Origin of the sequence: Providencia sp. PROV122, from assembly GCF_028482365.1 — a bacterium.
Lineage (GTDB): Bacteria > Pseudomonadota > Gammaproteobacteria > Enterobacterales > Enterobacteriaceae > Providencia > Providencia stuartii.
In genome coordinates this window covers 1-96,997 of record NZ_JAMPQI010000020.1, presented here as the reverse complement: position 1 = coordinate 96,997, position 96,997 = coordinate 1, and the positions used below count along the sequence as shown (strand labels likewise).

Annotated in this window: 84 protein-coding genes and 5 pseudogenes; 28 read left to right on the top strand and 61 right to left on the bottom strand. The window is 40.5% G+C overall.

Annotation, left to right across the window (positions count from 1 at the left end; all coding sequences use genetic code 11):
- The 22 genes from PSE69_RS15280 to PSE69_RS15175 form a co-directional block, all read right to left on the bottom strand.
- Nucleotides 1-813 (bottom strand): type VI secretion system Vgr family protein (locus PSE69_RS15280; RefSeq protein WP_272675289.1); only part of this gene is annotated, 813 nt, incomplete at its 3' end.
- A gap of 48 nt (nucleotides 814-861) precedes the next feature.
- Entirely contained in the window at nucleotides 862-2,598 is a 1,737-nt protein-coding gene (locus tag PSE69_RS15275; protein WP_004926329.1) for a type VI secretion system baseplate subunit TssF, read from the bottom strand.
- A gap of 19 nt (nucleotides 2,599-2,617) precedes the next feature.
- Nucleotides 2,618-3,097, bottom strand: a complete 480-nt coding sequence (locus tag PSE69_RS15270) for an Hcp family type VI secretion system effector (RefSeq protein ID WP_004926326.1) — start codon at nucleotides 3,095-3,097, stop codon at nucleotides 2,618-2,620.
- Between the two features lie 12 nt (nucleotides 3,098-3,109).
- Complete coding sequence (locus tag PSE69_RS15265; protein WP_014657057.1) at nucleotides 3,110-4,441, bottom strand: VasL domain-containing protein; 1,332 nt, start codon at nucleotides 4,439-4,441, stop codon at nucleotides 3,110-3,112.
- Between the two features lie 40 nt (nucleotides 4,442-4,481).
- Nucleotides 4,482-8,030: a type VI secretion system membrane subunit TssM gene (tssM, locus tag PSE69_RS15260; RefSeq protein ID WP_121875035.1), complete on the bottom strand. Its 3,549-nt coding sequence runs from the start codon at nucleotides 8,028-8,030 to the stop codon at nucleotides 4,482-4,484.
- Nucleotides 8,027-9,490, bottom strand: coding sequence for a type VI secretion system protein TssA (gene tssA / locus PSE69_RS15255; RefSeq protein WP_121875034.1), 1,464 nt, complete (start codon nucleotides 9,488-9,490; stop codon nucleotides 8,027-8,029). The genes tssM and tssA overlap by 4 nt, the downstream gene beginning before the upstream one ends.
- Before the next feature lie 5 nt (nucleotides 9,491-9,495).
- Complete coding sequence (gene vasI / locus PSE69_RS15250; RefSeq protein ID WP_004926319.1) at nucleotides 9,496-10,140, bottom strand: type VI secretion system-associated protein VasI; 645 nt, start codon at nucleotides 10,138-10,140, stop codon at nucleotides 9,496-9,498.
- Nucleotides 10,137-10,934: a hypothetical protein gene (locus PSE69_RS15245; protein ID WP_004926317.1), complete on the bottom strand. Its 798-nt coding sequence runs from the start codon at nucleotides 10,932-10,934 to the stop codon at nucleotides 10,137-10,139. Before PSE69_RS15245 ends, vasI begins: the two co-directional genes overlap by 4 nt.
- Nucleotides 10,931-13,546, bottom strand: a complete 2,616-nt coding sequence (gene tssH, locus PSE69_RS15240) for a type VI secretion system ATPase TssH (protein ID WP_154610353.1) — start codon at nucleotides 13,544-13,546, stop codon at nucleotides 10,931-10,933. Before tssH ends, PSE69_RS15245 begins: the two co-directional genes overlap by 4 nt.
- 8 nt (nucleotides 13,547-13,554) lie before the next feature.
- Nucleotides 13,555-14,310, bottom strand: coding sequence for a type IVB secretion system protein IcmH/DotU (gene icmH / locus PSE69_RS15235; protein ID WP_004926314.1), 756 nt, complete (start codon nucleotides 14,308-14,310; stop codon nucleotides 13,555-13,557).
- The gene (tssK, locus tag PSE69_RS15230) at nucleotides 14,303-15,661 is read right to left on the bottom strand and encodes a type VI secretion system baseplate subunit TssK (RefSeq protein WP_036942310.1); all 1,359 of its coding nucleotides are present in this window, start codon (nucleotides 15,659-15,661) and stop codon (nucleotides 14,303-14,305) included. Before tssK ends, icmH begins: the two co-directional genes overlap by 8 nt.
- Before the next feature lies 1 nt (nucleotide 15,662).
- Entirely contained in the window at nucleotides 15,663-16,217 is a 555-nt protein-coding gene (gene tssJ / locus PSE69_RS15225; RefSeq protein WP_004926310.1) for a type VI secretion system lipoprotein TssJ, read from the bottom strand.
- Nucleotide 16,218: 1 nt separating this feature from the next.
- Entirely contained in the window at nucleotides 16,219-17,490 is a 1,272-nt protein-coding gene (gene tagH / locus PSE69_RS15220; protein WP_004926309.1) for a type VI secretion system-associated FHA domain protein TagH, read from the bottom strand.
- A 5-nt stretch (nucleotides 17,491-17,495) separates the two neighbouring features.
- Nucleotides 17,496-18,533 (bottom strand): type VI secretion system baseplate subunit TssG, encoded by a 1,038-nt coding sequence (gene tssG, locus PSE69_RS15215; RefSeq protein WP_040132661.1) that lies wholly within the window; start codon nucleotides 18,531-18,533, stop codon nucleotides 17,496-17,498.
- The gene (tssF, locus tag PSE69_RS15210) at nucleotides 18,497-20,278 is read right to left on the bottom strand and encodes a type VI secretion system baseplate subunit TssF (protein WP_004926305.1); all 1,782 of its coding nucleotides are present in this window, start codon (nucleotides 20,276-20,278) and stop codon (nucleotides 18,497-18,499) included. The genes tssG and tssF overlap by 37 nt, the downstream gene beginning before the upstream one ends.
- A gap of 1 nt (nucleotide 20,279) precedes the next feature.
- Nucleotides 20,280-20,717: a type VI secretion system baseplate subunit TssE gene (gene tssE, locus PSE69_RS15205; protein ID WP_004926302.1), complete on the bottom strand. Its 438-nt coding sequence runs from the start codon at nucleotides 20,715-20,717 to the stop codon at nucleotides 20,280-20,282.
- 4 nt (nucleotides 20,718-20,721) lie between these two features.
- On the bottom strand, nucleotides 20,722-22,200 hold the full coding sequence (tssC, locus tag PSE69_RS15200; protein WP_014657067.1) for a type VI secretion system contractile sheath large subunit: 1,479 nt from the start codon (nucleotides 22,198-22,200) through the stop codon (nucleotides 20,722-20,724).
- Nucleotides 22,201-22,220: 20 nt separating this feature from the next.
- Nucleotides 22,221-22,718: a type VI secretion system contractile sheath small subunit gene (gene tssB / locus PSE69_RS15195; protein ID WP_004926301.1), complete on the bottom strand. Its 498-nt coding sequence runs from the start codon at nucleotides 22,716-22,718 to the stop codon at nucleotides 22,221-22,223.
- 1,139 nt (nucleotides 22,719-23,857) lie between these two features.
- A complete protein-coding gene (locus tag PSE69_RS15190) occupies nucleotides 23,858-26,167 on the bottom strand; it encodes a glycoside hydrolase family 15 protein (RefSeq protein ID WP_104873076.1) in 2,310 nt (769 codons plus the stop codon).
- Entirely contained in the window at nucleotides 26,164-27,606 is a 1,443-nt protein-coding gene (gene zwf / locus PSE69_RS15185) for a glucose-6-phosphate dehydrogenase (protein ID WP_004926295.1), read from the bottom strand. The genes PSE69_RS15190 and zwf overlap by 4 nt, the downstream gene beginning before the upstream one ends.
- A complete protein-coding gene (gnd, locus tag PSE69_RS15180) occupies nucleotides 27,603-28,655 on the bottom strand; it encodes a phosphogluconate dehydrogenase (NAD(+)-dependent, decarboxylating) (protein ID WP_004926293.1) in 1,053 nt (350 codons plus the stop codon). The genes zwf and gnd overlap by 4 nt, the downstream gene beginning before the upstream one ends.
- Complete coding sequence (locus PSE69_RS15175; RefSeq protein ID WP_004926291.1) at nucleotides 28,652-29,362, bottom strand: ROK family protein; 711 nt, start codon at nucleotides 29,360-29,362, stop codon at nucleotides 28,652-28,654. The genes gnd and PSE69_RS15175 overlap by 4 nt, the downstream gene beginning before the upstream one ends.
- Nucleotides 29,363-29,845: 483 nt before the next feature.
- On the opposite strand from PSE69_RS15175, the gene hdeA reads away from it, so the two are divergent.
- Nucleotides 29,846-30,151, top strand: coding sequence for an acid-activated periplasmic chaperone HdeA (gene hdeA / locus PSE69_RS15170; RefSeq protein WP_004926290.1), 306 nt, complete (start codon nucleotides 29,846-29,848; stop codon nucleotides 30,149-30,151).
- Nucleotides 30,152-30,201: 50 nt separating this feature from the next.
- On the opposite strand, the gene PSE69_RS15165 is transcribed toward hdeA, so the two are convergent.
- Complete coding sequence (locus PSE69_RS15165) at nucleotides 30,202-31,377, bottom strand: MFS transporter (RefSeq protein WP_036942320.1); 1,176 nt, start codon at nucleotides 31,375-31,377, stop codon at nucleotides 30,202-30,204.
- A 389-nt stretch (nucleotides 31,378-31,766) separates the two neighbouring features.
- Between PSE69_RS15165 and PSE69_RS15160 the strand changes: the two genes are divergently transcribed.
- The gene (locus tag PSE69_RS15160; protein ID WP_004926288.1) at nucleotides 31,767-33,812 is read left to right on the top strand and encodes a TonB-dependent receptor domain-containing protein; all 2,046 of its coding nucleotides are present in this window, start codon (nucleotides 31,767-31,769) and stop codon (nucleotides 33,810-33,812) included.
- 118 nt (nucleotides 33,813-33,930) lie between these two features.
- The gene (locus tag PSE69_RS15155) at nucleotides 33,931-34,809 is read left to right on the top strand and encodes an alpha/beta hydrolase (protein WP_004926374.1); all 879 of its coding nucleotides are present in this window, start codon (nucleotides 33,931-33,933) and stop codon (nucleotides 34,807-34,809) included.
- Nucleotides 34,810-34,828: 19 nt separating this feature from the next.
- Here the strand turns inward: PSE69_RS15155 and PSE69_RS15150 are convergent, their stop codons facing one another.
- Nucleotides 34,829-35,761: a LysR substrate-binding domain-containing protein gene (locus PSE69_RS15150; RefSeq protein ID WP_004926286.1), complete on the bottom strand. Its 933-nt coding sequence runs from the start codon at nucleotides 35,759-35,761 to the stop codon at nucleotides 34,829-34,831.
- Between the two features lie 768 nt (nucleotides 35,762-36,529).
- Between PSE69_RS15150 and PSE69_RS15145 the strand changes: the two genes are divergently transcribed.
- The 8 genes from PSE69_RS15145 (at nucleotide 36,530) to PSE69_RS15110 (ending at nucleotide 46,283) form a co-directional block, all read left to right on the top strand.
- Nucleotides 36,530-37,126, top strand: a complete 597-nt coding sequence (locus PSE69_RS15145; RefSeq protein WP_004926285.1) for an ankyrin repeat domain-containing protein — start codon at nucleotides 36,530-36,532, stop codon at nucleotides 37,124-37,126.
- Between the two features lie 18 nt (nucleotides 37,127-37,144).
- Entirely contained in the window at nucleotides 37,145-38,074 is a 930-nt protein-coding gene (locus tag PSE69_RS15140; RefSeq protein ID WP_040132655.1) for a DUF2877 domain-containing protein, read from the top strand.
- Nucleotides 38,064-39,614: an acyl-CoA synthetase FdrA gene (gene fdrA / locus PSE69_RS15135; RefSeq protein ID WP_004926280.1), complete on the top strand. Its 1,551-nt coding sequence runs from the start codon at nucleotides 38,064-38,066 to the stop codon at nucleotides 39,612-39,614. The genes PSE69_RS15140 and fdrA overlap by 11 nt, the downstream gene beginning before the upstream one ends.
- Nucleotides 39,614-41,029: a DUF1116 domain-containing protein gene (locus PSE69_RS15130; RefSeq protein WP_004926279.1), complete on the top strand. Its 1,416-nt coding sequence runs from the start codon at nucleotides 39,614-39,616 to the stop codon at nucleotides 41,027-41,029. Before fdrA ends, PSE69_RS15130 begins: the two co-directional genes overlap by 1 nt.
- Nucleotides 41,030-41,149: 120 nt before the next feature.
- Nucleotides 41,150-42,712, top strand: a complete 1,563-nt coding sequence (locus tag PSE69_RS15125) for a hypothetical protein (RefSeq protein WP_004926277.1) — start codon at nucleotides 41,150-41,152, stop codon at nucleotides 42,710-42,712.
- 71 nt (nucleotides 42,713-42,783) lie between these two features.
- A complete protein-coding gene (locus PSE69_RS15120; RefSeq protein WP_154610356.1) occupies nucleotides 42,784-43,734 on the top strand; it encodes a carbamate kinase family protein in 951 nt (316 codons plus the stop codon).
- 58 nt (nucleotides 43,735-43,792) lie between these two features.
- On the top strand, nucleotides 43,793-45,169 hold the full coding sequence (locus PSE69_RS15115; protein ID WP_121875144.1) for an amidohydrolase family protein: 1,377 nt from the start codon (nucleotides 43,793-43,795) through the stop codon (nucleotides 45,167-45,169).
- Between the two features lie 304 nt (nucleotides 45,170-45,473).
- Complete coding sequence (locus tag PSE69_RS15110) at nucleotides 45,474-46,283, top strand: hypothetical protein (RefSeq protein WP_230088974.1); 810 nt, start codon at nucleotides 45,474-45,476, stop codon at nucleotides 46,281-46,283.
- Between the two features lie 54 nt (nucleotides 46,284-46,337).
- On the opposite strand, the gene uxuA is transcribed toward PSE69_RS15110, so the two are convergent.
- Together uxuA and PSE69_RS15100 are read right to left on the bottom strand one after the other, a co-directional pair.
- On the bottom strand, nucleotides 46,338-47,528 hold the full coding sequence (gene uxuA / locus PSE69_RS15105; protein ID WP_004926272.1) for a mannonate dehydratase: 1,191 nt from the start codon (nucleotides 47,526-47,528) through the stop codon (nucleotides 46,338-46,340).
- Nucleotides 47,529-47,571: 43 nt separating this feature from the next.
- Complete coding sequence (locus PSE69_RS15100; RefSeq protein WP_060561529.1) at nucleotides 47,572-48,882, bottom strand: MFS transporter; 1,311 nt, start codon at nucleotides 48,880-48,882, stop codon at nucleotides 47,572-47,574.
- 216 nt (nucleotides 48,883-49,098) lie between these two features.
- Between PSE69_RS15100 and PSE69_RS15095 the strand changes: the two genes are divergently transcribed.
- Nucleotides 49,099-49,815 (top strand): FadR/GntR family transcriptional regulator, encoded by a 717-nt coding sequence (locus PSE69_RS15095; protein WP_004926269.1) that lies wholly within the window; start codon nucleotides 49,099-49,101, stop codon nucleotides 49,813-49,815.
- Between the two features lie 40 nt (nucleotides 49,816-49,855).
- On the opposite strand, the gene uhpT is transcribed toward PSE69_RS15095, so the two are convergent.
- The 22 genes from uhpT to PSE69_RS14985 all read right to left on the bottom strand — a co-directional run bounded on the left by uhpT (nucleotide 49,856) and on the right by PSE69_RS14985 (nucleotide 73,433).
- Nucleotides 49,856-51,256 carry a hexose-6-phosphate:phosphate antiporter gene (uhpT, locus tag PSE69_RS15090; protein WP_121875146.1) on the bottom strand — a complete coding sequence of 467 codons (1,401 nt, stop codon included), beginning with the start codon at nucleotides 51,254-51,256 and terminating at the stop codon, nucleotides 49,856-49,858.
- Between the two features lie 29 nt (nucleotides 51,257-51,285).
- The gene (locus PSE69_RS15085; RefSeq protein WP_080728250.1) at nucleotides 51,286-52,074 is read right to left on the bottom strand and encodes an inositol monophosphatase family protein; all 789 of its coding nucleotides are present in this window, start codon (nucleotides 52,072-52,074) and stop codon (nucleotides 51,286-51,288) included.
- Nucleotides 52,075-52,669: 595 nt separating this feature from the next.
- Entirely contained in the window at nucleotides 52,670-52,924 is a 255-nt protein-coding gene (locus tag PSE69_RS15080) for an acyl carrier protein (protein WP_004926263.1), read from the bottom strand.
- Nucleotides 52,921-55,056: a hypothetical protein gene (locus tag PSE69_RS15075; protein ID WP_121875111.1), complete on the bottom strand. Its 2,136-nt coding sequence runs from the start codon at nucleotides 55,054-55,056 to the stop codon at nucleotides 52,921-52,923. Before PSE69_RS15075 ends, PSE69_RS15080 begins: the two co-directional genes overlap by 4 nt.
- A gap of 104 nt (nucleotides 55,057-55,160) precedes the next feature.
- A complete protein-coding gene (locus PSE69_RS15070) occupies nucleotides 55,161-56,018 on the bottom strand; it encodes a hypothetical protein (protein WP_272675288.1) in 858 nt (285 codons plus the stop codon).
- The gene (locus PSE69_RS15065) at nucleotides 55,996-56,196 is read right to left on the bottom strand and encodes a hypothetical protein (RefSeq protein WP_272675287.1); all 201 of its coding nucleotides are present in this window, start codon (nucleotides 56,194-56,196) and stop codon (nucleotides 55,996-55,998) included. The genes PSE69_RS15070 and PSE69_RS15065 overlap by 23 nt, the downstream gene beginning before the upstream one ends.
- Before the next feature lie 3 nt (nucleotides 56,197-56,199).
- A complete protein-coding gene (locus tag PSE69_RS15060) occupies nucleotides 56,200-57,507 on the bottom strand; it encodes a hypothetical protein (RefSeq protein WP_230088975.1) in 1,308 nt (435 codons plus the stop codon).
- A 21-nt stretch (nucleotides 57,508-57,528) separates the two neighbouring features.
- A complete protein-coding gene (sctE, locus tag PSE69_RS15055) occupies nucleotides 57,529-59,775 on the bottom strand; it encodes a type III secretion system translocon subunit SctE (protein ID WP_154610358.1) in 2,247 nt (748 codons plus the stop codon).
- Nucleotides 59,776-59,785: 10 nt separating this feature from the next.
- Nucleotides 59,786-60,298, bottom strand: a complete 513-nt coding sequence (gene sicA, locus PSE69_RS15050) for a type III secretion system translocator chaperone SicA (RefSeq protein ID WP_014657088.1) — start codon at nucleotides 60,296-60,298, stop codon at nucleotides 59,786-59,788.
- Nucleotides 60,299-60,412: 114 nt separating this feature from the next.
- Nucleotides 60,413-61,516: an EscU/YscU/HrcU family type III secretion system export apparatus switch protein gene (locus tag PSE69_RS15045; RefSeq protein WP_040132647.1), complete on the bottom strand. Its 1,104-nt coding sequence runs from the start codon at nucleotides 61,514-61,516 to the stop codon at nucleotides 60,413-60,415.
- Nucleotides 61,517-61,528: 12 nt separating this feature from the next.
- A complete protein-coding gene (gene sctT / locus PSE69_RS15040; RefSeq protein ID WP_036942348.1) occupies nucleotides 61,529-62,332 on the bottom strand; it encodes a type III secretion system export apparatus subunit SctT in 804 nt (267 codons plus the stop codon).
- Nucleotides 62,329-62,601 (bottom strand): type III secretion system export apparatus subunit SctS, encoded by a 273-nt coding sequence (sctS, locus tag PSE69_RS15035; protein WP_004926250.1) that lies wholly within the window; start codon nucleotides 62,599-62,601, stop codon nucleotides 62,329-62,331. The genes sctT and sctS overlap by 4 nt, the downstream gene beginning before the upstream one ends.
- Nucleotides 62,602-62,615: 14 nt before the next feature.
- Entirely contained in the window at nucleotides 62,616-63,281 is a 666-nt protein-coding gene (locus PSE69_RS15030) for an EscR/YscR/HrcR family type III secretion system export apparatus protein (protein ID WP_036942351.1), read from the bottom strand.
- A gap of 1 nt (nucleotide 63,282) precedes the next feature.
- A complete protein-coding gene (locus PSE69_RS15025) occupies nucleotides 63,283-64,209 on the bottom strand; it encodes a FliM/FliN family flagellar motor switch protein (RefSeq protein WP_004926246.1) in 927 nt (308 codons plus the stop codon).
- Between the two features lie 2 nt (nucleotides 64,210-64,211).
- On the bottom strand, nucleotides 64,212-65,660 hold the full coding sequence (locus PSE69_RS15020; RefSeq protein ID WP_076914772.1) for a SpaN/EivJ family type III secretion system needle length determinant: 1,449 nt from the start codon (nucleotides 65,658-65,660) through the stop codon (nucleotides 64,212-64,214).
- Nucleotides 65,632-66,087 (bottom strand): hypothetical protein, encoded by a 456-nt coding sequence (locus PSE69_RS15015; RefSeq protein ID WP_121875115.1) that lies wholly within the window; start codon nucleotides 66,085-66,087, stop codon nucleotides 65,632-65,634. The genes PSE69_RS15020 and PSE69_RS15015 overlap by 29 nt, the downstream gene beginning before the upstream one ends.
- Nucleotides 66,087-67,379: a type III secretion system ATPase SctN gene (gene sctN / locus PSE69_RS15010; RefSeq protein WP_036942361.1), complete on the bottom strand. Its 1,293-nt coding sequence runs from the start codon at nucleotides 67,377-67,379 to the stop codon at nucleotides 66,087-66,089. Before sctN ends, PSE69_RS15015 begins: the two co-directional genes overlap by 1 nt.
- 3 nt (nucleotides 67,380-67,382) lie before the next feature.
- The gene (locus PSE69_RS15005; protein ID WP_121875116.1) at nucleotides 67,383-67,790 is read right to left on the bottom strand and encodes a type III secretion system protein; all 408 of its coding nucleotides are present in this window, start codon (nucleotides 67,788-67,790) and stop codon (nucleotides 67,383-67,385) included.
- An 11-nt stretch (nucleotides 67,791-67,801) separates the two neighbouring features.
- Nucleotides 67,802-69,871: an EscV/YscV/HrcV family type III secretion system export apparatus protein gene (locus PSE69_RS15000; RefSeq protein ID WP_121875117.1), complete on the bottom strand. Its 2,070-nt coding sequence runs from the start codon at nucleotides 69,869-69,871 to the stop codon at nucleotides 67,802-67,804.
- Complete coding sequence (sctW, locus tag PSE69_RS14995; protein ID WP_004926232.1) at nucleotides 69,864-70,988, bottom strand: type III secretion system gatekeeper subunit SctW; 1,125 nt, start codon at nucleotides 70,986-70,988, stop codon at nucleotides 69,864-69,866. The genes PSE69_RS15000 and sctW overlap by 8 nt, the downstream gene beginning before the upstream one ends.
- Nucleotides 70,979-72,667: a type III secretion system outer membrane ring subunit SctC gene (gene sctC, locus PSE69_RS14990; RefSeq protein WP_036942370.1), complete on the bottom strand. Its 1,689-nt coding sequence runs from the start codon at nucleotides 72,665-72,667 to the stop codon at nucleotides 70,979-70,981. The genes sctW and sctC overlap by 10 nt, the downstream gene beginning before the upstream one ends.
- Entirely contained in the window at nucleotides 72,657-73,433 is a 777-nt protein-coding gene (locus PSE69_RS14985) for a helix-turn-helix domain-containing protein (protein WP_004926225.1), read from the bottom strand. The genes sctC and PSE69_RS14985 overlap by 11 nt, the downstream gene beginning before the upstream one ends.
- 196 nt (nucleotides 73,434-73,629) lie before the next feature.
- Here PSE69_RS14985 and PSE69_RS14980 point away from each other — a divergent pair, with 196 nt between their 5' ends.
- The 9 genes from PSE69_RS14980 to PSE69_RS14940 all read left to right on the top strand — a co-directional run bounded on the left by PSE69_RS14980 (nucleotide 73,630) and on the right by PSE69_RS14940 (nucleotide 79,158).
- Nucleotides 73,630-74,832, top strand: a complete 1,203-nt coding sequence (locus PSE69_RS14980; protein WP_121875119.1) for a PrgH/EprH family type III secretion apparatus protein — start codon at nucleotides 73,630-73,632, stop codon at nucleotides 74,830-74,832.
- A gap of 11 nt (nucleotides 74,833-74,843) precedes the next feature.
- Nucleotides 74,844-75,185 (top strand): type III secretion apparatus needle protein, encoded by a 342-nt coding sequence (locus PSE69_RS14975; protein ID WP_040132644.1) that lies wholly within the window; start codon nucleotides 74,844-74,846, stop codon nucleotides 75,183-75,185.
- A 51-nt stretch (nucleotides 75,186-75,236) separates the two neighbouring features.
- Nucleotides 75,237-75,536, top strand: a complete 300-nt coding sequence (sctI, locus tag PSE69_RS14970) for a type III secretion system inner rod subunit SctI (protein ID WP_014657099.1) — start codon at nucleotides 75,237-75,239, stop codon at nucleotides 75,534-75,536.
- Nucleotides 75,537-75,539: 3 nt separating this feature from the next.
- Complete coding sequence (sctJ, locus tag PSE69_RS14965; RefSeq protein WP_004926218.1) at nucleotides 75,540-76,301, top strand: type III secretion system inner membrane ring lipoprotein SctJ; 762 nt, start codon at nucleotides 75,540-75,542, stop codon at nucleotides 76,299-76,301.
- Entirely contained in the window at nucleotides 76,285-76,839 is a 555-nt protein-coding gene (locus PSE69_RS14960; protein WP_004926214.1) for a hypothetical protein, read from the top strand. Before sctJ ends, PSE69_RS14960 begins: the two co-directional genes overlap by 17 nt.
- Nucleotides 76,817-77,467 carry a hypothetical protein gene (locus tag PSE69_RS14955; protein ID WP_121875120.1) on the top strand — a complete coding sequence of 217 codons (651 nt, stop codon included), beginning with the start codon at nucleotides 76,817-76,819 and terminating at the stop codon, nucleotides 77,465-77,467. Before PSE69_RS14960 ends, PSE69_RS14955 begins: the two co-directional genes overlap by 23 nt.
- A complete protein-coding gene (locus tag PSE69_RS14950; protein ID WP_121875121.1) occupies nucleotides 77,445-77,945 on the top strand; it encodes a hypothetical protein in 501 nt (166 codons plus the stop codon). The genes PSE69_RS14955 and PSE69_RS14950 overlap by 23 nt, the downstream gene beginning before the upstream one ends.
- A gap of 329 nt (nucleotides 77,946-78,274) precedes the next feature.
- A complete protein-coding gene (locus tag PSE69_RS14945; RefSeq protein WP_004926207.1) occupies nucleotides 78,275-78,703 on the top strand; it encodes a winged helix-turn-helix domain-containing protein in 429 nt (142 codons plus the stop codon).
- A gap of 17 nt (nucleotides 78,704-78,720) precedes the next feature.
- Nucleotides 78,721-79,158, top strand: coding sequence for a YbaY family lipoprotein (locus PSE69_RS14940; RefSeq protein WP_040132643.1), 438 nt, complete (start codon nucleotides 78,721-78,723; stop codon nucleotides 79,156-79,158).
- 15 nt (nucleotides 79,159-79,173) lie between these two features.
- Here PSE69_RS14940 and PSE69_RS14935 read toward each other — a convergent pair whose 3' ends face one another.
- Nucleotides 79,174-80,691 (bottom strand): MFS transporter, encoded by a 1,518-nt coding sequence (locus PSE69_RS14935; RefSeq protein ID WP_121875272.1) that lies wholly within the window; start codon nucleotides 80,689-80,691, stop codon nucleotides 79,174-79,176.
- Nucleotide 80,692: 1 nt separating this feature from the next.
- A complete protein-coding gene (locus PSE69_RS14930; protein WP_014657104.1) occupies nucleotides 80,693-81,775 on the bottom strand; it encodes an HlyD family secretion protein in 1,083 nt (360 codons plus the stop codon).
- A gap of 128 nt (nucleotides 81,776-81,903) precedes the next feature.
- Between PSE69_RS14930 and PSE69_RS14925 the strand changes: the two genes are divergently transcribed.
- The 6 genes and pseudogenes from PSE69_RS14925 to PSE69_RS14900 form a co-directional block, all read left to right on the top strand.
- Nucleotides 81,904-82,533, top strand: a complete 630-nt coding sequence (locus PSE69_RS14925; RefSeq protein WP_004926195.1) for a TetR/AcrR family transcriptional regulator C-terminal domain-containing protein — start codon at nucleotides 81,904-81,906, stop codon at nucleotides 82,531-82,533.
- A gap of 321 nt (nucleotides 82,534-82,854) precedes the next feature.
- Nucleotides 82,855-83,334, top strand: a complete 480-nt coding sequence (locus PSE69_RS14920; RefSeq protein ID WP_014657106.1) for a cold-shock protein — start codon at nucleotides 82,855-82,857, stop codon at nucleotides 83,332-83,334.
- 43 nt (nucleotides 83,335-83,377) lie between these two features.
- A complete protein-coding gene (locus tag PSE69_RS14915) occupies nucleotides 83,378-84,118 on the top strand; it encodes a MurR/RpiR family transcriptional regulator (protein ID WP_004926190.1) in 741 nt (246 codons plus the stop codon).
- A 471-nt stretch (nucleotides 84,119-84,589) separates the two neighbouring features.
- Nucleotides 84,590-86,146 (top strand): PTS transporter subunit EIIC, encoded by a 1,557-nt coding sequence (locus tag PSE69_RS14910; protein ID WP_004926187.1) that lies wholly within the window; start codon nucleotides 84,590-84,592, stop codon nucleotides 86,144-86,146.
- Between the two features lie 14 nt (nucleotides 86,147-86,160).
- Nucleotides 86,161-87,531, top strand: a complete 1,371-nt coding sequence (locus PSE69_RS14905) for a class-II fumarase/aspartase family protein (protein WP_004926185.1) — start codon at nucleotides 86,161-86,163, stop codon at nucleotides 87,529-87,531.
- Between the two features lie 246 nt (nucleotides 87,532-87,777).
- Nucleotides 87,778-87,876, top strand: a pseudogene (locus PSE69_RS14900) (transposase); the annotation flags it as partial.
- Nucleotides 87,877-87,881: 5 nt separating this feature from the next.
- On the opposite strand, the pseudogene PSE69_RS14895 reads toward PSE69_RS14900, so the two are convergent.
- The 6 genes and pseudogenes from PSE69_RS14895 to PSE69_RS14870 form a co-directional block, all read right to left on the bottom strand.
- Nucleotides 87,882-88,069: pseudogene (locus PSE69_RS14895) on the bottom strand (Arm DNA-binding domain-containing protein); the annotation flags it as partial.
- A gap of 206 nt (nucleotides 88,070-88,275) precedes the next feature.
- On the bottom strand, nucleotides 88,276-88,833 hold the full coding sequence (locus PSE69_RS14890) for a hypothetical protein (protein ID WP_259466017.1): 558 nt from the start codon (nucleotides 88,831-88,833) through the stop codon (nucleotides 88,276-88,278).
- Between the two features lie 821 nt (nucleotides 88,834-89,654).
- Entirely contained in the window at nucleotides 89,655-90,755 is a 1,101-nt protein-coding gene (locus tag PSE69_RS14885) for an SIR2 family protein (protein ID WP_154610361.1), read from the bottom strand.
- Nucleotides 90,756-90,758: 3 nt separating this feature from the next.
- On the bottom strand, nucleotides 90,759-91,985 hold the full coding sequence (locus PSE69_RS14880) for an AAA family ATPase (RefSeq protein ID WP_121875270.1): 1,227 nt from the start codon (nucleotides 91,983-91,985) through the stop codon (nucleotides 90,759-90,761).
- A gap of 458 nt (nucleotides 91,986-92,443) precedes the next feature.
- Nucleotides 92,444-93,201 (bottom strand): annotated as a pseudogene (locus PSE69_RS14875) (primase-like DNA-binding domain-containing protein); the annotation flags it as partial.
- A pseudogene (locus PSE69_RS14870) lies at nucleotides 93,181-93,585 on the bottom strand (tyrosine-type recombinase/integrase); the annotation flags it as partial. The pseudogenes PSE69_RS14870 and PSE69_RS14875, both read right to left, overlap by 21 nt.
- Before the next feature lie 519 nt (nucleotides 93,586-94,104).
- Here PSE69_RS14870 and PSE69_RS14865 point away from each other — a divergent pair.
- Nucleotides 94,105-94,248 (top strand): annotated as a pseudogene (locus tag PSE69_RS14865) (IS1 family transposase); the annotation flags it as partial.
- Nucleotides 94,249-94,364: 116 nt separating this feature from the next.
- Here the strand turns inward: PSE69_RS14865 and PSE69_RS14860 are convergent.
- From PSE69_RS14860 to PSE69_RS14840, 5 genes are all read right to left on the bottom strand, one after another.
- Nucleotides 94,365-94,586 (bottom strand): DUF987 family protein, encoded by a 222-nt coding sequence (locus PSE69_RS14860; protein WP_004917300.1) that lies wholly within the window; start codon nucleotides 94,584-94,586, stop codon nucleotides 94,365-94,367.
- Between the two features lie 8 nt (nucleotides 94,587-94,594).
- Entirely contained in the window at nucleotides 94,595-95,077 is a 483-nt protein-coding gene (gene radC, locus PSE69_RS14855) for a RadC family protein (RefSeq protein WP_272675286.1), read from the bottom strand.
- A gap of 17 nt (nucleotides 95,078-95,094) precedes the next feature.
- Nucleotides 95,095-95,916, bottom strand: coding sequence for a DUF932 domain-containing protein (locus PSE69_RS14850; protein WP_272675285.1), 822 nt, complete (start codon nucleotides 95,914-95,916; stop codon nucleotides 95,095-95,097).
- Nucleotides 95,917-96,011: 95 nt separating this feature from the next.
- On the bottom strand, nucleotides 96,012-96,446 hold the full coding sequence (locus PSE69_RS14845) for an antirestriction protein (RefSeq protein WP_152716259.1): 435 nt from the start codon (nucleotides 96,444-96,446) through the stop codon (nucleotides 96,012-96,014).
- A 240-nt stretch (nucleotides 96,447-96,686) separates the two neighbouring features.
- The coding region (locus PSE69_RS14840; protein WP_272675284.1) for an antirestriction protein at nucleotides 96,687-96,997 on the bottom strand (311 nt) is incomplete at its 5' end.

Genomic DNA, 96,997 nt, shown 5'->3' with positions numbered 1-96,997 from the left:
AGCATAACGCCATGCGGTGACCGTGCTGTCGGTAATATCGGTTTCTGATTGGGGATTATAAGTTAAATGGATCCCCGCTTTCATACCCAAGTGGCGATCGCTATAGAATAATTGTGGGCCTTCCTCGAACCAGTAGTTAATCCCTTCTTCGGCAGCGAGGCGACACCAAAACTCATACAGGGTTTCACGTTTTTGCGTGATATAAGAGCGCTGCAAATGCTCTTCAGGGTGATAAAATAATTTATCGTGTTTAACATGGGATTCATTCAGCAAGGTTTCTAGTATGTTGGGAACGGTAGTGTCTTGGAAAATACGACTATCTTGCTTAAGCGTCATGATCCACATTTCAGGGCGGATAACAAACTGATACCACGTTTTCACGCCATCGGTATTGCCTTGCTCGGCGCTAGCTAAAATCCCTTGTACACAACGGGTAACAATACCTTCACGCATGATGGTGATGGAGGAAGCCATCCCCAATACATCTTGAAAATCAATCTCTGATTGTGAGCTGACGGCTTGAATGTTCAGCGTAAATAACTCGGATAACCCTTCGTGCAAATCAAATTGGGTGACCTGAAAGGTCTCTACAGGAAGATCACCAATTTGGCAGGTAAATACGAGTCCGGAATACAGCTTACGATTAGCAATTGCATCGTAAATATCTATTTTCTTAGATTGAGAGGGCTGAGATCCGCTGGCGTCAGAAGCCGATTTAAGGCGCTGTGGCTCTGGCCTGTTTAATAGAGATTGCCAATGTTGACCCGCTTTTTCAGCATCAGATACATTTTTTCTCGAGATATTTGAAGACATAGACTTAACCTTGCAAAATGGCGCACTCAATTGTTGCGCCATGGTTTTTTATAACAGTGATTTATATCCTTGTAATGGTGAGGGTGATAAATACCATGTCGGTAAATCAGCATCATTGAAATTCACTGACATTTCCAACAACATATTTTCAGATAAACAAAAAGGGAAAAAATGATATAGGTGAGTGACAAACATAAATGCCTCACCTTCATTTTCAAATTTTTGAATGTCTAATGTCACCACAAGGGATAAGCAGCGATATGGTTTTCCTTTTAAAATGTGATCATATAAATTCGTTTTAAGCGCAATACAACCTGATAATAACCGTTCAAGTTTGCGTGTAACTTGTCTATCGTTTTCACGATATAAAATATATTCCGTCAACATCTGCTTGATAGTATCAAGAGACATCAACATAAAAGCATTAGCACTATAGTGTGATAGTAATTGCCAATAATATTTATCATTCACAATCGGTGGATAACAGTTTGATAACTCGGTGATATTTGCTGTTTTTACTCCTTCTGGCACCTTCTCACTATGGCTGTTTAAGACCCCTATGCGGCTTTCTTGATATTGTTCAAAACTCACATAATTACATGAAAAACGTAAACTAGGAGGCACTACCATCGGTGTACCTTTATTATCATAAAAATTTAAATAATATAGTGTCCTTCCTCGAATATCGTTATCAATAGTGAGTGCATAAAACAACGCTTGTTGATATTGGGGCAGCAGACGTGATGCCGCAGTAAAATCCGTCATCGGATAAAAATCACAATATAAGCCACGAACCTTTTCGTGAGGCTCTAATGACAACTGAATATCTGATAAATGCGCCAAATAGTGATTATCAGGTATAGGTAATAAATACGACGATTGATTATATTTAAAATCTATTTTCAGCTCATTTTGCTTTTCTTTATCAATTGCAGGTACACAGTTTAAATAAAAACTCTCTTCACACTGTGCCTGAGTAATCGAAAGCTGCTTATTGAAATAGATATTGATCACAAACGTATCATCATCTTGCCAATTAAGCTGCTTAGTGATCAACGGTACATTAATATCGATAAAATGATGAACATGTGGTAAATAAAACCCTTCCAGTAGCTGTTGAGGGGCTGATAATTGATTATCTGTTTGCTGGAAAATTTGAAATTTTTTACCTATCTTCGGCTCAAAATAAAAATCAAGGCTGTTCCCACGATAGCTTTTTCCATCATGATTCAGCTCTATATAATCAAAATATTGGCTAAACCCGAGCATCAAAGTATCTGCAATAGCTTTTTGTTTACTCAAAAAGAGGTTTAGCGATGCTGTATCATATTCTTTTATTATGCCTCGGTATTTTACTCGTAATGAGATACAACTCCGATTAGGCTGATGAGTAATTTTTCGCTCAACAATAGAATAAGGTTGTAGGGTCACTCCATAACAAAGACTAAAACTGGCACCTTTAGGACCTAGAATCAAATTATTTTCTGAAAGATAATATGGATAATCAATGACCCCATCTTGGTCAACCTGAATAATTGTTGTTGAAGGTAGCCCCTTAATCGCTTGTGAGCCTAAACGTTGTAGTAAAGGTAAGGTAATTTCAGGAAAAGCGTCATCAATTTTTTCTTGTAGGCGTGCCGAAAGAAAAGCAAACCCTTCAAGTAAATAACCCGTATGAGGATCTTGTGGATCTAATACGTGAGCCAAATGCGGCTTCTCTCTCGCATAATCGTCAGCGAGTTTTTGTAAATATTGCTTTTCTTGTAGATACTTTATTTCACTCATCTTTTAGGCTCAACATCCATTAAATTGTATTTTCTTGCCAGCTACAGTAGCCTGAAGTCCCAGCCATAACATGCTGAAATATAATATCTTTATATTTCACAGTTAGTGTTTCCTCTGGTAATTGCTCATTATTATTCGATGAATGAGGATAGTCTGACTCTAAATTAATAATGGACGCTTCTCTCAGAGTAATGGTGTAATACTTTTCTTGAGAGCCTGTTTGTGAAGTCCGATAAAAATTAAATGTCATCTCAAGTGTTTCATTATTGGCAATTGCATTTGCCAACAGTGGAGATGATTTATCTAACAACTTAATTAATGTAACAGGTTGAAAATTAATATTTTGAGTACGACTAAAGCCATTTCCTAATCGTAGGACAAAAATTTCGTCTTCATGACCGTTTTGATACTTATTACCGATCGAGTCTAAACTTCCACATCCTTGAGAAATTGCACCTTGTTTGCTGCCTTTTAATGTCAAATAGATCATATTCGCCATGATAATATCCTTTTAATATGAGTTTGGTTTTAAACCGCGTTCTTCTGCCTGTTTTTGCAAATCATAGTAACGTGCTAATAAGCCATTAATTTGTGAATCGATATTACTAATTAATGTTGGTGAGATAGGCTGGTCATTTTCAATTTGTAAAGAGAATTCACGTAGTCTTTCTTCAACAGGTGTACTCTTGTTATGCTGCTTTTGAATATCATAGATAGCAGTTTTCAAATAAGAGAGAGTAAAACTCCCGCGATTGCGCTCTTGCATCACAATTTTGTCTGATAGCTGCTGTAATAATGTCGCTGTTTCTGACCAACTATCGCTAATTGGCGCATTTTCTAACCGAGTTGTTATCAAGTTTTGCCAGTTACGGCTGACATAAGCTTGATCCGCATTGTTAGGCCACCGTTTTTTGGCTACATCCACTAATGAATCAGCGAGCTTTAAGGTAAAAATAGGTGACTGCTTCTCTAATAACCCTAAGTTATCCGCGTAGGTTGTAAGCTCAGGTTTATATAGCCATTGAGCCGCCGCGCCTTCAGGAACAGAAGCCATTGCAATAACTTCTTGCTGGGTCGAGTAATACAACGCATAGCCGATACCAGAAAAGATGACTGCGCTTGATAATAACCCTAAAAAAAACCCTTTTGTCGCACTCATTTTTTCCTGAGTAGGCATAGGTGAAGAAGGCCGTTTTTGAGCCGCTGTTTCAATCACGATTGATTGTGCTGGTGGCTCTTGCTCCGTTTTCGGCTGCTGGATATAAACTAAAGGCGGCAGCTTTACCGTTTGACCTTTATTTTGATTTAATGCATTTTCGCGCTGTTCGAGGTTTTTCGCTGAGTTTTGGAAAAACCACAAAAGGTTTTCTAATTTCGGTACTTTTGTCCACGTTGTTTGGGCAAGCTTATCGATAATGAGCTGTAGCGCACGCTCGGAACGATAGATTAACCGTAGATCACTGGTTTTAAAACTGATTTGCCGCAATGCTGAACCAGCACGGCTATTAAACCAATTCAAAATATCAGCACGATGATGGGGCTGTTCTGGCCACAAATGATCCCATTGTGTCACAACAACACTTGCTAATAGTTCACATCCCTCGGTAAAACCGTTTAAACCATGTAATTGTAAACGCGCGATGGTGTAATAAATTCCACTTTGTAAATCAATGCCATGGGTTTTAAATAGCGTTAAACACAATGACTCAATTAAAGTCCAGCTCACTTCAGGGCGGGCTGGATGGTTAAGTTTATTGAACTCGGTTTTTAGCGCGATAAATTCTGGGGTCTCCAAGGGAGACCCTCCTACTTTAATCACCAAGTTTTCTGATTGCGTACTCATTTATTGTTCTATTCCCTCGTATTAATACTGAAAAATCATATTAATAAAGCGTTTCAGGTAAACGGAATCGGGTAAATAATCCTCCGAAGAACGGGTTGTTAGATTCATCAATTTGCACGCGATAAGTCATATCTCCGCCATCAATTGTGAAGCGAACTTCAAAAGAGTTTGGTTTCACATTCATTAACCTGCCGCTATCGATAAGGCGTAATTGCGCCCAAGGTCCGCTAAAGCTGAGCGAACGAGGGGATTTATCACCAGAAAGAGGCACTAATGTCAGCTTACTTTCAATGTTTGAACGCATTGAGTTTGGCCACACCATATGTACGGTGTTACTGCGCCCATGAGAGTAGTCAATAATCTGCCCATCAAGGTTCAAGATACTGCGACGTTTATTACCTGACAGTGACAACGGTTCTACCGCAAATTGTGTTTCAAGATTACCTTGAGCAGTAAAGAAGGTGTCTCGAATGCGGTTAGCAATCTCAATTTGCTCCAATACATCAGGGCGAATCAGCGATTGGCCTTCCATATTTTCAATCAAGTTATTTTCAACAAATAAACGTAGATTCTGTTGATAGAAACTATCGATGGTGCCATTTGGTTTGAAGAAACGTTCAAATTCGCTTAATGGCACATCTTGTTTAGATTTCGGATTAAATGGATAACGTCCAGCGATGTACGCGTTGTACTGTTTGACAACGTTTTCATTCCACTCGACTTCCATATAACGAATAGCTTCTTTTTGTACCACATTCCATGCTTGGTCCGAGAGGTCTCCTACCCAACGATTTAATGGTTCTGGTAATGTTTTCGCCATTTGTGATAGCTCAAAAATGACATCACGGTTATTATCATTCAAACGCATAGACACCGCTTTTAGTGCAGCTTTACCTGGTACTGGTGAGTTTTGAATACTTAATAAATAACGATGCAATTCATTTAGCTTCTGATTGAGATTCTGTAGGTTTTCACCATTGTTACTCACTAAGATCTCAGTTTCGGGTGAAAACTCTCTATCCAGCCTGCTAAGCAACCTGTATTTCGGCTCTGCCATCAATTTTTGCTGCTCTTGTGAAGACAGCGAACTATCAATGGTAGGTAAAGAAGTGTTATCTCTCAGTACCTGTAATGCACGTCTTAACGGCTGCTCACCACTGATTATCTGTTCTAATGCATTGATTTCATCTTGAATTGTGTCAAATTCACGAATCTCTAAATTACTCATCGCCCCACGCCATTGCGCAGTATAGTCATTCAGATATTGTTCGCTAATTTGACGTTGGATCTCTTTACGGTCACTCTCGCTATACTGTGTATTGCTTGATAAATTTAGCACCCAAGCATCAAGTAATGTCAGATCGACCAATTCATCATTTTGCCTAATAAAGTAGTTAATCAGCCCAGAACGGGTGAGAAACTGAGGGATTTCGAGCTTATCTTCATCGTTCACAGTAAACACTGAGTTAAAACCAGGGCCTATTTGATGACGGAGGTTTAATGGTGATGACAGTGTTTGATTCGCTTTCAGCCTCAGTGTTTGATAAACACGTTGGTATAGCGACAGCGTGCTCAGCTCTTTTTGAGCGTCACTGATTGGTTTGGCAAATGGCCCAAAGACTTTATTGGCAATCGCTGAACCTTGATTACGCTCAGCTTTCCAGTCAGTGTGCTCTAACGCATAATGTAAATGGCCGCGAAGCTGAGCTTGGATATCTCGTTGCCCTGTAAATAGCTGGCTCCAGTAGTTTGCCATATAGTCTTCAACCAACCCGTTATTACGCCCACTTTTATCTTCAAGCATGCGCATAACACGTAAGATTTCGAGCTTCTCTTCACTGCCTTTTTCAGCATTATCCAGCTCAATAAGTAACCCTGCCATAATGGCGGGTAAAAAGCGTTCCGTTAACAATTGCAAGTAGACATTTTCAACTTGTGGTCCAACTTTTTGCCCCTGATATAACCCCATTTCAGACAGAATGCCATTTTTATCACGATGGTTTCCGTAAGCTAATGTTGCTTCTCTAAGTGGGTTCAAAACAGGAAGTTGTTTACTACCGTCAGTATCTTTAGTTGTCGTTGATTCAATCGCTTTAAATGCTTTAACTTCATTAAGCACATTCTCGCCCGCACGATAGTTTTTGTTGTAGTAATGGCTCCAGCCATTCCAAGCCAATATCAAACCAACAATGCTGACAGTTGAAGCAACTAAAAGTCTGGTACGATGTTTTTTCAGCCAATAATGGTTTTCCGCTGCTAAGTTTGGCTCGCTAAACAGCACATCACTGAATAAGTTGTGCGTAAAATAGGGATGTGTATCTGAAATAGGCCAAGTTGTTAGTGGTGCTGTTGGTAAATGGTATTGAACTGACGCCGTTTGGCTAAAGACGTCGTCAATCTGACCAACTTGAGTCGCAGAGGTGAGATAAACCCCTCTTAAACGGATATTTTTCTGTTCATTGTTAGCAACCAATGCAGAGATTAATTTTGTTACACTGCTTTGTAACCCTTCAATTTGGCGAACAAAACTAAATAAGTCGCTTCTTTGGCTTCCTTCTGAACGATTTAACATCATTTCAGGTAAAGCACTGTTCATTTGGCTAACCCATTGGCTCCAAAAGTGATTGAGCTGTTTTTCCCAATTAACATTTTCTTTTGAGCTAAAAGATACCCCTAATACCTGATTACGCTGTTGAGCATCAAGGGATTGGAACATCGCATCAAAACCACGTAACAAGTCCAGTTTAGTCAACACAATATAGAGTGGTAATTGACTATTGAATGTCATACGGACTTCTTCAATACGCATATGTAGGTCAGCAATGAGCTGGCTATTTTTTTCCTTCGAATTTGTCAGTAATGACAAAGTATCCACGGTTAAAACAATGCCATTCATTGGTTGTCTTGAACGGTTTTTGCTTAACCAGTGTAAAAGTTCATTCCATAAACGATGATATAGCTGGGGCTTATCCCCCTCACTCACTGGCTGGGTCAATAATTTCCCATCTGGCACAAAAAGGACGGCATTATCCGCGAGTAGACATTGAATATGCAGAGGGAGTTTCTGGTCACTAACAACATTTTCTGTTGGTGCAATATCTAAAGTATTAAGGCTATTTTTTAGTAATGTATGCTTACCACTCTCATCGGCCCCCAATACGAAATACCAAGGACGTAAATATACGGATTGAGTATGTCCGTTGAGGTGACGAACAAATTGCGATTTCCAATAATCGAGATAACGATTTTGAAACTCAATATCGTGACGAACAGGATCAACAACCGCTAATTCCACGTCTAATTTAAGGCTTTCAAGGCGTTTTACACGTTTCCATGTCGCGATCCCAATCCAACTCACAATGATGAGAAGAATAATAATCGTCGCTAACCAACGCGCGCTCAGCTCTTTAAGGGGATAACTGCCCTTGTAGTTAAAATCGGGTCCCCACCACCAAATCCAAATAATCAAAATCGCTGGGAGCAGTGCCAAACACAGCAGTAAGAATGATTTAATTTTGGGCTTATCGCCAAAAAACAGCTTCTTAAGAGAACCCGTTATTTTTGGTATGGATAGAAAAGATAATTTCATTGTTGTGAATTCCTATCAAAAGTCATTTCCTGCTTGTCTTGCACCTTCTGTGCTAAACGATTGAGCAAATCGGGTTCCCAGTCCGATAACGAGTAATGTAATGCTGCGGTATGCAGTTGCTGATACAGGTTCTCAGCCATATGCTGCATCCCCGCTTGTTCAAATAACTGGGCAGATAACAATTGGCTATAAAAACGTGCTCTCGGCTCGTTCGTAGAAGCGATAAAATTTTCGACCATTTTTAACGCTTCACTTAAGCCATGCTGTTCATAGCAATGTAAAATTTCTTGTTGTTCAGCTTGTAAACTGTGAGAACTCGTCGAGGCGTCGTGACTCGTTGATTTTTGAGAAGCTGAAAGCCAAGACTGAACCTCTTCAGGCAAGAAAGGTGTCATGTCAGAAAAACTCAGTTTGGCTAAATCAGGTAATCGGTTTAAAAACTGTTGCAACGCCTGAGCAATCGCAACACCCACCAGCGGATAGCCTAACTTTGTTGCAACTTGAGCAGCTAACATATGGCCTTCCAGCCAATAAGGCGATAACGTTAAGCTTTGTTCAATGTTATTCAACAACGCCATTGATGGTTGCGCCATTTGGTTTTTGTAATCAATCACTCGGTCAGGAGAAACAGGAGCTAATGGCGTTTTTCCATCATTATTTGCCATCGGTAACGCATGAATGGAGTGCCAAATAGCATAGCGCCGTAAGCAATAACCTACCGCATCCGAAGGCGTTTGCTCACATAACGCCTCAGCCACTTTAAGCAATGTCTGTTTCCACTGACGCTCATCCGTTTGGTTCACCTCAACTGTAGGTACTTTTGTTGCTGCCACCGGAGTCTGTGCTTGTTGAGTATTTTCTACTGTTCCCTTTTTATCTGTTGTTGGCTCTTCCGTTGCCACAACGATGACAGGTTCACTTTGTTCAATACGGCTGTAACCACGGCTTAATGTATCGACTTCAGCGGATAAATTTGGGCATTTTTCATGCCAAGATTTAGCCAAAAAGGCAAAGGAGCCAAGAATATTGTCGCGCAAGTTAATATCGGCTTGACGGCAAAAACTGTCTTGTACAGTTTCAAATCGTTTAAGGATTTGCCCTGCAAGCCGTTGTTTAAGCTTTATATTTTGCGGATAGCTATTTTCCCAATAATGACGAACAAACTCCGCCAATAATTCAGCGGCTAAAGCTAGCTCATCAGCCTCTCCTGCATGTTGTAAGGTACGCAATAAGTGCACTAATAAACGGAAGTCTTTCGCTTCATTAGCAAACAGTTGTAATGCCTTGCGCTGGATCTCCTCAATATTTAATTGAGCATGGCTAAGTGAGCCAAACTTAATCATTTCGCCGTCAATGTATTCCCAATCAGGGTTATCATCGGCAATCGGTGCTGCTTGCTGGCTTTCTTCAAGGGGAGCTAATAGCTGCTCTTTCCATTTTAATTGTGTATTAATCGTCATGATGCTTACCAGTGACAGGCCGTTCTTAGCGGTTTGATATCAGTTGAAATACCTGAAATATTGAAAGTTAGCCGGTCATTGTTTGCTAATTTCAACGTCAGTGTTTCACCGTTTAATAAACGTTTAATTTCATCAATGCCGGGAATGCCACGACTCGACTCCAATACATAACCGTTTTCACGAAGAAACCAATCGGCAGTGAATTGCGTTTTGTCTGTCGTTAACATCACACTTCCCGCCTCCTGTTGGCGAGGGAGGGCAACCTGCAATCGAGTAATATTGTCGATACAACTGATCATCATGACTGGGCGAGGCGGCGCAAAACCAATCGCAGGGATAGTCATAATAACTGGGTAATTTCCTGTTTCAGGAAGGGTGACTAAAAACCCCGCGCTATTATCTTCTCGTTGCATTTCATGCTCCATTGCCTGGCGCCATGCTTTACCCATTTGACTCGGGTCAAAAGGTGTCTGTGCAGGTGAGTCGGCCATGATTTGGTCATAGCATGCAAGACGGATCAGTTGAGACGACTCAAGGCGGCACTCTGAAAGCGCCTGAGCCAGTGCTTGCGGATTTGTTTTTTCCGCTGAGGCAGTGGTGACGACGAATAAAGAGGTCATCAACCACAATGTAAGCGGTGAAATATTCATCTCATGCACCCGTATTTTTTCAATTTGTATATTAGGGACCGTTTCGATAAATTCAGACTCGTTGCCATCGTATCTAAATCACCATTAACCTGTTGTTGTCGGTCTTTTAAAATTTGCTCTTCGTAACGTTCAGTTGCCACGGTTAAGTCATCAATCTCTCTAAAATCAGAGAAATGGTGACTCGCAACAGGTGGAGCTGATGTCGTTAACATATTCACAGCTGCCTGTAGTTGCCGTTCACGATCTTGTTGTAGTGAATTAAGGTATTGCAGGTGAGAAATCTTCTGCTGAGTCAAAGATAATTCGAGGAGACTTTTCAACTGATGGTGAAATAACGCACAATAAATAGGGAAAATTCCTTGCTCATAACTCTCCGTATTGAGTGATTTCCCAAACAAAATAATAGCTCCGCAAATTTTATGACGTAAATCTGTTAATGGGAGGCTATACAGCCCTGTACCTATTGGTAATTCAGCCACAAATTGGCGAAACCTATTATCATTGATGTGAATTCCTTGATTCAGGTTCTCCCATAGGACACTTTCACCCCTTGATATCAACTGAATCAAAGGGTGGTCAGCATCGCTGATCTCGACATCCAAATGCCCTTGTTCTACTTCATTTGATTGCTTAATACTCCAACTCTGTAAGCAATTTTCAGGTCGGTTAATTAATGACACAATCAGTGCGCTAAATGGACTGCGTGTAAAGCTAAACGTTAAAAATTGGCTCGCTAACACATCCAAATTAGTGCATTCAAGTAAGGCTAAGGCATTTTTCAGTCGTGATTTCATAGTTCAGCATTCACCGTCGCAACGAACTCATCGTTCTGTGTTGATAATTGAATGTGATTAATGTCTTCATTTTTTGCGCTGTGCTGTAGTAGCAGTAGCGATAACGGTGGTAACAGTGCGCCATCGATGATGGATTCTAATATCCGCGCACCATTCTCCGCACAAGAAGCACGACGTAAGATCTCTGTAGGTACACTGTCATCGACCACAACTTCCGCACCAAAACGCTGTTCAAGTAACGAAGTCAGACGAGCTAACTTGCCACCGACAATTTGCTGAAGGATCTCTTGAGATAATGGTAAATAAGGAACCACTTCCATACGTGCCAGCAGTGCAGGTTTGAAAAATGCGGTTAATTCCGGATAAAGCGCATCTTGCAACTCATCAGGCTTATCTGCATAGGCAGTAATGATTTGGTCGCCTAGATTAGACGTTAGGAAGAAAGCGACATTTTTGCAGTCAATAATTCGCCCTTCCCCATCGGCTAATTCACCTTTATCAAAGGCTTGATAGAATAGATTCAGAACATCAGGATGGGCTTTTTCAACTTCATCCAATAAAACAACAGAATAAGGCTTTTGGCGGATCGCTTCTGTCAGTACGCCGCCTTCACCATAACCAACATAACCTGGAGGTGAACCGATCAGCCGTGAAACTGTATGTTTCTCTTGGAACTCTGACATATTGATTGTCGTTAAATATTGCGTTCCACCAAACATCAGTTGTGCTATTTGAATAACCGTTTCTGTTTTACCGACACCACTTGGCCCCGCCAATAAAAATGCACCTAACGGTCGACCTGGGCGTCGTAAGTCAGCGCGAGCAGTTAACAAATGCTTATGTAAGCACTCAATCGCTAATGATTGCCCTTTGATTGTTTGTTCTAAATAAACGGGTAACTCCGTTACCACTGATAGAGCATCTTGCGATAAACGATTTAAAGGTACCCCCGTCCATTCAGCAATAACGGCAGCAATTTGTTTTTTATCGACATGTGGCGAGACTAATAAATGCTGTTCATGTAGCTCATTCAATTGCTCATTTAATTGTTTAAGCTGCTCTTTTAATACCAAACTGTCGTTAGTTGGAAGCTCTTCACTTTGGTCGCTGTCCAGTAGCTGCGCTCTTAATGCAATAATTTGAGAAACAATCTCTTGCTGGGTTTCCCACGCGGTTTGTAGCTCCTCAACCTGAGCATTGATAGTTTCAGCCTGTTCAGCTAGTGCACTCAGACGCGAACTATGGTCATTAAGCCCCAATTGTTGTTCACGTTGTAGCACATCCGTTTCCATACCAATCTGATGAAGTTCCGTTTTCAGCAACGAGAGCTTTTTCGGCGGTGAAGATAAGTTGATAGCCGCACGAGCCCCCGCCGTATCAAGTACATCAATCGCTTTATCTGGGAGTTGGCGACCTGATAGGTAGCGCTCACTTAACTCAGCACTCGCACGCAATGCTTCATCATCAATAAAGACCTTATGCGCTTTTTCATAAATAGAGCGTAGGCCACGCATGATGATGACTGCTTCTGCCGCCGTTGGCTCTTTAACTTGAACAAGTTGGAAACGGCGCGCAAGGGCAGCATCTTTTTCGAAATACTTTTTGTATTCACTCCATGTTGTCGCCGCGATAGTACGTAATTCACCGCGAGCCAAGGCGGGTTTTAATAGGTTGGAGACATCCAATCCACCTTGTTGGTTACCCGCACCAATTAAGGTATGTGCTTCATCAATAAACAAAATGATAGGATGAGGTGATTGACTCACTTCCTGCATAATGCCTTTGAAGCGTTTTTCAAATTCACCTTTGACCGCAGCACCCGCTTGTAAAGCACCAAGGTCTAAAGTAAGTAATTCACACCCACGTAATTTTTCAGGAATTTCACCTGCAATAATACGCAATGCCAATCCTTCGATTAGGGCGCTTTTACCTACCCCCGGCTCTCCCACAACCACGGGGTTGTTTTTACGGCGACGACACAAAATATCGATCATTAAATCAATTTCATGATCACGACATAAAACAGGGTCTAATTGGTTATCACGCGCTTGCTGAGTCATATTTTGCGTGAACTTCGCCAGTAAAGAGTCCGCAGGACGACTCTCTCCAGATTGTTTTTCTGCTTCAGTCAGTGGTGCTTCAGCCGAACCCGCAGTCCAACTATCAAAATTCAGTCGCAGTTGTTCACGATTTACTTGTGATAATAAGTCAGCAACTGGTTTTGACAGATAACGTAATGGCATCTGCAAAAGGGTTAAAAACAGAGTACCAGAGCGTAATTCACTGTGGTTATATTCTGTCGAGGCTAATAACCAACTGTCTTTCATCCATTCAATCAATAACGGAGAAAAACTCGGATAGCTTTGAGTAATCGCATGATGTGGCGGAATTTGTACTTCTAACAATTCAACAAGTGCGACTAAATCCAGATCCGCTTTATGGCTAATTAAGCGAATATCCGTCAATGGTGTTTCGACCAGTTGTTGCAAAAATTGCGATACCGTAATTTCAGGCTGCTGATGGCTCACACAATAAGCCGCAGCACTTTCTAACGCATGCTTCGCGATAGGGTGAAGACGGTTAACGAGTGTCGAAAGATCAATTTGAATCATAGTGCATCCTAGCCGAGTAAAGTATTAAGCTGTTCCACGATACTGAGTGTTTGATGATTCAGTCGGGATGAATAAATGCTGTAAATAATTGCCGCTAAGATAACGGCGCCAAGAATGACGTAGCGAACACCAAAGCGCCGGCCTAAACGGTAGCGATGGTGTTTATTACCCCCTTCATCAAAAAGGATAACGGGTTTTGCTTCGCCTCTAAGTTGCTGAATCTGTTTCTGTAACCGTCTGAGTAAATGGTTAAATTCATCACTATGCCCTGTTGTCACTTTGTAGCGACCACGATAGCCAAGGCACAAACACAAATAGATAAATTCCAGCAAATCGAGATAGCGTTTAGGCTCACCGAGTAACCGCTCAATTAATACAAAAACCTTTTCACCACCCCAAGATTCATTATGGAAGTGTACTAATAACGACTGTTTAACCCAGCCGTTGTCTTGGTTCCAACCTAATCCCAATGCTGTTTCATCAATAAAGGTGCATAGAACATAGCGAAATGAAACAATAGCCCCAGGTTCATAACCTTGGGTTTGTAGTTGTTGCTCTATTGAGGTGATATCGGTCACCACCTGCTGATATAACTTTTCCGAAAGAGGGGTTTCTGACATCGCTTTCATTCTGAGAACCATCCCAAGCAATGGCGTCGCAGCATCAATCATTGGATTGATGCTATTCCCCCGCAAAGGCAACTGATAATTTTTTTGCAAGTTGCCCTGTTCGGCATAGTCATTAAGGAAAGCTGCATTAGTCATTGTCTATTCCGCCTCTTACCGCCCAAAGTTGAATATCAAGCTCAGGGAAATTGCCAGAAACGTGGAATGCCATATTGGAGTGCTGCTTAATTTCCTGCCAAACATCGCCACTTCTATCTAATTCGAAGTAGTTATAACCAGAGTGATAAGGTAATTGACGTGGTGCCGTTGATAATGGAATCAATTTCACACCTGGGATCTGCACGCTGACCACTTTACGAATATTGCTCACTGAAGAGATCTTCGATTGTTGTGGGAACAGTTGACGTAACTGTTCTTGTGGCATATTCGCTTTGACCGCAATAATAAATTCTGCTTTTTGCAGTAACTGCTTATCATGGATCGTCGCAACACGAATACCGTGCTCTTGCGTATCTAATGGAATTGGAATTGCGCGAGGTGTTAACACCACACTCAGTGCTTCCCTAATATCTTTGATGAGTGGGATATAGCTTTCAGATAAATTGAAATGTTTATATTTAGCCACAGAATCAGGTAAACGAGAGGTATTAGTGAACGTTTGTAATTCACCACACAATTCGAGCAAATCTCTAAACAGTTTTTCCGGATGAATAACCGGCTCTTGCGCATAATGCGAATACAATGGATAGGTACGATTTAATACCTGCAACATCATAAATTCTGCTACATCCGCGACACCTTGTTGCCCTGGGGAGCCAATACGTAACGCAATTTGTTTACCACGCTCATATAAAGCACCATGAATTTCATTCAGGAACTCATTTAGCATTGGTGAGATACGCACATTCAAACATGTCGGAATAAAGTCATTCTCAAGTGTTAAGCTGCCATCAGCACCACGTTCCCTAATTTTACAAATAGGCAAAGTGACATAAGCATCCATCTCTTTGGAGCCTTGCTTCAGGATCGGTCTTAATTTGGCCACATTGATCGTACTGACATCCCCACCTTCCGTATGCAGGTCGCGAACATCTTCCATACTGTCGCTATAACGTGATAACAAGCGGTTACCACTATGTTCAGTCGACACTTCATTGACCGTGCTATTCACTAAGGGAAATGCAAGGTAAACGATATTGTTATCACCATCACTAATATTTTTAATATCAATAGGTTGAGGAAGAATATCTTGATGAGGCATAGAAAAGATTGTGCCGTCAGGCATCACACCTGAAGCTTCCTTGATACCAATACGACCTAAGCTATACAATTCATCACTCAGAATTAACGAACTGAGCCCCCAAAAATGAGAAATATAGCTCTTCAGTATGCTTTCAGTAATATAGTCTTGATGACGCTGTTGCTGCTGAAAATGCTGAGGCTTAATAAATAAACCTTCACGCCAAATCACTCTATTTTTTGTCGACATATTAGTCATCTTCCTCTTGTCTAAATTCGATTTCATTTCCTCTGATATGAGCTAGGAGGAAGTAATGGCGTCCTTTTCCACGTGCCTTAACAATTTTTTTCCATTCCGCGTTATCAGGGTCTGAGTAGTAACCAATGACCCCGATATAACGATTGTCTGGATATAGCTCAATGTCAGGTAGCGGCTTGTATTGCCCAGGTAAAATGGTGTAGTCCTGATGGTCGATATAGTTTTTTTTCAGTACCTTTTCGAGATCCCCATCTTTCTCTTCAATCTGATCAAAATCGAGCGCAGCAAACAATGAATCTTCATTCATGTAGACAATCTGTAGATTCAGTGGCGTTGCTTCACCATCCTGATTTGGGTTGATGTTGGGCTCAGCCAAGATAGTCAACGATATCGTTGATGGCCTATCTTGTGGCGGCCCGATAGGAATCGAAGGGTCTAATATGACTTGACCTATTTTGGATACAGCTTCCAATGGCTTAGTACATCCACTAAGCGCCATCATTGAAAAGAGTAAAAATAGGTATCCTAGTAAGGTTTTCGCACGCATATTATGCTTCCTCAAGCCCTTTTCTTAAGGCTCTGTCATAGGCATGGGTATAGACTTCATAGAACAGCTTTTCAAAACCTTGCTGGCGAGAAGATGACAGCTCTTTATAGTAGTTGGTGTACATTTCCCATGCCCAAGCATCGTTCGTCGAAGAGTTATCTGAAGCACGGCGATAGTGCGCGAAACGATTTAAAAGGTGTTCAGGAGAGAAAGCAGCCAACATCGTTGCAAGTGCCGTCGAAATAGCTTCTTGGTTTGCTCGATAATGCAACTGAATGTTATGCAAACTTTCTGCTACCGCTGAAGGGGCTGATAAATGAACGGGACTACGTTCGTCCGTAAACATCAACTTCATTGTTTCTTCATAACTGCTGTTTAAACGCAATGGGTTATCTTCAATTGGTCTAAGTTGCTTATCTTGCAGGCTTTCTTGCTGTTGCTGTAATGCCAATAAACCTTCGATGGCGGAGCGAATAGTCTTCCCTAGCTCCACTAGAAAATCATTCGCTTGTTGTGAAGTTTGTAAATTTAAATGAATACCAAGCCCTTGCATTAAAGGGTTTACAGCCACATGCTCAATGTCTGTGATAGTGTCATCAAGTGTTGGTGTGATTTTTGGTAAATCCATAAATTCCTGAACCATGGTATTCCCTTGATTATCTGAAAATGGGGAGGTGACTGAGTGCGTTAAGTGTGCTTCATTCATTAATAATGGGTCTGAAGCTTGCTTATTTTTCTGAGAAATTAAGCTAAGACTCTCATTTTCTAAGGCTTGAAGCGGATCATACGTTAGGGACCCTTGAACGGTCGGAGCAAGCTCATACTCCTCTTGCTCATAAGATTGAGTCGGTGTGGTATTAAATAGAGAATCTAATGGATTACTATCGCTAGAAACCAGTGATTGAGGGGTGACAGCCATTAAGTCTTCTGCTGGTTGTCCAGTAAGATTCACATTAACAGACAATTTAAGCTGACCAATTTTGATCTGGTCACCATGAGCAAGCCGTACCGCATCAAGATGAAGAGGTACAATCGCATTATTGACATAAACTGATTCTGTATTGGTCTTAATGCAAAAGTGCTTATCCTTCCAAAGAATAGTGCATTGCACTGGTGCCACGGAATTTTGGTTATCTTGAATCTGCCACTGGCACTGTGCGCTACTGCCTATTTGCCCGCCATCTTGTGAAAATGTCATACTCGAAACATAACCGCTTTCGAGTAATTCACTATTAATCAGGCGAAATGAAATTGTCGGTAAATACTTATCCATGCGATTTATTCCAGTACAGTAATGGTGACATTAGGTTGTTTCTCAGGTTTACCTAAAAAGCTTTGCCACCCTAATTGATTGTGTTGTTTCTGGCCTAAACGGATCCCTTCAGCTTGTTTTTCAGCAATATTGAGCCGTAAGTCCCATGCCAACTGCTCATGGAAGATGTAAGAGACAAAAGCGACAAGAGGTAAAAAATTAGCTCCATTAGGCAGAAAGGACATATAACGCTCGAGTGATAATTCACTGATTTCGACGGTACATTTGCCATTACAATCATAGATATGCCCGCCCAAACTAAAGTTATCGCCCAATAACATACGGGGCTGCGATTTCTTCCCAGCCTGATGAGAAATCACACCTAACCGATTTTGTTGATTTTCAGGAATAGGTACTTTACGAGTTTCCCAACCGATAACTTCAACGTGTTCGAGATCGAAACAGTGGGCAATTAAACTACTGATAACATCGGGAGAACGGCTTGGACTCGCTAAAAGCCCAGCGTAGGCCAACATCTTACTGTGATTGATATGAACTCTTTCTCTGTTGACTTCATTCCCTAAGCCAACCAACGAAAACATATAGCGAGAAAATGAATCAACTCCCTCATTTTCAAAGCAAATGTAGTAACGGTATTTACGCCAAATACGATGTAAAAGCGTGACTAAACGGTGATTAAAAAGGTTCAAATAATCTGTCACGCTAGGTTGTTGTTGGGCATCTTCCCAAGCAAAATCATCCAGATAATAGCTCGGTAACGGAGACTGACTACCGTGTAACCCCAAGAAGGAGACTTCAAGCTCAAACTGCCCGTTTTGATTCTTTTTGACTGAGATGACATCTCTCGTAGGAAAAGCAATATTTGCACAGGACTTAAAACGAATTATTTCATCCGTTGTTTCCTGCGTGGTTGTGCTTTTACCTTGTAACTTATTAAGTAGTTCAACAAGTTGATAAAAACTATATTCAGTAACAGAATTGCCAGCTTCATCTAGCCAGCGCGCTATCACTTCAGTATTTGCTGATTGATTTGTGCTGGCCACCGGTAGGTTTCCTTATTATCAATATTGATTACTTCCAGCTCATGAAACATATTCACGCTGGTATACAAAGCAAAAAATTGAGCAATAACTGTACAAAACAAGTACAAGCTACCCTCACTTAAAAAAGCACTTTGACGAACCGTTAATGTCGTTTTTAATCCTCTTACTGGTAACCCACGATAAAGATGCTCAATATGCTCTGTGTTTAAGCTAATGAGAGAATCTAAGCACTGCTGAGATTGCCTTGCTGTTTGACGATTAAAAACAGACGGTAAATCATAGAGTTGAAGAATTTGCTTCAACGAGGTTAGATTCAAAAGTGATTGATAATTTAACGAAAGATTCGTTAATTCAGACCAATACAATGTTTGACCCAACAATGGGTATAATGGCGCTGTTGGCTTAAACAAGTTTGTGGCAGATAAAGCACCTTCCGGTCGATAGGCTTTATCAAGTGAAATCGAATGGGTTGAAAGCCTTGAAGCAACATTCCTATTTGTGCAATTTAATGACACAGAAACGGTTTCTTCACAGTTTTGTAGTTTTGTTTCATTGTCACGCACAAAGGAGAGCGTATGCCGATAGCCTACCGCCTCTCTCATCTGATTGATTTTTAGCCTGTAATAGCCATGATTTTTATCTTTCAGGTTATGGCTTTGGTGATGAAAGCTTTCAAATGCGGTGTAATTGACGGCATAAGGAGAGGCATTTTGTGGATACCTTAACCCTTGTACTTGGTTAATCGAAAAAATGTCATAACAAAGTGGTGTTCGGTAACTGGCGCTCAAGATGTAGTCATCATTTTTACCTGTAAGGTCAATAGCTTCACTGTCAATAGTGAACAAATTGGCAATAGGTACACAATTCAGTTTGATGCTGTCATCTCGGATCACCACCGCGTCAGGGATCTCCGTTTCAAACACAATCTCTAATGTGAAGGAATCTGTATTCAGTGCTAAAGGTAGGTCTTCAAGGCCTTTAATATCCATAAACATAAAGGCTTCAGGAAAACAGAAGTACTCTTGCAAGATACGATACCCATCGTAGCTATTTTTTGGGTACGGCAATAAAGCATCTTCTTTTTTGAAACCCACTGGCAATGCTGCAAAATTATCTAAAGGCAACCGATGATGTTCGGTGACAAGCGTCACTTGCTTAATGCGATGGCTCAACAAATAAAATAATTGATGTGTCGTATAGGTTGCGCCATTCAAATGGATACGCAACTTATCTAAGCCAATTTCTGCTAATACGCGGGGTTTATCGAGTTTGAAATCAATCTCAATGGACTTGGTTCGTTGGCGTACATGTGAAATTTTTGCAGGTAATAACCAAAGGTCTCTGCATTGGCTAAATCGGCATTGGTGCAGGCTATCTGCATTTGGGGTTTCGCCTTGAACATACAAAGGCTTAGCTACAAAAGGTTGGCCCGCGGCTATTTTGCTTGCATAGCTGAGTGTCTGAGCATCTGTTTGATACTCAACAATAGTCATGCTGGGAAAAGGACGAGCATAAGCAGGCCACAGCATATTGACTAGGCTGCTCGTTAATTCAGAGAATTGCCTATCAAGCTGTTCACGAAGATTTCCTGAAAGATAGGCTAACCCATCCATCAAGCGTGCACCATCAGGATCCTGAATCTTATTGGATAATAAATCAACAAGATGAGGCTTTTCTATCGCTATATGACTGGCAAGCTCTTTTAAGTACTCTTGTTCATTCGCAAAATACGGGTTTGAAGACATATTAGAATTGTTTCAACTGATATCGCCGGTTGTTATCGAGCTGCATATTAAATTCAATGAGCTGCCGCTGGCTGTCGAGATCGATAAAAGCGGTGATGCTGAACTGGAGCAACAAGGCATCTGCATCATTTTCGATAAATGTCACTCGAACATTACTGATCCGAGGTTCGAAGTCTTGAATGCAGGTTGTAATAGAATGTTCTAGGCTCCGCCTAAAATCTGTTGCTGCTTGTGTTGCATCATTTAAATCAGGTACTCCTAGGCTAGCCGAACTTTGACAAGCATCTGGTCGACTGTTTAGGATTTGATTTAAATTGTTCTTAATTGATCTCACTAAGGCATCCATTCGAGCATGATGGGAAGAGCCGGAGCTCTTCCCTTGGATGCGTTCAAATAAGCTGGCAGTCTCTGAAGAATCCCAGTTATAGTTAGCAGCCATTGCCTTACTCTTTGTCTAGGCGACCAACAAGTGACAATTCAAAGTTAGCACCCATGTATTTGAAATGAGGGCGGACTTGAATCGCAACTTGATACCAACCTGGATCCCCTTCAACATCGAGAACTTGGATCTGTGCTGAACGTAATGGACGTTTGCTACGTACATCAGCCGGTGGGTTTTCCTGATCAGCAATGTATTGCTTCAACCAAATGTTCAGTTCACGTTCCAAATCTTGACGTTCTTTCCATGAACCGATTTGTTCACGCTGTAACACTTTAATGTAGTGTGCTAAGCGGTTGATAATGAACATGTAAGGAAGCTGAGTTCCCAATTTATAATTGGTTTCGGCAATTTTACCTTCATGAGTATTTGGGAAAGTTTTAGGTTTCTGAACTGAGTTCGCAGAGAAAAACGCGGCATTGTCGCTGCCTTTACGCATCGTCAATGTAATAAAGCCTTCTTCTGCCAATTCAAATTCACGGCGATCAGTAACTAAAACCTCAGTTGGAATTTTAGCTTGTAATTCGCCCATTGCTTCAAACACGTGTACAGGAAGATCGCTAACTGTACCACCACTTTGTGGGCCAATAATATTTGGGCACCAACGGTACTTAGCAAAACTGTCATTGATACAGCTTGCTAATAAAAATGCCGTATTTCCCCAAAGGTAATGGTCATGATCCTGCTTAACATTTTCAGTATAGTTAAACAACTTAACCGGGTTTTCTGTTGGTGAATATGGCAGACGCAGCAAGAAGCGAGGTGCTGTTAAACCAAGATAACGGGAATCTTCTGCTTCACGCAATGAACGCCACTTAGTATGTGCAGGACCTTCAAAGACAGACTTGATATCTTTGATCGCAGGTAATTCTGCATAGCTGTTAATACCAAAGAAATTAGGTGAAACGGAAGAAAGGAATGGTGCATGCGCCATAGCGCCTACAGCACTCACATACTGCATTAATTTCAAATCAGGCGTGGTGTTATTGAAAGCATAGTTACCGACTACAGCAGCTACTGGCTCACCACCAAACTGGCCATAACCGGATGAGTAAACATGCTGATAGAAGCCTGATTGTACGATTTCAGGAGAGAATTCAAAATCTTCCAATAACTCTTCTTTCGTTGCATGAAGAATATTAATTTTGATGTTTTCTCTAAAATCGGTGCGGTCAACTAACAGTTTCAGTGAACGCCATGAAGACTCAAGCTCTTGGAACTTTGGTGCATGAAGAATTTGGTCAACTTGTGTACTCAGCTTGTTATCTAACTCAACAAGCATTTTATCAATCAATAGCTTATTGATTTGCTCTTCTTCATTTTGGCTAGCAAAAAGATTGCTAATAAATGCAGCAACACCTTGTTTGGCAATACCATAAGCTTCTGACTCAGGAGACATACGAGATTGAGCCATAATCTCATCTAACAATGAAACATTGGATGAGGAAACTTGTTGTTCCTGCGTTTCGCTATTTAATGACATGAAATAATCCTCTATAAACATTATTTTTGGCTAGCAATATCAAGTTCTTTCAGCAACTGTTCGCGAGTCTCTTCATTATCTAGAAGCTCTTGCAGACGTTTTCTAAAAGCAGGAATATTGCCAAGAGGACCTTTCAAAGCGACTAATGCCTCTCTAAGTTCAAGTAATTTTTTCAATTCTGGAACTTGGCGAGCAACATTGTCGGGAGAAAAATCTTGAAGGGATTTAATATCTAAATTCACATTAAGATCAGAATCACTTTTCTCATCAAGTGTATTTTCCACATTGATATTTAAGCTTATTCCAGCACTTTCCATGACTGAATTAAAGTTATTCTGGTTAATGGAAATAGCTTTACGCTCTTCAATCGGAGTTTCCTCCGTTCGACCAATCATGTCTCCCACGATTAGCATATTAAGCGGCAATTCTATTTCAGATTTAGCTCCACCATCATTAGGTGTATATTTGATATTAATCCTTTCTTTTGGTGCAACACTACCGAGATCTTTTTTACTCATTATAAGTTAAGCTCCCTTATTAGCTTAAAATCTTAAACCTGCTTACATGATTAAAAATTGCTCAAAATTATAATGAATAATAAATTCAGAGCATAGAAGTCCTAACGAGTACAGAATACCCATTAAGAGAGTTAACTTGTCCCGGTGGTCAAAAATATAGGTGTATAATTATTTATACTGATTATTTTGGCTTTTATCGGGATATAATATATAAATTTTGTTTATGGTCAATAGCAAAACTCACCTTAAGGAAAATGTTTTTTGCAATCATATGTTACAGAGCAGCAAAAAAAGCATAAAAGTCAATTAATTAACTAACTCTCCTTAACGTTAAAAAAAGATAAAACAGGCGTAATTTAATAAAAAATTAATTTTTTTTAGAACATTGGTTAATGACTATATAATAGTAAAACATTATAACTTTTTACGAGTTAACAAGGAAAAAATCATTATTTAACAAGCAATTAATGTGGAGGTACGTATTTAATAATAAAACAATAAAAGTAGCGATATCCAGCATTAACTTATTCTCAACATTCAAATATGCTGAGTAAATATAATTTTCTCATAAAAACAAAATAATAATCTAGATTAAACTTATTTTAAACAAAACGATAAAAAAATTAAAAATAAGAAAAATCCAATTAAGAACCATATTATTAATAATAAATAAGACTAATCTCAGAAATAAACAGCGATAAATAGTTAACCCTGTTTATAGTTGGTCTGATTAATTTCTACAATATAAAACAAAATTTTTTATAAGGTTAACAAAATATTTAACCAAAATAATAAAAAAAATAATTAACCGCAGTTAGAGTATAATCTCAACAGCTAAATTTTATAACGTGATAAGTGATTAGGCTTAGTCAAGAGTGAAGTGTTTATAAGTATAAATGGTGTTGATTAGATAATTTTCTTGTCGTTCTTATTAACAGCCTATTAAAACCTAGAATAAATAATTTATATATATAATTATTCCATAAATTAGTCACTATTACCTATAAACAATAGTTTTTTAATTTGCCCTTTGAGAAGGTAACGCTGACCTATATTTTAGGTGCAGTACGATTTTATATTCAAAAAAACGAGCACCATAAAGTGCTCGATTGATATTTAGTTTAATTAATGGAGTAGTACTACACCTCTATCTCAACTTGCCAGTCACGTCCTTCCCAGCCCTTAGCATCAAACCTACGCGTAAATTGTAGTGTTTTTCCTGCCAATGCGCTGACATCTAACGCAACACCATATAACCCTAAACCGAGAGGTTGGCTACTCTGCTCCTTGATATCCTGCCAATTGTCATAACCATAATGCAAAACAAATGGCTCTTGTGCTTCAATCCATAACTGGCGATTGGCGGGTATCGCACCACAAGATAAATTATCACGCCAATGACGTGCGCGTGGTGCTGGAGGCTTATTGCCATAACGCTCACTCACCGATTTTAGTTGCTCAATAGGCACACCCGTCTTTTGCACATAGATTAGCTTGATAAGCTCCGCATGAGCCCAAATCAGTGGCATCGCACTACCGCTTGGCCTACCCGTTAATAGCCCCCTCTCAGGTATACTCTCCTTATCCCAAATTTGCTCCGGCAACATACCACCTGTACTTGCTGAAGCCAAAATGGCATTTAAATAAGGCTTAATATCCTCTTTACGGGCGGCGGCATAGTGCCCTCGCTCCCCACTGAGTAACGGCCAAAGACGACCTACACCACTACCATCAAAAGCACGCCCATCCTCATGCTCGCCATATCCATCCTCGTTATAACGATAATAATATGGCCCCGCGGGTAAATTGACACACAGTTGCTCATCAACAAGTTTAGTCGTCTCTTCAATCCGCTTATCTGATGCCTTACGTAAACCTAAGCGAACAAGATAGAGATATTCCATCCCCAATAACGCACGCGTATTGATGGTTTCATTGTTCCGGTTGCGCAACATCACCTCACCAAAACGTGCAGAATGGCAATTTGGATTCAAGCGGATGTAATGCCCAGAGATACCAAGCTCTTTATCTAACTCCGTGTTAGCCACATACACCCATGATTCTAACCGCTCATTCCAATCATCCGCTAAGTCAAGCGCATACTGCTTATCTCCATCCTCAAGGAAGCCCGCTTTGGCGCCAGCCACCAATGCTGCTATCGAAACCGACAGCGTAAATGGGTTGATCCCTGAATTCTCCTCCCAGCGGTCTTGTGGGCTGGCTGGGCCATATTGCGCAATAAAGGCTAACGCTTTGCGCGCCATGCGGATTGCCGCACCTTGCATTTCCCCCAGTAAGCCCTGTTCATGCAATTTCGCTGCAAATAAAACAGGCAATGCCACTTCATCTAATTGGATCCCCTGCCAATAAGGCCGACCATCGGTGAAATTGTTTTGCATCCAATGACCATCTGGCTGTTGAATAGCAATCAAGTAAGCCAGTAAAGCTCGAACCTCAGTGATCAAACCACACGCCAACATGGCAAAACCGACTTCAACGGAGTCACGAGGCCAAACAAGGTGATATCCTCCCGGATCCTTATGAGTATCTCCCCATGGCGTACTTAAACTCGCCACCAGCGAGCCGGGGAATGTTCTACCCTCATGGGTTTTCAAGACCACAACCGAAGTGCGAACAGCATCCGATAACGTTTTAGGCAGCTTATCTAACCCAGGGAAATTCACCGTTTCATTCCATGCCGCCCACAAATAAGCATACTGGCGCCTTGCTTCTTGGTAGCCCTCTGCTAGGGCGCTATTAGCTAAGGTTGCAGCACCTTGCGCACTGGCAGAAAATGCTAACGCCAATACGCCTGAGTTATGATTTAACTCGCCTATCATCGCGATATTACCTGGCCCAGCCTGCTGGTATTCCCAACTCATACCACCGTTTTGACTAAAATCCTGCCAACCATCTGAGCTACCAACATACCCCACACTGCCTCTTGCAAAGCCATTTTCAGCAGACAAGATCAGATATTGCCCGTTCTTCTGAGCCGCTAGCCCTTGAGACGTCACCGAACCATAATTATTGTCACCATCGCCGCCGAGATGTGGTGCTAATAGCGGATATAATCGCAGCCCTTCACCTTCAAGATGATAATGGATCAGCAAGACATCGCGCGCAGGATCAGTGATAATCTCTAATTCAAGGCGATAACGCTCATGTTGATGCACGATTTTTGGCAGTGGTAAGGAGGATGACGGCGTAGTGATACTGTATTGGTGGACACGCTTTACCTCTGACCAAAAGTCATCCCCAGCAATAATAAAACCTAAATCACGAATTTGTGGTGTACTGCAAGAAGGCCAATACACCTCATTTAAGATGCCATAACCTACGGTAAACCATACTCGTCCTTGACCGATTGCCGTTCCCACCATGTCTTTTGCACTACTTGTCCACGTCGCAGTGCTTCCCGGGGCGCCCGGGGCTTGCTGTGCTATCATTCGCGACCCTCCTGTTCAAACAGTGAACGCCATTGATGACCGGGGCGCATGATCCGAGATTGCGTATCTGGCCCTTCCGTTCCCGCCTTATACAGGTCAGGCATTCCCTTCTGCCACGCTTTTAGCGCAGGGTCGATGACCCGCCATGCCCATTCGACTTCATCAAAGCGGAGGAAATGCGCACGCTCACCATGCAGTGCATCAATTAAAAGTTGCTCGTAAGCCGAAACTTCATACTGCCCCGGTAAGGTATAAGGCGCGCTGAGCACGATGCCATGCGTATTTAAATTCATCCCTGGCAACTTCGCCGTCATATGCATATCCATCCCCATCGTTGGGGATAATCTAAAGACGAGCCAATTATTATCGACCTGAATATCCCCCGGTAATGCACCGGCCGGAGCTTTAAATTGCACGGCGATTTCAGCGTAATTATTGGCTAACCGTTTACCACTTCGTAAATAGAAAGGCACACCTTTCCAGCGCCAGTTATCTATCTCTATTCGCAATGCGGCAAACGTTTCTGTGTTGGTATCGACAGGGATACCTGGCTCGTTGCAGTAATCCGTCGCAGTTTCGCCATTCACTTGCCCTGCACAATACTGCCCACGAACGGCCCAGTCATTGGCATCCATATCATCTGTTGGTCGAATGGATTTCAACACTTCCACTTTATGATCACGTAGAATCTCACCATCCCAGCGCCCTAATGGCTCAATTGCCGTTAATGTCAGCAATTGCATAAGATGGTTTTGCAGCATGTCACGCATCGCACCAGAGTGGTCGTAATAGACAGCTCGGTTTTCTACACCTAATGTTTCTGCATAAGTAATTTGCACCTGCTCAATATGCTCAGCATTCCAAACAGGGGCGAGGACGCGGTTAGCAAAACGGAAAATCATCAAGTTTTGTGTTGCCTCTTTTCCTAAGAAATGATCAATACGGTAAACTTGTGATTCATCCCAATAAGCATGTACTTGCCCGCGCAATACCTCTGCCGATTCAAGATCAGTACCAAACGGTTTTTCAATTAAAATACGTCGCCAATTATCACCACTTTCTTTAGATAGCCCCGCTTCGCCTATCGCCTGCGCCGCTTGCCCAAATAAAGTCGGTGGTAAGGCTAAATAAAAGAGTGCAGATGGCGTTAGTTTACTTTCCAACGCCTTCAAATCATTCGCTTCTAATGAGCCACTGACGAAATCCAAATGTTCGCTAAACGCTTTCCATTCTGTTTCATTAAAATCAGTAATAAACTCCGCCAATGCATCATGGATATGTTGCAAAAACGAGTCATGATCCCATTTATCAATCGAATACCCGATAATGTTCAAATCAGGGATCAGTCCTAATCGATGTAAACGAAATAGAGAAGGCATCAATAGACGTTTAGTTAAATCGCCGCTTGCCCCCAAGATCACCAAAGAGAAACGACTCATTTCGCCCCTCCTTGATCCTCAGTTTTTTCTTTATGGCCACCAAAAGCATGGCGCATGGCAGACTGAACTCGGTCTGCAAACAGGTCATTGCCACGAGAGGTGAAACGTGAGTAAAGTGCACTCGTTAATACTGGTGCCGGCACGCCGAGGTCGATCGCCGCCGTCGAGGTCCAGCGGCCTTCCCCAGAATCTGAAACACGACCTGCATAATTTTCCAGATCAGGGGATTGATGCATCTCTTGTGCGATCAGATCGAGTAACCACGATCCCACCACGCTCCCACGACGCCATAATTCACTGATCTCACCAACAGGCAATTGATATTGATAATACTCTGGATGTTCAAGTGGTGCGGTTTCTGCATCTGCTGCCACTGGGTGCAACCCTTGATCCGCATGTTTTAGAATATTCAGCCCTTCCGCATAAGCCGCCATTAAGCCGTATTCGATGCCATTATGGACCATCTTCACAAAATGGCCTGCTCCACTTGGTCCACAGTGCAGATATCCTTGCTCTGCTGGTGAAGGTTCACCATGGTTACCTTCCGTACGTGGCGCTGCATCGACTCCGGGTGCTAATGCACGAAAAACAGGTTCTAAATATTGGTAATGCTCTTTTGGACCGCCAATCATCTGACAATAACCACGCTCTTCACCCCATACGCCACCGCTGACCCCTACATCCATATAGTTAATTCCATCGGCTTTCAGTGCATTGGCGCGGCGAATATCTTCTGTAAAATGGGAGTTACCGCCATCGATCAGCGTGTCACCCTTCTCCAATAAGGGTTTGAGCTGGGCAATCACGGTATCTACGACCGCTGCGGGCAACATTAACCAAATATGCCGTGGTGCTTTCATGTTCTTCACTAATTCTTCCAATGAATGGTTGAAGATAACACTGTCAGGTAGCTGCTGGCGGATAGCCGAATTTTGGTCATAAACAACGCACGAGATGCCTGCTTGTTGGATGCGACGAACCATTGCTGCACCCATTCTGCCTAGCCCTATAAAACCGAGTTGAAGTTGATTGTTAGATGATTGATTCATAAGTTATTTCCCCAAATTCTGATTCCACCAAGAAAAGCTTTGTCATTATCTCCACGCCGTACATGTTCCGGTAACGTCGTAAACTGATGCACATTCCCGCCACCGATAACAATGTAGTCCGGCATAAATGCTTGATAAAAGAGGTCTACTACCGTCAGTACACTCTGCCGCCACACGGCATCACCTTCGGATTCACGATAATGTTCACTGACATAGTATTCATAGTCGTGTTCAAGGTATGGCAGGTGCGCGACTTCCATTGGCTGTAGCTGCTGATTAACAATCAATGCGCTTCCCAATCCAGTTCCAAGCCCTAAAAACAACATACTGCCACCTTCATAGCTACCGACGGCTTGCATTGCGGCATCATTAATTAGGCGAATAGGGCAAGGGAACGCATCGGCTAAATCAAAGTTGACCCAACCACTGGCTAAATTAACGGGTTCCTTAAGGATGCGATTTCCAGAGATAGGAGATGGAAAGCCAATACTGACGCCATCGAACAGAGAGGTATCAACGCATTGATTCACATCATGAATAAATTGTTCTGGTGTCATGGTGTGCCCAGAAACGAATTCAATGGCAGGGGTGTTGGGGGCGGTATATAGCTTGACATGAGTACCACCAACATCAATGACTAAAATTCGCTTTGTTGTGGGAACATCCGAAATTGTAATAACACAAGATGTTTTACTCGTTAAAGACATAGAAAGTTTTCTCCGCTTTGCCAACGTTGGCAATGGGTGTTGTATTACAGGAAACCCCCGAGCTTAAGTCGATAAATGATAACGCGACCTAAGCGAACAACTTTCTTCCTTCTGGTGTTGAAATAACTGCAACGAAATAGGTATTAGTCAATAATCGATAACAAGGTTGAATTTTATTTTTTGTTGATAAAAAAAGTATACCTATAAATAGTTTTAATAAAAGTAAAAACGCTTTTAATTAAATAAAACTTAATTGGTATTTAATTTTTATTGTCATTAAATGATGAGTTTGCGTTTTATTTTACAATATTGAATCAATACCGATAGTATTTAAATAATCATATAAATACTATCGATTTGCGCTCTTTGTTTTTTATTTTTCATCATCTATGATGATTAAGAAATAGGGATATTTTTCTATATCCATATTAGAACCTTTTATGAAAAACTCATCCAATGATCGTTAAATATTAAGGTGAAATTATGAAAAAATATTTTATTGTCGGCATTATTGCAGCTTCATTAACGAGCCTTTCAGCAATGGCTGAAGATAAAAAAAACGATACTAAGCCTTTAGCAGAGTGGACGTGTGAAGAGTTTTTAGCTATCGATGATAATTTTTACCCAACGGCTGTCGGCTTTGGTGAGCTATTAACTAAAAAAGATAAAGTTGAAGATGCAGTTTTAGATGTTGATGGTATCCAAACACTCACACCGGTTGTGATTGATGCCTGTAAAAAAGACACGAAGGCTAACTTTGTTGAACAAGTAAAAAACGCTAAAAAATAAGCCAACTAATATCGTTGCGTAGCTTATGGCTACGCAACTTATCGAGATACTCACGTCACTTTTTGAGTATGACGAATTGCCGATAGCGTCATTATCAACGCAAATAGTACACAGAGTGCCGCAATAAAATAGATCCCTCGATATCCCAAATAAACCACCGCCATACCCGCTAACGGCCCAGTAATACCATAGGCGATATCTTGGAAAGCGGAATAACCACCTAATGCGGTTCCACGCATTTGAGGCGCCACAGTTTTAACCACTTCCGTTCCCACGGCAGGGTAAACTAATGAACACCCCGCCCCCGTCAAGGCTGCACCTAAGAGTGCAACCCCATACACTGGTGCCGCCCATAATATGAGCAACCCTACAAACTCTACGGCAAGAGAGACTACTGCGACGCGATAACCATTCATTTTATCTGGCAGCCCGCCCCACAGCACCCGCACTAATACAAAAGTACAGCCGAAAGCACTGAGGGCAAGTCCAGCGTTTCCCCACTGTTCAGAAACAAAATACAGGGAAATAAAGGTACCAATTGCCGCAAAACCGATACCTTTTAGCGCCAATATGATACCCATTTTCCAAATTTTGCGGATCACTGACCAGAAAGGAAGCCATTTGCCATGTAAAGGCGCCACCGCAGGTACTGTGCCATTAATCAGCAAAGAGATGCAGGGCAACAACATAACCATCGCACTCACCGCGACAAAACCGTAATGTTGGTAGATAACAAGCCCGAGTGGCGCGCCAACCGCTAGCGACCCATAAATCGCCATACCATTCCATGACATGACTTTGCCCGCTTGTGTCGCCCCAACCAGCCGCATACCCCATGTCAAATTACCTGTTAACAGCTGGCTTTCCCCTAAACCAAGAACCAAACGTCCTACCATCAATAATAGAATTTGGTACAAAGGTGCGAGAGGTAATAATACCGCGAGCAAACAGAAGCCCCCTGATATTCCACAGGCACACATCCCTTGCAACGTGGTTCTTTTAGCGCCTTTTTGGTCAGCTAAGCGGCCTGCATAGCCTCGAGTCAACACCGTCGCCAGAAACTGAATACCAACAACCACCCCGACCCATACATCGCTAAAGCCTAATTCTTGATGGACAAATAGGGGTATTACCGTTAATGGCAATCCAACGGTCATATACGAAAAAAACATGGCAGCAGAGATTCGAAATAATGGCATTGATGAGTGTGATGCTGATACTGACATAATTGGAGGATGCCCATATTCACAGAATAGCTTTTATTTGCTGACATTAGGTGAGCGAATTAACAATGTCAATTAAGTTAATTTTGAAATTTCTATTTTGTAATCAAGTTGACACTTTATTAATGAACTATTTGATAAATATTATTTTTCTAATATAACCCGCCTTAACCAGATTTATTTTATGGCTATATTCTATTTCTCAATTGTAACGTCTAAATAGCGTAGAAGTTGCAGTTTGTTGATAATTTTACTTCATCCCTGTTAACCGCTCATTTTTATCATTTAATTAGCAAATCACTTATTTATTTTTCATCTATTTCGGTGATACTATTTGTATTCAATATGATTATTACTCTCATTTACATTTGTATTTTGTTTTAAGGGTTACCATGTCTATTCAACGCCACTACACACAACTCGCAGCGGCTGTTATCGCTGCCATTTCATCTCTTCCTGCCTTCGCCCAAGAAGATCCAGACAAAATGATTGTGACTGCATCGGGATATTCACAACAGTTACGCGATGCCCCCGCGAGTATTACGGTTATCTCTAAAGAGCAGCTACAAAATAAACCCGTTCGCGACTTAGCTGATGCCGTAAAAGATGTCGAAGGCGTGAGTATTGTTGGTAGTGCCAATAAACAAGATATTAATATTCGCGGCCTACCCGGCGAATACACCTTAATATTGGTCGATGGTCGCCGCCAAAATAGCCGTGAATCTCGCCCAAATGGTAGTGGTGGATTTGAAGCGGGCTTTATGCCTCCCGTTGAAGCGATTGAACGCATCGAAGTGATCCGCGGCCCCATGTCTTCCTTGTATGGTTCAGATGCAATGGGTGGGGTTATCAATATCATCACGAAAAAGGTGACCAATGAGTGGCATGGCAATGTAGCATTGGGTGGTATTTTACAAGAAAACCGTGATAGTGGTGATTCTACTGATGGTAATTTCTACCTATCCGGTCCATTGATCAACGATAAATTAGGGCTACAACTGTATGGTGGTGGCGATTATCGCCAAGAAGATAAAATTACTGAGGGCCATAACAAACGCGATAATCGTAGCCTGACAGCAAAACTGACTTTTACCCCACTCGAAAATCAAACCTTTTTACTTGAAGCGGGTAGAACAACGCAAGAGCGCACCTCAACGCCGGGTAAATCGTTCGCTGAATATACGATGCGTGGCGAATCAAAACAGAAAAATACCAAAACTGAGATACACAATGATAGAAACCATTTCGCTCTTACCTATAAAGGGGATTGGGATCTGTTCAACACCGAATTGAGTGTGTACCAAGAGCAAACGAAACGAAATACCAAATCAGAAGTTAAAGACAGCGCTGGCGATTACCACTTTGTTTATGAGGCACGCGTACCCGAAATTACCAATACTGTCGTTGATGGTAAGGTTGTGGCGTTCTTACCCGATAATATTCTGACAGTAGGTGGTCAATTCCAACACGCTAGGTTAAAAGATACTTCTGCAACAGGGAAAAAGACCACTGAAGACACAACACTCCGCGCTGAACAATATGCTTTCTTCTTAGAAGATGAATTTACAGCAACAGATAATTTGATACTGACTGGTGGTTTGCGTTTAGATCACCACGAATTTTATGGTAACCACTGGAATCCTCGTGGTTATGCCATCTATTACTTAACCGATGAAATCACCATCAAAGGTGGTGTATCACAAGCCTTCCGCGCCCCAACTTTACGTGAAGTCAGCCCAAGCTATGGTACGTCAACCGAAAAGGGTGAAGGCATTATCTATGGTAACCGTGATCTGAAACCAGAAAAAAGCCTAAGTGAAGAAATCAGTATCGCCTATGACCACGAATCAGGCTTTAATGCGAGCCTGACGCTATTTAATACTGATTTTAAAAATAAACTCACCAGCTATTATACGGGTGAGCCAGACCCTATCACAGGCCTAAAACTCTACACCTTTGATAACGTGGGTAAAGCGAATATTAAGGGTGTTGAAGTCGCAACAGGTATCCCTCTTGCAGAAGATTGGAAACTGAGCATGAACTACACATATGTCGATTCTGAACGTCGAAGCGATGATGAAAAGTTGAGTAATAACATGTCATTGAAAGGTTACCCTCTAGATAAGACGCCGAAACACACCGCTAACGCTAAACTCGACTGGCAATATAGCGAAGACTTGAACCTCTATACCCGCGCCCATTATGAAGGCAAACAGGTTTGGGCCGCTCAGCGTAACGGTTATACCGCACCACGCTACCGTAGCGGCTACACCACCATGGATGTTGGGATGACGTATCAGCTACTGAAAAATACCAAACTCAATTTGGCAGTATTGAATATTGCGAATGAAAAAGGCCCCAAAATTGATACCAAAGGCGGCAACTGGGATGTTGAAGACGGACGCCGCTATTGGGCTAACGTCAATGTTAGCTTCTAAGTTATCTTAGCCATCGGCAGCGAATATTTGGCGTCATCGGCCAATATTCGCTGTTTGCCTATGCTGGCGCTAGGCCTCCCCATAGACACCGTCAACAACTAAAAAACAGAATAACCAAATGATAAATAAACTTATTATCTCCAGTTTACTCTTTTCAATGGCTTTGACGACCGCCTATGCTCGCCCATCGCAAACCCCTCCGGCATTGGATAAGCAAGTCAGCCAATTTTATGATGTTCAGCATCATGATATGGAAAATCCCCATAGCTCAAAGGGAAGCCGTACCTATCGAATTTTTAGTGCTGTGCCTCATGGGATGCAGTCACCAAGACCTGTGCTGTATATGCTTGATGGCAATGGGATATTCCCGCTTGTCGTCAATCGCGCCATCCAAAAACTCCCCAAAGATAAACTGCCTATTATTATTGGGGTCGGTTATCCAATCCATGAAGCCTTTCCTAAGCAATTGCGTACCTACGATTATACGCCCCGCGTTGCTGGTGATGATTTCGCACAAGGTGGTGGATCAGAGGAATTATCTCAATTTCTGACAAGCCAAATTCGCCCTTGGGTGGAGCAGCAATTTGCTATTGATAAACAAAAACAGACCCTATTTGGGCATTCATTTGGTGGGCTATTTACGTTGATGGCTTATCAAAAGCATCCTACGGCATTTCAATCTTTTGTTTCTGCTAGCCCTTCTTTATGGTGGGGAAAAGGCACAATGATAGATAAGGCTCAGTTAACGCAACAACAAAATGCGTCACCTTTATTTATCACCTTAGGAGAGTTAGAAGAAAAGCCTGATTTATCGCGTCTCAGCGAGGAGCAGATTAAGCATTATCAATCACGCTCAAGTTGGATAACCTCACGCCAATTATGCACCATGCTCAGCGACCATGGACGCCATTGTGAATTTACACTTTACCCCAATCAAAGCCATGGCAGCGTGATCCCTGACGCTATCAATAAAGCTCTGGATGTCACCGTTCAATAAACACGTAAAATGTGACGGGCTAATTAATGGGTTTTAACAAATCACTATAGAGTTTCGTTAGAATCCCATTTGCGGTGAATTCCCTACGGATCCACTGTGTCACGAGGCCCGTCGCAGAATGCTGAGTTGCTAATAACATGTGCGAGTCTTGCCGTGGGTTTTGGATCTGTTTTATGACCAACAGGCCATTCTTAACATGCTCTTTCACCATATAATCCGGCAAAAAACCAATCCCCTCACCTAAAATCTGACATTGGCATTTGGTATTGAAGTCAGGAACTTGTATCGCTTCTTGCCCATGCAATAGCCAACCAACCCGCTTATTAATGGTATGTGCTGTATCTTCTACCATGATATTAGGATATAAGCGCAATTGGCTTTCGGCGATAGGCTCAGGCATCAACGCTAATGGATGCGTTGCTGAAATGGCAAATTGCCAATGAATTGCCCCGATTTCCGTATAATCAATGCCTCCGCCATCCATCAAAGTGCCTGGTGCACCAATCGCAATATCAGAGAGATTATTGATGATGGCATCCCATACCCCGTTATACACCTCAGTGGTCACTGTTATTTGGCAAGTCGGAAATTGTTTTTTAAGGATTTGCAGTAACTTTGCAGTGTGATAAGGCGTATATAGCAACTGATTAATACAAATACGCACCCGAGCCTCAATCCCCTGCTCAATAGAGTAAATACTCTTTTTGATCAGATGAAAGTTATTTAATAAATCCGTGGCTTTGCGGTAAAAGTAGTAACCCGCTTCTGTTAATTCAATATTCCGTGTATCACGAATAAATAGCACCACGTCTAAATAAGTTTCGATACGTTTAATGGTGTAACTAACCGCAGACGTGGTGATCCCCAACTCTTCTGCCGCCTTACTAAAACTGGCATATTTTGCAGCCGTTGTATATGTCAGTAAATTTTCTTCGGTAAATATTGAATTCATACTGGTGACCCGAAATTGGATAGAAAGAAATTAAAAAATTTATAATCAAAATAATTCGAGCTACAGAAAGGCAGAACATAGCGGGGTCACTAGCAACATCGATCACTGCGAGACTCAGATCCGTGAATACCGCCAACAACCCTGTCGCTTAAAGTAAGAAGAATATATGTGAATTATATTTAATAACCTATAGATATTGGTTGTTTATCAACCATTTTATTACGTTTAAAAGAAATCTTTTATCATACTGAGCCATTTATCAGGACTATCTTTTTTAGATGAATTAACTGCAAAGAAAGCCCATTAATTTATAATCAAAATAATTAATAACATTGAAATAAATACTAGAGCATCCCCTTAACAATCTCGCTGATCTCGATCAATTAATTCACATTTTTAACAGTTGCAAAACCTTTAGTTTGATGCTTATCACAAAACTGACTAAATCCTTTATTGCCTATCTGATTGACCAGTGAAATTGGATTGTTTCGGTCATTTATTACGCAAAAAAGCCTAGGAATTGATGAAAAATTATGCTTTCGCGCACAAAAAAACGAAATTGTTGATTTTAATTCAATAATCAAGGCTGCTATTGATGAATGAATTTTAAATGGATTCTATTTATTTCAACAGCTTGCTATGCTTAATCCATCATAAAAATACCCATTCTTCTCATACATAATGCGGATTGGGTATTACATTTAAAATTGTCTTTATCTATTTTGGTTGTCGTCAATGAAATGCAGATAACCAAATAAGGGGAAAACCATGACATTAGAGCAAGAGTTTTTATCCGCAGCAGAACAAGGCAACCTAGCGTTATTGAAGCACTGCCTCGACAAAGGAGTGGACATCAATACTACCAACCGCCAAGGCCGGACAGCTATCGTAAATGCGAGTTTAAATAAACATTACGAATGCGTCACTTTCCTCATTAATGCCGGTGCGGATATTAATAAGCAAGACCAAACTTGCTTCAACCCCTTTTTGTTAAGTTGCTTGAATAATGACTTAACCCTATTACGTATCGTCCTTCCCGCTAAGCCCAATCTTGATTTATTAACTCGCTTTGGTGGTGTAGGGATCACCCCCGCCAGCGAAAAAGGCCATGTTGAAATCGTCCGTGAATTACTCGAAAAAACAGATATCAATGTGAATCACACCAACTTTGTCGGTTGGACGCCACTGCTTGAAGCCATCGTATTAAATGATGGCGGCGAAAAGCAGCAACAGATCGTCAAGCTGTTACTCGACCACGGCGCCAACCCACATATGACGGATAAATACGGTAAAACACCCTTAGAACTAGCACGCGAAAAAGGCTATCACGAAATTGCTGAATTACTAATCGCAGCGGGCGCATAGTGCATCACAAGGAGGCTTGTGAACAAGACCAAGACTCAAAGGCAACAACTGTTTGGGCTTTCGGCTGATGCGACATTTTTAAATTTATTCGATCAGCCTACATTTTCAGGACAAATAGAGCAAGTTTTTCGTAAAGCAATTAATATCTCTATTAATAATACGCTTTTTACTTTACTCAGTGCTGAATTAGATAATGCCCCTAACAGTTGTCGATTATTGAATAACGACTTATCTAAATTAAATTTAAAAGAAGGGGAATATATTTATTTCTGTAATAAAACACTGTATTTGGGTAAATATTATTTTATATCGTTTTCCTTTTGCCATCCATGGCAGCCCAATAATGTGTGTTTTATCCCAGAAAACATCAATAAAAAAACCTATTTATCCTTTTTAAATACACAAATAAGCGTAATCGATGTTTTGCTAAACAGAGAAGGACACTCTTTATTTCATTATCATGGAGATAATTTATTTTATTTAACCGCAGCAAAAAAATTAAATTCATTACGCATTGAACTGATTAATTTATTAAAGAAAAAAGACCATCAAAAATTGCCTGAAATGGTTAGGCAGTTTATTGGCCTAGGTATTGGTTTGACCCCATCTGGGGATGATTATTTGGTTGGATTAATGGCGTTTTTATTACTTAAACATCATCCAGCTCAATGTCTGCATCCGTTTTTTGAACAGGGTATTCGCCATGCTAAAGAGGCAACCACTAAAGTCAGTGCCATTACCTTAGAAAAAGCAGTAAACCGTCACTATCGAGAAAATTTGCTGCAACTACTACACATATTAGCGACTGCAAATACAAATGACGCCAAGCCTTATTCGCAGTTGCAAAAGATTTTAGATATCGGGTCAAGCTCAGGCAGCGACATGTTATTAGGCATTCGTGATGCACTGTACCTGACCCTCTACTTTGGAGAAAAGTATGTCGACTAAAGTTGTCATCAAAAAGAATACGTATTTTGATTCCGTATCACTGATGTCTATCTCCACTAAAGCCAATCAACTCGACAATGTTGAGCAGGCATTTGTGGCAATGGCAACAGAGATGAATAAAGGCGTGCTGAAAAATTTAGGGTTATTAACACCAGAATTAGAAGCGGCAAAAAATGGCGATTTAATGATTGTCATTAAAGGCGCCAGTGATGAAGCGAATGAGGCGACGCTTGTTGCCATTGAAGCGCTATTTAATAAGAAAAATCAAGGTGGGTCACAACACGAAGCCAAATATGCCACTCTCCATTCGGCACATAGCCATATTCCAGAAAGCAACTTAGCGGTCATTTCGGTTAATGGTCAGTTTGCTGCTCGTGAAGCCCGTATTGCTCTTGAAAATGACCTTAATGTCATGCTGTTCTCTGATAATGTCTCTATTGATGATGAGCTAGCCTTAAAACAGCTTGCTAGCCGTAAAGGATTATTGATGATGGGGCCAGACTGTGGAACCGCAATAATCAATGGCGCGGCTTTATGTTTTGGGAATAACGTTCGTCGCGGCAATATCGGTATTGTTGGCGCCTCCGGTACAGGCAGCCAAGAACTGAGTGTACGTATTCATGAGTTTGGCGCGGGCGTTTCACAACTGATCGGAACGGGAGGACGCGATCTGAGTGAAAAGATCGGCGGGATCATGATGATTGATGCCCTAAAAATGCTTGATGCTGATGAAGAAACTCACGTCATTGTGTTAATTTCTAAGCCACCAGCCGCCACCGTCGCTAAAAAAGTTTTAGCACAAGCCGAAAAATGCCATAAACCTGTGGTGGTCTGTTTCCTCGGTAATCAGCCAATCCCCGACGATAAGCCTGGCTTAAGCTTTGCTAAAAGCACCAAAGAGGCAGCATTGAAAGCGGTTTTACTCACCGGTATCAAAAAAGAACAACTGAATTTACACTCACTCAATTGGCCTCTCATTGAAGAAGTCAGAGCCAAACTATCACCAAAGCAAAAATACATTCGCGGTCTATTTTGTGGTGGCACCTTATGTGATGAAGCGATGTTTGCCGCTTTGGAAAAATATGATGATGTCTACAGTAATATCCAGCCAAACCCTGAATATCGCTTAAGCGATCTTAACCAGAGCATCGCACACACCTTCTTAGATTTTGGTGATGATGACTTCACCAATGGTAAACCCCATCCAATGATTGATCCGACCAACCGTATCGAACGACTACTGCAAGAGGCTCGTGACCCAGAAGTCGGCGTTATCGTTATGGATTTTGTGCTGGGATACGGCTCCCATGAAGATCCTGTTGGCGTAATGATCGATGCCATCAAAGCAGCAAAAGAGATTGCCAAACAAGAGGGTCGAGAGCTGGAAATCCTTGGTTATGTTCTCGGTACTGACCAAGACACTCCATCCATGGATGCCCAAGTGAAAATGCTCACCGATGCAGGTGTGATTTGGGCAAGTAGTAGCACCAACACTGGTTTGTTAGCCCGCGAATTTGTCTGGAAAGGGGAGAATGCGTAATGACTTCATTATTTAAACAGCCATTAAATGTGATTAACGTGGGCATCGAAATGTTCAGTGATGACCTTAAAAAGCAGCATGTTCCCGTCACGCACTTAGATTGGACGCCACCTGGGCAAGGCAATATTGCCGTGATCAACGCATTAGATAAAATTGAAAGTAATAGCGCATTACAAGAGAAAATTGCCGCTGCCAATGCGCAGGCCTTAGAACGCATTATTCAGTCACAACCTGTACTTGTTGGCTATGATCAAGCCATTAACGTCGTACCGGGGATGACTAAAAACACCATCTTACATGCTGGACCGCCTGTTGAATGGAAAGACATGTGTGGCGCAATGAAAGGTGCAGTGACTGGCGCACTGGTATTTGAAGGGCTAGCAAAAGATTTAGCAGATGCCGAACGCGTAGCCGCTTCTGGCGAGATTATTTTTTCCCCTTGTCATGAACACGACTGTGTTGGCTCTATGGCGGGTGTGACCTCTGCCTCAATGTTTATGCACATTGTCGAAAACAAAACCTATGGTAACCGCGCATTTACCAACCTCAGTGAGCAAATGGCAAAAATTTTACGCATGGGAGCCAACGACCAAAGTGTGATTGACCGCTTGAACTGGATGCGTGATGTTTTAGGCCCAATGCTACGTGATGCTATGAAGCTGGCCGGCGAAATCGACTTGCGTCTGATGTTGGCTCAAGCACTGCATATGGGGGATGAGTGCCATAACCGTAATAACGCAGGCACCACGCTGCTTATCCAAGCACTGACCCCTTATATCATCCAAACGGATTTCTCAGTTGCTCAACAAAAAGACGTTTTTGATTTTGTCGCAAGCAGCGATTACTTCTCTGGCCCTACATGGATGGCGATGTGTAAAGCGGCGATGGATGCGGCTCATGGTATCGAATACAGCACCGTCGTTACCACCATGGCGCGTAATGGTTATGAATTTGGATTACGTATCAGTGGGCTACCAGGTCAATGGTTTACAGGCCCTTCACAGCAAGTTATCGGCCCGATGTTTGCTGGCTATAAACCCGAAGATTCAGGCCTCGATATCGGTGATTCCGCCATTACCGAGACTTATGGCATTGGCGGATTCGCCATGGCAACCGCTCCTGCCATTGTCGCTTTGGTCGGAGGAACCGTTGAAGAGGCCATCGATTTCTCACGTCAAATGCGAGAGATCACATTAGGTGAAAACCCTAACGTCACGATCCCGCTGTTAGGTTTTATGGGGATCCCCACAGCCATTGATATTACCAAGGTTGCCGCCAGCGGTATCCTTCCGGTCATCAATACGGCCATCGCCCACAAAGACGCAGGTATCGGTATGATCGGGGCTGGTATTGTGCATCCCCCGTTCGACTGCTTTGAAAAAGCTATGTTGGCTTACGCCGAAAAATACGCCTAGTCGCCGATAATAAGCCCAACTTCGGTTGGGCAATTAATAATAATACGCTGTGATTCACCTGAGCAATAGGTTTTTTAATCATGACTGCCCCCGCAGTCTCTTCTTTGAAGGATACATTCCATGAGTGTAACGAAACTAAAGTGGAAACGTGGTGACTGGGCGGCCTACTTCGGGCTGATGACCAATAACTTAACCAATCTGCTCACTATGATGGGATTACTGATCTTTGTCGTCGGCATCCCTAAAGATCTTGTTTATGGACGTATTGCACCTGCATTTGGTTTTGCCGTATTGCTAGCGAGTATCAGCTATGCCTATTTTGGTCAGCAACTCGCCAAACAGACTGGGCGCGATGATGTCACCGCACTGCCTTCCGGCCCAAGCGCTCCCTCTATCTTTACCGTGACCTTTTTGGTCATCATGCCTGTTTACCAAACGACTCAAAATGCCGAGTTTGCGATTCAAATCGCACTGGTTTGGTGTTTTGTAGAATCGATGATCCTTGTCGGTGGCTCATTCCTCGGCGAAACTATCCGTAAAATGATCCCTCGCACCGTATTGCTCTCCTGTCTCTCTGGGTTAGGTTTGCTATTACTGGCAATGAACCCGATGTTACAGGCTTTTGAAGCGCCTACCGTTTCATTTATCGTATTACTGCTCATTTTTATCAACTGGTTTGGTAAAAAACCTATCTTTGCGCGTATTCCAACGGGGTTATTACTGCTTATTGCAGGAACTGTGCTGGCGTGGGTCTCTGGCTTACAAAGTCCTGAAGCCATTAAAGCCTCCGTTGCCTCATTTGGCTTTAACCCGCCCGGTATTCATATTGATAGCTTCTTACAGGGGTTACCACATGCCTTACCCTACTTGGCTTCAGCCGTACCATTAGGCTTAGCAAACTATATTTTCGACCTTGAAAATATTGAGAGCGCCCATGCCGCTGGCGATGAATACAATACCCGTAAAGTAATGTTAGCTAATGGATTATCCTCTACTGTAGGCTGTTTTATGGGTAACCCATTCCCTGTCACTGTCTATGTGGGTCATGCAGGTTGGAAAGCTATGGGAGCCAGTATCGGCTATACACTCGCCTCTGGTATTACCATGTTCATCGTACCGTTGTTCGGTCTAGGCGCTTTTATGTTAGCCATAATTCCGATGACGGCTATTGTGCCTATCCTAGTGTTTATAGGTGTTGTCACTGCTAACCAAGTGGTGCGAGAGACACCGAAAGTGGAAGTGCCTGTCATCTTTATCTGTCTGTTCCCTTGGATTGCCAACTGGGCACTGACCATGATGAACAGCATGATGGGGGCGGCGGGTACTTCTGCGGCACAAATCGGCACAGATGTCTTACTCAGTAAAGGTGTTTACTACCAAGGTTTAGTCCATCTTGGGAATGGTGCGCCATTAGCCAGTATGTTATGGGGCTGTATCGCTATCTTTGCCATTCTCAATCAGCCACTACGTGGGGCTATAACAGCCGCCGTAGGCGCGCTACTGGTATTCTTCGGTATTATCCACTCACCGATGGTAGGGATAGCACAAGGACCCGCCTTGATGTTTGTATACGCTTACCTCATGATGTCGGGCTTATTTGTGATGAAATACTTCTTAGATAAAGGGAAATCAATAGAAGCGCAACAACCTGAAACCGCTGAGAAAATCAGCAAATCAGTGTAATGCCATTAACCTCCGATCGTCGATGTGCTGAGCACATCGACTTATAGACTCTGTATCAGGATACAATAACAATGAAAGAACTCGTGGTTGTTGCCATCGGGGGCAACAGTATTATCAAAGATAACAACGGCCAATCGATTGAAGCTCAAGAAAAAGCGGTACAAGAGGTCGCTTCCCATGTCTGTGATATGCTTGAGGGTAATTACAATATTGTTCTGACTCACGGTAATGGCCCTCAAGTGGGATTAGATTTACGCCGTGCCGAAATCGCTCACACCGTTGAAGGGCTACCACTCACACCATTAGCAAACTGTGTCGCCGATACACAAGGTGGTATTGGCTATTTGATCCAGCAAGCCCTGACAAACGCCTTGGCAAAACGCCATCACCGCCAAGCGGTGACCATTGTGACTCAAGTTGAAGTCGATAAAAATGATCCTAATTTCCACTCACCGACCAAGCCTATCGGCGCATTTTTCAGCCTAGAACAAGCTGAGAAGTTAAAAAAAGCCAATCCCGACTGGCATTTTGTTGAAGATTCTGGCCGAGGTTACCGCCGTGTCGTCGCCTCACCGGCGCCTAAGAGTGTTGTCGAATCAGCGGCTATTCGGACACTCAGTGAAAATAACTATGTTGTTATTGCGGCTGGTGGCGGGGGGATCCCTGTTATTAAAAATACGAATGGCGGTTTCCAGAGTGTCGACGCCGTCATTGATAAAGATTTATCAACCACATTGCTAGCAAAAGAGTTAAAAGCCGATATTTTGATTATCACCACTGGCGTAGAGAAAGTGTGTATTCACTTTGGCAAACCTGAGCAACAAGCGCTTGGGGAGGCGACAACAACAGAGATGCTGCAATATATGCGTGAAGGGCATTTTCCAGCGGGAAGTATGTTACCCAAAATTGAAGCCAGCCTGTCATTTCTCGCCAATGGTGGCAAACGCGTGATCATTACAACGCCTGAGAGATTGCCACAAGCCTTACGCGGTGAAACTGGCACGCACATTGTTCAAGGTTAGCCCCACACGATTGCAGGTTACGCCGAGTAACTTGCAACCCTCTCATTAAGGAGTTTTTATGCCATCCAACAGAAGAGAGTTTCTTTCAACGAGTGCAAAACTGGCAGCCACCTGCACGCTATTTGGAGCGATATCCGGTATTGCTGCCGCAGATAATGGCCCCACCTCATTAAATAGCACGACCACCATTAAAGATGATCACTACTATCTTGATGATGTGTTACTGGAAACAGGCTTTCGTTACCGTGATGCGAGCGTGATTGGCACCAAAACGGCCCTACACACCCTTGAAATTAAAAATGGAAGAATTGCAGCACTTCTCGCGAATAAACAGCATATTGATAAGCAATTAGCAGCCTATAGTGCAGATGGTAAACTCATGCTACCCGCTTTTCGTGATATGCACATTCACTTGGATAAAACCTTTTATGGTGGACCTTGGCAAGCTCCCGAATCACGAGAAGGTAAAACTATCCTTGATATGATAGCGCTTGAGCAAAAGTTGTTGCCGGAATTACAGCCGTATACTCAAGAGCGCGCACATGCGCTTATCAAACTGATCCAATCCAAAGGATCAACGATAGCCCGCAGTCATTGTAATATTGAACCCGTTTCCGGTCTTAAGAACCTTGAAGCGCTCACTCAAGTTCTTGATCAGCACCAGCAAGACCTAACTTGTGAAATTGTTGCCTTTCCTCAACATGGGTTATTGTTATCCAAAGCAGAGCCATTAATGCGAGAGGCAATGCAGGCAGGGGCGCACTATGTGGGTGGACTTGATCCCACGAACGTTGATGGCGCAATGGAAAAATCGCTCGATACCATGTTCCAGATAGCGCTAGATTATAATAAAGGGGTCGATATTCATTTGCATGAAACAAGCCCAGCTGGTCGCGCAGCTATCGACTATATTATTGATACCGTCGATAAAAACCGCACTCTTCGTGGTAAAGTGACTATTAGCCATGCTTTTGCTCTTGCAACACTGACACCTGAGCAGGCACAAGAAACTGCACACCGACTCGCCGAACAACACATAACTATCGCCACCACAGTGCCTATTGGCACCTTACATATGCCACTAAAAACACTCAATGAAAACGGTGTCTTTGTGATGTCTGGAACCGATAGCGTGGTTGATCATTGGTCGCCATTTGGCCTCGGTGATATGTTAGAAAAAGCGAATTTATATGCCCAGCTCTATACCCGCCCCGATGAACTATCCCTATCACGTTCACTGGCAATTGCCACCGGTAATAAGTTGCCATTAGATGACAAAGGTAAACAAGTGTGGCCATTAGTTGGGGATGATGCCAGCTTTGTACTCGTCGATGCATCCTGCTCCGCAGAGGCGGTCGCCCGAATTTCGCCAAGGCAAGCCAGTTTCCACAAAGGGAGCTTAGCGTCAGGCGCGATTAAAAAACAAATAAGCTAATTTAAGATGCTATCATCTTTACTCTTAAAAAGAGAGTTTCGTATATGCGGCTCTCTTTTTATTCTTGTATTATGTTAACCCTATTTTAAATCTATTTTTTATTTATCTTTCGGCTACGATAAATATGTGTAGTGTAACTGATACCAGATATTGAATCCCCTTGTTTATCTAGTCACTAAATTATTTCATCCTATCTGCAATCCCTTTTGTACTCAAAAAAATACTATTTTGGTAGTAATCCTATTATCAGGTTTTTTTTAATTATTATAATTCATACCTCTAATTTCCAATGAGCACTACTACTATGCAAGATAATATTCAATTACCTGAAAAATTAATAAAAGCATTTCCTACAAGAGAATTACAGTTAACCCCACTAAAAGGGGATGGTGGCATAATACGCTTAATTTTTCTTGTTCTCGTTCTTATCGGTTTAACCGTTTTTGTTGCTTTTCAATTACCTGGTATCGCGTATGACTATAAAATTGGTCAAAATGCGGTTCCTGTTAATGCCAATATAAATGGCTCTTGTAGATCAAGTTTGATGGTTATTACCCATTGTAATGTTAAGGTGACATACCGCGGCCACACTGTTTCACATAGCTTTGGTTTCCTAGGAACTTCACGAAATGTTGCCGTGCAACCAATCGCCGATGCCAATGATCTATCACGCTTAACGGTTGATGTGGCTGTCGAAAATGTGATGCTCCGCTTTGTAACTACAATTATTATCATCGCATTATTAATTTTTAGCCTTGTATTTATTATTTACCGCTACATAGCGAACAATAAGATCAGAAAAGTATTATTATCTAGCGGCAAAATGCCACTAAAACTTATCGCTGTTCCTGCCAAAGTTGTTAATTCTAACCGCCTATTGATGGTTTCTTATAAATTCAATTTAGATGGTAAAAAAATATCGACTGGCTATTCAGGCAATAAAAAAACATCCCCTATAGTCTTCGAAGAAAATGGCAAAAAATATGCTTTAGCCGTTTGTGAACCGCAAAAAAACATTCCTTATATATTGGATTTATCATTAAAAAGAATTCAAGCCACTCCGGAAGAAGTGCAACACTTTCATCTCGCATTACAGGAAGAAGGGCTAATTTAATCTCTTTATTACCCAGTTGGGCCTAGATAGACCCAACTCACTTAGTACTCAGAATTATTTTAAATCAGGGAAAAAGACTCGTTTAATCGCCAATTCAACACCACGAACTTCCGCTAATCCTTTTAAACGCCCAATCGCAGAATAACCTGGATTTGTTTTCTTTTGCAGATCATCCAACATTTGATGCCCATGATCAGGACGCATTGGTATGCGCCGCATATTACCGACTTTTTGGCGACGATCTTCTTCCGCCAAAATTGCTTTAACCACGGCAAACATATCCACATCGCCCCCTAAATGCGCTGCTTCATGGAACGTTTTTGGATTATCTTCACGGCACGTCGAGCGCAAGTGTGTAAAATGAATACGATCACCAAATTGCTCAATCATTTTGACTAAATCATTATCGCTTCTCACGCCGTAAGAGCCTGTACACATAGTGAAACCGTTGTGAAGGCTATCCACCGTCTCTTTTAGCCATTGCATATCTTCAATCGTTGAAACAATCCGCGGTAAACCTAAAATAGGCCGCGGTGGATCGTCAGGATGAACGGCCATTTTCACGCCAACCTCTTCTGCTACGGGGATAATGGCTCGTAAAAAATAGGCCATATTCTCACGCAACTTAGCCTTATCAATGCCTGCATAAGTTTGTAAATGTGCTTTGAATTGTTCAAGGGTATAGCCTTCTTCTGCTCCCGGCAGGCCCGCAATAATATTACCAACCAATTTATCCTTATCGGCTTGGCTCATTGCTTCATAATAAGCTTTGGCTTGAATAAGCTCTTCAGCCGTGTAATCTTGCTCAGCCCCCTCGCGCTGTAACAAATACAGTTCGAAAGCGGCAAATGCTATCTGATCAAAACGTAATGCCTTCGAACCATCAGGTAATTCGTATTCCAAATCAGTTCGTGTCCAATCCAGTACGGGCATAAAGTTGTAACACACCGTATCAATACCGCATGCAGCGAGGTTACGAATCGATTGCTGGTAATTAGCGATATGCTGTTCATAATCACCACGATGTGTTTTGATCTCTTCATGAACAGGAATACTTTCTACCACTGACCAGACAAGGCCTTTAGCTTCGATTTCCGCCTTGCGTTTTTCTATCTCTTCGATAGTCCATACTTGCCCATTTGGGATGTGGTGCAAAGCCGTTACCACCCCTGTCGCCCCTGCTTGGCGAATATCACTCAAAGAAACAGGGTCGTTAGGACCATACCAGCGCCATGTTTGTTCCATATTACTCACCTCAATATGTGGGCACAGACAAGTGCCCTAAAAATTACTGTGTAACAGTTTCTTCAATCGGAGTTTTAACGATGAAGAAGTAAGCTAATGCACCCGCGAAGGTCACCATTGAGCAAACAATGAGCGCCCAGTTAAATGAACCGGTTGTATCTAATACCCAACCTGTAACAATCGGTGCGAATGATGCGAAAACAAAGCTACCAAAGTTCTGAATACTGCTTACGGAAGCGACCATTTTGCTTGGTGTCACCACTTGCACGAGTCCCCAGCAAGAAGTGCCCGCAAAATGCACAAAGAATAGCGCCAAGCTGATAAAAGCAACTGCCATCGCGGTAGATGTCGATTGCACGACCAATAAAGTGCAAGCCGCTGAGCAAATCAGCCCTAAGCAGATAAGGATTTTCCGGCTATTCATCAATGAATAACCTTTTTTCGCCAGTCGGTCTGCCACCATGCCATTGACCAGCATCCCTAGCGAACCGAATAAAAATGGAATAGCGGCGACCCACCCCGTATTGGCCAAGCTCAACCCACGTTCGGCCTGTAAATAGCCTGGTAACCATGCAAGGTATAACCAGCCGGTATAGTTCACGCCACTGAAGCCCAAAATCATGCCCCAAACTGTACGTTTCTTAAACAGAGCACCCCACTCTTTCAATGTCACTTTCTGTTTTGGCTGCTCCTCACGACCTGAGTTGAGATATTTCAAATCCTCTTCAGAGAGCTTTAATGATTCACGGTTACGGTAGTAAGCATACCAACACACCCCGATTAAAATTCCAGCCACACCAATGATGATAAACATCATTCGCCAGCCAAACGCTAACATGAGAGCCACAAGGATAGGTGGCGCAAACGCCTGCCCAATTGTGGTAGAGGAGTTGAATATCCCCATGGGAATGCCGCGCTCTTTGGCATTAAACCAATCATTCACCACTTTAACGCCACTTGGCATAAAGGGAGCTTCGCCGACCCCAAGGCCGATACGCAGCGCAATAAATTGCCAGAAGTTTTGGATCAACCCTGCCATACCTTGCATCGTTGACCAGAAAATTAATCCTGCTCCTAACACAATACGTGGGCCAAACCTATCGAGTAGTAAACCAGAAGGAAGCTGTGAGATACCGTAAGATAATGAAAAAGCGGATAACAAAACACCAAATTGAGTTGCTGAAAGCCCTAAATCAGCTCGGATAGCTTCGTTAGCGACCGAAAGAGAGCCTCGGTCAAGAAAGTTAATGATCCCAGCTAGAAACAGCAGCAGTAACGAGATCTGTTGAATTTTCTTAATCCTGGCGGTTTTTGCAATATTATCGGGTGTTATGTCAGATGCTGAACTCTGCATAGTTACATCCTCAAAAAGTAATTATAGTTGTCATGTGACCTGAATGACAAGTGGCTTGATTGTCAGGTGGTCAGGCCGGTATTATAGTTATTGAATTGAGAAAAAATTAACTTGATATGGCTCACAGATCTGTTTTTTTGTGATTCAGATTAGCAGTCAATCAGGATTAAAGCGTATGATATGTGCCGATATGGATGAGCATACCGAGGAATTAACATGGCATTAGCCCCACTGAAAGTTGAACGATTATACCGCCAGATCTCAAACCTTATTATTGAGTGTATAAAACGTGGCGATTTCAACGCAGGAGAGCCGTTGCCTTCTGAACGAGAACTGGCAAAACAGATGGAAGTCAGCCGATCATCCATCCGAGAAGCTTTTATTGCACTGGAAATGACAGGTTGGATTGAAATTCGGGTTGGTAATGGGGTCTATGTGGCAAATCCGTTACCGCAGTTTGAGCCCAAAAAAGAGGCGGTCAGTACAGCAACAGAAAAAGATGAAACAGAATTTAGCTTACGCGATTTATTGAAGGCGAGGCAATCTTTCGAAACCATGATTGCAGAACTTGCTGCCCGCAATGCAACTGATGAACAATGTGCTGAATTACAAGAGATTATGAAAGATCTCATCAAACAAAAAGATAATGATGAAAACTTTTTGCGCGAGGATAAACGCTTCCATTTGTTAATCAGTGAAATGACAGGCAACGAAGTATTACACAGCATGATGGAACACTTATGGGATATGCGACAATCAACACGCTTTATTCGCATGGAGTCACACTATGCGGATATTGATTTACCCAAAACCATGAATGAAGACCATCAATTAATTGTGAATGCAATTTTGGATAGAAACCCTAAAGAAGCCGCCAAATGCATGCATAACCATTTACAACATGTCTATGAGTGCTTCTTCAATATTGAATGATGCTCTACCCCATAGGTATATGGGGTAGAAAACACATCACTTAATGGCCGATACTACGGTCACGGCGAATTTTACGCTCCTCATAGAAGGCGACTACCGCTAGCATCACAATACCTACAGCGGTTGCGGCAAATAACAGATAGAAAGTATCTGACCAACCATGAAACGTGAAGCCCCCCACTGAGATACCTTTCCCTGTTGGATCAGCGATACGAGACACTAACACTTTTGCCATTCCATCGCCAAACAGATAACCAAAGAAGCCTGGAATGGAGTTCACTACCGCGGTTGCACATTTTGGTGCAAAGCCAATGATAGAGATGCCGATTAAGATCACAGGGCCAAAAATAAAGAATCCTTCAAAGAACAATGCAATATAAATGCCCCATACGCTGGACATATTTTGATAAGCGATTAATGGGAAAATCACTGAAATCATACATAACATACCGAGTAATGCGCGGCGACCGCCCATTTTATCGGACACATAACCCCAAGTGAGTGATCCTAGAAATCCGCCTAATTCTAATGCCGTAATCGTACCTATCGCGGAAATATCATCCCAATCAAGCGCCATTTTGACATATGCCACACTCCAGTTATCAACACCAATACGGATGGTATAAACACAAAGGTTGGCAAAACATAAAAACCAAACCGCCGGATTTTTCAGCACATATTTCACAAAAATTTCAGATTTTGACATACTCTCCGCGGCGGTATCATCTTTGGAGATTGGTTCATCAAAAATCTCTTCTGGCGTATTCCACCCTAACTCAGACGGATCATCTTTACCGAAAAACATCCCAAATGTAGCAATAACCCCAGCAAAAAGAATTGGGAAAATAAACATTCCTGCCACATTGCCATTAAAGGCATATTCCATACCAAATAATGCAATCGGCCCAGTTAAAATTGCCCCGATATTATGTGACGCATTCCACCAAGAGATAAAACGGCCTCGATTTTTTCTTGGCGTCCAACGGTTTATGGTTGAATTAGAGCAAGGGCCGCCCGGCGCTTGAAATAGACCCGTTAGCGCCCATAAGAAAATAAAGATCCCGAGAGAATGCCCTGACGAAAGTAAAAACATCCCGATAGCAAATGAAGAGGCACACGAGAGCATTAATAAGAAACTGAGTATTTTCTTGGTATTTTTACCGTCAATATAATACGAGAGTAATACACGGCCTAGACTGTATGTAATAGAGAACCCAAAGCCAACTGTGCCTAAATCACTTAATGTAAAACTGGTTTGTTCAATAATAAATGGGGTTGCTGCTTTGAAATTATAGCGAAGAAAATAGATCCCTGTATAAGCCAAACACATCACGATGAATGGCTCCATAAACTTTCTTAACCATAAATCACGTTGTACAGAGAGGGGTATTTTTCCTGCCGGTAGCCTTTTAATATCAAAAAACGAAAATTTAGAACTCATATTATTGACCTTTTACTAATTTTATTATTTTAATCTCTAAATGAGGCGAGTTGCTGATATACCCCAGGACTAGATGCCAACACATAATTCCCTTTTAACAAGAAATCGTCCTTTTCTTTATAGTTATTCATGACACCGCCAGCTTCTTGAATTAACAATAAGCCCGCAAGGCAATCCCATGAATTTAAATGAGGTTCGTAATAACCAATTAATTTCCCAGCCGCCACATAAGCCAACATTAATGCGGCAGAGCCATTGCGTATAAACATTCCTTTTGCGTGGAGCAATTTATCGAGAAAAGGAATAATGTATTCAGGCGATAGACGCGTTGAAATACCAACGCCAAATAAACCTTCATTCAGGGATTGAACAGCATTAACTTGGATAGGTGATTGGTTTAAATAAGCGCCATGACCCGCCATTGCATGAAACAACTCCTCCTGTACGGGATCATACACAACCGCAATTTGTGTATTTTGTTGTTCATCCAAGAGGGCTATCGCAATACACCAAGAAGGCAATCCAAAAATAAATGCACTTGTGCCATCAATAGGATCAACAACCCAAGTATATTGCGATGCGCCTTGTGTATAACCCCCTTCTTCACCAAATAGAGCATCGAGGGGGTATTGCTGATGAATTTTCTCACGAATAAATTGTTCCGTATTTTTATCCGCAATAGTGACTAAATCCTGCCCATCCTCTTTTTTCTTTTCAATATTTAATTGGTTTCGGTCATGATAGTAAGATACGGCTAATTTGCCGGCTTCAATAACGACTTGTTGAATAAACGTATATCTCGCTGAAATCGCATTCATCCCCATCTCCAGATAATGAAATTAATGTTTCGAAATATATATTTAACGAATCGTACATTCCGTGATCGATTTCATGAGATGATGATTTAATGTAATTTTTATTTTATAAAATATATTTTATTTTTAATAACTTATTGTTGTAAAAAGAACATAAATAAAATTATCAAATTAACCCCATTATTTTTCATTTTCTATTTTTTGTTTTTTTAAAACAAATTTTTCATAATCAACCCAAAAACAAATCTTTTTATGATGACTCAATACCGATTTTAAGCGATAACGCTAACGAGCCTTTTGTTAATGACTCGCCTAAGTACCACTGGTTTTTGGATTTGCCATGAGATTATCTTTAACTGGCTAAATCAGATTTATTTTGTGATATGTTGTTTTGAGAAAATACTCGTCGATGGCTATTTTTCAATATAAACACAAAAACGTTTGTATTAATAGAATAAACAGATGGTCTAATATTATGTGAATTTAACATTAAGCAGTAAACAGAATTACTGTTAAAGATGTTGTATATAGAACAAGTACGATTACCACGGATATGACCTGAACATCCTTGTTATCAGGTCATGATGTAAAAATAATTTCAGGTCTTCGTTTGAGAAAGGTAATCAACAATATCCTGTAATCGATGCCATTTTACCCAGATATTATCGTTTAATCGTTGGCCAGTGTAATCTTCAATGGCGGTGATTAGCTCAAGCATTTCCAATGAATCAATATGTAAATCTAAAATTAAGGTCGAATCCATCGTAATGGGTTTATGGATCCCCGAATAGGCACGGATCGCTTTTATTTGCTCCGTCAGCCATGTTTGATGAATTAAATTATCTGTACTCATGACCCATTTCCTAATTTAAATCGCTGATCATCGCCGATATAACGTTTTTTCTGTGACAAATCTCTAGCCTGCCCACCTGACGTCGTATATACCCGATTATCCGTATTCACCTGCCAACGATATTTTTTCTTCGTCACATCGCTATCTGCTTTTTTCTCCGTGGTTTCAGTATAATGAATAGGCTGTGCTCCAACCGGTTCGGCACTCTCTTTTTCAATAACGACTGTTGCCGTTGGCTGCTCTTCCACAACCTGTGCCACCTTAGCGTGATAAATCCCACTTGCATGGCTGCTCAACGGAAAACTTGCTTTCGATTGAACAGCCGGTTTCTCTTTATCATCTAGTGATTGTTGTGTATCTAACTGGCGCGTAGCTTGTTCAGCCGCTAATGACGTGTCTTTCAGCACCATGGCAGAGCGATTTGCCACATCCAGCATATTGCTTAATTCAGTTGCCACTTGCTTTGCCGCATCCACTAAATGTGAATGGCTATTCGGTTGTATCTGAGCATCAAACAGATGATCTGTCTGTTGAGTCACTTGCTCTTCTAACGACTGAGAGTCGATTCCATCTACTGCTCTTTGTCGTTGTGCTGCAATGAGCTGTTGATCGGTCGGTTTTGCACTCTCAACCTTGGAATCACTCGCGCTATACTGCAACCTGCCTACAGGGTTTGTGCTTTGGTTAAATCCCCCGCTGGTGATCACAAATGGGGCAGTTTGTTGTGTATTTGGTAACCATTTACCATCCATTGTGCGTGTATACCCCCCCATTTGATGGCGAGGAGGAAGTTCAGGAGCCTCTTTTTCTTGATTGGATTGCAGCAGAATCGCCTCATTGACCCCTGTTTGTGGCTCAGTGCTCTCTGATGTTTCACCACTCGATTTATCTTTTAACGCTGGCTGGTGAGAGGCGCTATCATCAACTTGAGTGGCGTTATTTGGCGGTGTCGGGCTATCCTGTTTTACAATTTTCCCGTCACCGCTGAGCTGAACATGCAATTCAGTTCGGTAGGTTGTTGGGGTTTCCGCCGCTGGTGTCGCGGTTTTTTGCGCTATCGTCTTACTCGGCGCCGCCTGAAAAGAGGCCGCGCTGTCAATATTTACCGTCGTTGCCACACTACCATAACGACTCGGTGTATCGGACACCTTACAAATACAGTGAGGGCAAGCATAATTATTAGTTATATAATAATTATTGATGATCGGCGCTGACGTTTGGCTACTGGTTTGATATGGCACACCATCCACATCATCTGACTGCTGTGGATTGGTCAATAAAGTTGGCTGTTCTTGTCTTGTTACTTTTGGTTTCATCTGTACAGGAGCATGATCTGCACTCGGTACACTCAGCTTATTTACAAGAATAATTTCAATGTGTTCCTCTAAATTTTGAAAACATTGATTCAATCTATAATTCTTATTACTCCAAGATTTTAACTCTTGGCTCGACTTAACCCCACGCTCAAATCCTGTTAGTTTTTCCTGTACTAACGTTGGATTTAAAAAATGATTAACCAGTGTTGTATCATCAATCTGTTGAGCAGAGTCAAGACCTGCCATCTGCTTCAATTGACTATCAGTATAAGTTTCATTTAATTTAGCTTTAATCGCAGGCGTAACATATTCCGATAAAAACCGTGTTTGCAGTTTACTTTCAAATTTAGGTAATAAATTGAATAATTCGCTACTTAAAGTTTTACTTGATACTTCCGCTGAGGACTTAGACATCACCGCAATATTTTTGGCAAGACTATTTAATACGGAAGAAGGAATTTCATCTTTGCTTAATAATGAAAAGGAAGTTAACACTGCATTGATATTATTCTTGTCTTCTCTTAGAACATTTACAATCATATCAGGTGTCAGATGATATTTTGCTACTAAATTGTCTGATGAGTTTTTTAATAATGTAAATAAGTTATTTGCTTTAGCACTATCAAGCTCACGATGTAGAACTTTACTACTTACAAAAAAATTGATTCTTTTTCCCATTTGTATAGGGCTACTATCACCGATATTTAAAGCTCCATTCATAACATTTAACAATGTATGAGTGGATTCATTAGCCTGAATATTACTCCTATGCTCAACGGTGCTTCGCATAGTTGTAGAGGGAGAGATTGTTGGCATAGAAACTCCTTTTAATTATATAAATATAATTAGCCATTTCGATACAATAGAATAGAGCAGGGTATTTAAACCCCACTCTATTAAGATACATTGTCTTTAAACAGTTATGTATTAGCAAAACCTGCATTATATTGAAATAGGTCTTTTAATAACTGAATTAATAATTGAGTTAAAGTTTCAAAATGGCTATTATCTTGACGGAAAGCTTCTAATAAACGGGATACACTATTATTCACTGAATTTTTTTTACTATCAATCGCCGTTTGCATACTTTGGAACGCTTGGGAAATTAGGTCATCATCACCATCTAATCCAACACCATCAACTATTTTTTTTATTTCCTTGACAACATTAAAATCAGGGTAAATTTTAATTTTTCCATCTATTTCTTTCACAATAAAACCTTGCCCTTCTAATTTTTTCTTAAAAAAACTTGCCACCCCCTCTATAGTAGATCTTGTCACCCCCTCTTTAAAAGATATAGAAGCGATATCATTAATAAAATCGCTTATTCTATCATCATCAATAACTTTCTCTCTCCAAGCATCCCATTCCGTACCGGTTTTCGGTATAACATAATCCTTTAGAGCTATCATAAATTGATTATTAAACTTTGACCTATCAAAGCGTATCTTACCATCTTTTCCTGCTGAAATATAAGTACTCAATAAGCCTAATGCTTTATTAAGCGTTTCCATATATTTCGTCGCCCCTTTAGTTATTTCACCAAAGCTTTTTTGGTAGTTAGAGTTAATATTATCAATTAACCCCTTGATACTTTTAATGTGCGATCGGCCATCCTCAGTTTTTGTAATTTCCGCCGACATTGAGGCAATAAGATTACTGGTTTTATCCATTGAATCTTTAAATTCAAATTGTGCAAGTCTCGTTAGTGCCAAGATTTGCTCATGGTCTTGCATATTATTAGAAATCAGGTAATTATTTTTTTTCAGGGTAGTCAACACCATATTGCTGCAGGATTTTTTCAGCTCGTTCCTCTATAGGGAGTTCTAAATCGGGGACAAATGTCCCCTGTAAATTCAGTGGAGATACCACGCTATCATCATGAGTTATTGTCGCTGATGATGGTGTCATCGAAGCAAGAGCTGATGGTTGGATAACAATATTAACTCCGTTCATACTCTAACCTCTGGTTGCAACAGCTTGGAATGTACGGATTTGCCCCTCAATAATTTCTTTTAAAATATCAAAGACTTTTTTCATCAAATCCAGAACAGTATCAATCTGTTTTTCTTTATCACTTGCTATAGCACGTGCAGTATCACCAATATCTTGTAGCACCATTTTTTGGGCTTCTAGTGCTTTCACCTCTATATTAAGCGCAGAAGTTACCAATTGACCTGCGTTATCGGATAAACGAGTCATTGTTTCAATAATGCTCGATTTCTTTTGGGTCTGGTTGGTAATTCGATCGAGTTGCAGTTGCTCCCGCTCCGCTTTTAACTGCAATCCTTTAACCTTATCTTGAACGTTAGTAACATGTAACTCATTTTGTTGATCAAGCGCTTTATTTCCCGTTTTTTTCATATATGGGCGACTGCTTTCAATCTCTGATTGTGCTTGAGTAGATAATTTATGCCTTTCGACACCGTGAACATTAATAGCTTTGGTTTGTTTCACTAATTGCTTAGTTTGTAATGCCGCCCCCGCAAGTGTTACACCCAGAGAAACCGCAAATCCCATCAGTGCTCCTTCAAATGCTTTTTTACCCTCTTGAATCGTTGTATCTGCTGCACTTTGCACCATTTGCGTTTTTAGCTTTAAAAAATCCGCTTGTAGTTGGCGATCAGCGGTATTAATAATCGATTTAATCTGGCTCAGTAGGTTACGTAGCTCCATTAAAATATCGCTACTCATAATGCCGATAAATTGGCTCTCTTTTATTGCGTCAAGTGACTGAATACCAGGTTTTACATCCTCACTATTTGCTTGAGCCACTTGCACATCTTTAATTGCCGAGGCTGCCAGCATTAAATTAACCCCTTGAGATAATTGCTTGATCTCGCTTTCGTCCAAATTAGCGATTGTTGGGAACATTTTTTCCAACTTGCTATTTTCTTCCGTTATCACTTCTCTGACGGCTTTTTCAACTTTGATTGCTGTGACGGCAATATGCTCCTGAAGGTTTGCATAAGCCGATGAAAATCCGCCTATGACTTTCGAGGTCTCTTCAAGCTCGACCTTGTTCATGTTTTTCACTTCAAACAGGAGTGATGGACTAACCGTCGTTTGCTCAGGGAGCTTTAATAACGGCTTATCTTGCGTTCGTGGCACAGTAATATCGACAGCATCTTTGATGGACACTTGCTGTGCTGGTGCTTGCGTTGACATCGTTTGAGTTTCGCTACCGGTTAAAGTAGTCAGCCCCTCAAGATTGCCTAACTTTTGGGTTGGAATAGAAAACGGCATTGGTGAGGAAATAGTCGTCATAATAGAGTTCCTTAATGAAAATTAGGCATAATTAGAGAGATTGATTGAATTGGCTTTACGCTCATTTGATTGTTTCAATGAGGTCAGCGTGTCAGTAAATAGGTTATTAAACACCTCATATTGTTTTGACAGCATCTTAATCAGAGACTCAAGCAACTCATCGAGGACTTTAATGATTTCATCATTCATCATCATTTTGGCGAATAACGTCTTAAGCTCTCGTAGTTGCGCAGCTCCTTCTAAGCGTAATGCTCCAACAGTCACCGCACTTGTCACTGACATTGCAACGCCAGCCCCTTTCGCACCAACTTCGACACGTGACGCTAATAGGCTCTGTTTGCCCAGTTTTTTCCCTGTATCAACGATATCAGCAACATCATCAACCTGATCAGCGACTTTATCGACCACTTTCACCGTATCTTGGATGCTATCTGCTTGCTGATGCACCTTATCAACGGTTTTCACGGCATCCTTAATACCGTCTGCTTGTTCATTCACCTGATTAACCGTTTTCACTGCATGCTTAGCGCTGTCTGCCTGTTCATGTAACTTGTCGACCGCTTTTGCAGTATCTTTGATGCTATCAGCCTGCTCATGCGTCCTATCAACGGCTTTTGCGATATTTTTAATATCACGAGCCTTCCTCACGACCTGATTGGCTGTTTTAACGGTACTTTGTAACTCTTCCGCCGCATCGGCTAATTTAGTAAATTTCGTTAATACCACCATGTCATCCGCGGCTTTGCCTAACGTTTTAATTTTGCTGAGCAGGTTTTTAACGAGATTGACGATCGTATTCGCCATCGCCTTTAATGTGCTTTTCACGACAGTTTTCAGCGTATTGGCCGCAATTTTGACGACCGTTTTTACGGTATTGGCGATGTTTTTCACAAAAGAGGACATAGAAACCAAAGAGAGCGCCAGAAAAGCGACGGCTGCGACAACCATGCCAACAATGCTACCAATCTTTTTCGCCTCTTCGGCAGACATCCCAAACGATATCAACATATCCGTGACAACATTTGAAATTTCCGTCGCTAACATCTGCATTAAACTTGCATTACCCGTCTCTTCCAACACGATATCAGTGACAGAAATGGCGATACCGATTGCGGCAACGGCAAGGGTTAATGGTGCAGCCGCGCCGAATGTTGCGACTGTCGCAATAACAGAAACCGCTAACATGACGTAGCTAAAAATCTTACTGGCGCACGATGCGGCTTTATTGGCAGCATCTGCTTTACGCTGAGCCTCTTCGGCTTCTTTGGCTTTTTTCTCTGAATCTTTACGAGAGGCTTCGCTGATCTTAGCCATCACCTCTTCTTGCTCTTTCATATTGCGGATAGAGTTTTCATTCATCGCTTTTTTCAGCGATGCGGTTAACATGGTCAATAGAGCAAGCGTGTTTTCCCACTTTTCACCGTCGACTTCGACAGGGCGTGGTGCATTTTGGATAAATTTATTTAAAACGTCGCGATCACTATTAGCAGCCACAGTAAGTTTTTCTGCTGTCGAATACGCGGCCTTAAGATTGCTTTCAATCGTAGATAGTTTTAATTCTAAATCAGCAAGTTGGGTATTACTTTGCGCAAGCTGAGTCGTTAATTGTCCCCCCTGCTGTTTAAGCTCATTCACTTCCGTTGTTAGCTGTTCAATTAACTGAGTCAGTTTTTGCGCATCTTGCTTGTCATCGGCTGTTTTAGGGGGTTTTGGTATCCCACTTAAACTCGCTTTAGCAAAATCGAGTGCGTTCGTTTTACTGGCTAACGCCTGCTTATTTTCATTCAGTCGATTTTGCTGCTGGGTCTGTGTTTTCGTTAGCTCCTCTAACTCATTTTTGGTATTAGTATGGTCAACGCAAATAGCATTCACATCTTTTTCAGCTTGCTGTAGTTTTTCTGTATTTTTTACAAATGAATCTAATAACGCATTGCCATGTTGCCTCAGCGCATCGGATTCAATATTTAACTGATGCAGTTGATTACGTAATTCATTGATATTATTTTCACCTAATATCTTACGTATCGATGAGAAAGCCTCCATCATTGACACTCTTGCATTCACGCCTTTTTTCGGCTCTTGCAGTTGCGGCTGGCTTTCTAATTTACTGCGTTTCACTTGTTCATTTGATGTTAATTCTTCGCATGCGGTCTCCATACTTAACATCGCTTTGGCGATGTTATCCCCCATTTCTAATGGATTAACACCTTGCTGAAAGGCTTTGACTAGGCCTATCCTATCAGATGTTATATTGGTGATTGCTGCCATATTGTTTCCTCTACTTTATTGAAGAGTCTTTCTGCACTGAATCAGTCTTTTCAAGATTCTTTTTCAATGCATTAAGGTAAGCCTGAGATTTGGCTTTTAACTCACTATCGGTACTGCTATTACAAACATTTTCGAAACAGTGCAGTGCTGCACTGCTTTTTTTAAGCATCAAATTACATTGGCCAGCATGAAATAAAGGACGATAGTCATCCTTAGCCAATACAAAAGCTAATGCATAAAGTTCAGCGGCCTTTTCATAACGTTTAGTTAATTGGTAAACAGCGGCAAGCCCCATCACATAGTCGGTATTATAAAAATCATAAATACTCAAAAAGCGAAAAAAGGTTTCTGCTTCTTTTAATTTTCCTTGTTGATAAAACTCATAAGCGTAGGCATAGATGCCATCCATCATCTCTTGTGAAATACCATGAATATCTTTATAAGTTGCCCCAGACATTAATGCCGACGTAACATCATTAAGCAATTCATCCATATCTATAGACTGTTTTTCTTTGTTACTCATATATTCACCTTATAAAAATGTAGGATATATGACGCAATATCATTAATAATTGCATCATAACTATTCAAAACTGAATTTTCTTATAAAAAACGATATTATCGACAAATGGTTAATTTAACTGTCTTTATCTTCCTGAATGATTTTTCTCTCATTTATTAGTTTCATTGATTCTTCATCGAGATCTATTCCCATCTTTTCTAATTCAATGCGAATTAACCAATTGATGATCCGCATTACATCCTGCAAACCATGCTCATCAATAAAACTATCTTTCCGATAATAGCGCCATATTTTTCTAGCTAATGGAATATCACGGACAACAGGAACGCCTTGTTGCTCGGCATATCGAACAATCATTTTTGCCTGTAATCCATGGCTTTTAAATAATAAAAAAGGTAATGGCGCAATATCATTATTATAATAAATTAACATTGCAATATGCGTCGGGTTTGCCATCACAAAAGTCGAGTTACGCACATTGGATTTCACCTCTTCCGACAATATTTCCTGATGCAGCCCTTTACGAGCGCTTTTTAAGTGAGGATCCCCTTCATTATCTTTATACTCTTTTTTCACTTCCTGTTTTTCCATTTTTAATCCCTTAATAAACAAGAAGAATTCTGTGACCACATCCACTAAGATGATAAATAACGCAACGGCTAAAAAAACGACAACAAAGGTAGCGCACAGCCCCACCCATTGATAAATCACTCCATTTATCGTGCTACGATACAGCAAGAAAATGTCATGCCGCCAAAGAATAAAAAATACCATGGCCGAGATAGAAAATACGATCAGATAAAGAAATGCTTTAATTAATTCCTTAAGAGAATTCAGTGAAAATATTTTCTTAATCCCTGAAATTGGATTGAGCTTTGAAAAATCAATTTTAATGGCTTCTGTTGCTAAGCGGAAACGACTTTGTAATAAAGAAAGTATCGCTCCTGAAATAAAACAGGCGAGTAGTACAGGAATAACTATTTTTAGAAAAGCACCAATAAACTCCCTTAATAATATATTGATATTAATATTATAAGGTGATAACAAAATACGTTTCATCAATCCAGCTATTTCAAATAAACTGGTTGTTCCTGTGATTACATAAACGCTAACGACTAACACTAATGCCGCAACACTGTCTTTACTTTTAAAGCTTTGCCCTTTTTTAGCAGAATCTTTAATTTTTTTCTCGGTAGGTTTTTCGGTTTTCTCTGCCATTTTATATGTGCTCTATGCTGGGTCCGATAATATAAAGATGTCATGTAATGGAGAGGTTGAAATCATATTAACCAAGATATCAGGCACTTCATTCTGAAAATAGAGCAAAAAAACAGCAAATGCGATAATTGACTTAATGGTTAAAGATAAAGAAAACGCATTTAACTGTGGGCAAAAACGTGAATATAACCCCAATGCAGCTTCACTAATAAATAGGGTAATGAGAATAGGTGCCGCCAATATAATCGCTTTTACCACCATTTGGTTCATCCATTCCCCTAATGGCAAACTATTAAATTGGGAAAAACCTGCCGCAAACGGTAATAGCTGATAACTTTGTGCAAATGTTTTAACTAATAATAGCATGCCACCTTGCGATAAAAAGACCATACACACGATATAACTAATAAAGACCGCAAGTTCGGACGCTTCACTGCCACTGGCAGGATCCACAATACTGCTAATTGTTTCACCACGCTGAGTATCAATCAGCTCACCGATAATATTCGCTATCATAAACGGTAAAGCTAAAATAAGTGCCGTGATTAACCCTACCGCTAATTCATACAGCACTATTTCCATAAAACCAACACGCTCTTCTTGAAGATTATGAGTCGATAGCAGTGGCCAGAGCCCTAATACAATATAGACAGTCACACAGTTTTTAATCATACCGCTACTGAGTAACTTGTTACTCAAAAAAGGTAAAAAGAAGAGTGTTGGAGCAATACGTACCCAAGCGATAGCTAATGTGATTAACCCTTCCTGAAAGGTAAAATACATGGACGAATAAAAAGACAGTATCTCTTGATTCATCCCAAAAGCCCTATTGCTGGAATGGCTGTCGTTAACACTTCTAACGCATAATTCATCACTTTATCTGCCAGCCAGCCTGAAATCATAAATAACGAGCCAAACACCGCCAGCAATTTAATCCCAAAAGGAAGCGTCTGCTCCTGTAATTGCGTAACCGTTTGGATTAACCCCACCAGCAACCCAACCACTGTCGCCACAATAACAGGGATAGCGGATAACATAACAATCAATAACATTGCTTTATTGCTGCTATAAATAATCTCATCCATTCATCGTATCCTTGTTATTGCTGTGCCAATTCAAGATATTGCATCACTAACCCTTTCGAAATCAGTGACCATCCATCAATAGCGACAAACAGGATCAATTTAACTGGCACCGAAATAGTGACTGGGCTCATCATCATCATACCGAGAGCTAACAGAATGCTAGATATCACCAGATCAATCACAACAAAGGGTAAATAGATATAAAAACCAATTTCGAATGCTGACTTAACTTCACTTAGTGCATAGGCAGGTAATAGTGAAAATAGTGTGGCTGAATGCGCTTCGGCATCCATTGGCTCTTCATTTCGCTGCTGTTGTACTGATTCGAAAAATTGCACCAGTTCAGGATCAGAATATTTTTGTAAATAGGCCTTATAGCGCCCTAAGCCGCCATCAACAAAATTATCGACCGATTCCACATTGCCAAAATCCACCTTCTCTTCACGCATATAATGGCTAATGTCTTGTACCACTGGCATCATGACAAAAAGGGATAACAACATCGCGATGCCATTTAAAGCCATGGTTGAGGGAACCTGTTGAACCCCCATGGCATTACGTACCATGATTAATACGATCGATATTTTTAAATAACAGGTGCCTGCCGCAATAATAAACGGCAGTAATGTGGCCAGTGAAACCAGTGCCAACATGGGTATTTCGTTGGATACAATGGACATGTTATGGCCTTTTATCACCCAGATGAGCAAGACGAGTAATTTCTAAGCCTAACTCGTCACTCTCACCGATATAAATCAGCTCTCCCTCAGCAATGAGCTGCTTATTGGCATACACTTTGACTTCACGCTCTTTATTTTCACCAATCGAATATACGGCTCCCGGCTGAATATCGGCTAACTCATTCAGCGTAATTTCAGTCTGACCAAGTACAAACGTTAATTTGATTGTCATCGCATTCACATCGAATGGTTTCACAACCTCATCTGAAAAGGTTTCTTCTTGTAATAACGCACTCTCATCGGCAATAGGGGCGATCGTCTCTTCAATCATAAATTGACCTTCTTGTTGTTTTTGAAAACGGGCAAAAGGGCGCCCTGCGATTGACATATTCAGCAGTAATTGCTGAATACAAAACACATCATGCAACTGGATAGATTGCAGAAGTTTTGCGCTAATATAGCTATAGCCCAATACCCAATCCGCTTGTAACTTAAGCTTATGCAACGCAAATTGTTGTTTTGATTGTTTTGCTAGCCCTTCTATTGGTGAAGGTAACAACACCTGGCCCAAAGCCGGCTCTTGCACACACAACCAAGGCTTTGCAGGGCTATCATCAATAATTTCGAGTGAACCACAACGGAAATGCTCGGAGAAAAAGCGCATTCCACGATTTTCAGTCGTAAATAGACTGATTAAGTTATCCTCATCAATGCTATTCCAAGCATAATGCGTGAAAGCGGGCCAATGGTGGTGACACCAACGTTCCACATTGACCAGTGCTGGTACTTTTTCCGTGTGACTGATTAACGTCAGTTGGAAATAGCGCTCCCCCTGTCTGGGGGAGACGGTTTCCAAATCAGGTTGGTAACATTGCTGCCAAGCGCGTACTTGGAGTGCTCGCTGGCTAATACGGCGAATATTCAACATGATTAATGATCTTCTTGCTCAGACTGTTGTTGCCTTTGTTGGCGTTGTCGCTCATGACGCGATTCTTCATCACGAATTGATAACGGATGATCGCTGCGTAAAAGGTGCTGATTTTCATGTAACGCACGATGAACTTCCGGGCTAGTGGTGGTAGCCAATAGTTCACTGCCTCTAGTGGCTAACTCAAATGTCACCGAAGGGCTGTTCTGCCATTGATTAAAGGTATAAGTGAGGCGGCTTCCTTCAATTTGTGTCACTTTATTCTCTGTCGCTGCCGCCATCGCTTCTGTGCCCATATCTAGGGTGGAATTTGCTTTATTTGTGGGTTGACGAGATTGCACCATCGGAGCTATTTGCCCCTTTTCATTGCAAGTCGTAGTGGCTAATGGTGGTATCACCCAATCAGGGGAGTCATCGATTTCCAATTGCGGATATGGCTGGCTAATCTCAGGCACTGTATCGCCTTCATCTATTTTTTGTGATTGCGTTGGCTGCACAAGCGGCAATGAGGAGGGCGTACTGTACTGCCCCTGATCTGCCACTGAAATAGAAGCCACAGATGGTGACGGTGACATTGGTCGTGCTGTTATTTCGGATTGAGGCAAAATCCGGCTTTCATGCGTAGGCAGAGATAGCGCTGGCGCTTGGAAAGAGAGGGGGGATACAGACATCGCCTCTCGAGTAACTGACGTTGTTTTTACGCCTAGCGGTATTGGCATTTCATGATGGGTTTCATGGTGAATATGCAAATCATTTTGCTCTACTTCACGATGTTTAATCTGCGTTGATGGCGGCAATGCGTGCTTATTGTGCTCTGCTCCTTGCCATTTTTTTGGCTGAGGCGCTAAAGCTGTTATTGACGCTTGATGTCTCACCACATTTTTATTTGTATTTGCAGAGATAGATAAATTTGCATTGGTTTCTACAGAGACCGTTTCAGCAGTATTTGATAACCGATTGCTCTCTTGTTGCCAGTGAGTTTTCCCGATAACACCTTGCCCAATCGCAACATGATTAGGAACTAATGGCGCATCAATAAGCGCTTTATCGGTCGAATCACCCTTACTGTCCGACGATATTTCTGTCATCGGTAGCGCCCTATGTGACAGCGATGCTTCTATCACGGGTAATTCACGGTGTGATTGGGCAGCTTTCACACCCGCCGTTGCATTGATACCCAATTGGCAAAATGCCATCATTTTTTCCGCCGTTTCAGTATGGCGTAGGTGCACAGGTAACTGCGCCAATAATAGCGCTAAGCTGTCTTCCATTTCTTTCTTGCGTCGTTTTTGTGGTGGCGACGTTTGTGCTTTCTTCGAAGCGACCTCCGCCATACGCTGTTTAATTAGCGACTTGCTATCGGGTTGTTTACCTTTTGCTAATGGGAAGGCAGCATGGTTTTCCGCTACCCTAGTACTCAGTTCATTCAACGCCAGTTTTACTGTTGCCATAGGCGGACAACTCCTCAATTTCATTTTGTTGCTGACGTTCCGATTTTAAACGCCGAGCACGGTGTTGCTGCTTGAGATAATTTTGGAATTTCTCGCACTTGTTACGTAACGCAAACATACGCACAACAATATTTTTTCGTGATTGCTCATACCGAGTCATTTCCGTATTAATTGACTCCGTTTGGTATTGAAGATGAGCAATTTCCGCGAGCAAAGCGGCTTTCAGCCTTTGGCTCTCCCAAAAAGCCATTTTGCTCAGTTCGGCGGATTGCTCATATAACGCGATTTGTGTCGTCAATATCGCAATACGCGATTGAATATCCGTTAATTGTTGTTGTAGCGCACGGATTGCTGACTGCACTTGCCATTGTTCCTGTTTAGCGCGATCAAGGCGTCTTTCCGTTAACGTAAGAAGATTTTTAATCATCAGGAAGCCAAATAGTCGAGGCGGTTTAATACAGTTTCGAAATGCTCAGCTTCATCCATCTTTTGTTGCAAGAACTGTTCAATATCTTCTTTTTTATCCAAAGCATTGTCGTTGTCTTCACTTTCCCCACGTTGGTATTCGCCAAGCTCCAAATACAGCTGAATTTGTTCTAGCCTAGATAGACGATCACGCACTTTTGTTGCGGCTTGGCGATGTGTATCCGTCGTGACTTTTTGGAATACACGACTAATGCTGTGCAAAATATCAATCGCTGGGTAATGCCCCTTTCCCGCCAACTTATGGCTAAGATAAATATGCCCATCAAGAATCGAGCGAATTTCATCACCAATAGGGTCTGACTCTTCTTCACTTTCTAGCAATACGGTATAAAAGGCGGTAATTGAGCCTTGCTGCATACGACCTGGGCGCTCAAGCAACATAGGCAGTTGCTCAAACACCGACGCTGGGTAGCCTCGTCTTGCTGGAAGTTCCCCCGCCGCCAAAGCAACATCACGTAATGCTCTGGCGTAACGTGTCATTGAATCGACAAATAACAAGACATGTCGATTACGGTCACGGAAATATTCCGCGATTGTCGTAGCAAGCAACGCCGCATTACACCGCTCTATCGGTGGGCTATCGGAAGTGGCATAAATAAGCACCGTTTGGGCTGCATGAGGAGAGGCTTGTAACTCCTCAATAAATTCAATGACCTCTCGGCCACGCTCACCGATTAAAGCAACAACATGGATATCCGCCTTCGCGTGGTTAATAATCATATTCATTAATGAAGTTTTGCCGCTTCCTGCCGCAGCGAAAATACCAATACGCTGCCCAAGACCACAGGTTAATAAGCCATCTATCGCACGGATACCGGTGATAAGTGGTTCATCAATCGGACGCCGAGATGTCACGCTCGCGGGTGGACTATCAATACGCATTAGTCTTGAGTCAGGGCAGAACGCTGTTTCGGCTGTATGACCGAGCACACCAACCTGCTCACCCGCCGCATCAAAAATTTTACCGGCAAGCTGCTCATGCATTTCAAACACGAAAGGTAGGCCCGTTGGGCGGATCACCACATCACGCGTTAACCCTTGTGCTCGACCAATTAAGCTGAGCACAGTTAAGCCCTCTTTAAACCCCACGACTTGTGCTTTTGCTATGCGCTCTTTTGACGTTATCGAGCGTTCAACAACACAGATCTCACCAATAAAAACTCCCTGCAAAGGGGCTTCCATTAAGCAGCCATGAATGCGCGCAGGGTGCGCGCAAGAATCAAAAAGCTTCATGATTTAATTAGCTAATACTGTTTGGAATTGATTACTACGCTCAAAGAACTCTTCAAAGCTGTCAGCAAACTGTTGAGTATCGTTTAAGGCTGACTCTTTCATCACAGCCGAAAGCACCAAGCTATTATCAATAAGATTCAATGCCGGTTGCCCCAATTGAAAATTGCGAGGTGAATATTCCACGATCATGCTCAGTAGCATATGCACCATTGAATCAAATTTTGCAGGACTATATTCAGCAAGGTGACACCAAATAATTAAATCATCACCAGAAAGATCGATATTAATCGCTGGCGAGTCATTCATTTCTAATTGAATATTTGAATGACAGTCGAGTTGCGGATTAATTAGATCACTACGGCCCATTGAATTTAAAAATGTATTTAATGCTTCTACAAAGCGGTATTTCATAAGAAATTTCCTTATATTGTCTTAATAATATTCACTTTCACCATTTCAGATACCTCATTAAATGAGAGCACCTCTAATTCAGGAAAGCGTCCTTCAAGGATTTTTTTCACAAAACGACGTATATCGACCGGCACCAGCACATTAATATCTCGAATAGATAAATGGCTATTTTCGAGGGCTAGCTCGGCAGCTTGAATTAATTCATTGGTCTTTTCTGGTTCTAAATGCAAATAGACTCCCCCAGAAGATTGACGAATGCCTTGGCGAATGGTGTCTTCAAAAACAGAATTCACCATAAGCACATTTAAGCGGCCATCAATGGCAAAACGGGAAGAGATATAGCGCGCCATTGAGGTTCTGACATGTTCAACGAGCATTAAGCTATCTTTCTCTCTTGGTACCCATTGCACGAGAGTTTCAATAATGAGTTTCATATTACGCACTGAGATTTTCTCCATTAATAAACGCTGGAAAACCTCTGTCACCTTTTGCACCGTCGCGTGTCGATAGCACTCTTTTAATAGCTCAGGGTATTTGCCTTCTAAATCATCTAGTAAGTTTTTCGTTTCTTGGATCCCAAAAAACTCATTAATATGACGCAGCAATAGTGTACTAACGCAATCAATCATTTCGGTCACATCATCGCGCACCATCAAACCAAGCTGTTCAATATGTTCGTGATCTTGCTTGCCACACCAAGAGCTAATTGCGCCATACTCATCAGTAAAATGAGTCAGCGTTATGCCTAAATATTCCAATTCATCACTCATGGTTAATAAGCGAAATCCACCGAAACAGATATCGTATTCACCTGCTTTAACTTCATTAATTAAAATGATGATTTTGTTATCTGGAACGATAGGTGAATAATTAATGGCAATATCGGGTATCCGGTAACCATAACGAACAAACACATCCTTTTTCATACGAAACAAAAAGTTTTTTTCTTCGAGCTGTTTTTTATATTGCTGATTAACCGAAATAATAATCGGCAAGGTTTCAGGAATATATTCAGGCTCAAAACGGCTATTTTCCCTTTGTGTTTCCCCTTCGGTGACTTCCGAATCGACACTCACCTGCTCAGTTTGTGATATCTGCTTATTCTTCTCTTTACGCGTTTTCCAAAAACGAACAAAAAATAGTACTGATAGCAAAGAGGCTAAAAAGAGAAAAATAGCGGTAGGGAAACCCGGCAGGAACCCCATAAATAAAACGATGAAGGCAGTAATAAGAATCGTAAAATTATTCGCAAATAACTCAGAAACGATATTTTGACCTAAGTTTTTATCATTGCCTCCAACGCGAGTCACAATAAAGCCTGCACTAATAGAGATAAGCAGTGCTGGGATCTGTGCCACCAAACCATCACCGATGGTTAAGAGTGAAAATGTATTCAGAGCCGATGACATATCCATGCCCTGCTGTGCAACACCCACAGAAATTCCCCCGATCAGATTGACAAAAATAATGACAATCCCTGCAATCGCATCCCCTTTAATAAACTTCATTGCACCATCAAAAGAACCAAATAATTGACTCTCTTTTTCTAAGTCACCGCGCCGCTCTTTCACCGTCGATTCATCAATCACCCCTGCCCGTAAGTCGGCATCAATACTCATTTGCTTACCCGACATTGCATCGAGGGAAAAACGTGCTGCCACTTCAGCAATACGCTCAGACCCTTTCGTGATCACAATAAATTGCACTATGGTCACAATGGCAAACACCACCATACCGACCACTAAATTATCTTGGATCACAAACTCACCAAAGGTGGCAATAATATCGCCCGCGTCAGCCTCCAATAAAATCAAGCGGCTCGTGCTAATAGATAATGCGAGACGAAATAATGTGCTTATTAATAAAATAGAAGGGAATGATTGAAAATTTAATATGCGAGTAATATAGAAAGAGCTCATAAAAATGAGCACCGATATCATAATATTCAAGCCAATTAATAAATCGACCAATATTGTTGGTAATGGAATAATCAGCATGGCGATGACCATCACCATAATAACTAAGACCATCAATTCTGGGCGATTGCGGATCGCCAAAAGAAATCCCGTAAATTTATTCATGCGGTTTCTGTTCCTTATTTAGCAAACCGTTGCGCATCATGATTTCCTCTTGTGCCTTCACATAGTCCATATATATTTTCAATTGATTGAGCAGCTCTTCTCGTGCTTCCAATGATTGAAAAATTGCGGTGGGTATTGTTCCAAATGCCAAAATTAATAATTGTAAAAAACGCGCCCGTAAGTCCGTGCTCATCGCCCCTAACTGTGATGAAATAAATAACAACAAATTCTCTTCAAATTGCGCTTGGCTACGAATACCACTGGTAAAGAGCTGACTGAGCTTTTTAGCAAACTCAGAATTAATCAGTTGGCTGTGCTGCCGAAAAAGCCCCGATTGGAAAAATTGTTGCGTGAACACATGCTCAAGTGACTGCAATTCACGTAACCGCCCTACACGGAGAAAATAATCACCAAATTCACTAATATTAATATCGCCCAATGGCAGGGCTTGTAGATCACACGCCAGCGCTCTGCTTAAATAACGCATAATATTTTCGCGCTCTTGGCTTTCCATCTCCTCAACCCACTGCTCATATAGATAAACTACAGGGCCGTCATAACTAAGAAACTCACGATATAACATGCGTAAGTTCCCTGCGGATTGCTTAATTTTTTGCGCAAACGCCTTCGCAACCAGTGCAATATTTATCCCCGCTTGAGTGCTTCTATCGCTATCCTCAGCGTTAAGTTGTTGCTCCAGCTCTTTTAGTTGTTCGAGTTGCTCAGCCTTCAATTTCCCTCGATTGATTAAGGCCGCAAGCGCCATTAACAAATCGCTAGGGTCGGCAAAAAAGCGCAATAAAAATGCTCTTAGCTCTTTAGGAGTCATAAACTGCCGATTAAGCGCACTTTCAACATGTAAAATGGTTTCATCAGCATGCTCATCAAGGATGCGCTCAGCAAATTGCATCCAATCTTCGGTTTCTCCTTGTTTAGAGCCACTTTTTTTTACATGGCTCGCCGCCAACATCGACATTGAGGCATATTCCCCAGCACTATCGATAACCCCTTGACCGCGCAATACTTCGTCCGAATCATCACTGGTTTTTGATGATCGACTCTTTTCATGTGAACTGCTGACTATGCGGGAACCAAAGCCCAAAGGCGTTATTGCCATGGTTGCTCCATATAGGTTTTCAAAAATTTAACGGTACTGTGCAACTGCCCGTTTTGTTCTTTAATACGCTGATTTTCCGAGAACTGACGCCCATCCCATACTTCGTTTTCGTCCAATAAACGCGGTTGGATCAAAAACAATCGCACCATTTTTTGCTTATTAACGGAGGTATGACTAAAGAGGCCGCCGATCAGTGGGATATCCCCCAATAAAGGAATATGACTTTCATTTTCAACCACTTGTTCTCGGGTGTATCCCCCAATTAATAAACTGCTATTTTGCGCAATACGCGCAACCGTATTGATAGTCGTACGATTAACAGATGGAAGGCCTTCCACATTCGAAACCTCACCACTTTTTGATTGTTTTTCACCGCCGTCTTCAATATTCACTTCCATCTCAACTTGATGACTAGATGAAATACGCGGCATCACACTCACCATGGTGCCGTAAGTGACTTGCTCCAAGGTGGCAATACGTTCCCCTTGTAACTTGGCATAAAAACTGGTGTTGTTATCAAATAAGGCAGGAATGTTCTCTTGGGTTAGCAGAACAGGACGAGAAACAATATGGCCATTACCGCTTTTGCTTAAGGCATCAACGCGTAACAGAAAATCCGTACTGTTTGATAACGTGCTGCGATTAAAAGAAAATGCCGTGTTCCCCGTATTAATCGTGCCAACTTCCCAATTGACGCCTAAATTATCCAATTCACTACGCGTGATATCGATAATCCACAGTGATAGCTCAACTTGGCGGCGACGCGTATCTAACGTTCTAACCAGTTGGCGAACATAACGAATTTGTTCAGGGGAACCTTTAACAATTAGACTGTTACTATCAGGGTGAGCCACCAAAGAAAAAGGCACATTTGATGATGAAGAGTGACTAAATGTCGCTAGAGACTCAGAAGCTTCACCGATGGGTGCATCCATCAAGGCATCAATATCATCTCCAACCTTCTCTTTGGGAGTTATTTTTTGCGTCGGTACGGCGCCGGTCGGCGTATCTTTGAATAGCTCACTGATAACTGACAGCATGCCCGGCACCGTGATGTTATTACCGCGCAACGCATAGTTTCTATCTGTCACAGAAGCATATTTTACGGGGATCACTGCCAACTCTCCCCCAGATAACGACTCCTGCTTAACTTGCTCATCAAGATACAGCGTAGCGGCTTTTATCAATTCAACATATAACGGCGGCCCAGAAACAAATAGCAGGCTATTTTCCCCTTGAGTACGGACAGGAAAACGCGGGTCGTAGATCCCATTTTTCTTAATATAATTGAGGACTTGTTGGCTACTGGCATTATTCATCGGAATAATTGCACTACGCATTTCGCTATTATCATAAACATAAATCGCTGCACCATCGTCATACCAAACCAGCGCAATACGGCGAGTTAATGCTTTAAACATTTCATCGGCATTCGCTAAATTAAAATTACCTGTAATGCGTTTTTGTGCCGCAAGTTTGCTGAGAATAATCGGCTTATTCAGTCGCTCAGCGATAGAATCAAACACTTTTCCTACCGCAATATTATTGGCGACAAAGGTCTCCTGACCCATTTCTTGTTTAACCGGCTCTGCTGTGATCACTGTCGTTTGCGCTAAACTATGATCCACACTCAGTAAAAAGAGTGACAATAAGATCACTCCGCCTCTTTTACTGCTCATATAATTTTGCTCCAAGGTGCCTAATATCAGAGGGAGTTAACCCTAGCTCTTTTTTAATATCGTTAGTAAAATGCGATGCGGAGCAATAACCCGCTTCCAACCCAACATCAAGTATTGAATTATCGCTTTCAATTAATTTCAAAATGGCTGACGCCATTCGCACACTCATAATTTTTCTTTTTGCTGTTTTATTAAAGTTTTCTCGATATAGCTGCCTAAAATAAGAAGCCGACACGCCATACCTTGCACATAGCTGGTTAATATTGGCATTTTTATCTTTTTCGGCGGCAGAAAGTAAAAAACGCATAATGCCGTATGCTTCATAGCGCCTTAATATATTGCACCATGAATAAAACTGAGGTTGCCGTTGAATAATCAAATCAATAACAATATTCTTTATTGAATATTCGGAAAAAATATCACTTGATAGATGAATAACTTCATCTTCTTTATTATCTGATGAGGTTATTTCGTTTTCTGCAAGAAATGATTGCCCCATTGCGGTATCAATAACAGCAAGAACTTCAATGACCTCAGAAAGTAGCATTGAATGAATAAACCAGCCCTTTTTATTAATAGAAGTAATATCTGATGATGGGAATACAAATAAAGATTGCCCCATTACCTCTACTTTTTTACCCGAATAGGGAGAATGAAAAATTAACGCTGTTTCCTCAGCGTTAGGTATCGCTAAAACTAAGCTGTCTTGTAAAGAGAAGCAGCCTTCTTTATTTTCAAGTAATGCCGCAATATTTGTATTCACCATGATGTTTCTACTTTATCTAAAGAGAATCAATAGCGCTAAAATGGCGGAAAATGCATCATGGCACAAAGGAATAATCCGGAATAACTCATACTCGATATCTAACATAATAGGTCAGAATGATTAAGATAAATTCTACTGACGGAAATGCAGTTATCAGTTTTACTAGCGCCAATTTCTTGTCATTGGAATTTACTTTATGAAAGATACAAATAGCCGCGCTTGTATAATGAAAATTGCTAGCGGCCCCATGAATGGACATGAGCTAATGTTAACTGCTGACGCTCATTTGATTGTTATTGACCCGAATGTTGAATACCACACGGAGGTCGATAATGATGGGCTTATGACTTACTATATCCCTAGTGAATCAATACATTACGAACTAGCTATCACAACAGAGGATGGTTCGAATGATCATATCAATGATGCCGATGAACCAATATTTTATCTTCATATCAATGATGGTATGAAATCAAAGTCTATTCCTATCCCCTTTCAAGAATTAATATTGGCCGACACATTTCCTATTGCAATAAAACCAATTGATGCACCATGGAACCTATCAACTCGTGAGCCTGCATTACCTGAAATTTGTATTGAAAATGGCAATCAACCTATACTGGAATCCAAATTAACCAAGAAAAAATTTATTTTCTTTGGGCTATTTGTTTTAACTATTTTTTCAATAATTCTAGTTATTCAATACTACTCTGGAAATAATTCTTTAAAAAAGATAAACACTGTCGAAAACATTCTACAAGGCAGCCATTATCCCATCATTGTGACTCTGAACCAGCAAGGTGAAACCTTAATTTTAGTGCGAACTCAGCGTGACGTCGACTGGAGTATTCAACGCCTAAGAAAAGAGCATTATTCTGAAAAGTATCAGATAACAAAAATAGCTCATTTGGAAAGTGAAATTGAGAATAAAATTTCCGAAAACGTACCGAGTTTATTAAAGGTTGATTTAAGTAATCCTTGTCACCCTATTGTTAGAAAAGCCAATAAACAGGCAACCACTAAGGATGAAAAAATCATTAATAATATTATGAAAGGTTATCTTGGCTGCTATAAAAACAGTGAAATTTTGACCGTCAATTTAGACGAACTGATAAAAAAGGCGGAAATAGGATTAACAGAAAGTAACGTTCCGTGGAAACGAGTTGATAAAGATAATATGACCATATTTATTGTTCAAGGAAGTTTGGATGATAAACAGATATCGTCTACTGTTCGGCTCGCGGATCAATTTATTAATCAATGGGGAAATCAGCATATTCAGTTTTCAATTTCTCTGGCAACGAATCAACTAACAGGGAAATCATTTATCCGTAACGATCAGGGTTTTATTATTTTAGGCCATAACCATTGGTCGTTTAATTCAAACACAATTAATTAATGAGGTGATATATGTCAGATTCAGGTATTCCAGGTATTAATAAAGACACGGGTAATTGGGAGTCATCCGCATTCGAAACGCCGGTGGCTGGTGATAAAAACTGGGGAATGATGTATCGCAGTAGTGCGAATGTCAGTAACCGAGCCAAAGAGTTCGCCGATGAATTAAAAGACATACTTGATGGTAAGACGACAACACCTGATGGTAAGACGGTAAAGTTAGAAGTCGATAACCCACTGACTCTCGGAAAAATTACCGCTTTAAGTGGTAGCTACAATATGGCAAGACAGTTACAAAGCAACTTAATGAAATCCATTAAAGATACCGCTCAAGCCATTATCCGTAACGTTTAATTTCACAATAGAGCATCGCTTTGTGGGTGCTCTACCTTTTAGGAGCCTATGATGATACAGCCTATTAATCGATCCGTTTTCATGTCAATGATGTTAGATAATACTACTGACAGCGTATCGACTCAATCTCTTGAAAGTACGGTTAGATCTCTTTATGCACAATATTCTGTTGAAGTACAAAATAAAAAAGAGGCCCTTTTTCACCAAGCCGATACCATAGATGTTAGCAATCCCATTGATGTGATGAATATGCAAAATTCAATCGCCCAATACAGTTTAGGCCTCAATTTTGTGTCGACCCTCACCCATAAAGCCACAGGTGCTATTGATACTCTACTAAAAGCCCAATAAGTCATGAATACATTGAAGAAATTAATCCTAATTACCTTCGTCGGGTTATTGGCTGGGTGTGATAACCAACTCTTACTCAGTCATCTTAGCCAACGCCAGAGCAATGAAGTCCTAGCCATCTTACAAGAGCATGGCGTTGAAGCTTCACGTAAACAAGATAATAAACAAGGGGATTCTATAAAGGTATCGCCGCGTGACTTTGTGATCGCCGTAGATTTATTACGTCAATATAACTTACCGTCTAAAGACCCTGTGGAGATCATTCAGGCTTTCCCGGGAGACTCGCTGGTTGCTTCACCACAGGCGGAACGCACTCGACTGCTCTCCTTGATTGAACAACGCTTAGAGCAATCTCTATTAACGATCCCTGATGTTGTTAATGCGAGGGTGCATGTCAGTTACCCTCTGAATGGTAATACCCCGACTAAGCAGACGCAAAAAGTGTCTAGTTTAGTGACCTACTCTGGTAATGAAGACCCGAAATTGATGATGAATAAAATCAAACTATTCCTAACCAGTAGCTTTGCAGAAACCAATTATGACAATGTTTCTGTGGTGATTGTCAGCCGCCCACCTTTACAGCATCAAATTCGCACTGAACCTGAATCAATATTTAATCCTATTTGGGTTGCCATACTGACGCTCGGGGGAGCCGCTGTTCTTGGCCTAGCCATATTCCTTTGGCACCGCCAGCAATCATTGAAAAATAGAGATGATCAAGACAAGGCCGCTATAGAGGCAAAAATCGATGACACTATTGCATAATATTCATCCACTTCTGCAAGCAGATATCTTCTTAGCGCCGGGGAGTTATTTCCATTTAGAATACAGTGATGTTGATTATCATCGATTACCTGCAACGTTAAAAAAACTGCATAACCAGCAGTTGATCCAACAGTATCTTTTGCCTTGGCCTGATAGCACAACGGCACGGCTACCTCGTATTTTGTCGATGGAGTGGAATCAACTCCCAAAAGTCGCTCTCGGATTAGGGGCTATTTTACATTCAGGCGCGCTGCCTTGGTGGGGAGAGTTGGCGGCTTTTTCCGACTTACGCCACAAATACAGTGACCCACTCTGGCAGTGCACTGATAGAGAAAGCCCGACTCCCCAACATTTACTTGCGCTTGGGGCTGAACAACTTTTCGCCTATATCACTCCCTTCGGGCGTGCTTATACCGAGAGGTTAAAATATATGTTCAGCAATCAAACGTTAGCGCTAATCCCTTCATCGTTTAACGCGATGCTACCTTGGAATATCATTGAAGAAACTTGCCGTTATGTCAGAAAAAATACAGCCTGATATCCAACAAACCGCATGTGAAAAAGTATTGATTAAACATCATGCTACTCGTGCGTTTCGCTATGTGAAACAGATTGAACAACAAGCTCAACAGCAAGCCACAGAGCGTTATCAACAAGCTCAGCAACAGGTGGAACATATTCACAAAATTGCCTATCAGCAAGGCTACTCTGATGGCTTAAAACAGCTCCTGTCTAAATTAATTGAAAGCATTGAGATCAGCGAAAAGTGCTATCAACAAGCCGTGAATCAAAGCCAAGAAACGTTATTGCAGCAACTTTCTGCGCTTTTTCATGATCCACACTTACAAGAAATCATTGCTAAATACCTCATTCAGCAACAAGAGCGACGCCCCATCACACTGTATTTACCTGATAGGTTACAAAACATGTTTAACCATATCGAGGCGGGTCTAAAAATCTTACCCAGTGTAGAGGGGGATATTGCTTTAGAAATAGGTAATGAAGTCATTCATTTTTCCCCGACGATTGCCGCCGAGCAGATTTTGCCTCAAATATTATCCGTCTCGGCCCGCTGCCAAATTTTAGCAGAGAGAAAATCAGCCTATCAGCACATCATGGCTTTGATCGAACAAGGAGATTGTAATGATATCCCCACTAACGCTTAATAGACTCAACGTAGGAATGGATGAAAAAATATCAACAGGTTCGAATCGCCTCAATATTACAACCAAAGTGAGTGATGCGTGGCACACAAAATCTACCACCGTCAAACCGACAGCATCTCAAGAGCGCTATATTGTATTAACTGATGCTGAACATACCGAGATCAATCAATTATTAAGTCAATTAAAAATTGATGACACAAATAACGAAGCGCGCAGAGCCAATTTTTTGGTCTTGTATAAAAAACTCGCCAACTCAACGAATGAAGCAAAAGAGCGGTTTATTACTGGAGCAATGCAACGACTAAAAACTCCCGACGCATTTGCTGATCAAGAACAACTCAAAGCAACATTTGAAAAAACCTTATATCGAGTTAATGCAACTAACCTGATGACTCAGCCATTTATCAACCAGATGAATGATAGTATCAGTAGTATTAGTCTAGAGGGTGACCAAGATGATGAGTTCAAATTTTATTAATCAATTAAATTCGTTATAGCACACTTAAAGCGTCACTCCTTTTAATATCCCCACCTTCTCATAGACTTAATATATTATTTTTATGTTAAGTCTTAACCCAAAACATTCCATAGAAAAATATAAAAAATCAATATACAAAATTGATATATATAGCGCGTCGTAAAGTTATAAATTAAGTCATCCTAAAAAAACAGAGAGTTTTTATTAAAAATCGTCTTTTTTTTATAAATATCTTATAGTGTGTCGTTTTTTATATTGTGGCACGACGTATTGAACGTTAGGATATGGAAGAATAACTTGTCGATGAAATTATATTTACGGAAAATAATATGAATAATACTGAACAAATTGAACAAGAACCTCTTATTATTTTATCTGAACATGTTGTTTATGACCCACTTAAGCGAACCCTGTCTCGGGGGAAGAAAACGATTAATCTTTCAGAGAATGAATCATGCTTATTGAAATTATTACTGAATAAAACCAGCAGTAAACGAGAAATTATGTATGAGATCTGGGAAAAACGTGGAACAATTGTGACTGAAAGTAGTTATTACAAATTAGTCAGACAATTACGCCTCTCTTTCAAAAAAATGGAGCTTGATGAAAACCTAATTATGACGCTGCCTAGAGTCGGCATCCTCTATACGGGCACTAAATCGGAGGCTAGCCATGCGCTATTCAACCACCAAAAGAAAGGGGTTTATTCATATATTCAATGTTTCTTTCAAAAAGTATTTAATCGCACTATCTTATAAAGATAAAGAGTATCAATATGAAGATTATGAATTATAAACAAAGATTAAAAACATCAATATTTTTATTTATTCTCGCTTTTTTTCTATCTGGTTGTGTGAAAAAACCGCATAACCTTAGTAATAAAGAAAACGCAATCAGTTTACAAGGTAATATTTATTCCAAAAATATTGATATACCAAATGAATCGATTATTACTCTGTCATTTTCACCATTACAACAAAATGATAATGAAAGTACTAAAAATGATAACTTTCAGTTTAAAACTAAAGAAGCTGGACGCACTATTGCATTTAGTGTTGCACTCCCTCCAGACATAATTATTAGAAAAAACAACTTAGGTATTAGTGCAAGGGTAGAAAAAAATAATGAGCTAATTATGATGACCGAGCAAATTAGCCCATTTCCTAAAAATAATACTGATAAAATTTCACTGACCGTTGTCGCGAACCAATAAATCACCTGTCATTTTTTATTTCCCCCCAGGGACGATGTTATTCTCTGGTGCGGGTTTTATAAACATTAATAAGGTTAATACTATGATAACAACCATTAATGTAATGGCGAAGCCATCAATGAATGAGCCAACATGAGCTTCTCTACTGATAAGAGACAAACTCATATTCACGCTATCCATTGTGGGTAATTTCTGCTCCCCAGTCTGAATAAAAGCTCTTTTTGCCTCAAAGTGCTCATCAAAAGAGATTCGTAAATAAGTGTTCATTAATGCGCCTGCTATTGCAGGCATCAATACGCGCGCAATAGAAATGTAGGCGCCTAAATTTAATGCATCTTGCGGCTTAATATTGACCACAAAAGAAGCAATTAAGCCAATGAGCACCAAGCACTCCCCAAAAGACTGCATGATCATTAATGGAATAAATTCATCAACTCGCCACTGATAATCAACCTGCATTCCCAATAGACTCGCGCCACCAATAATAGACACACTGATGATCATTAATAACCGCGAGTCCACTCGTCTAGCTAACCAAATTGCGATCGGGCTAAACAATAGGTATGAAATAAAAGCAATATTCGTCACTTCGCCTATCTGATGAGGTTTTAATCCCCCAATTGTGATTAAAAATGAGGGAATAAACAGCGAATTTGCTAGCATCAAAAAGCCGTATAAACAGGAAACGACAAAACAAAGAAATAAATTTCTATTCATTAACCAGCTGGGGTGAGCAAAAGTCTGCTTAAAAGAGAATGCACGAATAATAAAAATAGCAAAAAGAGCCACACTCGCGATTAAGCAAGCGGTGATCAAGCCTGAATCATACCAACCCAACATTTCACCTTGCACAACACCAATATACAGTAGAACCAAACTGACACTTTTCAGCGCCATGCCTCCCCAATCTGTTTGGGCCAAAAAATCATGGTTAATTCCGACTAATGGCATTCCCTTCCATGCAAAGATAAATATTAAACAGGCAAAACAAGCACAGACCCAATACATCCATTGCCAGCCAAAAATTTCAATAAAAGATCCTGAAATTCCGACCCCCGCATCCATCCCCAAAGAGACGCGCAAACTATACGCGGCCATAACGATTAACCAAACATTCTGTTGTAGGTTTCGTAAAGCCAATGAAATTGTCATCGGTAAATACACACCTAAACAAAAACCAATAACAAAATGGATCAAGACTAATGCAGTAAATAGATCCCCACCTTCCCCTATTAATGGAAAAGAGAGAAAGCTCACCAACAATACGGCACTGGTACTCATTAATATTTTTTCGGCACCCAGCACGACCATAAACCAAGGCGTCAATGTCATGCTGATTAATTGCGCAGCGTTTAAAGAGACATTAATCCATGTGCCTTCTTGTACATCTAACCCAAAAATGCCTCGAATATCCGCCAGTGATAAAGAGAACATGCGTACAAATAACGTCGACAATATTGCGCCGATAAAGACGGATATCACAACAAAAAGCGGATTAGTTTCTTTGCTATTTTGCAATATTGCTAATCTCATCTCAGTCTCCTTGCGACTGCGTACTCTGAGTATCAATATTCACAATGACCGACATACCCGGACGCAACTTATCTATCGCCGATTGCTCTGATAATAAACTGATATAAACAGGGATCCTTTGGACGACCTTCGTAAAATTTCCGCTGCTATTATCTGCGGGAATTAAAGCGGACTCTCCGCTACTTTGTGCTCCAATATCACGCACGACGCCACTAAATGTCATATCAGGAAAAGCATCCACTGAAATGGCTACAGACTGCCCCGACTGGACATTTTTTAATTGGGTTTCTTTTAAATGAGCAATGACATAAGGCTGTGAACGCGGTGTGACGGTGACAATTTCGGTGCCTGGCGTTACCAAACTTCCTACATTCAGCTTAATTTTATTTAATTGCCCATCAAAAGGTGCAGTAATCGTCGCATACGAAATTTGCGTATTTGCTTGTTGATAATTGGCCAAGGCAATATCACGCTCTGCAAGACGAATATTCTCTTGTTGAGCTAAGAGTAATTTCGATTGTTTTGCTTGCTCCCATTCGGCTTTTGCGGCTTGTTCCAGTTTTATTAACCGCTGTAAATCTGAGTTCGCATCAAGGTAATTTTGAGAAGTGATCGCCCCACTTTTAATTAATTCTTTACGCAGTAAAGGACTACGCTGCATTTGAGAAACCTCAATACCTGCTGCTTTATAACGGTTCCATAATTTTTCAATGGTCAGGTCATACTCTTTAATTTCATCCGCAAGATTATTGAGTTGCTGCTGTGCTTTTTTATAGTTAGCTTTAGCAATCTGTTGATTTAACAACTCCTCTTGGTTGTTAATTTCTGCAATCACGTCTCCCTCACGGACATATTGATAATCCTCCACCAAAATACGTGAGATATACCCCGTCATTCTTGATTTCAGTATTGCAGAGTCCGATTTAATGTAGGCATTATTCGATTCTTGATAGCGTCGATTACTTTGCCACCGATCCCAATTGAGGGTCGTCATAGCAACTAATACGCCGACACACAACAGACTAACCCAAGGTGTTAATCCAATGATTTTTCTTGAAAATTGTTTAGTCTCATTTGTCGTCATTCTATGGACCTCTATACTTACACCGATTGGCAACGCAATAAATAACACCCGCAATCTAACATTGTTAGGTTGGATAAATATGTTAAACTAACATTGTTAGGGAATAAAGAGCTAAATGAGAATTATTTATGAAAACTCCAAAAATCACACGGTTACAAATACTTGAGACCGCGCTTCAACTTTTAGAAACAGAAGGTATTGATGGATTAACGATGCGCAAGCTTGCGGACGCACTGAATATCAAAGCCGCTTCACTTTATTGGCATTTCAGCAATAAGTTATCGTTGGTCGAAGGCATGGCAGATCACATTGTTGCGGAGGTTGCACTCAATGAGTGCGATAGTGATGATTGGAAATCTAATTTACTGAAGATCACAACTCAGTTACGAAAAGCGCTCTTACAACACAGAGATGGCGCCCGTGTTTTCGCTGGGACCTATGCAATTTCAGATAATGTATTACGAATTAATAACGCATTAATCAAAACATTCGTACAGTCAGGAATGTCCGCCGACAAAGCAGCAAGCTGCACCATGACCGTGTTCTATTTTATTTTAGGGTGCTGTATTGAGCAGCAAGCGGCTCTCTTTTCTAACGGCAATGATCTACAAGAAAAATTAAATGAATTCAATAAATTATCGAATGATAAGTACCCATATACATGGGAAGCTAAAGCAACATTGTTTTCTGATAACTATGACCAACGCTTTATAGACGGGCTAAACCTCATCATTGGTGGCTTAGGAACATTGAAATAATTCCAAAAAATTCATTAAATGCCAAAAGCAGGCGGCGGTATTACAAAATACCAGCCGCTAAAAAATATCGATATAACTTAAAATAAAATCACAAAAAACCTGCCAAACCAGTATGGCAAGTTGATAATTTATCTATTTTGATTATTTAAAATACGTTATGTTACTTACTGGTATGTTAGGCGCCAATGAGTTGCTTAGCTGCACCTCAAATTATTTCGCATATAATAACTAATTTAGGTAACAAGCTAAATTAAAGGCATAGTTTGCACTATCATTGTGCTTTATACTGCAGTCTGTAATGAAATAATTGAATGGGCGGTAATGGCGATGAATGGAACAATCACAACGTGGTTTGAAGATAAAGGTTTTGGGTTTATCAAAGATGAAAACGGCGATAACCGCTATTTTCATGTGATTAAGGTCGCCAACCCTGATCTGATTAAGAAAAATGCAGCAGTCACCTTTGAGCCAACAACAAATAATAAAGGGTTATCGGCTTACGCGGTTAAAGTAATACCTGAAAGCAAGTATATTTATATTGCTGGTGAACGTATTAAGCTGACATCCATCAAGTCTTATGTGGTTTACAGTGAAGAAGTACCTGCTGATACAGGAATTAATAAAGAAAATGCTGTATTATCTGTAGGCGCTTTAATGAATAATATTAGGCCAAAATCAGACATTAAAGCGGGTGATATGCGCTCATTAAAAAAATTGGCGATCACCACGTTACATGGCACAACGCTGATCTTCTCAGAAGATGAAATAGATATTGATGAAACGGTAAAATTGATCAAATGACCGGTTTTTGATGCTGTTTTTATACTGAATAAGGCGGTAAGGTATGTTGGAATTTTTAAAAAATTACGATAACTTAACAATTAGCGAAAAAAAAGTATTAAAATATCTTACCGATAATATTACTGATATCCCTTATTTAAATATTAATGAATTAGTGGCTAAAACCTTTGTCTCAAAAACGGTGATCATTAACTTATCGCAAAAATTAGGGTTTAGTGGTTTTAAAGAGCTTAAATTTCAAATTAATAATTATATTCTCAGCAAAAATAAAACAGAAAAAATAAACCCGTCATCCTACAAAAAACAACTAGAAAGAAACATTAATAAAAGCTTTACATTGATAAATGAGGAGCAAATTGCTAATTGTGCCAAAACATTACGTCATTCTAGGAATATTTTTATTGTTGCTAGGGGAACGAGTAAAGCTGTAGGTTTTTATCTTGAACATATGCTGTTTGCACTGGGGCTACATTGCTTTTTTATTAATGATTACAACCTATCGGATTCATTCACACGCTTAGTGACCAAGGACGATACCGTGATTTTTATTTCTCTGTCTGGGGGAACAAAAAAAATCATTGAAACAGCGAAAATTGTCCAGTTAAAAGAGGCAAATATCATTAGTATGACAGCATTTCATACCAATGAGCTTACCAGCTATGCAGACAATACTCTATTTTGTTTTTCAGATAGTTATGACACTAAGATCGATGATACCAAGTCCAGAACTGGCTTTTTTATTTTAGTTGATTTATTGATCAATGAATTGGAGTATTTGCTTTAAAATAATCTGTACTCGTCATATTTCAAACTGCAATGCTTCTCGTTAAAGTATGGTGACTACGTTGATTTGTTACTTATCTATATCTCGAATCACTAAAGTATAAATAAAGTTAAATTAAAATTTTTTTATCTAAAGAAATGCCTATGTATTGTTTATTATATCCACTTAACTTAAATAATTTTAACCATTATTTAATGTGAGCAACAATATTATTCCTACATTATTTAGAATAATTTCCTCTCATATTGGAAAAAATAAAATGACCTAGGTCATAATTAATGACCTAAGATAATATTTAAAACCGAAACATCATTTATTTTACTCGATCTCCAGTGCTAGTATCCCTTTTATACTCGTCATACTTCTAGTTGCAGCGTTTTCTAAGCGCATAACGATTTTTTGGCTTGTCGCTTAGCTGCACCTCGAATTATTTAGAATATATTTTATATTCGAAGTCATAAGGAAAAAAATATGGCCAAAAAAAAGTTCGGTGAATCAATTCAACGTTTTGGGAGAACCTTACTTCTTCCAATCGGTGTTTTGGCACCCATTGGTATGATTTTGGGTATCAGCGGTGCTTTAGTTCAATCCTATATGATAGCTCGGTTTCCTTTTCTGGGGAATGAAACCGTTAATGCGTTATTAGTCAGTATCCGTTCAATTGCAGGTGTTATTTTTGACAATATCCCGCTCCTTTTCGCAATGGGGGTGGCTTATGGCATGAGCTTAAAAGATAAAGGCATTGCTGTTTTTGCCTCTGTCGTTGGCTACCTAACATTAATCATAACCATTAATGTCTGGCTAGTACTGACAGGTAAGCTTGCGGATCCTGCCGTTATGACTCAGGTTGGGCAAATTAAGGTGTTAGGCATACAAACCATGAATATTAGCGCCGCGGGCGGGATAATCACTGGGTTAATTGCTGCTTGGGCCACCGATAAATTCTATAACCTTGAGTTACCAACTGCATTTGCCTTCTTCTCAGGTAAAAAATCAGTATCGATTATTATGATTGGTTTAATGATCGCAGTGGGTGCAGTCTTACCTTTTATTTGGGAAATTTTGGTTCTTGGCTTGATGAAATTATCAGCCGTGATCCTCAGCCCAGTCGGACCATTCTTTACGGCAGGTGGTGAACGACTCTTTATTCCATTTGGCTTACACCATGTTTGGAACGTTTTATTTAGATTTACAGAAGCAGGCGGCTCTTACGTTATTGATGGGCAAACTTTTGTCGGGGTTGTTCCTGCAATGACGGAAGTGTTATTCAAACAAGGACCAAACAGTGAATACTGGGCAATGATGCCAAGCCTGACACGTTTTATGGCTCAACAGCAGATGTTAGTGACCTTGTTCTTATTCCCTGCTATTGCCTTAGCCATCTATAAAACATCCAAAAAAGAGAATCGTGCTGAAGTTAAATCAATGTTAGTTACCATGGTATTAACCGCCATATTAGGTAACGTGACTGAACCGTTAGAATTTACCTTCGTCTTTATCGCACCTCTTTTATATTTAGTTTATGCAATCATTGTTGGGATTGGTGCAGTTCTACTCTCTTTAGCGGGTGTTGCAATCGGCTATATCCGGGGAACAATATTTGACTTCACTATCTTTGGCTTGCTGTATGAACATACGAACTGGATCTTCTTAGTGATTATCGGAAGCTGTTTAGCTGTTGTCACTTACTTTATCTTCTACTGGGCAATCATCAAATTTGATATCAAAACACCGGGCAGAGAAGAATCAAGTAATTTGAAAAATACCTTAATTAAAGAAAAGCGTTATGGCGAGGTTGCAGAAATACTGATCAATGCATTAGGTGGAAAACAAAACATTCGTAATGTTGATAACTGTATTACCCGTATGCGTATTGACGTCGCAGAAGTGAATCAAATTGATAAAGATTTAATGTTGGAGTCTGGTTGTACTGCATTCTTCTTCCCATCGGCAAACCATGTCCATGTTGTCTATGGTCCAAAAGTTGAGTTTGTTCGTAATGCTGTTGATGAAGCAATGAAGAAATAAAGAAGGGATACAAAATGAGAGCGTTATACGATTCTAAAAGTAAAACTATTGATGACCGTGGAATAAAAGACCTGTTATCGAATGAAGCCAAATATTCAACTTGGTTAATGTTTGAATCAATGCTAGCTCAGGCTCAAGCCGAACTTGGTTTTATTCCTCAATCGGCAGCGGATGAAATTAAAGAAAAAGCAGTTATCGAGAATATTGATTTCGAAGAAATGAACCGTATTTATCAAAAAATCGGTCATGGCTTTGTACCTTTTTTAAAAGTACTGGTGAATGCTTGTTCCGAAGAGAGCGGTAAATATATTCATTATGGAATTACCACACAGAATATACAACAAAGTTCACAGCTGTATATGATGAAGACGGTACATCATAAGTTTATGTTGCTGCTCGGCGAGATCATTGAAAACTTATCTAATTTAGCATTGAAAACCAAATCGATGGTCATGCCGGGAAGGACCCATGGTCGCCATGCGATCCCGATTACCTATGGATATAAGGTTTCTGTCTGGATCAGTGACTTCATTGACTGTTATCAGCGTATGCAAGAGTGTGAAAAGCGTGTATTTACTATCATGATGGGCGGCGCTGTTGGGGCATTTAACTCCATGCCAGGTGTAGGTTTAGAGGTACAAAAAAGAGTTGCCGAATTAGTGGGCATGGAAGCGATGGAAGTACCATCAAGAAACCTGAGTACCCATAAATTAGAATATATGGCTAACTTAGCGTTGATGGCTAACATCTGCCATAAAATTGGTGAAGAAGTCTATAGCACAACATTGGAAGAAATCGCTGAGGTTTCGGAAGGGTTTACTAAAGGCACCGTGGGTAGCAGTACCATGCCACATAAAATTAACCCTAAATTAGCCAAAGGGATCATTGCTAACTCACAGAAATTATATTCCTTGCCAAGTGTGGGTATGTACTCTGCTGTGAGACCATATGAAGGGGATAGCAGTTCATACATGTTGTTTGATGGCTTGATTGAAGAAGCATTAGAGCTTACTACGGAGATCTTGTTGAGAACTGAAGAGCTGTCTAGAACGATTGTGCCTCATGAAGAAAGAATGCTACATAACGTCCTCAGAAATAAAGGATTAGATAATACTGAATACGTTATGATGAAGATGGCTGAAAAATTGGGTAAAGATAAAGCTCACTCACTACTCTATGAGGAAGCGATTAAAACCGCTGCTGATGGTGAGGATTTTTATACTAACTTAACTAAGAATGAGATCATTTCCGCGGCATTTAGCAATGATGAAATCAAAGAAATGTTAGACCCTCGAGCTTATATTGGTTTGTCTGTTGAAATTGCCGAGAAAGAAGCAAAACGTGGATTTGCTACTGCGCAAAAGATTCAACAACATTATAAATAAACCATAATGTTAATAATAAATAATATATTAAATATTATTTAAATTTCTAATAGATATGGCCATCTTTATATTTATAGATAAAGATGGCCAATCATCACTTAAAATTCACACTGGCTATATTATTCAAACGCTTGTCCATGTAGCATACCACCACACATTTCCCTGCACCCATCCATATATGTCCACTTCCCTTAAAATAAGACAGCGATAATTAGTGTTTCTGCCCTAAAATTTGCAGAGATCATGATGAAAAAAGCTCGTTTTACTGAAACTCAAATCGTTAATATTTTAAAACTCGCTGATTCAGGTATGAAAGTCGAAGATATCTGTCGCCAAAATGGGCTTCATATTTCACGCGCTTCAGCAAGCGTCACGATAGGCAATACACCAAAAACTAATCTTTTTCTTTACCACTAAAGCGCTACTTCATTCTCCAGTAGCATGAGTCTTTCGTTGTAACTTCAAGGCATAAGCCACCACCATCAAAGAGTTTATATGGCTTCTCTTTAGGCTTTGCAGCCTCTACCTGACGGGTGGTTTATGTCATTGGGGCACCTCATATGCCCCCCAATTTTGCCCAAATTTTTTGGTTGGTTTTATTTTACAAAATAGAGGGCCAAGTATTGGTATAAAAAACTGCAATATGATTGTTAGTCAGGCAATAATTATATATTTACTTATTGCTAACCTTATGAAAAATTAAATAATTTTTACACATCGACTTAACTATTATTTTTTGATTTTTTATTTTGCAAATTTCGATAATGATTTATTTATATTTCTCAATTCATGTACGACCTTTGTTTCTGTACTATTATCTGAGGCTGAAACAGCCTTAAAAGAGTAAACTTCAAGAAAGCTTTCATTCGTAATTAGATTATTAAATATTGAACGATTGTTTGCCTTATAAAAAGTTGTTTCTACTCTAATCTCTTTACCTTGAAACCATTTATCTAACCCATAATAGTCACCTATCATGGAGACTCTTGAAGCTCCTGGTGCTAAAAATGGAATTCCTGTGAATAAAGCACCATCAATCATCTCTTCAGCCTTTGAATTACCATGTGCAAATTGGGGTATTTTTTTATCTAACTTGAACATTACGTTTTTTGCAGGACTTTTACCGATATTTTTTATAACTAAATTCAATAGCGTTTTTGCATCTTTATCTAGTTCTAGATAAACGATAACATCAGGACTTGAGTTATCTTTATATATTAAGTAACTGATAAATGATGACATTATAGCTATCAACATCATTAAAATATTAATTATTAATCCGCTTATCTGTATGTTATCCACACCCTACCTCGTCTAATATGTCTAAACTTTACCCATATAATAACCATACCAAAATGGATAATATTTTTATACATTGCAAAATATCCTAGCTCTTGACTGGCCTGAAATCAAAACAGAGGAAACACTGGTGAAAAAATAGCAATGAAATAATTAACTTTATTCAGAAAAAATACAATTTTTTAAGGCACCTTTCGATGCCTTAAAGTATGTTTTCAGTTGACAATATTTGTAGTTAATGTGCAATTTTCTTATGAATAGGTTTGGTGTAATAGGTTCAATTGCCCCCAAGAAATTCTTTTGTTTCTTGTGATTCAAAAGTAACAATGGCATAAATCAACGCTCAGCACCGGTCAATGATTTCTTCTAGATCAAGATGGGAATTATCGTACATTTCGCACCTTCTGGTTAGATAGAAGTGCAGTGGTGGAACCTTTGAATGGGCTAAAAATCGTTATTGGGAGGGGGCACTTGGTCGTCGAATCCATGATGACAACCTCTCTGTTGATGATTTAAAGATCACCACCAAGAGACGCTAACCTTAAAGGATGGTGAACTGAACAAGGTTAGCGTAACTAGTCAACAGAAAATCTGGCACATCTTTCGATGCCCTCGTCCAGCCCATCATTGCTTTTCACAGGGTGTAGCTGTATCGCACATAATAACCGCTTTGTGGTTGTGCCTCTATTAAATTTCGGGACGCTAATCCACGACAGCGGATTTCGCCGCTACAGAGTTACTATATCTGGAGGGATACCTCTGTTCAATTGAACAGGGGTACATTCAGATAAACTTTGTTTATTGAAATATGATACAAGGTAAGGCTATATTGTTTCACAAAGTTCCACAAATCCCTTATCTACATAATATAACCCTGATTTGTCATGTAACTCTTTAAATATATTGCATGCATTCTTATGGCAATTAATTGCACTTTCTTTATCCCTACTAATAATAATCGTTTCTTTATTTTTGTTATTGGTGTCTAAAAAAGACTTTAACAAAAACTGGATAATAAAATCCTCAGATGGAAAAGAGTAACCAATAAAAATAAGAATATCTGCAGTTCTCAATTGATTTGAAGATTTAATAAATGCATTTTTAAAGTATTTATCACTATAATCTTGTTCATTAGAAGGCAATATAATATTTGGTGCTTTTTTCTCATTTTTAATAGATTCATAATCTATTTTAAAAATATCTCCATCTGCAATGACCTCAAAACCGCCATTTAATTTGTATAAACCAATACCACCAGCTTTAGGGCATTGTAATACATCATCAATCATGACAGGCATACCGCGTAAAATAGATCTTGTAGGTGAAATTTTATTCAAAACCTTGTCTATAACAATATCATAATTAGTCGTTATTACATCCAATCCATTAAAAGAACTTATTTCATTGAAAAATCTCACGATACCTGTTTTACTTTTATTTAATTTTCCTGTATCCTTCAGTTTTAATTCATTAGATTTAACAATTCTTTTAAACTTATTCTTGATATAACTTTTTATCTCATTTTCTAAAAGAGAAACAGTATGTTTATCTAAATGTGATGGCAGTAAGCTTGGATATCTTTTATAAACATCAATCATGTATTTAAAACTTTTAAATACCTTTGCTTTATCCTCATCTTCCGCACTATTTTCTGCCCACTTTAAATTCAAACTAGTAAACAAAGAAAAGAAATTATATTTATCCTTATTTTCTTCTGCTTCTTCATCTGAAATAGAAAACAACTGATTACTTAAGGGATAATTTTTATCCCATGCTTTAGAAAAACCAGCTCCTAAAAATACACAAACCCTTTTATCCTGACATTTTAATCTGATATCTTCAAAAGAAGACAATTCAAGATTTACCATAGTACTGGACGAGTTATCAAAATCAAAATCAAAATCAAAATCAAAATCATCTGACATAATTTAATCCTTTAAATTATCTTTTAAAAATTTAGGCAATATTCCAAACTCACCTCTGAAATACTTAGCTGAAATTTTTGCATCTTTTCTGACTGAAAATTTAGATGCATTTATTATTTCAGATGATTTATCCTCATTTTTATAGATAATGTTTAATTCATCTCTACGAATACAGTCATCTAAAAGTGGAAGGTTATGAGTTGAAAAAATAAACTGTACGTTATCCAGTTGACAAACATCATGGATTATTTTTTTCAGCATGCTATTTGCTAATAAATAGTGAATAGATGAATCAATTTCATCAATATATAAGGTAAGTTTATTGCTATGACTCCATAATAAAACAGCCATGAAGCCCAATATATTTAAGGTGCCACGAGAAAAAAAACCACTTCTTCTATCAAGGCCTACAGAAACAAATTCAGAACTGTCATGATGATTATTTATTCTATATACAAAACGATATTTACCCTCATCCCCTTGAGGCTGAAAACTGACAGAGTCAATATAAATAGGGCAAAGTTTTATATACTTATTATATTCATTTAAAAATTGATTAAATCTACTTTTACTTCCATTTTCTAGCTCATTTTGCAATCGTTCTTCAATAAAATTAATTGCCTGATTTGTATGATCCTCAGGAATATATGGTAGTTGCCGAATTGCCCATAAACCGACTGCTGTTAATTCAGAAACTTCTAACGACTTACTAAATGTGATAATAGCCCCACTATCTTTTAGTATTGGATTAATAAGACCTTCTTGCTTTTTATATTCTTGTTTAATAAATTCAACATCATTTAATTCTCGTTTGAATATACAAGACTCTTTAGCCCCTTTTTTTACAGGTCTAGAATATAAGTATTCTGAAATTATTTTTTCATTAAGTCCTGAAATCCCATATCTTAAAAATAAGGTTTTATCTTCATTAATGATAATTACTTCATAAGATGTGGGTCTTACTCGTGACTCTTGACTAAAAATGTATGGCTGATGCAAATCATTCAGTTTATCCTGACGAATTGCATTAGCAAACTCAGTTATAGCAGCTAATAATTGGCTTTTACCTGTACCATTACCACCAATAATTGCAGCAACTTTATTAATTCTTAAGCCATTATCAAGTTTCACAACATGCTCAGGATGCTCATCACCTTGAGATGAAACAAAACTAAGGCTTTGCTTATCCCTAAAACTTTTATAGTTTTCTATCGTAAACTGTATAAGCATATGAAACCTCTATTTTTGTGAAAAAAATGCAAAAATTGCATAGTTAGATGCTAAACTAGCTTCTAACTAGATTCAAGTGATTACAGCTTATGCAAGCGAAAATTGGTATATTTAAGAGTGTTTATTTATATTAAATTTAGGCATACTTTAACGATTTAGATTAAAACCTGTTGCTTTTTCATTAATAAGTAAGCTTATTATTTATATAAATATTTCATATTCTATTACCCCTCCTTTCGACGCCTTCAACTCCCCCACATACTCTTCATCCTCTTCACTACTCATCAAAATACCCTCACAGCCCGCACCAGCACTGATGTTCGTAGCTCTGAATATTTACCTCAGAACTCTTTATCAACTATTCAAGTGTTCAGTTTTAGCCACCAGCGCTAGCCAATGAACTACCATAAATATTTACTGAACACCATGAACAGAGCAAATTTAGATAATCATTATGATTAATTAGGTAATGGTGGATGAGATAATGCCAACGCGCGCAACCAATCATTGGCCGTCTCTGATAAATCCATGTCGTAACGAAATCCTTTATCCGTCTTAGCCTTTTTATATTCCGCGCCAAATTCTTTCATCACTTTAGGAAAATCTTTACCAAATTTTATGAGAAAAAATGAGTATTGGTGGCCGTAAGCTTCCATATACGCTAAATAAGCATGATAAAAATAAACGCGAGGGGCTTAGGATAAATGGCCAAGTCCCCATATACATGCCTACAGCTTTCCCCAACTCAACAGTATAGGCACAAAATCCATAGAGTGGCTCAGCCTCCCACTTCACTCCCATTGCTTCGATTGAATCACGTTGCTCAATCAATAGCTACTTTGCTTGTTCCTAGTCATGAAACTCCGCTAATAAGGCGCCAATAACTATGGGTAACTCATTGGCAATTTTCTCTCCAATAAAGTGGGGCTTTCTCAGACTCTTTTACTGAATGGTTAAATGCAAAAATTACACGTCGCCGTGTTATACCACCTTGGCGTTCACTAAAATTCATCGGCTCATTATTTTTTGCCAATACAACAGCCGTCAGCACTGTACTAAATTGCTTCTCATATTTGCCATCAATTTTGACAAGGTCACCACCTGTAATCGCTTTAATACCAGCGTCTTCCCCCACATATTTAACCTAATCGAGCAGTGCAATTAAGCTCTTACCCACAAACTGTGCTCGCCCTCTAGCCAGATCAAGCGTAGCCATATAAGGAAAGATATCCTTTTCAAAGGTATCAATAATTTCTCCGCGATAACGTAGTGACCAGCGATCTGCTTTAGATTTATGCCATTCGCGAGCAATAGCTTCAAACGTATTTCCTGTACTGAGCTTTTGAATCGCCTTCTATTCTTTTTTGACTTCTCCCGGATCTCCACCAGCAGCCAGTATCTTTTTTTGCTTGGTTTCACATTTCACGCGCTTCAGCAAGCGTCACGATAGGCAATACACCAAAAACTAATCTTTTTCTGTACCACTAAAGCGCTACTTCATTCTCCAGTAGCATGAGTCTTTCGTTGTAACTTCAAGGCATAAGCCACCACCATCAAAGAGTTTATATGGCTTCTCTTTAGGCTTTGCAGCCTCTACCTGACGGGCGGTTTATGTCATTGGGGCACCTCATATGCCCCCACAATCCTATTGATTTGGGGTGAGCTGAGCTGGCATCCGTTAAATTGAAAGTGGATTAATAGTTGATATTTGAGGGATTAACTGATTTTTGTGGCGGTGTATTGAACTTGAGTGGCGGAGATCACAGGAGTCGCATATAGATATAAAAAATATGATTTAAAAGGAAATTATTAATATGGACAAATAAATAACCCCCAAATACACCCCCAAGGCAATAATCATACCTAAATACACCCCCAAGGCAATAATCATACCTAAATTCATAATCTGATTAAAAGGTTAATAAGTGGGTTGCCAACGAGATAATTATACCTCCTCGCAACCCTTCTGTTAAATAATTTGCCGCCTATCAAAATATTCGTGTATCTTTTCTATCATAACCTTAATATTTTAAAGATCCTTTTTTATACTATTTAGTACATTAAAACCCAATTCACTTAAGATCCAACGGTTTGATATGTGCCATTGAATCAAGTCTTTTTTCTCCATCGAATTGAGCGTGAAAATCTGACGTTGCGTAACCGATTGAAACGACTTAATCGCAAGACGTTAGGGTATTCAAAATCATCCGGCATGCATGACAAGATCATTGGGACTTTCATTGAGCGAGAGTATTACGTTTGAAATGCCATCAACCCTTTGGATACGTGACCCATTTTTTATAAAAATACTAATCAAAGTGGAAGTAGGCTTAATTTATCCATCCAATATAGGATAAACTCAAAGTGATCTGTACTTATTCAATTCAATGTCACACACATGACACACGCATAAGGGCCATCTCTGTCTTGGCGACGTTCAACATAAACAGCTAACACGCCACGACAATCTGGCACCTCCTTACCAATATAATGCTCGCTATTACCAACCCATTTATACTTTCCCCTACAATAACGAGCAAGGCGAGAGCCTAAATGTTGCTGATGGATCTTCATTGCTGCGGATTTACGGATGATATTCATGGTTCACCTCATACTAAGCCATGCTCAGCGAAAGAGAAGATTTGCTGACCACCGATGATCAGATGGTCAAGTACTCGTACTTCAATTAGCTGCAATGCTTTTATTAATTGTTGCGTGATAGATTTATCCGCTTGGCTTGGCGTGATATCGCCTGACGGATGGTTGTGTGCAAAGATAACGGCAGCAGCATTAAAATAAAGTGCTCGTTTGACGACTTCACGAGGATAAACCTGTGTGCTGCTAATCGAGCCAGCAAACAGGGTTTCACTGCTTATCAACTGATTTTGTTGATTCAAGTAGAGCACAATAAACGCTTCACGCTCTAATGCTGACATTTTTAGCCGTAACCAATCCCTCACATTTTGCGTTGATGTAAAAGCAATACCCGGTTCACGCAGATACTTATCCAGTATGGTCAACGCACGTTTGATAGTACGTTGTTCATTAGGAAGCAGTGTTAAGGTATTCGTATAAGTATTGATACTCTCCATCGTTAATATCTCCATCATTACGAGGCTAGTTGAAGCATATTTTCAGCCATCACCCACAAGGCTCGGTTAAGCTTCACATCACCATCAATCCCATTCACTGAACGCGTGCGAGCGCGTTTACCTTTCGCATTTCTGCCTGATAATCCCCCTTTAATTAAATTTTCTTGCAAACGTTGGTACACCGTCCAAAGATCGTCCTTCTTATCTTCTACACGGCGTGGCTGTAATACTTGCGCTTCGGTGATCGGCTGATGCGCTTCACCATAACGATATGTGAGAGCAGATTGAGCAAAGATGTGTTGGGCTGGTGGCGGTAATAATAGGGACTGCATGGCATCACGTTGCTCATCCATGCGTTCAAATAGCCCTAATACTTCATAAGCCCCTTCAATGACTTTATTAACCACATCGCCCTTGTGCGGTACTCTCACTTCACCAAACGTGTCACCGCAAACGAGGCCATTACAGCAAATGGCTCTAAAGAAGCCGGGTAACATTTGATAGCTACTTGAGCCATCATGGCTATTGAGTAAGATGATTTCAGGCACTTGTATACCCGTGATTTGGTCATGACGACGTAACCGTAACATATGCTTGGTGTACTCTCGACGGCTGGCATCGCGTACACGAGTCTGGCAAGCGAAGAACGGGTAGAAACCTTCGTTTTGAAGACTATCGAGTAACGTAATGGTAGGGATATAGCAGTATTTTTCACTGCGAGAGTTGTGTTTTTCTTCTGAAAACACACTGGGTACTGTGCGAAATAACTCTTCGGTAGTTAGCGGGCGGTCACGACGAATAGAGCAAGCATTGCCAAAACGGGAAGCTAAACGAGACATAGGGGTTCTCCTCAATAATTAAACTGATAAATAATTCGATAAATGGATTAAATGAAGATTGCTGGTGGGGGAAAGATAAAACTGTGACTGATAAATCAGTCTATAAGGCGAAAGATTTGTGCTTGCTCGGGATGTTGCATCGCATAGTCACGAAGTTGGTAAAAATACTCTACCAGCACAGAACTCTCGGTTTTAAACGACCAGATGCTATACACCAGTAAACAGACAGCAATACCGGCTGCTTCAGGGCTTAACTCAGCTTCATTTCCGTTATGCGGGTTAAACATATGCAGGGAGGTTTCGAGCATATCAGGCCAGATAAATGCGCCGCCATTAGACAGCATACTGAACTCCCAGAAAGCACCTTGATAGACCTCACACATCTTATCCATCAGATTAAAGATATCGCCTTCAATACGTTGCCAGTCTGGCACAGTACCAAAGTAAAAACGCCAGAAGGTACTACGACCACGGGAATTGACGAGGTTGGTTTTGATAACCGTTGATTCTTGCTCTTGTAAGGTAAACATAGTAGAACTCCAATTCAGTCGATATTGATAGACAGTAATAAACAAAAAAGCCCTACACCTTGCGGTGCAGAGCTTTCTCGAAATGATAGGTATATTGAGTATCATTTTTAGTGACTCATTCTGATGATTGATTCACTAAAATAATACAGATATAAAAATAAATGTAAGTTAATTAATGGGTTAGTCTGATGATGCTTTTATAATGAATCAGATAATACGAAGGCGTAAATAAGGACGTGGTTAATCGATTAGATGGAAAATGGCGGAACGTTCTGGGTGTTGCGCCGCATAATCACGCAATTGATAAAAGCGATCGACGAGGGTGTCACTTTCTGTTTGAAATGACCATAAACTGTACATCATCAAACACACAGCAATCCCTGCCGCTTCACAACTGACGTCAGCTTCATTGCCGTTATGAGGATTGAATAGCGTAAGCTCCTCTTGATTCAAATCGGGATAAATAAAAGCGCCGCTATTAGATAAAGTGCAATATTCCCAATACCCGCCGTGGTAGTCCTCACAAAACTGACCCATAGTAGTAAAAATCA

What these genes read in the sequence shown, in the direction of transcription:
- PSE69_RS15275 (WP_004926329.1), bottom strand. Translation starts at nt 2,598, where the DNA reads ATGAGTGAAATAAAGTATCTACAAGAAAAGCAATATTTACAAAAACTC.
- PSE69_RS15270 (WP_004926326.1), bottom strand. Translation starts at nt 3,097, where the DNA reads ATGGCGAATATGATCTATTTGACATTAAAAGGCAGCAAACAAGGTGCA.
- PSE69_RS15265 (WP_014657057.1), bottom strand. Translation starts at nt 4,441, where the DNA reads ATGAGTACGCAATCAGAAAACTTGGTGATTAAAGTAGGAGGGTCTCCC.
- tssM (WP_121875035.1), bottom strand. Translation starts at nt 8,030, where the DNA reads ATGAAATTATCTTTTCTATCCATACCAAAAATAACGGGTTCTCTTAAG.
- tssA (WP_121875034.1), bottom strand. Translation starts at nt 9,490, where the DNA reads ATGACGATTAATACACAATTAAAATGGAAAGAGCAGCTATTAGCTCCC.
- vasI (WP_004926319.1), bottom strand. Translation starts at nt 10,140, where the DNA reads ATGAATATTTCACCGCTTACATTGTGGTTGATGACCTCTTTATTCGTC.
- PSE69_RS15245 (WP_004926317.1), bottom strand. Translation starts at nt 10,934, where the DNA reads ATGAAATCACGACTGAAAAATGCCTTAGCCTTACTTGAATGCACTAAT.
- tssH (WP_154610353.1), bottom strand. Translation starts at nt 13,546, where the DNA reads ATGATTCAAATTGATCTTTCGACACTCGTTAACCGTCTTCACCCTATC.
- icmH (WP_004926314.1), bottom strand. Translation starts at nt 14,310, where the DNA reads ATGACTAATGCAGCTTTCCTTAATGACTATGCCGAACAGGGCAACTTG.
- tssK (WP_036942310.1), bottom strand. Translation starts at nt 15,661, where the DNA reads ATGTCGACAAAAAATAGAGTGATTTGGCGTGAAGGTTTATTTATTAAG.
- tssJ (WP_004926310.1), bottom strand. Translation starts at nt 16,217, where the DNA reads ATGCGTGCGAAAACCTTACTAGGATACCTATTTTTACTCTTTTCAATG.
- tagH (WP_004926309.1), bottom strand. Translation starts at nt 17,490, where the DNA reads ATGGATAAGTATTTACCGACAATTTCATTTCGCCTGATTAATAGTGAA.
- tssF (WP_004926305.1), bottom strand. Translation starts at nt 20,278, where the DNA reads ATGTCTTCAAACCCGTATTTTGCGAATGAACAAGAGTACTTAAAAGAG.
- tssE (WP_004926302.1), bottom strand. Translation starts at nt 20,717, where the DNA reads ATGGCTGCTAACTATAACTGGGATTCTTCAGAGACTGCCAGCTTATTT.
- tssC (WP_014657067.1), bottom strand. Translation starts at nt 22,200, where the DNA reads ATGTCATTAAATAGCGAAACGCAGGAACAACAAGTTTCCTCATCCAAT.
- tssB (WP_004926301.1), bottom strand. Translation starts at nt 22,718, where the DNA reads ATGAGTAAAAAAGATCTCGGTAGTGTTGCACCAAAAGAAAGGATTAAT.
- PSE69_RS15190 (WP_104873076.1), bottom strand. Translation starts at nt 26,167, where the DNA reads ATGATAGCACAGCAAGCCCCGGGCGCCCCGGGAAGCACTGCGACGTGG.
- zwf (WP_004926295.1), bottom strand. Translation starts at nt 27,606, where the DNA reads ATGAGTCGTTTCTCTTTGGTGATCTTGGGGGCAAGCGGCGATTTAACT.
- gnd (WP_004926293.1), bottom strand. Translation starts at nt 28,655, where the DNA reads ATGAATCAATCATCTAACAATCAACTTCAACTCGGTTTTATAGGGCTA.
- PSE69_RS15175 (WP_004926291.1), bottom strand. Translation starts at nt 29,362, where the DNA reads ATGTCTTTAACGAGTAAAACATCTTGTGTTATTACAATTTCGGATGTT.
- hdeA (WP_004926290.1), top strand. Translation starts at nt 29,846, where the DNA reads ATGAAAAAATATTTTATTGTCGGCATTATTGCAGCTTCATTAACGAGC.
- PSE69_RS15165 (WP_036942320.1), bottom strand. Translation starts at nt 31,377, where the DNA reads ATGTCAGTATCAGCATCACACTCATCAATGCCATTATTTCGAATCTCT.
- PSE69_RS15160 (WP_004926288.1), top strand. Translation starts at nt 31,767, where the DNA reads ATGTCTATTCAACGCCACTACACACAACTCGCAGCGGCTGTTATCGCT.
- PSE69_RS15155 (WP_004926374.1), top strand. Translation starts at nt 33,931, where the DNA reads ATGATAAATAAACTTATTATCTCCAGTTTACTCTTTTCAATGGCTTTG.
- PSE69_RS15150 (WP_004926286.1), bottom strand. Translation starts at nt 35,761, where the DNA reads ATGAATTCAATATTTACCGAAGAAAATTTACTGACATATACAACGGCT.
- PSE69_RS15145 (WP_004926285.1), top strand. Translation starts at nt 36,530, where the DNA reads ATGACATTAGAGCAAGAGTTTTTATCCGCAGCAGAACAAGGCAACCTA.
- fdrA (WP_004926280.1), top strand. Translation starts at nt 38,064, where the DNA reads ATGTCGACTAAAGTTGTCATCAAAAAGAATACGTATTTTGATTCCGTA.
- PSE69_RS15130 (WP_004926279.1), top strand. Translation starts at nt 39,614, where the DNA reads ATGACTTCATTATTTAAACAGCCATTAAATGTGATTAACGTGGGCATC.
- PSE69_RS15125 (WP_004926277.1), top strand. Translation starts at nt 41,150, where the DNA reads ATGAGTGTAACGAAACTAAAGTGGAAACGTGGTGACTGGGCGGCCTAC.
- PSE69_RS15120 (WP_154610356.1), top strand. Translation starts at nt 42,784, where the DNA reads ATGAAAGAACTCGTGGTTGTTGCCATCGGGGGCAACAGTATTATCAAA.
- PSE69_RS15115 (WP_121875144.1), top strand. Translation starts at nt 43,793, where the DNA reads ATGCCATCCAACAGAAGAGAGTTTCTTTCAACGAGTGCAAAACTGGCA.
- PSE69_RS15110 (WP_230088974.1), top strand. Translation starts at nt 45,474, where the DNA reads ATGCAAGATAATATTCAATTACCTGAAAAATTAATAAAAGCATTTCCT.
- uxuA (WP_004926272.1), bottom strand. Translation starts at nt 47,528, where the DNA reads ATGGAACAAACATGGCGCTGGTATGGTCCTAACGACCCTGTTTCTTTG.
- PSE69_RS15100 (WP_060561529.1), bottom strand. Translation starts at nt 48,882, where the DNA reads ATGCAGAGTTCAGCATCTGACATAACACCCGATAATATTGCAAAAACC.
- PSE69_RS15095 (WP_004926269.1), top strand. Translation starts at nt 49,099, where the DNA reads ATGGCATTAGCCCCACTGAAAGTTGAACGATTATACCGCCAGATCTCA.
- uhpT (WP_121875146.1), bottom strand. Translation starts at nt 51,256, where the DNA reads ATGAGTTCTAAATTTTCGTTTTTTGATATTAAAAGGCTACCGGCAGGA.
- PSE69_RS15085 (WP_080728250.1), bottom strand. Translation starts at nt 52,074, where the DNA reads ATGAATGCGATTTCAGCGAGATATACGTTTATTCAACAAGTCGTTATT.
- PSE69_RS15080 (WP_004926263.1), bottom strand. Translation starts at nt 52,924, where the DNA reads ATGAGTACAGATAATTTAATTCATCAAACATGGCTGACGGAGCAAATA.
- PSE69_RS15075 (WP_121875111.1), bottom strand. Translation starts at nt 55,056, where the DNA reads ATGCCAACAATCTCTCCCTCTACAACTATGCGAAGCACCGTTGAGCAT.
- PSE69_RS15065 (WP_272675287.1), bottom strand. Translation starts at nt 56,196, where the DNA reads ATGAACGGAGTTAATATTGTTATCCAACCATCAGCTCTTGCTTCGATG.
- PSE69_RS15060 (WP_230088975.1), bottom strand. Translation starts at nt 57,507, where the DNA reads ATGACGACTATTTCCTCACCAATGCCGTTTTCTATTCCAACCCAAAAG.
- sctE (WP_154610358.1), bottom strand. Translation starts at nt 59,775, where the DNA reads ATGGCAGCAATCACCAATATAACATCTGATAGGATAGGCCTAGTCAAA.
- sicA (WP_014657088.1), bottom strand. Translation starts at nt 60,298, where the DNA reads ATGAGTAACAAAGAAAAACAGTCTATAGATATGGATGAATTGCTTAAT.
- PSE69_RS15045 (WP_040132647.1), bottom strand. Translation starts at nt 61,516, where the DNA reads ATGGCAGAGAAAACCGAAAAACCTACCGAGAAAAAAATTAAAGATTCT.
- sctT (WP_036942348.1), bottom strand. Translation starts at nt 62,332, where the DNA reads ATGAATCAAGAGATACTGTCTTTTTATTCGTCCATGTATTTTACCTTT.
- sctS (WP_004926250.1), bottom strand. Translation starts at nt 62,601, where the DNA reads ATGGATGAGATTATTTATAGCAGCAATAAAGCAATGTTATTGATTGTT.
- PSE69_RS15030 (WP_036942351.1), bottom strand. Translation starts at nt 63,281, where the DNA reads ATGTCCATTGTATCCAACGAAATACCCATGTTGGCACTGGTTTCACTG.
- PSE69_RS15025 (WP_004926246.1), bottom strand. Translation starts at nt 64,209, where the DNA reads ATGTTGAATATTCGCCGTATTAGCCAGCGAGCACTCCAAGTACGCGCT.
- PSE69_RS15020 (WP_076914772.1), bottom strand. Translation starts at nt 65,660, where the DNA reads ATGGCAACAGTAAAACTGGCGTTGAATGAACTGAGTACTAGGGTAGCG.
- PSE69_RS15015 (WP_121875115.1), bottom strand. Translation starts at nt 66,087, where the DNA reads ATGATTAAAAATCTTCTTACGTTAACGGAAAGACGCCTTGATCGCGCT.
- sctN (WP_036942361.1), bottom strand. Translation starts at nt 67,379, where the DNA reads ATGAAGCTTTTTGATTCTTGCGCGCACCCTGCGCGCATTCATGGCTGC.
- PSE69_RS15005 (WP_121875116.1), bottom strand. Translation starts at nt 67,790, where the DNA reads ATGAAATACCGCTTTGTAGAAGCATTAAATACATTTTTAAATTCAATG.
- PSE69_RS15000 (WP_121875117.1), bottom strand. Translation starts at nt 69,871, where the DNA reads ATGAATAAATTTACGGGATTTCTTTTGGCGATCCGCAATCGCCCAGAA.
- sctW (WP_004926232.1), bottom strand. Translation starts at nt 70,988, where the DNA reads ATGGCAATAACGCCTTTGGGCTTTGGTTCCCGCATAGTCAGCAGTTCA.
- sctC (WP_036942370.1), bottom strand. Translation starts at nt 72,667, where the DNA reads ATGAGCAGTAAAAGAGGCGGAGTGATCTTATTGTCACTCTTTTTACTG.
- PSE69_RS14985 (WP_004926225.1), bottom strand. Translation starts at nt 73,433, where the DNA reads ATGGTGAATACAAATATTGCGGCATTACTTGAAAATAAAGAAGGCTGC.
- PSE69_RS14980 (WP_121875119.1), top strand. Translation starts at nt 73,630, where the DNA reads ATGAAAGATACAAATAGCCGCGCTTGTATAATGAAAATTGCTAGCGGC.
- PSE69_RS14975 (WP_040132644.1), top strand. Translation starts at nt 74,844, where the DNA reads ATGTCAGATTCAGGTATTCCAGGTATTAATAAAGACACGGGTAATTGG.
- sctI (WP_014657099.1), top strand. Translation starts at nt 75,237, where the DNA reads ATGATACAGCCTATTAATCGATCCGTTTTCATGTCAATGATGTTAGAT.
- sctJ (WP_004926218.1), top strand. Translation starts at nt 75,540, where the DNA reads ATGAATACATTGAAGAAATTAATCCTAATTACCTTCGTCGGGTTATTG.
- PSE69_RS14960 (WP_004926214.1), top strand. Translation starts at nt 76,285, where the DNA reads ATGACACTATTGCATAATATTCATCCACTTCTGCAAGCAGATATCTTC.
- PSE69_RS14955 (WP_121875120.1), top strand. Translation starts at nt 76,817, where the DNA reads ATGTCAGAAAAAATACAGCCTGATATCCAACAAACCGCATGTGAAAAA.
- PSE69_RS14950 (WP_121875121.1), top strand. Translation starts at nt 77,445, where the DNA reads ATGATATCCCCACTAACGCTTAATAGACTCAACGTAGGAATGGATGAA.
- PSE69_RS14945 (WP_004926207.1), top strand. Translation starts at nt 78,275, where the DNA reads ATGAATAATACTGAACAAATTGAACAAGAACCTCTTATTATTTTATCT.
- PSE69_RS14940 (WP_040132643.1), top strand. Translation starts at nt 78,721, where the DNA reads ATGAAGATTATGAATTATAAACAAAGATTAAAAACATCAATATTTTTA.
- PSE69_RS14935 (WP_121875272.1), bottom strand. Translation starts at nt 80,691, where the DNA reads ATGAGATTAGCAATATTGCAAAATAGCAAAGAAACTAATCCGCTTTTT.
- PSE69_RS14930 (WP_014657104.1), bottom strand. Translation starts at nt 81,775, where the DNA reads ATGACGACAAATGAGACTAAACAATTTTCAAGAAAAATCATTGGATTA.
- PSE69_RS14925 (WP_004926195.1), top strand. Translation starts at nt 81,904, where the DNA reads ATGAAAACTCCAAAAATCACACGGTTACAAATACTTGAGACCGCGCTT.
- PSE69_RS14920 (WP_014657106.1), top strand. Translation starts at nt 82,855, where the DNA reads ATGGCGATGAATGGAACAATCACAACGTGGTTTGAAGATAAAGGTTTT.
- PSE69_RS14915 (WP_004926190.1), top strand. Translation starts at nt 83,378, where the DNA reads ATGTTGGAATTTTTAAAAAATTACGATAACTTAACAATTAGCGAAAAA.
- PSE69_RS14910 (WP_004926187.1), top strand. Translation starts at nt 84,590, where the DNA reads ATGGCCAAAAAAAAGTTCGGTGAATCAATTCAACGTTTTGGGAGAACC.
- PSE69_RS14905 (WP_004926185.1), top strand. Translation starts at nt 86,161, where the DNA reads ATGAGAGCGTTATACGATTCTAAAAGTAAAACTATTGATGACCGTGGA.
- PSE69_RS14885 (WP_154610361.1), bottom strand. Translation starts at nt 90,755, where the DNA reads ATGTCAGATGATTTTGATTTTGATTTTGATTTTGATTTTGATAACTCG.
- PSE69_RS14880 (WP_121875270.1), bottom strand. Translation starts at nt 91,985, where the DNA reads ATGCTTATACAGTTTACGATAGAAAACTATAAAAGTTTTAGGGATAAG.
- PSE69_RS14860 (WP_004917300.1), bottom strand. Translation starts at nt 94,586, where the DNA reads ATGAATATCATCCGTAAATCCGCAGCAATGAAGATCCATCAGCAACAT.
- radC (WP_272675286.1), bottom strand. Translation starts at nt 95,077, where the DNA reads ATGGAGAGTATCAATACTTATACGAATACCTTAACACTGCTTCCTAAT.
- PSE69_RS14850 (WP_272675285.1), bottom strand. Translation starts at nt 95,916, where the DNA reads ATGTCTCGTTTAGCTTCCCGTTTTGGCAATGCTTGCTCTATTCGTCGT.
- PSE69_RS14845 (WP_152716259.1), bottom strand. Translation starts at nt 96,446, where the DNA reads ATGTTTACCTTACAAGAGCAAGAATCAACGGTTATCAAAACCAACCTC.